This is a genomic window from Microbacterium wangyouchuni (assembly GCF_054072595.1).
Window position 1 is genome coordinate 55407 of the sequence record NZ_JBSVRM010000001.1, and the last position, 113239, is coordinate 168645.

Consider the following 113239-nt stretch of genomic DNA (forward strand, 5'->3'; position numbering starts at 1 on the left):
ATTCCCCGTAATCTCGTGCTCGGGTTCCTCAGCGCCTACCGTGCCGTCATTTCGCCGATCTATGGTGATGTATGTGCGTATTACCCGTCCTGCTCGGCTTACGCTGTAGGTGCGGTGCAGCAGCACGGCGCAGCAAAGGGCGCAGTGCTCTCGGCATGGCGCATTCTGCGGTGCAACCCCTGGACAAAAGGCGGCGTCGATGACGTTCGCCCCCATGACCATTTCCGACACGACCTGACCGCCCGAGGTTTCGTCGTACCTTCTCGAAAGGACTGAACAGTGGGTCTTGACCTTCTGCTCGCCGCTGCGGAGAAAGCACCCGAATCCGGTGGCTTCGATCTTCTCGGCACGATTCTGTGGCCGTTGAAGTGGGCCGTTGAGCTCATCCTCGTCGCCTGGCACTGGCTGTTCACCGCTGTCGGTCTTCCCGATGCAGCGGGTATCACCTGGATCCTTTCTATCGTCGGTCTCGTCATCGTCGTGCGCGCTTCGGTCTTCCCGCTCTTCGTGCGGCAGATCAAAAGCCAGCGCAAGATGATGGAAATCGCGCCGGAGATGAAGAAGGTTCAGGCGAAGTACAAGGGCAAGAAGGACCAGCTCTCTCGTGAGGCCATGAGTCGCGAGACCATGGCGCTCTACAAGCGACATGGCACGTCTCCGATGTCGAGCTGTCTGCCGCTGCTGGTGCAGATGCCGGTCTTCTTCGCCCTGTTCAGCGTGCTGAACGACGTCACCAAGCACGCGGATGCGGGCGTCGGTGGCGTCGGTCTTCTGAGTTCGGCGCTCACCAAGCAGTTCTACGACGCGACGATCTTCGGCGATGTGTCGCTGCACGGTACCCTCGGCCACGCGGTCGAGACTCAGAACACGATTGCCATCGTGATCCTCGTGATCCTCGTCGTGCTGATGATCGGTTCGCAGTTCTTCACGCAGCTGCAGATCATCTCGAAGAACCTCTCTCCCGAGGCCAAGACCGGCCAGGCGTACCAGATGCAGAAGATCATGCTCTACGTGCTGCCACTGGGCTTCATCTTCTCGGGTGTCTTCTTCCCCCTCGGTGTGGTCGTGTACTGGTTCGTATCGAACCTGTGGACGATGGCGCAGCAGTTCCTTGTCATTCGTGAGATGCCCACCCCTGGTTCTGAGGCGGCGAAGGCTCGCGAAGAGCGTCTGGCCCGCAAGGGCAAAGCGATCGATTCCTCTGGAAAGGTCGTCCCGATGGCGGCTTATGAGGCCGAGCAGCAGCGCATGCTCGACGAAGTTGAGAAGGCGAAGCAGAACGCACCGAAGCGACAGCAGCCCGTCGGTAAGAAGCGTGCGAAGAAGAAGGGCCCGAACGCATGACCAGCGACAACACAATGGAGCGGGCAGAGCCCACTACCGAACAGCTCGAGCATGAGGGTGATGTCGCAGCCGACTTCCTCGAAGAGCTGCTGGACATCGCTGACATCGATGGCGACTTGAACCTCGACGTCCGACAGGGCCGCGCCTACGTGTCGGTCGAGTCCGAGGACGAGAGCATTTCCGTGCTGTCGAATCCGGATACTGTTCAGGCGCTGCAGGAGATCGCACGCCTGGCCGTGCAGAACAAGACCGGTTCGTTCTCGCGATTGATTCTCGACGTGGGCGGGTCACGGGATGCCCGCCGCCAGCAGCTGGAGAAGCTGGTGGATGCTGCCATGATCAAGCTCGATGAGGGTGCGTCGAAGGCGTCACTCCCGTCAATGTCCAGTTACGAACGCAAGCTCGTGCACGACATTGTTGCGGATCGCGACCTCATCTCAGAGTCGTATGGCGAAGGGCCCGACCGGCACACCGTCATCCGTCGTCGCTGATGTTTCACGTGAAACATCGGGAAGGATGAGCATGTCTGCCCTTGAGGATGAGCCGGAAGTTGCGGCATCCCTTTTCGGTGATCGCATCGATATCGCACGTGCTTTTACGACTTCGCTTGCTGCACAGGGCGAAGAGCGCGGTCTCATCGGGCCGCTGGAGCTTCCTCGGCTGTGGACCCGTCATGTTCTGAACAGTGCGATTGCTGCACCGCTCGTGCACGGCTCTACCGCGGATATCGGTTCTGGAGCTGGGCTGCCCGGACTGGTGATCGCTATTGCCCGACCCGATGTGAAGCTCACGCTCATTGAACCAATGGAACGGCGAGTCACCTGGCTCAATGAACAGGTGACGGAGCTGGGACTGGACAACGTGACTGTTCTGCGTGCTCGAGCAGAAGACGTGCGAACCTCGGAGAAATTCGACGTTGTGACCGCGCGCGCGGTGAGCGCGCTGCGTACACTCATCCCATTCACTGCACCGCTGCTGCGGGATGGGGGAGAGCTCGCCCTTCTCAAGGGAAAGAACGCTGAGGCCGAGATAGACGCCGCCGCAAAGCAGATCAAGAAGTTCAAGCTCAGCGATGTACGGGTCGAGGTTCTCGGCGAAGGCATACTGGCGGAGACTACTCGCGTTGTTCGTGCGGTCGTTCGAGGCTGATCCCACCGAGGCGAACTCTGCGGTTTGGGTGACTCGGGGCGGGCTCCGGGATGCCGGTTCACTCGCAGAACGGGTACCCTCCCCGCAAGCGGGGACCCCTCCCGATGCTCGCTCATCCGGCATCCCTGCGCCCTTTACGGACGGACGGGCGTAGCTGCTTCATCTGTCATCCTTTCGGGTCGTATAGGTGAGATGTTTCACGTGAAACACGGACCGCCTGTCCTGAGTAGGGATCGCGCAGGTCGCATGGTCGGGTACGTTCCGTTTCACGTGAAACATCCATCAATGTGACCGGTCGACGGCTGGGAGTAGCGGCCAATCCATTCCTCGCCGCGGAGACAACGTCACGTTTCTCAAAGATCCTCGTTTCACGTGAAACATTCCAAATATTCACCCGGGGGGACCGTGCGTCCCTACTGTGCCCGGTATCTAACGCAGTCGTAGAGCGAAGCGAGACGCGGCCACCCCCGATCCAATAGTTGCCGCGTCGAGTGTTCATGCGAATAATGCGAGGGCGCAGGGGTGCCGTGCGAACGAGCATCGGGAGGGGTCCTCGCTTGCGGGGAGGGTGCCCGTTCTGCGAGAGAGTCGGCACCCCGGAGCCCGGAAGTACGCGCGAATAGCCCGGAAGCACGCCCCATCACCCCACCCCACCAGCCCCGAACTCGCCCCCGATTCAACCAACGTCCCACGTAGCGATTAGAGTAGAACGCGGTCCTCGAAAGGAGTGGATGTTTCACGTGAAACAGTCTGAAAAGGCAACGCCAAGCAGTACTTTTGGGGTCGATACACCACTGGCACGAGAACTTGCCGATCTGAGCGCCCGACGTCAGGCGTTGGAGACGACAGCGGTGGAGTTCTCTGGTGGCACCCGTGTTCTTACGGTGTCGAACCAGAAGGGTGGCGTCGGTAAGACTACGACTGCCGTGAACATCGGTTCTGCGCTGGCGAACCTCGGTGCGAAGGTCCTTGTCATTGACCTCGACCCGCAGGGCAATGCATCCACTGCACTGGGCGTACCGCACAATGCCGAGACCGCGAGTATCTACGACGTTCTGATCAACGACGTGCCGCTGGCTGATGTCGTGCAGCAGAGTCCCGAGTCCGAGAACCTGTTCTGTGCTCCGAGTACCATTCACCTCGCCGGTGCTGAGATCGAGCTCGTCTCGCAGGTTGCTCGAGAACACCGACTTCGCCGCTCGTTGGACCAGTACTTCACGTCGAACACCGTGGATTTTGTCATTATCGACTGCCCGCCATCGCTCGGACTGCTCACAATCAACGCTTTTACTGCGGCATCCGAGGTGTTCATCCCTATTCAGTGCGAGTATTACGCGCTCGAAGGCCTGAGTCAGCTGCTCGGCAGTATTCAGATGATCCAGAAGCACCTCAATCCTGAGCTGCATCTTTCGACGATCCTGCTGACGATGTACGACGGACGTACTCGCCTTGCCCAGCAGGTCGCGGACGAGGTGCGCACCCATTTCCCGACCCAGGTGCTGCGCACCGTGATTCCGCGCTCCGTGCGCGTGTCGGAGGCCCCAAGTTTCGGCCAGACGGTGATCGCATACGACGGTAGCTCCGCCGGCGCGATCGCATACCGCGAGGCTGCTGTCGAAATCGCGTCCCAGAAGACGCAGAGCAAGGAGAACTGATGGCCAAGCGCACTGGATTGGGCCGTGGAATCGGCGCACTCATCCCCACCGCAGATCAGACCGCACGCCCGGTCGATGTGTTCTTCCCGGGTGGTTCACTTCCGCCGGCAGCTGCAGGGGCAGTCGCCACGGTCAACACAACAGTCGTGGAAAACGCTGATCTCGCCGAAGTTCCTGGCATCCATCTGATCCAGGTCGACCCGAACAAGATTGTTCCGAACCCGCGCCAGCCGCGTACCCATTTCGACTCGAGTGATCTGGCCGAGCTGGTGCACAGCGTTCGTGAGTTCGGCGTGTTGCAGCCGGTGGTTGTGCGCAAGAACAGCGATGGCGATTTCGAGCTCATCATGGGGGAGCGGCGTACGCGCGCAGCGCGCGAGGCCGGCCTCGATGTCATTCCCGCGATCGTCCGTGAGACCGCCGATGAGGATCTCTTGCGCGATGCGCTTTTGGAGAACCTGCACCGTTCTGAACTGAATCCTCTGGAAGAGGCATCCGCGTATCAGCAGTTGCTCGAAGACTTCGGTATCACGCAGGAGCAGCTCGCTACCCGCATCGGGCGCTCCCGTCCACAGATCAGCAACACGATTCGTCTGCTGAAGCTCCCCGTTCCGGTGCAGCAGCGAGTGGCCGCAGGTGTCCTCACTGCGGGCCACGCGCGCGCTCTGCTCTCCCTCGATGACGCCGCTGCAATGCAGAAGCTTGCAGACAAGGTCGTGAACGAGGATCTCTCCGTACGCGCCACTGAAGAAGCCGCCAAGTCGGTCCCGTCTGCCGGCACAAAGACCCCGAAGCCCCAGCCCGGCGCGCGGCGCGCATATCTCGACGAGGTTTCCGGAAAGCTCGGTGATCGCCTGAACACGCGGGTGAAGATCACACTTGGTGCACGAAAAGGCCAGGTCGCGATCGAATTCGCATCGATCCAGGATTTGAATCGCATCCTTTCCGAGCTGGGCGAGGACGGCTACGGATCCTGATCGACTGAATTCTTCCTCGCGTTCAAGCGTGCCTGACTCCTAGAGTGAGCACAGACGGGGGAGAGCACATGTCAGAGAAGAAGAGCACGGCCGGACGCCTCAGCGGACGGGTTGTCGGCATCAGCATCGCCGCAGCACTCGGTGGATTCCTGTTCGGGTTCGACACCGCGGTCATCAATGGAGCGGTGGATGCTCTCGCCGGAGCATTCAAGCTGGGCCCGGGTCTGCAGGGCTTTGCCGTTTCGTCGGCTCTGATCGGTTGCGCGATCGGTGCCTGGTTCGCCGGTAGCCTCGCTAACCGGCTGGGCCGGATTCCAGTCATGGTGATCGCCGCCATTTTGTTCCTGGCATCCGCTCTTGGTTCGGGCTTCGCCTTCGGTGTCATTGACCTGATCATCTGGCGGGTCATCGGCGGTCTCGGCGTCGGCGCGGCCTCTGTCATCGCACCGGCCTACATTGCCGAGGTATCGCCGGCGAAGGTCCGGGGGCGCCTGGGGTCGCTTCAACAGCTCGCCATCGTCACCGGTATCTTCACGGCGCTCCTCTCCAACGCGCTGCTGGCAAACATCGCAGGCTCCGCCGCTAACGTGCTGTGGCTGGGCATCGATGCGTGGCGATGGATGTTCATGATTGAGGCCATCCCGGCCATTGTTTACGGTGTGATGGCTCTGCGGCTGCCGGAATCTCCGCGTTTCCTGGTGGCACGCGGCGATATCGACAAGGCCTCGCAGGTGCTTTACGACTTCTCCGGCGAAACCGATGTGAATCTCAAGATCGAGGAGATTCGCAAGACGCTCAATGTCGAGCAGCGCGAGTCGCTCAAGGATCTGCGCGGTGACAAATTCGGGCTGAAACCCATCGTCTGGGTGGGCATTCTGCTGAGTGTGTTCCAGCAGTTCGTGGGCATCAACGTCATCTTCTACTATTCGACGACGCTCTGGCTGTCGGTCGGGTTCGATGAATCCAGTGCTCTGATGACATCGGTGATCACGTCGATCACCAATATCGTCGTCACAATCATCGCGATCCTGCTGGTCGATAAGGTGGGCAGGCGCCCGATGCTTCTGACCGGGTCGATCGGCATGGCGGTCACCCTCGGGATGATGGCGGTGGCGTTCTCGTTTGGCACCCTGCAAGACGGAAATGTCGTGCTTCCAGACCCGTGGTCGGTGATCGCCCTGATCTGCGCGAACGGTTTCGTGGTCTTCTTCGGTGCAACATGGGGTCCACTGGTCTGGGTTCTGTTGGGGGAGATGTTCCCGAACAACATCCGTGCCGGTGCACTTGCCGTTGCCGCCGCTGCGCAGTGGGTGGCGAACTTCTTCATCTCGACGACGTTCCCGGCGTTCGCCGAGATCGGACTCACCTTCGCGTACGGGTTCTACGCATTCTTCGCAATCGTGTCGTTCTTCTTCGTCTACTTCCAGGTGCCAGAAACCAAGGGACGCGAGTTGGAGACGATGACGGATGTCGTGAACCTGCCGCGCCGCGGAGGTCGTAAGCGCGCGTAGGCTGGATGCATGTCAGAAGCTGTTCCGCGCCGTGCCAGTCTCGAAGTTCTTCGAGCGGAGGCCGCTGACGAGCTCGCCGTGCTGATTCAGGAGCGCCTCCTCAACGGTGAAGACCCCTGGGATTTCATGGAGGAGCTGCCGAGCGTGGACGAGCTGGTGGTCTACCTGCTGCGCGCCGACAACATCATGGCCAACGACGGTGTGCGCCCGAATGCGGCCCGCAATTACCGAGTGATGCGCCAGATCGCTTTGGAGTATCCCGAGCTCACAGAGGCCGTCTGGGGACTGCTTGACGAAGGCTCACGACACCGCAAGTGGGATACGACCGTCGCTGACGCTTCCTGAGCCGCACCCCTCACCGAACCCAAAAAGCATCGGGCCCACGTCGACAAGACGCGGGCCCGATGCCGTTATAAAAGGGGAGAAACTCAGCCGATGAACGCGGCGAGATCCTTCTCGAGCGCGGGCTTCGGCTTCGCGCCGATGATGGTCGTCTTGACCTCGCCGCCCTGGAAGACCTTCATCGCCGGAATCGACGTGATCTGGTACTTCATAGCCAGCTCGGGGTTTTCGTCGACGTTGAGCTTGACGATCGTGATCTTGTCAGCGTTCTCGGCCTGGATCTGGTCGAGAACGGGCGCGACCATGCGACACGGTCCACACCATTCGGCCCAGAAGTCTACGAGCACAGGCCCCTCAGCCTGCATGACGTCCTGGTCCCAGGTGGCCTGGCTTGTTGCCTTGGCAGTCATCAGATTCTCCTTGTTCGAGGTTCACCGACTGCAACAGCAGCGGTGTCGGTTGTGTTCCCGTCAGGCGATGATCGCCGCGGCCTGAGCCGCGGGAACCTCGACCGAAGCATCCTCGAGATCTGCGAGGAAGTGCTCCGCGTCGAGTGCTGCCACGGTTCCGGACCCGGCAGCAGTGATCGCCTGACGGTATGTCGGGTCGATCACGTCACCGGCGGCGAAGACGCCGGTGACAGACGTCTTCGAGGAGCGGCCGTCGACCCAGATCGTGCCCTCGGGGGTGAGGTCGAGCTTGTCGTGGACGAGGTGCGTGCGCGGGTCGTTGCCGATCGCGACGAACAGGCCGTCGAGCGCGAGGTCCGAAACTGAGCCATCGACCGTCGAGCGCAGCTTCACACCGGAGACGGCAGTCTCGCCGACGACATCGGTGACCTCGCTGTTCCAGATGAACTCGATCTTGTCATTCGCGAACGCGCGCTCCTGCATGATCTTGGAGGCGCGCAGCGTGTCCTTGCGGTGGATGACGTACACCTTCGAGGCAAAGCGGGTGAGGAACGTGGCCTCTTCCATCGCCGAGTCGCCGCCACCGACGACGGCGATGGTCTTCTCACGGAAGAAGAAGCCGTCGCAGGTCGCGCACCAGGAGACCCCGTAGCCGGACAGGCGCTCTTCGCCCTCAACCCCGAGTTTGCGATAGGCCGAACCCGTCGCGTAGATCAGCGACTGCGTCTCATGTACCGTCCCGCTGCCGAGCGTGACGGTCTTCACCGGGCCGTCGAGATCGAGCGAGGTGACATCGTCGTAGACGACCTCGGTGCCGAACTTCTCGGCCTGCTCCTGGAACTTCGTCATGAGCTCCGGGCCCAGAATGCCCTCGGGGAAGCCGGGATAGTTCTCCACGTCGGTGGTGTTCATCAGTTCGCCACCGACCTCGACAGAACTGGCGATGAGCAGTGGCTCGAGGTTCGCGCGGGCCGCATAGATGGCGGCGGTGAATCCGGCTGGGCCTGACCCGATGATGATGACCTTGCGCATGTGCTCTCTCTCTTCGCCTGGCAGGAGGTTCGACTGCTTCAACCAATGGTAACCGCGCGGCATTCCCGCAGGCGGAGCAGCAGAGGCAGCAGCCGGAGCAGGCGGGCAGCAGAAGGAGCAGCAGAAGCCCAGAAAACCTCAGCGGCCGGGGAGGAAACGCTTGAGCATCGTGCCGGCGACCGCGAGCTCGGGAGCGCGCATCACGGCGAGCAGTGCGATGTAGACGATCACGACGACCGCGCCGATGATGCAGGTGCCGATGGCGCCGAGCAACTGGCTCGACAGCGTCCAGCCGCCGATGCCCCCAAGCAGCAGGAACACTCCCCATCCGGCGAAGCCGGCGGGCACAGCGGCGAGGGCGAACCGGCCGAAGGCCAGGAGCCATGATCTGACCTGCAGACCACCGATCTTGCGGTGCAAGAGCCAGGTCGCGATGATTGTCTGGATCGTGCTGGCGATGGACTGGGTGAGCGCGATTGTGGCGGCGAGTCCAGTGATCTCGATCACGCCGGTGTTCAACAGCCAGAGTGCGACGAACGCGCCTCCCACGATGAGCACACACTGAAACAGCGTGAACCAAAACGGGGTGCGTGTGTCGTCGTAGGCATAGAAGGTGCGCTGCACGATGAACAGCACCATCAACGGAAGCAGTCCGACGAGGTAACAGAGCAGCACGATCGCGGCATCAATCGAGTTCGGCGCCGTATTGGTGAAGACACGGGATGCCGGAAGCGCTGCAGCCGCGACGGCGGCGACGGCCGCAAACATGAAGAAGCTAAGGGTGCGAATGCTGCGCCCGATGTCCGAGCGAACTTCATCGTGCCGGCCCGCAGCGGCGTGCTCGCTGATCTGCGTGAAGTAGGGGGTTCCGATCGATATCACGATGATCGAGTAGGGGAGCATGAAGACTAGCCACGCGTACTGCATTGTCGCAACAGAAGCGCCGTCCGCGGACGCAAGATAGGCGATTCTGTTCTGCACCGTTCCCGCGGTCAGGCTGGCTATGGCCATCAGGAAGGTCCAACCGGCGAGCTTGCCGACGTTGCCGAGGCCGACGCCACGCCAGCGGAAGTCTGGCCGCAGCGAAAGGCCGGTGCGTCGCCAGAACAGGAGAAGCACGACCGCCTGAATAACGATTCCCAGCGTGGCGGTGCCTCCGAGGCCCGCGATCATTGCCGGAGTCCAACCCTCGACGCTCGTCATCGTTTCACCGAACACAGCTCCGAGAACCAGGAAGCCGATGATCGACACGATGTTATTGACTACCGGAGCCCAGGTGAATGGTCCGAACACACGGCGAGCGTTGAGCGCCTCGCCCAGCAGGGCATAGAGACCGTAGAACAGGATCTGGGGGAGGCACCAGTATGCGAATGCCGTCGCCAATGCGTACTGGGCCGGCGTTGCATCTGCCGAGACCCAGATCAGCCAGGGGGCAGCTATGGTGGCCAGGCCCGTCACGACAACGAGCACCACAGTGCCGAGCGTGAAGAGCTTCGAGATAAAGGCGTTGCCACCGTCGGCCTGCGCGCTTGCTTTCACGATCTGCGGCACGATTACGGCGGTCAGAATGCCAACAGATATCAGCGAAAAAACACTGTTCGGCAGCTGATTAGCGATTCCAAACGCATCAGCGGCGCCTGAGCCGACCGAGCCGATCACTGTCACCAGCACAATGCTGCGCAGCAGCCCCGTGACACGCGAGACCATGGTGCCGGCGGCGATGACCGCACTCGCGCGCCCGAGACTACTCACCGGTCACCTGTTCCTCCGCAGCATCCGAACGTGAAGAAGCATCCGATGAATCGGCATCCCGCCGCCGGCGAATCACGGTCCGCACGATTCCGAGGATCAGCAGCACCCCGATGATTCCGCCGAGGATGCCGAGGCCGATGCCTTCCCATTCGGCGCGCACGGTGACTTTCGCGGTCTGGTCGGTGCCGATCGGCACGCCGGTGGGGGAGCTCAGACTGAAGCTCACTTCGAGCTCGCCGCTTCCGACGCGCGCTTCGACGGGAACCTTCACCCGCTCGTTGCTCGCCGGCTGCGCCACCACTTCGGTGAGCGGCTGCACGTCGAGACGGGCATCCGAGGGGAGCGAGGTGAGTCGCACGTTCACTCGCCAGGGAAGATCGTTGCGCACCCAGACGGGCAGCGGCGCCGCCGCCGTGAACAGCTGGACGGGGCTCGGCTGCTGAACGCTGACCGCATTCAGTGTGGTGCGGGTCTGTTCCTGGTGGGCGGTTGCGGCTTCGGCATACTCTTCGGATGCTCCGACACCGATCAGACGCAGAATCTGCAGGCGTTCGGGCGCGAGCATGACCTGAGGGTCGTCGAGTATTGAGGAGAACGCGGTGAGGTGGGTTTCCTCTGCGAGCATCTGGCCCAGGGCCGCGGCACGATCTGTCGAGGCGCCTCCGGCGAGGGTCACGGATGCCGGCGCTACAGCGCGCAGTTCGGAAAAGCTCAGGGGGGCGGCGATCGCGCTCAGTGACAGGATCGTCTCGCGCAGGGCGTCCGCAGGTCGACTCTCGTCGCGGTCGAGTCCGATCAGCAGGGGACTTCGCACATCGGTGAAGCTGAGCTCGGCGATTCCCTCCGCGACCTTGCGCTCGCGCGCTTCGGCATCCTCGGTGGTCGCGGCTTCGGAGAGGGCTTCAGAAGCGCGGGCATCCAGCACCAGCAGCCGGTGACCGTCGATCTCCACGGCAGCACTGGTGGGCGCGGAGACGGCGGTAGACGGGATGATCGTTGTCGCAGCGGTCGTCGCATCCGATTCGAGATAGCTTGCGAAAACCTCGATATCTGCGGTTCTGAGATCTCCCAGCGGCCAGAGGATGCCAGATTCAGCACCGTCGATCGCGATCAGCTCATCGTCGGTCGGAATCTCGGGCGCGGCCGGTGTCGACGATGGTGTCGGTGTGGGCGTGGCCGTGCCCGGAGCGGCCGTGCCCGGAGTGGCAGTGCTCGGAGTGGGCGAGGGTAGTTCGACGAAGTTTTTCTCGTCGATGTATGGCGAGAACGACAGCGGCGTCAGCAGCCCGGGTAGTCCCGCTTGGGCTTGCACCGTGGCATCCGCATCGCCACTCTGTAGGGCGAAGCGCTCGTTGGGGAGCGTCTCTAGTCGCTCGAGCCAAGCGGTCGCCGTCTGCGGGGCTGCCGACCCGAGAACTCGGATAGCGGCGGGAATCAACGGATCGATCGCCAGGGCGGCCGGGGTGCCGGCAACGCCGTCCAGCTGGGCGGTGAGCGCGCCATCGGCGGCGGTGAGCGTGGTGAGTTCTTCTGCGGTCAGCAGGCCGCCGTCTGCGGGAGTGGCCGTGAGGGGGACGACGACCGACACCTGGGCGGTGCTGTCAGCGTTGACGATGAGGACGCTCGTGGCGGTGAGGTCGGCAGCATCCGTCTCTCCGGCGTTCTCGCTGTCAGCACTGTGCAGAGTGACCCGCAGCGGGTAGACGCCCTCGTCGAGCTCTCCCAGTGCCGCGGCTGGTGTGACGACCGACATCGTCGCTGACGCGGATGCTGCAACGACCGTGGAGCTTTCGTTGCTGACCGGCGCGAACGTGCCGGTGGAAACGCCGGCATCAAGCCACGATGCCAGGGCTGCACTGTCGGTGATTGGTGTGCGGTTCAGTTCGACGGTGACGAGGCCGGCAGGGAAGTCCGTGTCGGTGTCATTGGTGATGGTGATGCTCGCCAGCAGCGGAGATCCGGGCTCGATCACGCCGTGCAATCCGGTGGAGAGTGAGATCTGCACCGCGTCGGAAATGACTTCGTCGATCGCGGCAGAGGCGGGGGAGACGGCGAGGAACTGCGGGGTGACGAGGAGTCCGGCCGCGAGTGAGAACGCGACGAAACCGCGTGCACAGCGCTGCGCGCGCACACGACTGCCGATTCGGGGGCTGATCAACGTCTCTGGTCTTCCTCGGGCGCCGTGGCGGCCAGCCCGTGAGTTGTGACCCTGCAATTCTAGGCGGGCGTCATCGGGGAAGCCTGAAGGCGCGTAAAGTGACGCCGTGTCTGTACCTCTCCCGCCCACACCCGACCAGCCGCTGGTCGCCGCCCTCGCCGCCGACCTCACCGCGGCGGACTTCTTCTCTGAACCGCTGCGCCGGCTCTGGGGCGAAGAGGCCGACGACGCGCTCGGACGTGGCGTTCGCGAACCGGTGCTGCGCGCGATCGCGCGCGATGTGGGACCGTTGGCGACGCTTGGTCGATTCTTCGTGCTCGGGATGCCGCAGCCGAGCGATCTTGTCGCCGCCGCGCTGCCGCGGCTGGGCCTTTCGGGCCTGGAACACCTGGGTTTCGTGACGATCGGTGATGATGCGGATGCCGTGCCCTCGGTGCTCGTGCGTCCGCAGTCGTTCGTCGACGCGGATGGCATTGGGGAGTGGTGGATCGCCAGCGACTTGGATGAGCTCGCGCTCGGCACGGAGTTGCCGGCTGATCACGTGCTGGGCGTGGGTGGAGCATCCCGCACGCTTGCCGAACTCATCATGCCGATTCCGGTGGCTCGTGCGCTGGATCTGGGCACCGGATGCGGCATCCAGGCGCTGCTGGTCGCCCGGCACGCCGATGAGGTTGTTGCCACGGACATCTCGGCGCGGGCGCTCGCTTTCGCTGAGCTCAATGCCCTGTTGAACGGGGTTACGAACATCACGTTCCGATCGGGCAGCATGTTTGAGCCCGTTGCTGGCGAGCAGTTCGACCTGATCGTCTCGAACCCGCCGTTCGTCATCACGCCGCGCGTGGATGGTGTGACCGCTTACGAGTACCGCGATGGCGGGCTGATCGGCGACGCACTGGTGGAGCAGTTCCTGCGGGCGGTGCCGGAGCACCTCGCCGTCGGCGGTGTCGCGCAGCTGCTGGGGAACTGGGAGTCGCGTGCCACGATCGATCCGGGCCTCACCCGGCTTGAGGCTTGGATCGACCCGACGCTCGATGCCTGGGTCATCGAGCGGGAGGAGCTCACACCGCTCGGATACGCCGAACTGTGGATCCGTGACGGCGGCACCACGCCGCGCGATGGCGCTTTCGACCGGATGCTGACTGCCTGGCTGGACGATTTCACCGAGCGGCAGGTCACCGCGGTCGGGTTCGGATACATTCTGCTGCGCCGCCCGGCTTCGGCGGATGCCCCGCGCCTGCGCCGTTTCGAGAAGGTTTCACAACCGCTGTCGGGGACCGGTCGCGCGCTGCACAGCGGCCTTATCGCCCACGACTCCTTAGCCGACGGCATCCCGATGACACTGATCACGGCGCCCGATGTGACGGAGGCGCGGCACTTCATGCCCGGCAATGACGATCCGAGCGTGATCGAGCTCCGTCAGGGCGGTGGCTTCGGTCGCACGATCTCGGTCGACTCCGGGCTCGCCGGCTTTGTGGGCGCCTGCGACGGCGAGCTGCAGGTCACGCAGATTGTGGCGGCGTTGGCCGACCTGTTCGAGGTTCCGTTGGCAGATCTGTGGACGGATCTCGAGCCGCGCATCCGCCAGCTCGTGCTGGACGGATTCCTCGTCGCGGGGTGACTGGGGCGGCGCCGGGACTCCCTGGCCATCGGGACCTCCGGGCCCGCTCGGGACCCGCGGACCCCCGACCCGCCGCGTTGGGAGGAGTTCGCACGCATGGGCGGAGCTTTCCGCGCAGTTCTTCAGCCCAAGCGTGCGAAGGCCTCCCATGACGGCGCTCCCTGTCGCCATGATGCGCAGAGCCCACTGCAAAAAATAGCCCTTTTACGTCAGAATAGAGCTAATTGTGAGGTGATCGAGGTGTCCGTACCCGTCGTTCCCATCAGTGAGTTCAAGGCAAATCCAGCTAAGTTCATGACCAGTGGCGCGGTCGTGACGAATCATGGAAAGCCGCAGGCGCGACTTGTGCCGATCGTCTCCGCGGATTCCCGCAGGATCAGCGGTGTTGTTGATGCTGCAAAGGTTGCGCTGACGGTGCTGTATGGTATTCAGCCCGCTGAGGACGTTGCGGCAGAACTTAACGAACTTTCTGCCTCTCGCGACGCACGTATCGTCGGCGAGCCGCAGTGACAACGCGCGGTCTCATTGACAGCAGCGCTCTGATCGGAGGGTTGCCGGAGTCTGTGCTCGAACACATTGATGAGTACTGTTCGTCCACGATCGTTCGCGCAGAACTCTCGTGCGGTCTGCGTGTTTTCCGCACATCCTTACGGATAGCGCAGGCGAGTCGGCGCGAGACTTTGCTTCGGGTGCTCGATTCTCTCCCTGGATTCTGGAAGGACTTCGACGCTGCGGCATCCGATGGGTACGGCGAACTGGCCGCCAGCACGACACAGGCGATGCGTGTCAAAGATGCTCTCATCGCCGGCCATGCGCAGAGCCTCGGAGTTCCCGTTTTCACCCGGGATGTCGGGTTCACGAGGTTCACGTCCGTTGAGGTCAAGCTCATCGAGGGCGATGACGGTGCGGTCTGAGAAGAAGGAATGCCACCGGCATCCATTCGGTTGCATACGAGCATGAAGGCTTTCGGATTCCTCTCGTTCGGGCACTATGCCGACGTCCCCGGCTCGGGCACTCGCACGGCGGGCGACATGCTGCATCAGAGCATCGACCTCGCTGTCGGCGCCGATGAGCTCGGCGTCAACGGTGCCTATATGCGCGTGCACCACTTCGCCCGACAGGCCGCGTCGCCGATGCCTCTGCTGGCCGCGATGGCTGCGAAGACGGAGCGCATCGAGGTTGGTACCGGTGTCATCGACATGCGCTACGAGAATCCTCTGCAGTTCGCAGAGGAAGCGGCCGCGCTCGACCTGATCGCCCGGGGCCGCATTGCGCTTGGCGTGAGCCGCGGCTCACCCGAGACGGCGCTGCGTGGGTATGAAGCCTTCGGCTATGTCGGCAGCGAAGATCCCCGCGGTGCTGATCTCGCCCGGGACAAGTTCGATTTCTTCCTCGAGGCGATCGATGGTGCAGCTGTCGTACAGGGCGATCCGCAGCAGGTCGGTGAGGGGCGTTACCTGGCGATCGAACCGCAATCCCCGGCGCTGCGCGATCGCATCTGGTGGGGCTCGGGTTCGCGAGCGACCGCGGAAGAGACTGGGCGCCGGGGCCTGAACCTCATGAGTTCGACGCTGCTGACTGAGGCGACGGGAGCAGAGTTCCACGTGCTGCAGCGCGAGCAGATCGACCAGTACCGCGCTGCGTACCAGGCCGCCGGCCACACTCGTACGCCGCGGGTATCAGTCAGCCGCAGCGTGTTCCCGCTGGTGTCCGACAAGGACCGCGCGTACTTCGGAATGCGCAATGCCGACAACGGCGACCAGATCGGCATCATCGACGGGTTCCGCTCGACGTTCGGCAAGACGTACGCGGCAGAACCGGATGCTCTGATCGCGCAGCTGCGCGCAGACGAAGCCGTCATGGCTGCTGACACGCTGATGCTCACCGTCCCGACGCAATTGGGGGTCGACTACACCCTGCATGTGCTGGAGTCGTTCGCGAAGTACGTCGCCCCCGAGCTGGGCTGGAAGCCCAACACCGAGGGGCCTGTTACGGGGTACGAGGTTTAGCGACCTCCCCGCACGGATGGGCGGAAAACGCAGCGATGGGCGGAGCCTCAGCAACTGAAGCTCCGCCCATCCGTGCGATCTCCGCCCAACACTGCGGCGGGAACAGCAGCTATTACCGCGGCTTGAGCACCCAGGTGATCCCATTGAGGGTGAGCTGAGCATCATCCGGGCCGGTGTACTGGCTGTCGACGACGGTGATCAGGCGCTGCGAGCCCTGCACGTTACCGGCGAACTGCTCGAGCTGACCACGGTCGCCATATGCCGACAGGGTGACGTTGACCGCGATCAGCGTGCCGCTGGCCGTTGTACCGATCGGCACACCCTCCGGTGCCGCGTAAGCGTGAGGAGTGTCGAACGACAGGTTACTCATGGTCACGCCGGTCGATTCGGCCGCGGCGTTGATCTGGTCGATCAGGGCCTGCTGCGAACGGTTTGCGGGCACCTTCGTCTGCAGATGAGCCAGCTGTCCCCGGTACTCATCGATGCGCGCATGGTCTTCGGCGAGGGCGGCGTTCTTGCGCTCCTGCACGAGGTTGATCTGCTTGATCGATGCGGTCTGCGCATTAGCGGTGGAGATGCGGTCGAGCTGCGGCTGCACACCGACGAACCATCCCGCCATGAGGATGATCACGGCGAGCAGACCGATGGCGACCAGTGTCAAACGATATTTGGACATGTTGTTATTCCCCCGCACCTGTCGCGTCTTCGGTCAGCTCGTCCGAGCCTGCCGCCTCGCCATCAGCGGGTGCGGCCGGAGCCACCTCGGGCAGTGCGACACTGGCCTCCAGTGCACTGTGCAGCGCGGCGAGCTGCTCCGCGTCGAGCTCTCCGACGCGTCCGGTCCCACCGAGAGCCGCAGCGTTCAGCTGCACGGAGCCCGTGATGACGTAGCCCTCGTCGTTCTGGCCGGAGACGGCCGAGACGGTGGCTGTGGAGTACCCCGTGAACGCCTGAAGTGCATTCAGCAGCGGCGTCGGCGAGTCGAAGACTTCGGCGGCAGCGGTGAAGCTGATCTCGATGACTCCGGCGTGGTCGAGGCCGGTCACATCGAGCGCAGATGCACTGCTCGACGTCGTGGACACACCCTTGACGGTGATCACTTCTGAGGTGATCTCGACGCCCTCAGGCATCGCCATGTCGAGTTCGCGCATGAGCCGTGCCCAGTCTGTCTCGGAGTACAGCGCCGAGTATTCCGCTGTCTCGTAGTCGACGAGCAGCGCCTTGATTCCGGACACTTCGGAGTACTGCTTCTGTTCGATGAGCAGCTGCGCCTTGCGCGCATTCTCGTCAGCCAGCGCACCCTCGGCGGCGTTGGCCAGGAACGAAACAGCCAGGGCACTAACCGCGGCGATCAGAGCGAGACCCACCAGACCCAGAGCGAGCAGTCTGGACGTCGCGTTCTCCTTGCGACGCACTCCGACGATCGGAGGCAGAAGGTCGACACGGGCGATGGTCGCGACGCTGGACTGCGCCGTGCGCCGCGGCTGTGCCGGAGCGGACTTTCCTAGTTTCTTCATCACTTCCCTCCCACGGTGACACCCAGCGGTGCCGCCAGTTCCAGTGCCCAGCGCTCAAGCCCCGACGCACGCAGCTTGCGGCTGACCGAGAACGACTCGAGCGGGTCGCCGTACGAGGTGGGTACGCCCAGCGCGCGGGTCAGCACGGGGGCGAGCCCGGTCAGGCGGCTACCGCCACCGGTGAGCACGACGTTCGAGATCGGCTTGGTCGGGTGCGCGTTGCTGTAGAACTTCAGGGTGTTCCGGATGCTGTCGATCAAAGCGGCCACGGTCTCTCGCAGCACGGTCTCCGCTTCGATATCGCGCGCGGTGGCGGCGCCACCCTGCAGACCACGGCTGATTTTGTCCTGCTCAGCTTCGGCGAAACTGATGCCGAGCGCCCGCTCGATGCTGCGAGTGACGTCGTCACCGCCGCTGGGCACCATACGCACGAATTCGGGCATCGCACCGTTGGAGATCACAACGGTCGTGCTGGCCGCGCCGACGTTGATGATCGCCTGGGTGCCGCTTCGGGCATCCGCCAGAGTGCGCAGCAGCGCGAAACCAGAGAAGTCGATCGCGTCGACGTAACGGCCGGCCTTCTCGATGGAGTTTACGGTCGCTTCCAGGCTGCTGCGCGCTGTCGCGACGAGCAGGCCCTCCTGCTTCTGGTCGTGGTTGTCGGTGACCGAGCGCAGCGGCAGGAAGTCGAGGATGGCGTCGTCGAGGTCGATGGGCACCTGGCCTTCGACAGCGAATCGCAGGGCGGCCTTGCGACGGGCGCCGGCGATGTCCGGGAGGACGACCTCACGAACGACGACCTTGCGGTTGCTGATGCCGAACACGACCTTGTTGGTCGTGAAGCCGCCAGCTTTCCACAGGTCCTTGATCGCGGCGACACCGCGACGCTCATCGATGATCTCGCCATCGAAGATGGTGCCCTCCGGCACGGTGACGGCTGCAAACTTGCTCAGCTTGGGGCGCTCCGAATAAGGAGCGTCGACCTGCACGCCCCGCAGTCCGCGTCTGCTGAGGTCGAGCGCGACTACTCCTGCCATGTGTGTCCTCCGTAGTGTGTTGACGATGAATCCTGGCGGGTCATGACAGACCGACCAGAGAGAGGTAGAGCCCGGCTATCGCGGGGCCGGCGAAGATGCCGATCCACGATCCGCCGAGCATGAACGGGCCGAAGGGAAGACCGGATTTCCGGTCAGCTTTTCGGGCAAGCATGAGGGTGACGCCGACGACGCCGCCGATGAGAAAGGCGCTGAAGCCGCCGATGATGAGCTGCGGCCAACCCAGCCAGCCCAGCAGCATCCCGAGGACGCCAGCGAGTTTCACATCGCCGCCGCCCATTCCGCCGCGGTATCCGACGGCGAGCAGCAGGTACAGGCCACCAAGAGCCGCGAAACCGATCACGGCCGTGATCAGGCGGGGATAGTCGCCGGTGAGAACGGATGCCAGCACGAGAAGCGCTGCAGTGACGACATACGACGGATAGGTGATGACGTTGGGGAGCAGATGATGGTCAAGATCGATCAACGCCAGAGCGATGCCGGTGGCGGCCCAGAACAGCAGCACCGGCAGCACCGCGAAGGGATAACATCCGGCGTACGCGCCCCACATGACGGCGGCGAAGGCTGCCGCCGTGGCAACTTCAACAGCGGGATAGCGTGCCGAGATTCCTGCCGAACAGTAGCGGCAACGTCCGCGGAGGATGAGGTAAGAGAGCACCGGGATGTTGTCGAACCAGGCGAGTGGATGCTCGCACCCGGGGCACGCGCTGCCGGGGCGCACGATACTGACCCCGCGCGGTACACGCCACACGACGACGTTGAGGAAGGAGCCGATCAGCCCGCCGAACAGTGCGGCGAAGGTGACGGCAAACCACGCCGGAATCAAAGCCTCGGTCATCCGATCTCCTTGTAACCGCCGAGGGTCGAGCCCGAGGTGATGGCCGGAGCGTTCCACTTCTGGGCGGAGGAGCCGTTGCAGGTGAGTAGGCGGATGTGTGACCACGCGTAGCCGGGTTCGGGAACCGCGGCCAGGCAGAGCGCAGGGTTGTCGGCGAGTTGGAACGTGTAGCTGGTGAGCGTGGAGCCGGTGTCAGCATTGCGGATGAACTTCTGCGCGTGCGACAGCGATGCGACGTTATCGGGCTGATTGCACGTGGTGAAGTGGACGTCGGTGTTTCCGGAGCCGGTCGGACGCGCCGTCAGGCAGTACGTGACGTTGCCCGGTGCGATGACCGACAGTGACTGTGGCGCTGACGTTGCGGCGCCGACCGGCTCGTCGTAGAACCACTTGTGGTTCCACAGCATGTTGTCGCCGGTTCCGGTCGGGTCCTGCTTGCAGGGGTACACGATCATGAAGTTTTTCGAGATCACCGCATCCGTGACGTCCATGCAGCGGCCGAACTCGCTGAAGTTCACGATCTGGTGGGTGCCGTGGCTCGCACCGCCGGCACCGACGCTGGGCGTGGGATTGAAGACGCCGGTTTTGGTTGTGTTCTCCACGAGAGTCGTGCCGTTGAGTCCGAGCCAGCGTTGGCTGCGGTCGTCGTTGTCGCGGTTCTGCCCGACCCAGGAGCCGGGGAAGTCCCAGCTCCACAGCTGGTTGCCATAGGCGTCATCGTTCGTTGCCGCACACGAGCGCAGAGTGGCATCCACGGCGCTGTTGTTGGTTCCGGTGGGGGTGGGCACCCACTCCTGGCCGGTGACGCACAGCACGGTGGGCGCTCCGATCGTGCTGGCAAGCTTCAGGCGATAGTCGGTGTCGTACACCCACATGTTGACCTGGTCGTCATTGCATTCCGCGACAGGAACCATGGCAACGCTGCTGCCCTCGGTTGCCGCCCCGGCCTTCAGGCAACTGGCGGTGTCGGTGCTGTGGATGAGCCCGCCCGGGATGTTCACGTTGGTGGTGGTGAATCCGTAGAGGGCGGTGATGGTGCGGTCACCGACAGATTCTGCCAGTCCGCCGACCGCAGAGTCGGCGCCCGCAGAGACCATGCGCACGAACTTCGGCTGTGCGCCAGGGTCGTCTGTGAGCGGGAAGGGCATCGCATTGGTGGCGAGCCAGGCATCGCTCTGCCCGGTGGGGTCTTGCTCGAAGTACTGCAGTTCCACGGTGTAGCTGAGCGTGCCGTCGCCGTCGCCATCAACTGTGCCGGTAAGGCTCTGGGGAAGCTTGGTCGGGTCGCCGTAGGTGATTGCCGACGCACCGACACCGACGGTCTTCGTGTTCGAGCGCAGTACCGAGAGTGCCGATTGGATGCCGGACTGTGCAGCGTAGCCGGTGCGGGTGTTCTTCTGCGCGACCTGAGCGGACTGCGCCTGCGAGAGCAGCACGCTTAGCAGAACCAGCATCACACCGCCGGCGAAGACGGTGAACAGCACACTCATGAGCAGGGCGGAACCTGACTCGCGGGTGGCGCGATTGCGCACCGGGCCCATGATCATCTGTGCCAGTCGGATCATGAGCGGTAGTCCGTTCCTGCGCAGACGGGGGTCATACTCTGACCTGCCGCGCCGATCGCGTTGGAGGTCGAGTCGACGGTGCTGTTCTTCGCGTAGATGGTCGCCGAGGTCTCGGTTCCGGCGGCTTCGGAAAGACCGGCGAGCGTGTGCACGGTGAGTCCCTGATAGTGGGTGGTGGTACCGCCATCTGCGGCGATGGTGCGGAATGGGTAGACGTTGGTGGATTCGCCGCGGATGTCGCTGACCAGAACGTTCCAGGTGCCTGTCGACGGGGAGCTGGCGGCATCCCAGGTGCGCATCGCGAGTTTGCCGTCTCCTGCGGTGTAGCGCAGCTGCGTGCAGGTGTCGACGCCGGACGATGCCGATGTGGCATCCGTGCGCCATTCCACGTAGGAGGCGCCGGCGTTGCTGCCGGGGTAATTGATGGAGTCGGCGTAGCGCACCGAGCGCTCGATGCGCTGCATCGCGATGCCGACAGAGCTCGAGGTCTGTGCGTCGACGCGGGCCTGGGTGGATGCGCGAGACACCGAGACGATTGCGGAGATGAACAGCACCAGGAACACCGAGAAGACGCCCATTGCGACGAGCAACTCGACGAGCGTATAGCCCTGCTCGTCTCGCCGGTCGAGTCGGCGCGGTGCGGTCAGTCGGTTCGCCATGTGAGGTCGCCCTTCGTGTCGAACAGCCCGGTGGTCGTGTAGCGGCAGGTGTCGCCGCCGTCGCACTTGCCGGCATAGGTCACGACGACGACGGCGCGAATGAGCTGACTCATGTCTGCGGCAAGAGGAGAAGTGGGGCCCGGGTCTTGGTCGGCGCCGGGCAGGGGAGTGCAGAGGCCGCCGGTGGGCAGCTGGTAGCAGGTGCCGATCAATACGACCGAGTCGTAGTCCGACCCGCTGCGGGTGATCGTCTGTTCGATCTCGATCGTGGTGGCGGCAGCCGGTGTGGCAGACCACGCGGGATAGGTTTCGGCGATGCCGGGAACGCCGGATGCGGCGTTCCATGCGGCGGCGACGGATGCTTCGGAGCGCCCGGCGACGAGGCTGCTGAGCTGCGCGCTGGATGTCGTCATACGCACAACCTGGTCCATGCGTTCGGTGGCGACGGAGACGGCGGCCTGGGTGCGCTGCTGCTGTGTGGAGAGGTGCAGGCCGCGGATGGTGAAGGCGCCGACCGCGACAGCGACGGTCATCAGCAGGCTGATGGCGATGATCACCTCAATGAGGGTGAATCCTTCTTCACGCTGTGATGTGCGGGGGCGCATCAGCATGCTCCTTCGGTGTTTCGGGGGCCTGACGGTTTTGTGCCTGCACGGAGAACCGTGCAGGCACAAAACGCGGTGAATCAGCCGATGCGACTTACGGGGTGCCGCCGGTAGGCGTGTCCCAAGAACCGAGGCCGGCAGAGCTCTCGTATACGTAGTCTTCGTCGTTGACGTTGTCGTTCGAGCCGGTGATTGTGTAGGTCTGGTCGCCGTTGAACGTGATCACGATCTCGTTGTCCGGGGACACGGTGCCCGTGAATGTGTCGACCGTGTACGGGCTACCACCGGTGAAAGACAGGCCATCAACGCTTCCGTTGTTGGCTGTGCTTGCCTGCTCGACGACGAGGACGGCGTTGGTGACGTCGCTCTCGACGGAGGACTTCCAAGCGCCCTCCCGCATGTTCAGGAAGATCGGGATGGCCACAGCGGCCAGGATGCCGATGATGATGACGACGACGAGGAGCTCGATCAGGGTGAAGCCCTTTTCGCCGTTCTGGCGCTTGGCCATGACGTCTGCAACACGCTTGTTCATGTGTGTTCCTTTTCAAGAAATAGTTCGGGGGATTGTCGACGTGTGTTTAGTCGGCAGCCTTGAAGCTAGCAATTCTTTACGCATTCAGGCAACAAACGCCATTCCGGGCGTGTCGTAAAAATCCCAGGTCAGACTCGATTTTTCTGGGTCGATCAATCAAAGTGTGGCGCATATTATGAAATAGCCACACTTGTACGGAAACAAATTGAATTCGAGAGATCTATAGCGACTGAATATCCTGGAAGATCATGAACATCGGCATGTAGAGTGCGACGATCATGAAGCCGAGCAGCCCACCCATGAGCACGATCATGAGCGGCTCGATCATGGCCGTGAGCTGCGAGCTCATCGTCTCGACCTCGTCGTCATAGAAGTCGCCCGTCTTCGCGAGCATCGTGTCGATCTCGCCGGACTCCTCACCGATGCCGACCATCTGCACGAGCATGTCGGGGAAGACCTCGGCCTCGGCCATCGCCTCGGCGATCGGACGACCCTGGCGAACGGCATCCTGCACGCTGATCAGCGCCGCATTGATGACGTAGTTGTCAGACGTTGCGCCCACGATCGACAGCGACTGAAGGATGGGCACGCCCGAGGTGAGCATCGTGGAGAAGTTGCGCGCGAAGCGGGTCAGCGCGATCAGCTTGTTGAGCTTGCCGAAGACCGGAAGCTTCAACTTGATCGGATCGACCACACGGCGCACGGCCTCGGTGTTCTTGCTGCGGCCCCACCAGATGCTGAACGCGATGATCGACACGATGAGGATCGGCGCGACGATGGGCATCGCCTCCGATAGGTCGACGAGCACCTGGGTCGGGCCGGGGAGGGCACTGCCGAGGTCGGCGAACATGCTCTCGAACACCGGCACGATAAAGATCAGCATCGCAGCGACCGCCACCAGTGCGACGATGAGCACCACGACCGGGTAGGTCATGGCCGACTTCACCTTGCTGCGCAGTTTGGTCTCGGCCTCGAAGTTGTCAGCCACCATCAGCAGTGAGCGATCGAGGAATCCGCCCGCTTCACCGGCGCGGATCAGGTGCACCATGATCGGCGGGATGATCAGCGGGAACTTCTCGAGCGACACGGACAGGGCAGAGCCGCCCTCGACGTCAGTGGTGACCTCGACGAGGGTGCGCTTGAGCTTGGGGTTCTCCACCTGATCGGTAACGATCGACAATGCACGAAGAATCGAGACACCGGCGTTGACCATCGTGGCCATCTGCCGGGTGAGGACGGCGAGGTCCTTGAGCGAGGGGTTGCGCTCCAGGCCCGGGATGTTGATCTCACGCTGCAGGCCCGTGCCGCCGCCCTTGGCCGCGAGCTTGTCGGGAATGATGCTCTGCGCCTTGAGCTGCTGGATCGCCTGACCCTCGGAGGGGGCATCCAGAACACCCTTGACGGTTTTACCGCCGGCGTCGATGCCCTTGTAGGTCCACTGCTGGGTTTTGGTAGCAGCCATTTTCAGTTCGCTCCGCTCCGGCCGCCCACCGACTGGCGGGTGCCCTCAGGTGTCATATCGACGGTCGCTGCCCGGCTGATGCCACGGTTGCGCACGAGCTGTTCGAACTCGGCGACATCCTGCGCGATCTCAACAGCGACGCCGTACTCGATGTCGCCGGCGAGCACGAGACGCGCGAGGTCCTGATCGAGGGTGTGCATGCCGATATCGGTTCCGGCCTGCAGTGCGGTGCGCAGCTGGTGCGTCTTCCCCGCGCGGATCAGCGCCTGGATCGCAGGGTTCACGAACATCACTTCGGTGGCGACGGCGCGGCCCTTGCCACTGGCTCGGGGGATCAGTGTCTGCACGATGACAGCGCGCAGGGTCGCTGCGAGCTGGGTGCGCACCTGCGCCTGCTGGTGCGCCGGATAGACGTCGATGATGCGGTCGATGGTCTGTCCGGCATCCTGCGTGTGCAGTGTGGCGAACACGAGGTGACCGGTCTCGGCTGCGGTGAGGGCCGTCGAGATGGTCTCGAGGTCGCGCATCTCACCGACCAGGATGATGTCAGGGTCCTGACGCAGCGCGTGCTTGAGAGCGTCCGAGAAGCTGTGGGTATCAGCGCCGACCTCGCGCTGATTGATGATCCCGCGCTTGTGGTTGTGCATGAACTCGATCGGGTCCTCGACCGTGATGATGTGCGAGGCGCGGCTGGAGTTCGCCTTGTCGATGATCGCGGCGAGCGTCGTGGACTTTCCAGAACCGGTCGGTCCGCACACGAGGACCAGGCCACGGGGCAGGTTGGCCAGTTCGACGAGTTCGCGCGGAAGACCGAGCTTCGTCACGGACTTGATCTCGGTCGGGATGATTCGAAGCGCCGCGCCCAAACCCCGCTGGTCCTGGAAGATGTTGACGCGAAAACGCGCGATGTCACCGACGGAGTAGGCGAGGTCGAGTTCGAGTTCCTTCTCGAAGACGCGCATCTGCTCGGCGGGAACGAAGCCGTCGATCACACGCGCGATGCGGTCGCGGTCCCAGATCGACGTCTCGGCAACCGACTTCAGCTGCCCGTCGATGCGCACGACCGGGGTGGACTCGGCGACGAGGTGAAGGTCAGAAGCACCCAGGTCGAGAACAGCGGCGACGGATGCCACGAACTCCGGATCGACCTCCGGGTTCTGCCCGATCAGCACCGCTTCGATCTCGTCGAAACGGCTGGCAATCGGCGGCTTCGACATCGTCTGCTCGGTGAAATCCGGAAGCGACGCGTCGTGTGCGGTCGGGAAGTGCGCCGGGGCGGCGAAAGCGGAAGGGGTGCTGAAATCAGACATCGACGTGTCGAGAATCTGGGTGACGGCCGCCGGCTCGGGCGCGCGTTGCGGCTGCTGCATCGGCGGCATCGTCGGCAGCGCAACGGTGAGGTCCTGAGGAATGAATGCTGCGGGCGCTGCAGGCGCTGCTGCCGGGGCAGGCGCAGGCTGAGAGCGACGCCGGATCGGAGCATCGTCGGCGTACATCGGTGCCGGGTCGAACGCGCGCTGCTGAACCGGCTGGGGCTGAACCGGCTGCGAGTAAACCGGCTGCTGCTGAACGGGCTGCTGCTGAACTGGCTGGGGCTGAGTGCGCTGCAAGGGCTGCACGGGCGCGGGCTGCACCTGCATGGGCTGCACCGGCGGCGTCATAGCGGGCAGCGTCACACCGGGGACGCCGTTGAGGAACGAGCGCAGCTCGGAGTCGACCTCGGACCCGCCCAGCAGTGCGTCGAATCGGGAGCCGCCCAAATCAGACGCGAACTCATTTTCGTTCGCCACTAGTGCTGCCTTTCATATGTGGAACTGTGTGCTTATTTACGCCGGGGAGGCGGTCACACGGTGACTCGGAGAATTTCCTCGATGGCGGTGTGGCCGAGTAGCACCTTTGCCCAGCCATCCATCCGGAGCCGGACCATGCCGTTCGCCTCGGCGTACTCGGCGATTTCTGCGGTGGGAGCGTTGGCGACCGCCATCCGCTCGATCTCCTCATCGACGGCCATGACCTCGTGCAGGGCGATACGACCGCGATATCCGGTGTTCGAGCACTGCGAGCATCCATTGGGCCGATAGACCGTCGGCGCACCCTGCATCGGGTCGATGGGCACGTTGAGAACGCGAAGCTCCATCTCGGTCGCTTCGGATTCGATCTTGCAGCGCTCGCAGAGACGGCGAGCGAGTCGCTGCGCGACCACCGAGTCGAGGGCGGAACCGACGAGGAACGGCTCGACGCCCATCTCGATGAGACGGGTCACCGAGCTCGGAGCGTCGTTGGTGTGCAGGGTCGAGAGCACGAGGTGACCGGTCAGGGACGACTCGATCGCGATCTTCGCCGTCTCCTCGTCACGGATCTCACCGAGGAGGATCACGTCGGGGTCGGATCGCAGGATCGAGCGCAGCGCCGAGGCGAACGTGAGGCCGGCACGGTTGTTGACCTGCACCTGGTTGATCCCGGGCATCCGATACTCGACCGGATCCTCGACGGTGATCACGTTCACCGTGGGCTTGGCGATGGTCGCGAGTGTTGTGTAGAGCGTGGTCGATTTTCCGGAACCCGTCGGACCGGTGACGAGCATCATGCCGTAGGGCTTGGAGAAGCTCTTGCGGTAGATGTCCATGTTGCGATCGAGCATGCCGAGGTCGGAGAGCTTAAGGCTGGCGACCGGTGAGTCGAGCACACGTGCGACGACTTTCTCGCCCCACACCGTCGGCAGCGTCGCGACGCGGAGGTCGACAGTTCGACCACCGTGCGTGATAGAGATGCGACCGTCCTGCGGCTTGCGGCGCTCGCCGATGTCGAGGTCGGACATGACCTTGATGCGGCTGATGACGCCGGGGATCATCGAGCGCGGCACACGCTGCACTTCGGTGAGCACGCCGTCGATGCGGTAGCGCACGCGCAGTTCTTCGCGACCGGGTTCGATGTGGATATCCGAGGCGCGGTCCATGATCGCCTGGCTGATGATGAGGTTGACGAAGCGGATGATGGGGGCTTCGTCGTCGGCCGCGGCATCGGCGACGTCCTGTGTCCACTTCTCCGTTTCACCGGCGGCTTCGCCTTCGAACGCGGAGGTGAGCTCTTCCAGCTCGGAGTCGACGCGGTGGTAGCGGTCGATGGCCGCGAGAATCGCGTCGCGCTCGGCGACGACGGGAACCACCGGCATTCGAACAACGGCTGCGACGTCATCCAGCACGACGACGTTCTCGGGATCGGCCACGGCGACGACGAGTCGTTCACCGACCCGCGAGATGGGCAGCACGATCTGGCGGCGGCACATCTGATCGGGGATCAGGTCGACGACGGTCGGCTCGACAGTGAACTCGGTCAGGTCGACATATGCGAGGCCGAGGCGTTCGGCCAGCGCGATGGCGAGCTCGCGCGGAGTCTCGGGCTCAGCCTCGGGTGCGACAGTCGGCGGTTCGGAAACTGCGGGGGCCCCGGGGGTGGTGGGGGCCGGGTGAACAATCGGTGCAACAACGGCGGGTGCAACGAAGGCCGGTGCAACGACGGCTGGGGCAACGGGCTCGGATACGGCTCGGGCATCGAGCGACGCCACCGACTCGGCGCGACGACGAGCGCGTCGAGATGTCGGCTCCGGTGCGGGGGTGCCGGTCTGATGCGCGGAGAGGTGCTGGTTCGCCGACCTCGGTTCCACGGCGGGGGAGCGCGGAACCGAGGCCGAGGTGTGTGCCGGAGAAGTGTGCGCTGTCTGCGCATTCTGCGCGTCGCCGGTGAGCAGCGACTTCCAGATCAGGTCACGTGTCGTGGGCGCGCCGTCGGGGTTGACGGCAGCGGCGTCGGGGTACGACGGCGGAGCATCCAGTCCCGAGGATCGCGCATAGTGCGCTCCCTCAGCGGGTGCCTCCGATCGTTCCCGACGGAACATCGCCACGAATCTCTCCGGTTCTGTTGTGTTGTGATGTGAACCTGCTTCGCCGTGCGGGGGGACACGGCGAAGCAGGGCACTGCTAACCGCAGGCACGCCAAATAGCGCGTCAATCACGCGGTTTGTTTCCAGCGATTCGGGTCGCTCGAAACAGCACAGGAGGGCAGATCCGGCCGGAACGGCACGGATCAGAAGCCTCGCAACAACCAACTATGCATTAAGTTTGGGTTCTATACAATACGAACCGTACCGAAACTTATAAATACTTATAAAAATCTGCCCCAGCGTGCACACGCGCCGGGCTGACGACGGGGGCAAGAGCTCCCCCGGTACGCTGGAACCCATGCTCAATATGGCCGAGGGGCTCGCGCGCCTGCGCGACCTTGCAGAAGGACCCGTCGTTTCGGCGCTCGCCACAGCGTTCCAGGCCGCGGGCTTCGAGCTCGCTGTGGTCGGGGGGCCGGTGCGTGACGCGCTGTTGGGCCGAGTGACCCACGACCTCGACTTCACGACGAACGCCTCGCCGGATGAGATTCTCGAGCTCGTCAAGCCAATCGCAACCGCGCACTGGGACATTGGTCGCGCATTCGGAACCATCGGCGCCCGTGTGCAGGGCGAGCAGGTGGAGATCACCACGTACCGCGCCGACAGCTACGACGGGGTGACGAGAAAGCCCACCGTCGAGTTCGGCACGGCGATCGACGGCGACCTGGTGCGCCGCGACTTCACCGTGAACGCGATGGCCCTGCAGGTGCCGGCGGTGAAGCTCGTCGACCCGACCGGCGGCGTTGAGGATCTCGTCACCGGAATCCTCCGCACCCCCACCGACCCGAATGTGAGTTTCGGTGACGATCCGCTTCGGATGCTGCGTGCCGCCCGCTTCAGCGCGCAGCTCGGTTTCGACATCGAAGAGGCGACGCGCGACGCGATCGTGCGACTGCGCCAGACGCTGAAGATCGTCAGCCCCGAGCGCATCCAGAGCGAGCTCGTACGGCTCATGCAGACCGACGACCCGGTCCGGGGCATCCGTGTTCTGGTGGAGACGTCGCTGATCGACGAGTTCCTGCCCGAGGTCACCGCGCTGCAGCTTGAGGTCGATGAGCACCATCACCACAAGGACGTCTATGAGCACTCGCTCACGGTGCTGCAGCAGGCGATCGAGTTGGAGCATGTGCGGCATCCCGACGCCGACCCGGATGTGCCGCTGCGGATCGCCGCCCTGCTGCACGACATCGGCAAGCCGCGCACGCGCAAGCTCGAGCCCGGGGGAGCCGTCAGCTTCCATCACCACGATGTGGTGGGCTCGCGGATGGCGCGCAAGCGCCTGCAGGCGTTGCGCTTCGACGGTGAGACGACGGATGCCGTCACCGCTCTGATCGAGTTGCATCTGCGATTCTTCGGCTACGCCGAGGGCGCGTGGACCGATGCCGCTGTGCGCCGCTATGTGCGCGATGCCGGCTCGGTGCTGGAGCGTCTGCACATTCTCACTCGTGCCGACGTCACCACTCGCAATCGTCGCAAGGCTGCCCGGCTGGCCGGTGCGTACGATGACATCGAAAAGCGCATCGCGGACCTGCGCGAGCAGGAGGAGATCGACTCCATCAGGCCAGAGCTCGATGGCAATCAGATCCAACAGATCCTGGGCATCACGCCGGGCCGTGAGGTCGGCGAGGCGTACAAGTTCCTGCTCGAGGTGCGCCTCGATGAGGGCGTGATCGGTGCGGATGCCGCCGAGCAGCGCCTGCGCGAATGGTGGGCCGCGCGCGGCTGAGTGCCGGCTTTCCAGGCGGGGGTGATTGTCGACCATCGGTCGAGTCGGACGGATGGGCAGACAGGGATGCGCCGTACTCGTACACTGGGAGCACACTCGGTCATCGTCGATCGGAGACATAGTGTCATCGCCGTGGTCAGCATCACGTGATAACTCCCCGGAGGCATCACGGTTGATCATCGAGCGTGCGCACGAAGAACTTGTCGCCGGCAATCTCGACGACCGTCACCTGGAACACATCCGCCCGCTGGTGCGCGACTCCTGGGAGAGATCCTGGAAGCGGCGCATCGGAGCCGAGGATCTGCCGCCGCTGGAGCTGTCGGCAGAAGAGCTGCAGCTGTTTCGTCAGCAGCATCCGCTCGCGAGCGTCATGGACATGATCCGCGGACTGCTCCTTCCGGGAGATCCGGAAGAATCCGGCGTGATGGTCGCTGTCGGCGATCATGCCGGACGTCTGCTGTGGGTGGAGGGCGACCTGCAGAAGCGGTTGCTCACCGGGGAGGCGGGACTGGTCGCGGGGGCGAACTGGGCCGAAGATACTGTGGGAACGTCCGCTCCTGGAACAGCGATCGCCCTGGGCGAATCGGTGCAGATCCACGAGGCGGAGCACTACAACCGTCTGGTGCATCCCTGGTCGTGCACGGCGGCGCCGGTGTTCGACCCGGAGACGAAGCGGATCCTCGGGGTCATCGACGTCACGGGCGGACCCGAGGTGGTCACGCCGCAGGCACGCTTGCTGGTGGATGCCACCGCCCGGGCCGTGGAATCCGAGCTTCTCGTGGCACGACTGCGGTCGCGAAGCAGCGCCCCGGCCACCCCTCGCCGCAAACAGAGACGTGCATCGGCGCCGACCCGCATCGTGCTGCAGGTGCTCGGGCGTGACCGCGCGCGGCTGGAGGTCGCCAGCGATGACGCCGAGACGATGATCGACCTGAGCGCACGCCATGCCGAGATTCTGCTCACGCTTGCGAACTACCGGCAGGGACTTTCTGCCGACCGCCTCGCCGAACTCATCTACGGCCCCGGGGCATCCGTCGACACGCTTCGGCCCGAGCTCGTCCGTCTGCGAAAAGTGCTGCAGCGCATCGCCCCGGAACTCGTACCCGAATCCCGGCCCTATCGACTGACCGTTCCGCTCGAGACCGATGCTCGTAACGTTCTCTCACTGCTCGATCGCGGCGCACACCGGGTAGCGCTGACGGCATACCGCGGGCCGGTGCTTCCGGATTCCACGGCGCCCGCGGTGGAGGAGTTCCGCGAATCCGTGCGCGCGGCGCTGCGTGAAGTCATGCTCACCGAGGCCAGCATCGACGTGCTGCTCGCCTACATCGAGATCCCCGAGGGCGCCGAAGACGAAGAGGTGCTGCGCCTGTGTCTGGAGATGCTGCCGGCGCGCTCGCCGCGGCGCGCGGGCCTGGTCAGCCGAATCGAGAAGCTGGAGCGCGGCTGAGCGCAAGCGGATGCAACGTGCCGCATCCTGGCGCAACGTTGCGGGGTTTACCTTCGACCCAACGCCGCGCAGTCCAGATGCTGCGGCCCGTCGAAGGAGACGCAGATGACGATCGTCGAAGAGACCGTGTCCACCGCTTACGCTGCACCAGGTTCTGCCGGTGCCATCGCGAACTATCGCCCGCGCTACGGTCACTACATCGGCGGCGAGTTCGTCGAACCCGTCAAGGGGCAGTACTTCGAGAACGTGAGCCCCGTCAACGGCAAGCCGTTCACCGAGGTCGCCCGCGGCACCGTCGAAGACATCGACCGCGCCGTCGACACGGCATGGAAGGCGTTCTCCTCCTGGGGTAAGACCAGCCCGGCCGAGCGCAGCCTTGTCCTCAACCGAATCGCCGACCGTATGGAACAGCACCTCGAAGAGATCGCGGTCGCCGAGACCTGGGACAACGGCAAGCCGGTGCGCGAGACTCTCGCAGCCGATATCCCGCTCGCCATCGACCACTTCCGCTACTTCGCCGGCGTACTGCGTGCACAGGAGGGCTCGCTCAGCCAGCTCGACGAGAACACCGTCGCGTACCACTTCCAAGAACCGCTGGGAGTGGTCGGCCAGATCATCCCGTGGAACTTCCCGATCCTGATGGCGGTGTGGAAGCTCGCCCCCGCGCTCGCCGCAGGTAACTGCATCGTGTTGAAGCCGGCCGAGCAGACTCCGGCATCCATCCTGTATTTGTTCGAGATCATCGGCGATCTGCTGCCGACCGGCGTCATCAACATCGTCAACGGCTTCGGCATCGAGGCGGGTGCTCCGCTCGCGCAGCACAAGAAGATCCGCAAGATCGCCTTCACCGGTGAGACGACGACCGGCAGGCTGATCATGCAGTACGCCTCGCAGAACCTCATTCCGGTCACGCTCGAGCTCGGCGGAAAATCCCCCAACCTCTTCTTCGAAGATGTCGCGCGCTCGACCAACGACTCGTTCTATGACAAGGCACTCGAGGGCTTCGCGATGTTCGCGCTGAACCAGGGCGAGGTCTGCACCTGCCCGTCACGAGCCCTCATCCAGCGCTCGATCTATGACGGATTCCTGGGCGACGGCCTGGCCAGGGTGGGAAAGATCATCCAGGGCAACCCGCTCGACAAGAACACGATGATCGGCGCACAGGCATCCAACGACCAGCTGGAGAAGATCCTCAGCTACATCGACATCGGTAAGCAGGAGGGAGCGAAGCTGCTCACCGGTGGAGAGCGCGTTGACCTCGGGGGCGACCTCACCGACGGTTACTACGTCGCGCCGACCGTGTTCGAGGGCACGAACAGCATGCGTATCTTCCAGGAGGAGATCTTCGGTCCGGTACTCGCCGTGACGAGTTTCGACGACTACGACAACGGGATCGACATCGCCAACGACACTCTGTACGGACTCGGTTCCGGCGTGTGGACGCGCAGTGGAGACACCGCCTACCGCGCGGGCCGTGCCATTCAGGCCGGGCGCGTATGGACGAACACGTATCACCAGTACCCGGCGCACGCCGCGTTCGGCGGATACAAGCAGTCCGGCATCGGTCGGGAGAACCACCTGAAGATGCTCGACCACTACCAGCAGACGAAGAACCTCCTCGTGTCGTACGCCGAGGGCCCGATGGGCTTCTTCTGACCCTTCGACAGGCTCAGGGACCACGACCCTCGGGTGGGCGTCGCCGCTGGCGCCCACCCGAGAACCACCGAAGGAGATCGACATGGTGAGCATCGGGACCTACCATCGGGTGGCGGTGACGGATGCCGCGGCATCGCTGCTGCGCGAACTCACCGCGCAGCATGGTCCGCTCATGTTCCATCAGTCCGGCGGATGCTGTGACGGCTCAAGCCCGATGTGTTACCCGGTGGGCATGTTCATCACCGGGCCGAGTGATGTGCTGCTGGGCGACATCGACGCCGGACTGGATGCGCCCATCGAGGTGTACATGTCCGAGTCGCAGTTCGAGTACTGGAAGTACACCCACCTGACCATCGATGTCGTACCCGGCCGCGGTGCGGGATTCAGCGTCGAGGGACCGACCGGGATGCGGTTTTTGATCCGGTCGCGGATGCTGAATGACGCGGAGCTGGCGTACTTCGGTCTGGGCGACTGAACGCACCGGTCAGACGCGCGCGGCGGATGACCGCGCTGCTAGGGGTTTGACGGCCTGCAACCTCCCTGCAACCTCCTGCAACCTCGTTTGGGATACCGTCTGACTCATACGCCGCGATCGTTCAGTCCCCAGCTGACAAGTGGCGTCGGACGGCTCAGCCGTCCACAAGGAGGGAGTTCGTCTTCTTCTGTATCCCAAGGGGGGATGGGGTGGGCGCAGTTCCCCAGACAGCGCCCACCCTGATACCTGCTCGTGCCGGTGCTCAGCGCGCGAACTGCATCCAGAACCAGACGATCCCGAAGCACACCACGGCGACGATCGGAATCCAGCGGCCGCTGCGCTTGAGGCGCCGACCGCTGTGCGCGACGCCGGGCGGCGGGGTCAGCATCCCGGCCGGTGCCGCAAAGGGAAGCGCATGCGTTCCCGCGATCGGCGCCTGCGCGGGAGCAGTGCTCTGCGCGGGGGCATCGCTGTGCGCGGCAGCCAGTCGCTCGTCGCGCCACCGGGCCCACTGGTCGAATTTGGTGATGAGCGCGCCGACGGCGCCGAACAACCATGCCCAGGTTGCCGGATCCAGTGTGGACGCCGCACGTTTCGTGTACAGGAACAGCCAGTCATCGACGATCTCGACATCGAGCTGTGCGGCGTTGTCGACGAAACGCGCCATGATGTCGGGGGTGAAGAGGTAGAGGGCATCCGCCTCATAACCCTCGGGGCAGTAGAGCGTGAAGTACCGGTCGAAGTCGCCCTCGAGCGAGAGGCGCTGCTCCTTCTGGAACGATGCCGGAAGGTTGGTGCCGAACCCGTTGTTGCCGAGGGCATCCAACACGATATTGGGCAGCGGCACATCCAGCTTCACCGCGACGTAGCCCCACGAGTGCGTGGTGGAGTGCTTCCCCGACCCGGTCGTGTACTGATAATTGCCGAACTCGACGAAGCGCGGCGAATGCCCGCGCACCAGGCGGTCCGAACGACGGGAGCGACCGATGTTGAAGATCATTCCCGGCAGCTGCGGATCATTGATCCGATCCTCGTAGGTCATGTTGTTCGCGGCGGCGAACTGACTAAGGCGGTATCGGACGACTTTGCCCTTGTGCATGGCGGACCAGGCGATGATCCCACCGATGGTGATGATCGCTGCGACCACGATCACCGGCAGCAGGTTCAGCGGACTGCCTCCGCTTGTGAAACTGCGCAGCATCAGGGTGAACAGCGGGATCAGCGTTCCGATAAAGAGCACTCCGAAAACCGAAACGACGACGATGGCGATGATCGTGCCGATCGGCATCGACGAGCCGCCACGCGCGCGCATGGCGGCGGTGAACGCCTTGACTGCACCCGGATCGACAGGTTCGGTCAGTGCGCGGGCGTCGAAGGCGATCGGCTGGGAGCTGGAGGCGGGCATGGTCACCCGTCCACGGTAACCGCAGGAGCCTGATGGTCAGCGACTGCGCGTGGTGTTGCCATAATCAAGGGGTGAGCACGCAGACACTTCTCCCGTCACTGGACGGACGTACCTTCAAGATGACCTCCTCGACGACGTCGGTCGTGAACCACGACGCGCCGAGCACATTCCGCTACTTCGAGAAGGATGGCGTCGTCTGGGGTGACTACATCGGTGACACTGTCACCTTCGGCCAGTTCGTCGGCACGCGCACCGGGAACGTCATCAGCATCAACTTCGTTCACGTGCTGGTCGCGGACGGCTCCGTTGTCACCGGATCGGGTGACAGCAACATCGAGCAGGACGAAAACGGGCTGCGCCTGGTCGAGCACTACGAGATGTTCGGTAAGCCGCAGCTCAGCATCTGCGTCGAGGTTCCCGCGGCCTGACGCCTACCGCGGCGGCAGCGGTTCCCGGGCTCCGGGAGCCGGTGTCCATCGCGTCATCCCCATCGTCCCTGCTGGTTCGCGCTGGGGGATGTCGGTGGGCAGGATGAATGTCCGCCGCACCACCTCGTCCAGGATCACCACGCTGACGACGGTGCGCACCTCGGGCAGCTGCGCGATCACGGCGGTGGAGAAGTCATGCACCCCACCGACGTCGGTCGCACGGATCATCAGCATCGCGTCGTGTTCGCCTGTGGTGACGGCACAATACTCGACCTCAGGCATTTCGAGCACCCGCTCGCGGAATGCCGGCCAGGATTGCGGATGCACGGTGACGAAGACGTGTGCGCCGATGGAGAGGCCGACTTTCGCCGGGTCGACGGATGCTGAAAAGCCGGTGATGACTCCGCTGTCCATGAGTGCTTCCACTCGCGAATAGGCGTTGGCGCGCGAGACTCCGACGCGTTCGGCCAGCGCCGCCATCGAGATTCGACCGTTCTCGCGGAGAGCCGCGAGGATGCGGTAGCCGACGTCGTCGAGCGCAGGCGACGCACTTCGTCCAGTGGATGCCGAATCGGTGGGCCGAATATTGGACGTAGTGTCTGCCATCCTCGGATCCTAGAACAATTTGTTTCACAAGGTCTGGTCTCATTGGACATTTCGTCACGCATCATGACAATCTGAACTCGGTCGTCCACAGCCGTCCGACCTTTCCCAAACACTCCCTTCCCTAGGAGGGTCTATGTCCTCGTTGTCTCGCAAGTCCCTGATCGCCATCGGTGCAGTCGCGCTTTTGGCCGTCACCGGATGCTCTGGCGGAAACTCCGCGAATGGTGGGGGCAACAGCTCTGCCGCCTCGCTCGTGATCGACACCGCGTTCTCGGTCGAGACCGCCGACCCCGGCCACAGCTACGATCCGACCGGCAACATGTTGGCGAAGGCTCTCTACGAGACGCTGGTCGACTTCGAGGGATCTGACGTGTCGACACCGATTCCGGGCCTTGCCTCCTGGGAGCAGAACGACGACGCGACAGAGTTCACCTTCACGCTTGAGGGCGAGCGCAGCTTCTCCGACGGAACGCCGGTTGAAGCGAAGGACGTCGTGTTCACCCTGCAGCGGATCCAGGGCATGGTCGAAGCCAAGCCGAACTTCCTCCTCAACGGCGTCACGATCGAAGAGGTCGACGACAAGACGATCCGCTTCACCACCGAGACCCCGCTGCTGCAGCTGCCGGCGATCCTCGCGAACCCTGCTCTCGGCATCGTCAACGCCGACGTCGTGATCGAGAACGGCGGCACCACAGACGGCACCGACACCGCCCAGGCATTCCTGGATGGCACCTCGGCCGGATCCGGACCGTTCGTGCTCGACACGCTCGACCTCGCGTCGCAGATCGTGCTGACCAGTAACGACGAGTACGACGGCAAGGAAGACAGCGCCTACGACCGCGTTGTGATCCGCAACGTCAGCGAGAGCGCCACCCAGCTCGCCAACCTCAAGGGCGGCGACACGATGGTCGCCATGGACCTCAACGGCGACCAGGTCGCCACGCTCGGCGATGACCTGAACGTCGACGCAGTCCCCTCGGGCCAGTCGATCTTCCTGCTGCTGAACCAGTCGGCCGACAACGCGGGCGAGCTCGCGAACGTCAAGATCGCCGAGGCGATCCGTTACGCCCTCGATTACGACGCGCTGCTGGAGCTCGCCGGGGCCGGTTCCGTGCAGGCCACCGGCGTCATCCCGCCCGGGTTTGAGGGTGCACTGGATGCCGGTGTCGAGCAGGATCTCGACCGCACCCAGGCGGCGCTCGCCGAGGCCGGATACACCGGGCAGACCCTGAAGCTGCAGTTCCCGAACGACTACCCCGTCGGTGGTGTCGAATTCACGCCTCTCGCCGAGCGCGTGCAGGCCCAGTTGAAGGACGCTGGCATCAACGTCGAACTCGCTCCCGCACCGTTCGCGACCGAGCTCGACGCCTATGTCAACGGAACCGAGGGCTTCGGCCTGTGGTTCTGGGGCCCGGACTACGCCGACTCGGCAAACTTCCTGCCCTTCGGTCCGGGACTGAAGGTGGGCCTGCGCTCCGGCTGGGCCGCCGAGGCGAACCCCGAGATCGCCGCCCTTGCCGCTGAGGCGGCCAGTGCGACCGACGCCGACGAGCGCACCGCCGCCTTCACGGAGTTCGCCGAGGCCATGCAGGCCGAAGGCCCGTTCGTGCCGCTGATCGTGCCCGGTCGCAACATCGCGACCGCCGGTGACGTCACCGGCGCCGTGTACAACTCGGTGTGGGAGATTGACATCGCCGAGATCGCACCCGCCGGCTGAATGACTCGATGAGTACTGCCACCATCGCGCGCAGGCGCCCGACCCGCTCTCCGCTGGTCGGGTACCTGCTGCGCAGACTCGGCACTTCGGTGCTGCTGCTGATCGGCGTCACGATCGTGACGTTCCTGCTGACCAACCTCGTACCCGGCGACCCGGTGTCGGCCGCGCTCGGTGAGGGTGCAGCGCAGAACCCCGAGACGCGGGCGGCGTTCATCAAGGCGCACGGTCTCGATCAGCCGCTCATCGTGCAGTACTTCATCTATATGGCGAACCTGCTGCAGGGCGACCTCGGCACATCCCTCGTGACCGGGCGCGCGGTGACGGCAGATCTCGCAACAGCCGTTCCGGCGACGATCGAAATTGCCGTCTGCGCGATCGTCGTCAGCCTCGCGGTCAGCATCGTGCTCGGCACCCTCGCCGCGTACCGGCGCGGGCTCGTTACGGACCAGGTCGTGCGCGTGGTCACCCTGGTGGGACTGAGCGTTCCGACGTTCTGGCTCGCGCTGGTCAGCTACTACTTCTTCTTCCTCGAGTTGGGGATCGCACCGGGATCCGGACGCGTCTCGCCGTCGATCACGCCGCCGCCGCGCATCACCGGCTTCTACACGATCGACTATCTGCTCAACGGCGACAGCGTCGGCTTCTTCGACGCAGCCGCTCACCTCGCCCTTCCGGTGATGGTGCTCTCGCTCGTCACCATCGGACTGCTGACCCGGTTCGTGCGCACCTCAGTGCTCGAGGTCCTCGACAGCGACTACGTGCGCGCCGCCCGGGCGAAGGGTCTCTCCGGCACTCGCGTCGTGCTCGACTACGTGCTGCGCGGAGCCGCACTGCCGATCATGACCGTCGTGGGTGTCGCCTTCGGTGCGCTGCTGAGTGGCACCGTGCTCGTCGAATCGGTGTTCGCCTGGCCGGGCCTGGGTACCTACGCCTACAACGCGGCCGCCAACCTCGACCTCACCGGCATCATGGGTGTCGGCCTGGTGGTCGGTGTCATCTACCTCGTTATCAACCTGATCGTCGACCTGCTGTACGGCGTGCTGGATCCGAGAGTGAGGATCGCATGAGCGCATTCGACGACCGCCGCGTGGCATCGCGGTGGAAGATCCGCTTCCGCTGGCCGCGGGCCTGGCGCACGCCCCTGGGCATCATCGGCTCGGTCATCGCCCTCGCCTGGGTGATCATCGCCTTTACCGCGCAGTGGTGGGTGCCATTCGGCCCGAACGCCCAGGTGCTGCCGCGCCTGCAGGCGCCCGGGATCGACACCCTGATGGGCACCGACGGCAACGGCCGCGACATCTTCTCCCGGCTCATGACCGGTGCGACCGTGACGATTCCACTCGCGCTCACCCTCGTGGTCGCCGCCCTCCTCATCGGCACGGTCATCGGAGCGCTCGCCGGATACTTCGGTGGGTGGCTTGATGAGACCCTGATGCGCATCACCGATCTGTTCATGGCCTTCCCCACGGTCATCCTCGCGATGGTGGTCGCCGCATCCCTCGGACCCTCGCTGTTCAATGCGGTGATCGCTGCGGTCATCGTCTCGTGGCCGCAGTACGCCCGTGTCACGCGCAGCCTGGTGCTGAGCCTGCGACGGCAGAACTACGTGATCGCGGGGCGCCTGCTCGGACATTCGCCGGCACGGAGCCTGTTCGTCGACATCCTGCCGAACATCGCCGGCCCCGTGCTGGTGCTGGCCACGCTCGATATCGGAACCGCCATCCTGCTGCTGTCCGGCCTGTCGTTCCTCGGTCTGGGGGCCCAGCCGCCGACGGCCGAGTGGGGATCGATGATCTCCGCCGCCATGCAGAACTTCGATGCCTGGTGGCTGGGCGTGTTCCCCGGTCTCGCGATCCTGACTGTCGTGGTCGCTTTCAACTTCCTGGGCGACGCCATGCGTGACGTGCTGGATCCCACCGCTGAGATCACTCATGAGAACCAGGCCGAGCTCGTGTCATCTGCGGCGCCAGCATCCGCGAAGGGAGCGAGCGCATGACCTCGACCGCCCTCAGCATCCGTGATCTGCACATCTCAATCGGCCGACCCCTCGTCCATGGCATCTCGCTCGACCTGGAACGCGGACGCGTGCAGGGTCTGGCCGGCGAGTCCGGTTCGGGCAAGACCCTCACCTCACTCGCCGTGCTCGGCCTGCTGCCGCCCAAAGCGACGACGACGGGTTCGATCCGCCTCGGTGATGAAGAACTGCTCGGGATGCCCCGCCGCGCGCTGAACCGCGTTCGCGGCAACCGCATCGCGATGGTGTTTCAGGATCCCTCGGCGTCACTGCATCCGCAGCTCACCGTCGGCAAGCAGCTCACCGACCACATGCGCGTGCACCTGGGGCTCAAGGGCAAGGCGGCAGACGCTCGCGCTGTCGAGATGCTCGAGCGGGTGCAGGTGCCGCGCGCGGCCGAGTCGCTGGGCCGCTACCCGCATCAGTTCTCCGGAGGTCAGCGACAGCGCATCGCGATCGCATGTGCTCTGGCCTGCGATCCGGATGTGCTGCTCGCGGATGAGCCGACCACGGCGCTTGATGTCACGGTTCAGGCCGGCATCCTGCAGCTGCTGCGCGATCTCGCTGTCGAACGCGATCTTGCCGTCCTGCTGGTCACGCATGACCTCGGCGTTATGAGCGCGATCGCGGACGATGTCGCGGTGATGAAGGACGGTCGGATCGTGGAGCGCGCGGATCGGGCGACCCTGTTTGCCGACCCGCAGCACGAGTACACGCGGACGCTCCTGGCGGCGCTTCCCGGCTCGCGGATCGCCTCCGAAGATGGGATCGAAGGAGCAGGCGATGAGTGACGCACTGGTGCTGGATGCGCAGGACATCGTCGTCCGTTACCCCGGAAACCCGCCGGTCGTCGCGGTTGATGCCGTTTCGGTTCAGGTCGCGGTGGGGGAGACGGTCGCTCTCGTTGGCGAATCGGGAAGCGGCAAGTCCTCGCTGGCCCGCGCGGCAGCAGGAATCGAGAAGACTGCTGGCGGTTCGGTGCTGTTCAACGGGATGCCCGTGACCACGATGGGGCTGCGGCGTCGCTCGCTCGCGCTCACCGGCATCCAGATGGTGTTCCAGGATCCGTCGACGTCGTTGAACCCGCGGCGGCGCATCGGCGAACAGATCCAGGACGGCATCCAGACCGCTGTCGCACGCGGCGATGAGGGTTCGCGCGTGGAGGAATGGCTGGAGCGCGTCGGGCTGAACCCCGCGTGGACGAGCCGTTTCCCGCACCAGTTCTCGGGCGGGCAGAAGCAGCGCATCGCCATCGCCCGCGCATTGGCCGCTCGGCCCAAGCTGCTCATCGCGGACGAGCCGATCTCGGCTCTGGATGCATCGACACAGACGAGCGTCGCCGCCCTCATGCGCGATCTCGTCGCCGAGGTCGGCGCCGGGATGCTGTTCATCTCGCACGACCTTGCGGTGGTCCGTCGCATCGCCGATCGGACGCTCGTGATGTACGCAGGGCAGGTGCTGGAGTCGGGTAACACCGCGGAGCTGTGGGCCGACCCGCAGCATCCGTACACCCGGTCACTGCTCGCCGCGATCCCGGAGCCCGACGGCCGGGGCCGCATCCCCGAAGCGCCTACGGCCGCAGATCGTGCGGCCTGGAACTCCACTCCGCCCATCACACGCTGAGGCCGGCCGCGGGCCGCGCCCGGGGTTGAGCTCGCGAGAAACAGTTTCCCGCATGAGAAACGTCGTAGGAACACCTGTCTCATGCAGGAAACTGTTTCTCGTGGTCAGCGGTTGATCGTGTCGGCGTCCCAGTGCAGGCTCGCGCCCTCGGGGACCGGTAGCGCCTCAAGCGCAGCATCCGCGCAGAGCGCTTGAATCAGCGCCGCCGAGCCGGCGACGATCGTGGAGTCGTAGTCGATCTCGCTCACCATCACCCAGGCGCGGTCAGCCGGCCACAGGATGCTGGGATGCTGCGCCTCCGGCGCGAAGCCGTGCTCCTCAGCCGGACGGTCGCGCCACGGCACACCGAGCACCCAGTCCGGGTCGGCGAACACGGCCGGGGCGGCGGAGAAGAGCACGTGATCGCGGCTGGGGAGGGAAAGCCGCTGGCCCTGTGAGATCTCGTCCGAGACGATGCCAGGCTGCCACTTCGCCTTGCGGAACGGGTTGTTGAAGCGGTCGTGGAAGCTCTGCTGCAGAACCTGCGCATGTGCCGGGTCGTCCGTGAACTCGAGGAAGGCGCGACTTGAGGTCTCACCGAAGTGTCCGACGAACCCGCCCCATCCTTCCCAGATCGCAGCGAAACCGGCATCCGGGGTCGACGTGTGCACGATGAGGTGCCGCGCGATGGCGGCGAGCAGAGTCGGTGGAATCTCTCCCTCGAAGGGCGACGTGAACTCGCGGCCATCCGGAGCGATGCGCGTGCGCCAATCGCCGTCCGGCGGGGTCTTCACCAGACGCTGCCACTGGGCGAGCGCGTGCATGGTGGTGCCGAAGGCGTCGGCGGTCTCGGCCCAACTGGCTGGCGTATCGACGAACAGTTCGCTGAGGCGGGCGTGCTCGGCATCCGGCATCCGGTTCCACTCGTCCATCGTCGGAACGGCACGATCCGGCAGTGAGCGCACCTGCGCGGGGTGGAAGACGCGCGCATAGGCCTCAAACCCGCTCGGAACAACACTGTGCATCGTGTTGTTCTCGGCCAGATCCTTATTGAGCCGCTCGCGCAGCCAGTCGCCGACAGAGACGTCCGAGATCCACTCCATACCGTCCACGCTATCGACCGTGTTCGCGACACGCCCGCGATTCCGTTAGACTGTTCAGGTTGTCTGTCTATCGGCCCGCATTCGGCGGTCTGCGGCGGACACGTGCACACACCCTCCTGCTCTCGGGAAATTCCCGGAAGCCGTTCTAGTCCGAAGGAGGTGGGTAAGTGACGCACCAGTACGAACTCATGGTCATTCTGACCCCCGAGATCGACGAGCGCCAGGTAGCCCCTACGCTCGACAAGTTCCTCAAGGTCATCACCAACGATGGTGGCACTGTGGACAAGGTCGACATCTGGGGCAAGCGCCGTCTTGCATACGAGATCCAGAAGAAGACCGAGGGCATCTACGCCGTCGTCAACTTCACAGCAACGAGCGAGACCACACAGGAGCTCGACCGTCAGCTGGGCCTGAACGAGCAGATCATGCGCACTAAGGTTCTTCGTTCAGAAGAAGCTCAGGCGATGGTTGCTTTCGAAGCTAAGCGCTCCGAAGAGAAGGCTGCTCGCAAGGCCGCCAAGGCAGCGAAGGCCTAAGACTCATGGCCGGCGAAACCGTCATTACCGTTGTGGGAAACCTCACGGCCGACCCCGAGCTGCGTTACACGCAGAACGGGCTGCCGGTGGCGAACTTCACCATCGCATCTACCCCGCGCAGCTTCGACCGTGCCGCGAACGAGTGGAAGGACGGCGACGCGCTGTTCCTCCGTGCGTCCGTCTGGCGCGAGTTCGCTGAGCATGTGGCGGGTTCTCTGACCAAGGGCATGCGTGTTGTCGCGCAGGGGCGCCTGCGTCAGCGCTCCTACCAGGACCGCGAAGGCAACCAGCGCACGTCGATCGAGCTGGAGGTCGACGAGATCGGCCCCTCGCTTCGGTACGCGACAGCGCAGGTTACCCGTGCGGCTTCTGGCGGTTCTGGCGCGGCTTCCGGCGGTGCCGGTGGCGGCGGTGGACAGGTGCGTCCCGCGCAGCAACAGCAGGCGTCGTCAGAGCCGTGGTCTACCCCCGGCTCGTCGACAAGTGCGGATGCGTGGAGCACTCCGGGCAGCTTCGGCGACGACACCCCGTTCTAAACAACTTCTGGATCCGGACGCTTCGCTCGTTGAAGTGACCGGCATCCGCTCATCAAAGGAAAAACCATGGCTGGAAAGTCGAGCGGCGACCGCCGCAAGCCGCGGAAGGGTGGCAAGCCCACCGCTCCCGCGAAGTCGATCCGGGTTGGCGTCATTGACTACAAGGACGTCGCAACCCTTCGCAAGTTCGTCTCGGAGCGCGGCAAGATCCGCGCCCGTCGTATCACCGGTGTTTCGGTGCAGGAGCAGCGTCTGATCGCCACCGCGATCAAGAACGCACGCGAAATGGCGCTCCTGCCCTACGCTGGCGCAGGCCGGTAAGGGGTAACGACATGGCAAAGCTGATTCTCACGAACGAGGTTGCCGGGCTCGGAAGTGCCGGTGACGTTATCGAGGTCAAGAACGGGTACGCCCGCAACTACCTCATCCCGCAGGGCTACGCCACGGCGTGGACCCGCGGTGGTGCCAAGCAGGTCGAGTCGATTCAGGCTGCCCGCAAGGCTCGTGCGATCCACGACCGCGACGAGGCTGTGGCTCTCAAGGACGCGATCGAGGGCGCGAAGGTTCGCCTGGCTGTCAAGGCCGGCGCTACCGGACGCCTGTTCGGTTCGGTCAAGACCGACCACGTTGCCACTGCTGTTGAGGCTGCTGGCATCGGTTCGATCGACAAGCGCAAGGTGACCATCACCGCGCCGATCAAGTCGACGGGCATCCACGAGGCGACCGTGCGTCTGCACGACGACGTCGTGGCCGTCATCACCCTTCAGGTTGTCGCGGCCAAGTAGTCCGCAACACCTTCGCAGAACGCCTTCTACCCTCGGGTAGGGGGCGTTTTGCTGTGTGTTGGAGGTGTCCGTGCGGGGTGACAGGGGTGGATGCCCCCGGAAAATAGGGAACGCGCCCGAGAAAATCAAGACTTGACTTCTCCCCAGGTTGTACACATCCCACACACTCATCGCTCAACCTTCAATCAGGTGTTTAAACAGAATCTCATCCACAGGCTGGGGAAACTCTAAACCGCTGATCAGAGCGAATAAATCGGCAAAAATCCACCTGTCACCACAGGGTTATCCACACCTGTTTTACACAGACACTCCCACGTTCTCCGCAAACTGTCCACAGGGTTATCCACAGGCCATGTTGCGTGTGGATGAGGTCGCTCGTAGCGTGGACGAGCGACCAGATGTCGGTGGTGTGTGGTTCGCTCATTTCGACCGCAGAGGACACCGCGGTCGCAAGGGTTGCGGGCCCGATCCCGGGCCGCATCAGCCACCAGCGCACCGAAGGGAGCACCGTGTCGATTGCCGACATCTCGGAGGACCGTCTCGGAGGACAGCGCAAACCGGAGCGCGTGCCGCCGCACGACCTCCTCGCCGAGCAGAGCACCCTGGGCGGAATGCTTCTGTCGAAGGATGCCGTCGCCGATGTGATCGAGACGCTCAAGGGCGCCGACTTCTACATCCCCAAGCACGAGCTCATCTTCGAAGCGATCCTCACCCTGTACTCGCACGGTGAGCCCACCGACGTTGTCGCAGTCACTGACGAGTTGATCAAGACCGGTGAGCTGGGACGCGCCGGTGGCGCCGACTACCTGCACACGCTCACCTCGATCGTGCCGACCGCGGCGAACGCCGGGTACTACGCCGGCATCGTCGCCGAGCGCTCGATCCTGCGCCGCCTCGTCGATGCGGGCACGCGCATCGTGCAGCTTGGCTATGACGGCCAGGGCGATGCGACCGATCTTGTCAATAACGCGCAGGCCGAGATCTACGCGGTCTCCGGTACGCAGACCGCGGAAGATTACGTTCCGCTGACTGTTGCGGTGGATGCTGCGATGGAAGAGATCGAGGCGGCCAGTGGCCGTGACGGCTCGATGACGGGCGTGCCCACCGGGTTCAAAGAACTCGATGAGCTGACGAACGGTCTGCACGGCGGTCAGATGATCGTCGTGGCAGCGAGGCCCGCTGTCGGCAAGTCGACGCTCGCGCTCGATTTTGCTCGTGCTGCGGCGATCGGGCACAACCAGCCCGCAGTCTTCTTCTCCCTCGAAATGGGCAAGAGCGAGATCGCGATGCGTCTGCTCAGCGCAGAGGGCGCGATTCCGCTGCAGCACATGCGCAAGGGATCGCTCGATCCGCGCGACTGGACGACGGTCGCTGCGACCCGCGGACGCATCAACGACGCGCCCCTCTTCATCGATGACAGCCCGAACATGACGCTGGTCGAGATCCGTGCGAAGTGCCGCCGCCTCAAGCAGCGCGAGGGCCTGCGCCTGGTCGTCATCGACTACCTGCAGCTGATGACGAGCGGCAAGCGCGTCGAGTCGCGCCAACAAGAAGTCTCGGAGTTCTCGCGTGCGCTGAAGTTGCTCGCGAAGGAGTTGCAGGTGCCGGTCATCGCACTGTCGCAGCTGAACCGTGGTTCTGAGCAGCGCACGGACAAGAAGCCGCAGATCAGCGACCTTCGTGAGTCCGGGTCGATCGAGCAGGATGCCGACATGGTGATCCTGTTGCATCGTGACTCGGTCTACGACAAGGACATTCGCCCGGGTGAGGCCGACCTGATCGTAGCCAAGCACCGTAACGGCCCGACCGCGACGATCAACCTGGCATTTCAGGGTCACTACTCAAGGTTCATGGATATGGCCCCGGGTGGGGACTTCAACTGAGCGTAGGTTCCGCGTGAAGATGGCAAATGGTCGTCGAACGGCGTCGAGCGGGACTGGACATTGAGCTGTAGGCCACATCGCGACGCTCCAGCCCGTGTGTGCGATACTTTTGCCATGGAAGACCTTGTGGAGCCGATGGCGGAGTTGTCCAACTTCTACGCCCGGTATGCCACGTCAGTGGAACTTGGCAACGCTTCGCGCCGTGCCGACGTCGAGTATTGGGCCCCGGCACCGCCGCCCTTGACGCTCGCCGCGCACGGATGAGCCTCGGTGTCGACGTGGAATGAGCTCCTCGACGAGCTCAACCGTCTGGGCGGGGTCGCCCGCGACGAGTGGTTCAACTCTCGGTTGGATGCCGCGATCTCTCACGTCTCGCAAGAACGCGGCGGGCGAAACGTACTCGTGTACTTTTCAGCCTTCCTGCAAAAGGGAGACGTACCCCCTGGCCACATCATCATGATGCCGGAGGACGTCAATGGGTTCATGTCATCGTTCCACGGGATGGACTCGTCGAAGGGCCTGACCGTGATCATGCACACGCCGGGTGGCGCGACGATGGCGGTTCAGAGTCTTGTCGAGTACACGCGATCGAAGTTCGATGACGTCGAAGTCATTGTTCCCGCGTTCGCGATGTCTGCGGGAACGATGTACGCGCTCGCAGCGGATCGCATCGTGCTCGGCCGGCAGAGCCAGCTGGGTCCCATCGATCCGCAGCTATCGTTTGGTGGGCGTCAGCACTCTGCTCGGTCGATCGTTGAGCAGTTCGATCAGGCACGTCGTGAGATCGTTGGCGACCCTCAGAAACAGGTTCCGGCCAACCCCGCTGCAGCCAACCTTTGGGCGCCCGTCCTGGGTTCTTTCGCCCCATCACTTTTGCAGTTCGCCAACGATCAACTCGACTTCTCTGAGTCGATGGTGGCTGGCTGGCTGGCGCGCTACATGTTCCCCGGCGATCCTGAGAAGGCGGGAGAGGTCGCCAACTTCTTCAACGACGCGTCGCGGCATAAGAGCCACGACAAGCGCATCGGTATTCAAGAGGCGCGCGAGCAGTCACTCACGATTGAGCAGCTCGAAGACAACCAGAGCCTTCAAGAAGCCGTCCTCACCCTTTACCACTTCCTCACGATCCTCGTCGAGCAGACTCCCACCACGAAGATTATCTCTTCGGGCAGTGGAAGAAACTGGGTGAAAAGTTGGTCCGGGGTTCAGCGAAACTGAGCCCGTCCGGCCATACGCAACGGCGGCAGAACTGGGGCTCTCGCGCCTTAGCTTTTCTCGGTAGGAGGCAACTGCGTGCTCGCGACACGCAGGACCTCTTACCGTGCGAGCACGTGAAACCGAAAGTGGTGATCGAGTACGGAAAGCTGCGGTGCCACCGCTAGCGCTACATTGCGGCGGGCAACGTCGGTGGCACGCACTAGTGTGAGATCCACTGGAGGGCGGGAACGCTTAGTACACACATCGCGGCTTCGTGCCGAGATGCGGCCGCGCTTTCTGCAGAAGTGTGGGTAGGTCGCGAGACCGGGCGGTACCGTTGGTGCCGCTCAGCAGGCTGTGAGCAGGAATCAAATGCATCAAAGGTAAGCACCCGCCCTCCAGGCTGAAGGGGTATCAATGCTTGCTGGACTTGGGATCGCAGACCTCGCGGAATCTGCGAAGGTCGATCTTGACTATCTGGGCGCGATCGTCGATCGCCGCAGCGATCCGTATGAAAGCGTGCGTCTCGCAAAGCGCTCGGGCGGTTACCGTTACATTGACGTTCCGGAGGGGAGGTTGGCTCATTTCCAACGACACGTGCTCCGTGAACATCTCGATGACCTGCCACTGCATTCTGCTGCGTATGGCTTCGTGCGAGGGAAGTCCGCTGTCAAGTGCGCGTCACGTCACCTAGGAGCACGTTGGCTTCTGCGCATCGATCTGCGAGAGTTCTTTCCGTCAATCGACGAACGAGATGTATATCACGTGCTTCGAAGGAACCTCCATGCCGACAGGCTGACCGGCTTTCAACTCGCGCGTCTCCTTACCCGCTCAGGCGGCGTCCGGCCGGTGAACCGTGAGGTGCGGGGTCGATCGGAGTATTCGGAGCCACATCTCGCCTACGGGCGTCTGTATGGGAAGGAGTTCCCGCCGGCAACCCTAGGCTATCTACCACAGGGCGCACCCTCGAGCGGCGCGATCGCCAACCTTGCTGCTGGGTACCTGGACGTGCGACTCACTGGATTGGCGCGGGACTCTCGCCTGCTCTATACGCGTTACGCTGACGATCTTCATTTCTCCTCGCACACAGAAGTCTCACGTACCGAGACACGAAAGATTGTTGGCGCGGGGTATGGGCTGATTCGCCAAGCAGGCTTTCAGCCCAACTTGAAGAAGACTCGGGTGTTCGGCAGGTCAATCACGCCGACGATGCTGGGACTGCACATCGACGGATCCCACCTGAGGCTTCGCCGGAGCATACGTGAGGAGATTGACGAGACGATTCGCGCGCTGGAGCGGTTTGGTGTTGTCGCCCATGCCGCACATCGCAAGCAAGATGAGATGGCGCTCCTCGCGCGCGTGGAAGGGCTAGTGAGTTTTTCCCGCGGCGTTGACCCGGCCTGGTCCCGCCCGCGTCGAGACTCACTCCGACGAATCGTGGACGCACATCTCATCAACAATGATTGACCGTGTCGATGGCGGAAGACAACGGGACGTCTAGGAATCCGCCACTTCGCGTGAACTCCCCAGTCTCAAACTGCTGTCACTTGCCGGGGAATCCCGGCCGTCCACTGCCATCTCGACCGGGGACCTACACTGAGCGTAGTTTCCTGACTGTAGGTCCCGCAGCCCGGGCACCGTACCCTGACAGGTACGGTGCGCGTGCTTGTCACTGGATTGTCCGGGGCCGGAAAGTCGACCGTTCTGGGGCGGCTCGCTCAACGTGGGCACCGCACTATTGACACGGACTATCACGGGTGGGAGCTTGCCGACGGAACCTGGGACGAGCCTCGAATGGCCGCGCTACTAGCCGACGGGATTCCAGTGGTCGTATCGGGGACAGCGGAGAACCAGGCACGCTTTTACAACCGGTTTGAGCACGTCTGGCTGCTCAGCGCCCCGGTCGACGTGTTGCTCGATCGCGTTCGCGCTCGCACGAACAATCCATACGGAAGATCGGCACAAGATCAAGAGGAGATCCGCCGCTACGTTATCGAGGTCGAACCGTTGCTCCGCTCCGGCGCTGATTTAGAGCTCGATGGTCGTCGATCCGTGGATGACTTGGCAGACGAGGTCGAGTCGCTTCTCAAGCCCGGCACGGCAGCATCGTCTATCTAGGAATTCGCCATCTCGTGGGGATCGTGGGCAGCGAAAACACTGCCAACTACCGCGGAATCGTGGCGTTCTCTGCCATCTCGACCGGGAGCCTACAACTGAGTTGTCGTTGTCCTAGGCCGTCGCCGCTATCTTCGGGGCGTGGCCGCAGGCCACCTGCGAAGGAACTGCTGTTACGTTGATGCCGCGTAGCGCCTCGTTCCGGAAAGGGTGTGCGTGCGCCCGGAAGAGCTGCTGTTTCCCCGACCGGTGGTCGACACACCAGCGTCCGTTCAAGTGATCCGTAACGTCACAGTAGCTGCACGCGGCCTTCCTTCGCCGACGTGCGCGCGGCATCCATGATCCGGAGCGTCCTGATGCCCGAGTGGCCGTCGGGCATCGGAACATACGCAGGAGGCTGGCCAGGCACGGCGGGTCCGCAACGGCGAACCGCGGCGAGGAACGTCGACAGGAGACGGTTGTCGGGATCAGTTCCGACTACCACGTACACTTCGCCGTCGTCGTCGTAGCCGCCGAGATGATCGTCGAACGGGGCGATCTCGACGGTCGCTTCAGTGCCGGTCACCTGCAGCGTGATACCGCCCCAGACGGGGGCCGACGCGGGCTGGCTCCACGAGCAGTCGATGCTCGCGATCATCCCCGAGGGGTAGCGCAGGGTTACGAGCCCGGAGGTCTCCACGCGGGTGCCGTGCTCTGCGTGCAGGATGCCGTTGGATACGGCGTAGACCGATTCCGGCAGCTCGCCGTCGGTGAGGTCGTCGATGAGATCCGCGCAATGCACGATGTGGTCAACGAGCGCACCGCCTCCTGCGGCATGGGGATCGGTGAACCATTGACGGTCGTGAATGGGGATCTGCCCGTTGTTGGTGCCGCTGATCGCGACCATCTCGCCGAGTTTGCCGTCCCTGATCAGCGAGCGCGCGTCTTGGTACGACGGCGCGAATCGCACCGGGTAGGCGACCATCAGGATCGAGCCGGAGCGCTCACAAGCCGCGACCATTTCGATGCCGTCGGCTACTTCTGTGGCGAGGGGCTTCTCGCACAGGATGTGAGCTCCCGCGGCGGCTGCACGCTCGACCAGCTCTCGGTGTCGCACGTTCTCGCTCGTGACGATCACGGCATCGGGACCCCATGCGAACAGTTCGTCGTAGCTGTCCACGTACGCAGCGCCGAGTCGCCCCGCGAAGTCGCGGCCGCGAGGTCCGGCATCGGGCGCTTCGGCACCGTGCGGGTCGGCGGTGAGCAGGTCGACATCGGACATGCGTAGCAGGGCACGCACATAGGTTTCGGCGTGCACGTGGGCGAACGAGGCGATCGCAACCTTCAGGGTCTTCACGGTGTTAGGCATCCTTCGCATACGTCATGGGCGAGAGCAAGACGGGCTCGCCGCTGGCGATCGAGGCGACGGCGGCTTCGGCCAGCCGTACGGCTTCGATGCCGTCGTCGATACCGACCTTCGCCGGTGTCCCGGTGCGAAGATCCAGAAAATGCGAGAGCTCGGCCAGGTAGGGATTGGGCTGACCGCGGGTGCCTGGCTGGTAATCCACGCGGGCGGGGTCGACGACGATATTGCGCCGTGCCGCAGAGTCGTACCGCAGGGTTCCGCGTTCGCCAGCGATCGCGAACGACGCCCGGAACCGCGATCCTGGGGCCGCCCACGTGGCCGTGACCTGGGAGATGGCACCGCTGGCATGGGTGAGTGTGGCGTGCGCGCCGGTGATGGCACCGCCGACGCGATCGAGGCTCTGAGCCGCGAAAACGCTCGTTACGTCGCCGCAGAACCATCGCGCCTGGTCGAGATCGTGCAAGAGAAGATCGAACACTATGCCCCCCGACTGATGCGGCCGAGCAAACCAGGTGTCGGCGGCCGGTGCGGCAGCAGCACGATGGAAGCGGGAGACTGCCACCGTGCCGATGCGTCCCTTCGCCACGGCTGACCGTGCGGCGGCATTCGGGCGGGTGAATCGGGCGACATGAGCGGGGAACACCCGCGTGCGGGCCACGGCGGCGGCGGCGGCGATGGCGTGCGCATCGGCCGTCGAGAGCGCGAGCGGCTTCTCGCAGACGACGTCGCGACCGGCGGCGATCGCGCGTAGCGCGTACGCGGCATGCGTGTCGCTCGGCGAGACGATGTCGATCACGTCGGAGCGTTCGAGCAGCTCGTCGATCGTTTCGACGACAATCATGTTCTGGGCCCCGGCGAGGTGCTCTGCGCCGTCGGTGGAGAACACGGCCATGCCGATCCCCAGCTTCGACCAGGCCGAGGCATGGATCGCCGCCATTCTTCCTGCGCCGATCAGTCCGACGGTCTGCGGAGGGGACTCTGGGGAGAGGGGCTGCATGTGGTGGGCCTTCTGATCAGCGATCGCCCGACAGCGCGGGTGAGATGAGGTCGATTCGGGGGACGGGGACGCCGGGGATGCCGAAGAGTTCCTGTGAGCCGTCCTGATAGCCCAGGGCGAGTGCGCCGATGGCAGTGGCGTCGGCCTCGACAGGCGACGCGATCACGTTCGGCTTGGCATCGAGCAGGATGATGCGGCGCACTTCTTCGCGGAGGCGCTCCGTGATCGAAGGGTTGCCTTGGGGGAACTCTCCGCCGACCACGATGAGGTCGGGGTCGAAGACGAGAGAGACGGTGGCGATGCGCTGGGCGATCTCGGCGAGGAACTGTGCGATCTCCGCTTTCGCGTTGGGGTCACCCGCGGCCGCCGCGGCGAGTGCTTCCTGAGTGCTGGTGCCGCTCTTCCAGGTGAGGTCGCCTTTGACTGCATTGCTCGTCCACTTGAACCCGCGGAGGCTGGCGAGCTCACCCGAGCTGCGATGAGCTCCCTGGTGAATGCGACCGTCGATCGTCAATGCGAACGAGACGTGGGGGCCGACCCGGAAGTGCAGCGTGTTGGGGGCCAGCTGGGCCGCACCGAGGTGATGCTCGGCGAACGCCATCAGTTTCGTGTCGTTCTCAAGCATGACGGGGCAGCCGAGTGCATGGGAGAGGTAGCGTGCGAGGTCGGTGTTTCCCCATTGCGGCACGTAGTAGCTTTGAGCGATCTTGCCGTCGACACCGATGATGCCCGAGACGCCGACGCAGGTCGTCTTCAGGCGCGACGGATTGACGTCGGCGTTGTCGAGCGCGGCGCGGATAGTGTCGACGACCGCCGTCATGCGTTCATTGGCGTCGCTTGTACTGGCAATCGTGCTGTCGGCTCGTCCGACGATGCGTCCGCCGAGGTCCCCGATGAGCACAGTCGTGTGGGTGGGGCCTGCGTCGACACCGGCGACGACTGCGCTTAGGTGCTCGAGACGGAACCGCCTCGCCGGACGTCCGGCAGCACCGCTCGCGTGGGCAGACGCGGCCGAAAGGATGCCTGCCGCGACGAGGTCAGTGACGACCGCTTCGGCTGTCGGCCGGGACATTCCGCCGCGACGGGCGATGTCGGCGATCGTCAGGTAATCGGAGGTCGAGCGCAACACCTGGATACAGGCGAGTTCGTTCGCATGCCGGATATCGGCCGGGCTTGGTGTGGGTCCCATGAGCACGCTCCCTCCTTCGTTTCGTTGCACACCATACCAATAGAAACGTGCCTGCACAATTGAAGGTAGTTGTGACGTAATGCAATGCGCCTTGCGTCTCAGGAGCGCGCGGGGTCCGCAGGAAAGCGCATAAACACGCGGGAGTTGCGGTCTTCACTCACGAGCTATTCAATTCAAATTGACGTTTCGTAATGACCCTGCAATACTCGGGTCTGCTAGCGCGATCAGAGGAGATCAGTTGAGGTCGAAGAAGGTAGCCGTCATCGGTGGTGGCGGTATTGGAAGCATTCACGCTGCGGCGTACCAGGCCGTCGGTGCGGAGTTGGTGGGAGTGATCGAGCCGTCTGAGGCGATCGCCGCGCAGTTCTCTGCTCGGTTTGGTGTTCCATCATTCCCGACGCTCGATGCACTACTGGCAGCGTCTCTCGGAACCGAGGTCGTTAGCATCTGCACACCGCCGGTGGCTCACCGCGAGCTCACCGAGCAGGCGATCGCCGCAGGTCTCCACGTGCTCTGCGAGAAGCCGCTCGCGCACACTCTAGAAGACGCCACCGCCATCCACGAGGCCGCCACTCGCGCGGGTGTCGTGGTCGGCACCGCGTACTGTCACCGGTTCCAGCCCGAGCTGCAGTTCATGAAGACGATGATCGAAGAGGGCCGCATCGGCAACGTGCGTACCTTCTCGAATGAGTTCTCTGGACACCAGGACGACATCGAGAAGCGCTGGTTCGGCCGGAAGGCACTCTCGGGCGGTGGAGCGGTACTCGACGCCGCGATTCATTCGATCGACGTTTTCCGCTTTCTGTGTGGCGAGATCGACCAGGCCTCGGGATCGGTCGTTTGCGACCTCGACGGCACCGTGCTCGAGGTCGAGCATTCCGCGGCACTCGCCGTGCGCTCGATCGACGCGGTGGTCGGCACGATTCTCGTGTCATGGAAGGCCCCCAGCGGAAAGACCCAGATCACGTTGGCCGGCTCAACGGGCGGCTTGACCTATGACTATGCGCGTCCGGGCGAGGTCGAGCACGTTACCGCCGACGGCGTCGTCCACGTTCTCGAAGTTCCCGTGGGCAACCGGTTCGAGCGCGAGATCGACGATTTCCTCGAGGCTGCTCACAACGGATCCGCCCCGCGCACCAGCACCTTCGATGGACTGGTCGGTGTCGGGATCGTTGACGCCGTGTACCGCGGCGTGCCGATCCCGGACTTCTCATCGTTGCGGAGTGCGCGGTGAGCGCGCGCGAGACGAGCGTGGCACCGGGGATGCCGGGCATGCGAGTCGGTATCGTCGGAGCGGGCACGATGGCCGCAGTACATGCGCAGGCCTGGCGAAGCCTCGGCGCTGAGCTCACGTTCTTTGCGCCGCGCGGCGCCGACGAGATCGCTGCCCGCTTCGGCGGGTCGTCGGCGCCATCTGTCGAGGCACTCCTGGCCGACGTCGAGGTCGCTGACATCTGCACCCCGACACCCGCACATGCCGACCTCATCGTGCAGGCACTGAAGAGCGACGTGCACGTGATCTGCGAAAAGCCACTCACCCGCACCGCCGACGAAGCCGATACAGTGCTCGCAGCCGCCGAGCAGTCGGACCGTCTGCTGATGCCAGCGCATGTGCTGCGGTACTTCCCGCAGTACGAGCTCGCGCACCAGTCGATCCAGACCGGCAAGATCGGCGACGTCGCCGTGCTCCGCTTCCACCGCTCCGGCCCCGCACCTCGCCGCGCGTGGTTCACCGACGCCGAGGTATCGGGCGGGATCATCCTCGACCAGATGGTTCACGACCTCGATCAGGCGCTGTGGCTCGCGGGCCCTGTGGCATCAGCGTTCGCGCGCGAGGTGAGTGGCGGGGCTGACGCGCCGCACATCCGGTCGGCGCACGTCATCCTCACCCACGTCAACGGCGCGATCAGCTATTGCCGCGGTGGGTGGGGTGACCCCGAGATGCCGTTCGTCTACGGCTACGACATCGCAGGCAGCGCCGGAACGCTGTCGTACGACTCGCGACGCAACTCGGGGATGGAGATGTTCGAGTCGCGGCCCGACTCCGAGCGTGAGGAGGAGTTCGTGCCGGATGTCGGCTTCATCGCCGATCCCTTCGTAAAGCAGTTGCGCGATCTCATCGGCTGCATTCAGCGGGGGGCTACGCCGCGCACGACCCCTGTGGAGGGTGTAGCCGCCGTCGATGTGGCACTCGCCGCCATCCAGTCCGTCGCAGACGGAAGACCCGTCGCCGTCCGATCGAGAGGAGCAGGCCGATGATCCGTCCGCTGAAGATCGCCGTGATGTCGTTCGCGCATCCGCACGCCCGCGCGTACATCACCGCGCTTCAGGCCCGCCAAGATGTCGAGTTACTCGCCTCCGACCCGGGGAGCATCACGGCCCCGGATGATCCGGAACGCGGGGCGGCGCTTGCCGCCGAGCTGGGCATCGCCTACGCCGACTCGTACGACAAGCTGATGGCCTGGGCGCCCGACGGTGTGGTCATCTGCTCGGAGAATGCACTCCACCGTGAAGACATCGAGCGCGCCGCCCGCGCGGGCGCACACGTGCTGAGTGAGAAGCCGCTCGCCACGACGGTCGCCGACGCGGTGGCATGCGTTGAGACGTGCCGCCAGGCGGGGGTGTCGCTGATGACGGCGTTCCCCATGCGCTTCACACCGATGTTCCGTGCCACGCTCTCGGCGGTGCGCGACGGACGCATCGGTACCGTGATCAGTGCCGCGGGAGTCAACCACGGCAAGCTGCCACCCTCATGGTTCGTCGACCCCGCACTGTCGGGTGGCGGAGCGGTCATGGACCTCACTGTGCATCTGGTCGACCTCCTGAACACGGTGCTCGCGTCGAGCCCCGACGCGGTGTACGCCGCCGCCAACCGCGTTCTCCACGCTGATGACCCGAGCGTGCGAACTGAGACCGGCGGCCTCGTCAACGTTACCTACGGCAACGGCGCCGTCGCGACGATCGACTGCTCGTGGAGCCAGCCGACCGCGGCGCCCAACTGGGGCGGCCTCACACTGCACCTCATCGGAACCAAGGGTGCGATCGAGATCGCGCCGGTCGACCTGCATGTCGAGGGCATCGCGTCCGACGGGCGCCCGCAGTGGCTGTCATACGGCACCGACTACAGCGTGCCGATGATCGAGGAGTTCGTCGGATCGATCCTCGAGGGCCGTGAGCCCTCCCCGAGCGGAGTCGATGGCTTGCGGGCAGTCGAGGTGGTGGCGGCCGCACAGGCATCTGCCGCTTCCGGCCAGGTCGAGTACGTGCACACGGTTCCGCTGAGCAACGGCGCGCCCCTAGATAGTGGAGAGACACGATGAGCGCGACAGTGCTGCACACCGAGATCGCAGTGATCGGCGGGGGCGTCGGGGGAGTGGCCGCAGCGCTGGCGGCCCTCCGACGTGGCCGGCGGGTGATCATGACCGAGCAGTATGCGTGGTTGGGCGGCCAGCTGACCTCGCAGGCTGTTCCGCCCGACGAGCACCCCTGGGTCGAGAACTTCGGGGTGACCGCGTCGTACCGGCTACTGCGAGACCGCATCCGTGACTACTACCGGCGTAACTATCCGGTCACCCGTGAGGCGTTCGCGAACCCGACCTTCAACCCGGGTAACGGCACCGTCAGCCAGCTGTGCCACGAGCCTCGGGTGGCGATGTCCGTCATCGAAGGTATGTTGGCGCCCTACCGCGCGTCGGGCCTGCTCACTGTGCTTCAGCCGTTCGTGCCGGTCGACGTCGCGATGGACGGCGACCGAGTGCGCTCGGTGCTCGTGCGCGATATCGTCACGGGCGAGGAGATCCGCATCGAGGCGCCGTATGTGCTCGATGCGACCGAGACGGGCGAGCTCCTTCCGTTGAGCGGAACCGAGTACGTCACCGGTGCCGAGGCGCGCGACGAGTTCGGCGAGCCGAGCGCTCCTGAGGCAGCCGACCCGCAGAACATGCAGGCGATCACCTGGTGCTTCGCGTTCGACCACGTCGACGGCGACCACACGATCGCCCGGCCGAAGACATACGACTTCTGGCGCGAGTATCAGCCGTCCTACCAAGACGTGCCGCTCCTGTCATGGACTTACCCGCAACCGATCACGCTGGTTCCGACCATCGGCGCCATCGGCGTCAACCCCGAGCCCGGCGGGGTGCCGCTGGCCCCCGGGGTGACCGACCTGTGGACGTACCGTCGCGTGATCGAGCGGTCGAACTTCGTGCCCGGAACGTTCCAGAGCGATATCGTCATCGCGAACTGGCCGATGAACGACTACGTGATCGGCTCGGTCATCGACGTCCCCGATGCGCAGCAACACCTCGACGCGGCGCGGGAACTGTCGCTGTCTCTCCTCTACTGGATGCAGACGGAAGCCCCCCGCCCTGACGGCGGTGCCGGCTATCCCGGCCTCCGTGCACGAGGGGACGTGGTGGGCACTCGCGACGGACTCGCGCAGGCTCCATACATCCGCGAATCACGCCGCATCCGTGCGCTCACGACCGTCACCGAATCAGACATCTCGGTGACAGCACGCGGTCACGGGCGCCCTGCGACGTTCGCCGACTCGGTGGGTGTCGGGTCGTACCGGATCGATCTACACCCCTCTACCGGAGGCGACACGTACATCGATGTTGCCGCCGCGCCGTTCGAGATTCCGCTCGGGTCCCTTGTGCCGCACCGCACGTCCAACCTGATCGCGGCGGCCAAGAACATCGGCACGACGCACATCACCAACGGGGCGTACCGCCTGCATCCCGTCGAGTGGAACGTGGGCGAGGCCGCCGGCCTGCTCGCCGACTACTGCCTGGCCCACGGCTCGACGCCGCAGGGCGTTGCGACAGACGAGCGCGAGCTCGCCGACTTCCAGCACCACCTCACGACCCAGGGCATCGAACTGCACTGGCCCGACGTCGTGGGTTCCTGACGACCCGCAGGGGCGTTTTCCAACAGAAGAGGAATCACTGCAATGCGAACAAGAAAGAAGATCTTCGGCGCCGCTGCCGCGATCATCACCGTGAGCGCTCTGACGGCCTGTGGGGGTGCTGCTGCACCGGCGCCCTCCGCCGGCGAGGCCGCCGACGGGAGCGTCGATCTTCGGATGACCGTGTGGACGGCCAACGAAGACCACCTGGCGCTGCTCAACGGCATCGCCGACGACTACAAGTCGGCCAACCCCGAGATCGGCAAGATCTCGTTCGATTCCATCCCGTTCGCCGATTATGAGACGACGCTGACGACACAGATCGCAGGCGGCAACGCGCCCGACCTGGCATGGATGGGCGGCATCTCCACCGACATCATGGCGGCCGGGGGTCTCGCGCCCCTGGGCTCGGCGTTCTCGGAGGTCGAGGGCTACAACTACGACGACTTCCTCACGAGCCTCACCGATCCTTACACGAAGGACGGCGAGCTCTACGCGATGCCGTTCTCGAACGGTCCTTACGCGTTGTTCATCAACACGTCGCTGCTCGAAGAGGCGGGACTCGGCGACCTCGACCTTACGACGCTGACGTGGGAGAAGCTCGACGAGGTCGGCACCACCGTCAACAAGGCGACCGGCAAGGCCGGCTTCATCCTTGGTGACTTCGACTACTCGAACTGGGGCAGCCTGCAGCCCCTGTGGTCGAGCTGGGGTGCGAAAACGTGGGAAGGCACACAGTGCACGTTCACGTCGGACGAGATGGTCGACGCGCTCACGTTCTTCCACAACGCGGTCTTCACCAACGGGTCTCACCCGGGCCCGGGCACCACGCTCGACTTCTTCGCCGGTGACGCGGCGTTCGTAATCAACCAGATCTCGCGCGGTGCGCTGCTCGACGGCTCATTCGACTACGAGCTCATGCCGCTGCCTGCCGGCCCCGCCGGTGAAGTGCCAGTAGTCGCACAGGCGACGATGGGCGTGCTTGCCGGAAGTAAGAACGTCGATCAGGCGGTGGATTTCCTCGCGTTCCTAACGAACCCCGACAACTCGGGCAAGCTGTCGCAGTTCTTCCCCCCGGCACGCGGCTCGCTGCTGACGGGTGAGAAGCTTGCGGCGACGAACCCGACGTTCACCGAGGAGCAGCTGCAGCGCGCTGTCGTGGAGCCGATTCCGAACGCCATTGTCCCGCCGGTCGCTCCCGGAATGGCCGAGATCACGGCGACCGTCAAGTCGTCGCTCGACGCGCTGTGGGTTGCTGACGCCGACATCGAGGCAGGGCTTGCGGCGACCTGTGAGGCAATCTCGCCACTGCTGACGAAATGACTTCATCCACATCACTCGTCTCGAGGCGGGGTGCGTCACGCACCTCGCCTCCGGGCGGGCGCTCCCGGCGCTTCTGGACCGGGACACGTAAAGACATGGTCGTCGGCTACGCCTTCGTCGCCCCGGAGGTGCTCGGCGTCGCGATCTTCGTGCTCGCACCGGTGGGCCTGGCGATCTGGTACAGCCTCAATGAATGGAACATCTTCGCGGGGGAGATGACCTTCGTCGGCGGCGCTAACTACGTCGCAATGCTGAACGACCCCAACATCCCCGCTGTACTCGGCGCGACCGGCATCTTCTCGGTCGGACTCGTCGTGCTGAACATGAGCGTCGGTCTCGGTCTCGCAGTACTTCTCAACCAGAAGCTGCGCGGCATCACCGTGTTCCGCACCATCTTCTTTTCGCCCGTCGTGGTCTCCGTCGTCGCGTGGGCACTCATCTCGAGCCTCATGCTGCAAGATAATGGCGTGATCAACGGGGCGCTTTCCACCGTAGGAATCGACGGGCCGAACTGGTTGCAGAGCGGTCCCACCGCGATGATCGGCATCATCGTCTCGCAGGTGCTGCGCAGCGTCGGTATCAACATGGTGCTGTTCCTCGCCGCGCTGCAAGGCGTGCCGCAGGAGCTGTATGAAGCGGCTCGCCTCGACGGTGCCGGTCGCGCGCGAATCTTCTGGCGAATCACGGTGCCGCTGATTTCGCCCACGCTCCTGCTCACCAGCATTCTCACCATCATTGGCGCGCTGCAATCGTTCGCGATGATCGCGGTGCTCACCGAGGGTGGCCCGGGAACGTCGACTACGGTGCTCGTCTATTACGTGTTCCAGCAGGCCTTCTCATTCTCCAAGATCGGATACGGCGCGACGCTCGCGCTGATGCTGCTCATGTTCGTACTCGTTCTGACGCTCGTGCAGTGGCAGATGCGACGGAGGTTCGTCTTCTATGAGAACTGATCGTGACAAGCGCGCGGGTGAGCTCGTACGCAAAATCGCCCTTTACGTCTTGCTGGGTGTCATGGCGATCCCCTTCGCCGTGCCGACCCTATGGATGATCGCGTCGTCGTTCAAGCCGACGAGCGAGATGTTCAGCTCGCCTCCGTCGTTGCTGCCGAAGACGTGGACCCTCGACGGATATGTCGAAGCTTTCGAGTTCCTGCCGTTCGGGCGGGCATACGCCAACAGCGTGTACATCGCGGTGCTCGTCACTCTGATCACCCTGGTGATCTCGAGCCTCGCCGGCTACGCCTTTGCGCGCATCCGCTTTCCCGGATCGAACTTCCTGTTCATGATCACGTTTGTGGCACTGCTCGTGCCGTCGGAGGTGACGATCGTCCCGCTGTTCCAGGCTTTCCGGCAGTTCGGTCTGATCAACACGCATGCGCCGCTGATCCTCATTCCGGCTCTCGGGGCTAGCGCTGTGCTGGGCACGTTCATCATGCGCCAGTTCTTCATCTCGCTTCCGGGAGAGCTCGAAGACGCCGCGCGGGTCGACGGGCTGGGTCGGGTACGCATCTGGTGGTACATCGCTCTGCCGCTGGCGAAGCCGGCCCTGTCGGCGGTCACGATCCTGACGTTCCTGAACTCGTGGAACATGTACCTCGAGCCGATCGTCTTCATCACGTCGCCCGACCTGTTCGTCTTGCCTCAGGCACTCGCCAACTACGTCGACACGTATGGCGGTTCCATGTGGAACACGAAGCTCGCGGCCGCGACCATGACCGTCGTGCCGGTGCTGGTGGTGTTCCTGTTCGCCCAGCGCCAGTTCGTTGAAGGGATCGCACACTCCGGGTTGAAGGGATGACAGCCAGGCAGCGGGTGGTTGACCCTCTCCTGGGTGAGGGTGAGCCCGTCGTCGCGTTCGACGTAGGAGGCACCGACATCAAGGCGGCCCTCTTCGACGAGTGCGGAGCGATGCTCGGCCTCTCCCGCACACCGACCCCGGTGGTGGGCGCGGGTGTGGCCACGGGGAGCGCCGACGCCGTGCTTGATCGGCTGCAGCATCTCGCCGACGAGTTCGCCGTGCGCTTTCCTTCGACAGTTGCTGTCGCGGCGGGACTCGCGGTGCCGGGGAACGTCGACGAGAAGGCGGGCGTCGTCGTGCATGCGCTCAACCTCGGGTGGGACGATGTGCCGGTGCGGGCGTTGGCCCACGGGCGCCTGGGGGTGCCGGTGGCACTCTCGCACGACGTGCGTGCCGCCGGTGATGCCGAGAGGCGGCTGGGGGCAGCAGACGGCGCCGACGTCGTCGTCATGATGATCGGCACGGGAATCGCCGCGACGGTCTACGCAGGTGGTCATCCGCTTCCTGCCAACAGTCGTGCGGGGGAGGTTGGCCATTCGATCGTTGACCCACGCGGACCGTTGTGCGCCTGCGGGTCGCGCGGATGCGTGGAAGCTGTCGCCTCCGCCGGTGCGATCGCACGCCGCTATCAGGAGCGTAGCGGCACCCGCATCGATGGCGCGCGCGAGGTACTGCGGCGGGCTGCGACCGGCGATGAGCTGGCAGCGGCGGTATGGGCCGAAGCGGTCGATGCGCTCGCGCTCAGCATCGTGCAGCTTGTGGCAGTGCTCGCCCCCGAGAAGATCGTGATCGGCGGAGGGTTGGCGCAAGCGGGTGAGGCGCTGTTTCTGCCGTTGCGACGACGGGTCGACGAGCTCCTGAGCTTCCAGCAGCGTCCGCAGCTCGTTCCCGCGCGAATGGGCGGCGACGCGGGACTGCTCGGCGCGGCGCTGCGCGCCCGCGACCTGTGCGCGCGACAGCTCGCGGATACGGACTGAGCGACGTGCGCACTCTCATCCACTCTGCACGTCTGGTGACCGGCGGGACCATCGTGGGCGACTCCTGGGTGCTGTTCACGGGCGAAGTCGTGTCACACGTCGGCACTGGGGATAGCTGGCGGGCCGTGCACGGAACCGGAGACCCCGCGGCCATGACCGTGCGAGATGCCGGGGCGAGTTGGCTCGTGCCGGGGTTCATCGATATTCACTGCCACGGCGCCGGAGGGTTCGCTTTCGCCGAGGGTGCCGACGCGCTCCGTGAGGGGCTTGCCGTGCACCGGCGCCACGGGACGACGCGGTCGTTGTTGTCGCTGGCGACCGCGCCGCTCGCAGACCTCGAGGCGGGTCTCGACCTCATCGCCGCCGCAGCCGAGCGTGATCCGCTCGTGCTGGGCGCGCATCTCGAAGGACCCTTCCTCGACCCCACGTTCCGCGGCGCGCATGACCCGGCCCTCCTGCGCAAGCCGGACCCGCAGACGCTGCGTCGTCTGCTCGACGCGGGGGGCGGCCGCATCCGGCAGGTGACGATCGCCCCAGAACTGCCTGGAGCCGAGCGAGCGATCACCGAGTTGGCCGGTGCGGGCATTGCTGTGGCGGTCGGACACACGTCGGCCGACTACGAGACCGCGCTGCGCGCATTTGACGCGGGCGCAACGATCCTTACTCACGCATTCAACGGGATGCCGGGCATCCACCATCGCGCCCCAGGCCCGGTTGCTGCCGCCACGCGGCATCCGGGCGTGACGTTAGAGGTGATCAACGACGGCATCCACGTGGAGCCCGAGGTGGTACGGCTGGCCTTCTCAGGAGCACCCCGGCGCATCGCGCTCGTCACCGACGCGATGGCAGCGACCGGGGCGGCCGACGGGATCTACGACCTGGGCGCGCAATCGGTAACAGTCGAAGCTGGCATCGCCCGCGTGGTCGGCTCCGGTGCGCTGGCGGGATCAACGCTCACTCTCGACGCCGCGTTGCGACGGGCTGTCGCCGACGTCGGGATCCCCCTTGCAGAGGCCGTCATGGCCGTGACGGAGACGCCCGCGAGGGCGATCGGCCGCGGACACGACCTCGGGAGCCTGTCAGTCGGCTATGCCGCAGACGCAGTGCTGCTCAGTGACGATCTTCGCGTGAATGACGTGTACGCCGGCGGGCGGTTGGTCGGCACGAGGTGAACGGGTGGCGCGAGAACCCGCTTCGTCCCGAGTTGGATTGACGGGGACGGGGTCTGTTCGCCGCTGCGCTCTACTCGCCGGCAGCAGACGGATCCGCGATAGTGGACAGGTCCGGCCGCTGGTGGGAGCGACCGAAATGCAGGGGGTGGCTGGAAGGGCACACCCCGCGCAAGCGTCCTTGATAGCTTCGAGAGCATGGTCTTGTTCGGCGGAGTCGCGGCAATAGTCGGAGTCGTGCTGTTCCACGTGGCGCTCGGGATGACCCTGCGAGCGAACCCGGTCACCAAAATCCTGTTCCACCGGAACGCCGCGGCCATCCCGAGCGGTTCAGTCGCGCTGCGCGCCCTGGGCGCGGGTCTCATCGTTCTCGGAGCTGTTCTGCTCGGCACGATCGCCTGGTACTGGTCTTTCATTGTTGTCCTGACCGGCCCGGTCGCGGCGTTGATAGTCATCACCCTCCACAACCGGAAAGTCACGAACCGGTCGGCCGGACACAACGCGAGCGCTCAGTAAGACCCTCGCCGGGCGACGCGGAAGCCGCTGCCGAAGCCTGTGTCAGGGAGTTGTTCACGAACGCAGTCGTCCGGCGTAGAATCCGCCGCATGCCCAACATCATGGTCAGTGACGAGACACGCGAGCGCGTGCGCGCCGCGATGATCGCTATCCCGCGCGCGGACTTTCTGCCGGATGCCGTTCGGCACCTTGCCGACTCCGATCGTCCGGTTCATATCGGGTGGGATGCCACGAACTCGCAGCCATCGACGGTCGCGCGGATGCTGGATCTGTTGGCCGCGCAACCAGGCGATCGCGTGCTCGATGTCGGCAGCGGCTCCGGCTGGACGACCGCGATCCTCGCCCGCATCGTCGGCCCAAGCGGCACCGTCATCGGAGTCGAACGGATTCCCGAGCTGGTGCAGTTCGGACGGGAACGACTCGAGGCGACCGGTGTTGATGCCAGCATCGAAGCTGCGACCGTCGGAGTCCTCGGTCTTCCGGCATCCGCTCCGTTCGATCGCATCCTCGTCTCCGCCGATTTCGAGCGGATGCCCGATGACCTCGTCTCGCAACTGGCAGAGCAGGGGCGCATGGTCGCCCCGATCGGCGGCCTGATGACCGTGGTCGACAGGCTCGACGGTCGCGTACGCAGCCGCACGGATGCCGGACTCTACAGCTTCGTCCCGTTGCGCGACGACTGAGATTTCAGCCGCGGGTCCCGGGCGAGTAGTGTTCCCGCATGGAACTGGAAGACATCTGGCCGCTGTTCGGACTGGAGATCACGACCCCGCGGTTGATGTTGCGGCCGGTCAGGGACGCCGATCTGCCCGGACTCGCGCAGGCCGCGCTCGACGGTGTTCATGAACCCGAGCGCACGCCGTTCAGTGTCCCGTGGACCGACGCCGGTCCCCGCGATCTTCCGCGAAACCTTGCCGCGTTTCAGTGGAGCCTGCGCAACCGCGTCGCTCCGCACCACTGGACCGTCGCATTCGCCGTCCATTTCGAGGGCCGCGTGGTGGGGTCGCAGGACCTCTCCGCGTATGACTTCGCCAGTCGACGCACGGTGGGCACGGGATCCTGGCTCACCCAGTCGGTGCACGGCCGCGGGCTGGGAACTGAGATGCGCGCAGCGCTGCTGATGTTCGCGTTCGATGTGCTCGAGGCCGAGTGGGCTGAATCGGGCGCCGCGAGCTGGAACGAAGCATCCCTCACCGTCTCGAAGAAGCTCGGCTACGAGCTGAACGGAGTCACCCGGGTCTCGCCGCGCACCGGAGAACCCGTCGACGAGCAACGGGTGCGTCTCGAGAAGTCATCATTCGTCAGGCCCGAATGGTCCATCACGGTGCGCGGAGCCGAGCCCGCCCTCGCCCAGTTGGGGGTGCATGGGTAGCGGGGTGCCGGGCACGGGACGAGCTGCCGGTTCAGAGCGCGGTGCGAGTGGGAGAGCGCTCGGCGGCGGCGAGGTCGATGAGTTCGCGAAGATCATCGATCGGGAGGTTGGCGCCGAACGTGGGGTTTCCCGGCTGTAGGAGGACACCTGTGGCAAGCGGCCCGGTGATGATCGGGTCGAACCCCAACACGTCGATGAACTCTCCGACGCGCATGAGGTCGATGTCCCGGTCCCCGGCTATCGCAATGGCCTTTCGGTCTGCGGAGTCGGCAGGCCGGGCCTCTTCCTCAAGGTCGTGATACCCGATGTGGTTCAGCGCCTTCACGACGCGTGAGCCGGAAAGAAACTCTTGGACAATCTCGCTCGTCGACGTGCGCGGGTCATTGAGGTCGTCTCTGATGCCATCCGTCTCCCACCAGTAGTTCATGGCGTCGATCAGGAGTTTGCCTTCGAGCTCAGCCACCGGAAGGCGTCGGTACTTGCCGAGAGGGAGCGCGAGCACGACGATGTCGGACTCTCGAGCAGCCTCTTCTGGGCGGACGGCAGTCGCCCCGGGCGTGAGTACTTCGATCGTGAGCGCGATCCGCTCTGGGTCTCCAGAGCCGGCGATGAGCACGCGGTAACCTGCGCTGACGGCAAGGCGGGCAAGTGTCGTGCCGACCTTGCCAGCTCCGAGGATGCCGATGGTCGTGCCGCCGCGGGAGTTGGTGTCCATATCGCTCGTCTCATTCATCGCCGAAAGGCCTCTCCGGTCGTGGACGATCGTGCGGGCGTCTCAGCAAGCAGCTCACGCACCATCGGGATCACCTTGCTGCCGTACAGCTCGACGGTACGAAGACGTGCGCTCGCGGACATCGCGCCGCCGGCTGAATAGATGAGGTCGAACCGACCGGCATCCAGGGTGCGGATGGCGCTCGCCATCTTTCGAGCGACAGTCTCCGGCGAGCCGATGTACAGCGACCCGTGCTCAACGTCGGCCTCGAAGTCGGAGCGAGTCAGGGGCGGCCAGCCGCGCAACGCACCGATCCGGTCTCGGACCACCTTGTACCCGGGGTAGAAGATCTCCTTCGCCTCTTCGTCTGTCTCGGCGATGAAGCCGGGGGAGTGCATACCCACCGGGTAGGCAGTGGTGCCCAGCTGCTCGGTCGCCCGCCGATACAGGTCGACATACGGGGAGAAGCGGGCGGGTGCGCCGCCGATGATGGCGAGCATGAGCCGGAACCCGTAGTGCGCTGTGCGGAGCACGGACTGCGGTGAGCCACCGACGCCCACCCACGTGCGCAGCCGGCCCGAATCCGTCTTCGGGAAGACATCCGCCTCGTGCAGCGCGGCGCGTGTCGTCCCTTCCCAGGTGACGGGCTTCTCGTCGCGTAGGGCGTGGAAGAGGTCGATCTTCTCTTCGAAGAGCAGCTCGTAGTCGGAGAGGTCATAACCGAAAAGCGGGAAGGACTCCGTGAAGGATCCTCGCCCAAGGATGATCTCCGCGCGCCCGTTCGACAGAGCGTCAACGGTCGCGAAGCGCTGGAAAACTCGCACCGGGTCGTCGGAAGACAGTACAGTGACGCCGGATCCGAGCCGGATGCGCTCGGTCGCCGTGGCGATCCCCGCCAGCACAGTCTCCGGAGAGGAGATCGCAAATTCGGGGCGATGGTGCTCTCCGATCGCAACCGCGTCGATGCCCACGTCATCGGCGAGTATCGCTTCCGCCACGGTGGCGCGAATCGCTGCACCATATGAGACGACATTGCCCTGGTCATCGCGGGGCAGGTCTCCGAACGTATCGATGCCGAACTCGAGCTGGGTGAAGTCGCTCATGATCTCTTTCTTCTCGTGATCTCAGGTCTCGTGATTTCAGGCATGGACGGCTTTGTCGCCCTTGACGATCTCTTCAGGCGCCCGCCCGGTGAGGTGCCATTCGCTGGGATTCTCGTCGAGCAACTCGCGCACTCGAGGCGCGACGCGCTCGCCGAAGAGGCGGATGCTGTGCTCACGAGCACCCTTCGGCAGATGCAGCAGGTCGTACTTCAGATCGAAGCGGGACAGATGATTGGAGCGGACGTTGCTTGCGATCTTCTGCGCCACCGTCTCTGGTGATCCGACGAACAGCGCCCCGGTGTCGACCTCAATCTCGTACCGCTCGGCGGTGGGCGGGTAGAACCCGCGCTCCTTGCTCAGTGCGGTGACAACGGGCTGCCAGTGCTTCCAGTGCATGTTCTTCGCTTCCTCATCGGTGTCGGCGATGAAGCCGAGGGAGTGCTGACCGATCGGCAGTTCCGCTCGTCCGAACTGCGAGAGAGCGCGCAGATACAGCTCGGCGTGCCCGGCGAAGCGGTCGGGGCGTCCGCCGATGATGGCCATCATCAGTGGCAGGCCGTGCCGTGCCGCGCGGACGACGGAATCGGGGCTCCCGCCGATTCCCATCCACGCGGGGATCCCTCCCTGCGGCATCCGTGGATGCAGGCGCACGTTCTCAAGTGGCGCGCGGTAATGCCCGGTCCAGGTGACACGATCCTCCTGCATCAGACGCAGGAACAGGTCGAGCTTCTCCTCGAAGATCTGCTCGTACTCGGCGATGTCGTATCCGAACAGGGGAAACGACTCGATAGCCGATGCGCGTCCGAGCACCAGTTGTGCCCGCCCGCTGGAAAGCCCATCGACGGTCGCGAACTGCTGATAAAGCCGTACCGGGTCCTGTGTCGAAAGGACGGTTACCGATGTTCCCAGCTGGATGGTCGATGTGGCCTGTGCGGCGGCGGCGAGGATCACGGGAGTGGCCGCGTCGACCATGCCCTCGCGGTAGTGTTCGCCGACGCTAAACACATCGAGCCCGACGGACTCCGCCAGCTGCGCCTCATCTACGAGTAGCCGGAGCGTTTCAGCATCCGACATCACATGCCCGTCGTCGGTGGCGATGTCGCCGAAGGAGTTCAGTCCGAACTCGATGTCACGGATCTGAATTGCCATGATCAGCGCCCTTCTCGTCACCGGACCATCCGAGTTGACATGTCAATGCTGCAACATGGGTATTGACGTATCTATTCCAGGGAGACGAGATGGCCGAGAATCACCGGACGATGCCCACGCGAGAGCAACTGCGCATCTGGCGGGACTACATCGAGACGGCCAACATGCTGCGCGCGCGCCTGGACAGTCGTTTGCAGAGCGAGTCGTCGCTGTCGGCGGGGGACTATCAGGTGCTGCTCGCTCTGACAGAGGCGCCGCGGCGCACTCTGCGGTCTTCGGAGCTGGCGGCGCTGATCGGATGGGAGCGCAGTCGACTTTCGCATCACTTGGGACGGATGGAGAAGCGCCGGCTGATTGGGCGAGTGCCCTGTGTTGACGATGTGCACGGAGTGGATGTCACCGCGACGGAATCTGGTCGAGCGGCCTTTCGGACCGGATCCGTTCCGCACCTGCGAGCGGTGCGCGAGCTCTTCGTCGAGGCTCTCACCCCGCAGCAGCTCGCTCATCTCGATGACATCTCCGCCGCGCTTCGGCGGCATCTGGGCGTGGATGGCCCTGTCTCGAAGGAGTGATGGTGGCGGCGTTACGGCACCAGGTGAGCACTCAGCCGCCACGCATCTGTTAGGTCTGATTCTCTCCACCGTCGACGTAGAGGTTCGCGCCTACGACGTAGCTGCTCTGTTCCGAGGCCAGGAAGGCCACGACGGCGGCCGCTTCCTCAGGCCGGCCCATGCGGCCCTTGGCCACGGTCGCGGCGACATTCTCCATAACGGCTCGGGCGGTCTCTTCGTCCCCGAAAGCGGCGGTCCCGCCGGGAGTCTCGATCCAGGCTGGCGAGATCACATTGACACGGATGCCGCGGTCCTTCAGCTCGGTGGACCACGTTCGCGCGAACGACCGAACGGCTGCTTTTGACGCGGCGTATGCGCCGAATGCGTCCATGCCTCGGTCAGCCGCGGTTGAACCGGTCAGGATCACTGATGCCCCATCGTTGAGCAATGGCAGTGCCTTCTGCACGGTGAAAAGCGTGCCGCGGGTGTTGATCGCGAAGGTCTGATCGAAATGTTCCTCTGTGGTCTGTTGCAGGGTCGCGAACGCTCCGATCGCCGCGTTCGCAACGAGCACGTCCAGGCCTTTCCCCCGTGTCCGGACCGTCTCGTATAGGCGATCCAAATCTGCCATCACGGCGATGTCGCCGACGACCGCAGTGGCTCGATCTCGTCCTATGGTCTCGACGGCCGCTTCCAGCTCGGCCTTGCGCCGACCGGTGATGAATACGTGCGCGCCTTCGTCCGCCAGCCGAACACCGGTGGCCAGGCCGATCCCTGTGCTGCCGCCTGTGACGATTGCAGTCTTGCCCTCAAGTTGTCCCATGTGCGTCTCCAACACTGTGTGTCTCCGTCACTCTCGGTCGATGTGATCAGCACCCATACTGCAGGGGAAATAGGTACTATTGATCAATAGAAGTCCACCATTCTTTACAGATCGTCCATAGGGGGTGCTCGATGCTCGGATTTCAGGACCCTATGGCCGACGCGATCGGCCTGCTCCGGCCCCGCACGGTGGTGGGACCCAATCTTCGCGCCGCGGGGGATTGGGCGTTACGGTTCGACACGTTCCTGCACGTGCGCATTGGCGGTCTTGTGCGAGGAACGTGCTGGTTAATCCTTGATGGGCACGAACCCGTGCTCCTGAAGGAGGGGGATACTTTTCTGCTGGGCAACCCGCCGTCCTACGTGCTGGCCAGCACGCTCGACGCGACCCCGCGTCCCGCGGAGCCGGTGTGGGCTGATGCCGAAGACGGGTTTGTGCGGATTGGCCAGGAGGTCGAAGAAGACCTCTACCTCTGCGTCGGACACATCGGATTCGACGACAGCAACGCTGCGCTCCTCACCGATCTCTTGCCACCGCTCGTGATCGTGCGTGCCGCTGACCCTCAGGGTAAACGGCTCGCACAGCTGATCGATCTTCTTGCCACTGAAGTCACGATCGCCGCAGTCGGCGGCGCACTCGTGCAGAATCACCTTGCTCAGATCCTGCTTGTGCACATGCTGCGCGTTCATGCCGGTCAGACAGACCGCCCCACAGGGTGGCTGGGTGCTCTGAACGAGGACGGCATCGGTAGCGCGCTGCGCGCGATGCACTCGGACGTGGCGCACTCCTGGAATCTCACAGAGCTCGCCGGAATCAGCCATATGTCGCGCTCCGCATTTGCCCAAGCCTTCAGAAGCAGCGTGGGGGTGCCGCCGTTGGAATACCTCATCCAATGGCGTATGAGTCTCGCCCGTGATGCTCTCGCTCGCGACACCCTGTCGATCGCTGAGCTCTCACGTGAGACCGGGTACCGGTCTGAGAGCGCGTTCAGCACCGCATTTCACCGCGTGATCGGCGTCTCTCCCGCGCAGTATCGGACCCAGGCGCGCCAGTTGACGAGACCTACCGCGGCCGGAAATTGACAGTAGCGCCCTGTGTGCGCCGACGCTCGAGGTGTTCCTCTTTCGCATGACGGGTTGTCCTGTCAGAAGCAGCGAATGAGCGTCCGATCTCGTGAGCCTGTACGAGTGCCGCTTCTCGATTCGGCGCGTTGTGGTCGCCTTCTACATCGTAAATTAGATGGCTTTCGACATCGTTGATTCCGCAGTAGGCGAAGATGCCGACGTCCAACTGTGTGCGCATCGCGTCGTCGTAACCGTACTTTTCGTACGTGGTCTGTTTCGAGCCGCCGACACCGATGAGCACTGTGGGTGTCGATGGAAGGAGCCCGTGAAGCGGCGCTCTGCCTCGGTCCTCGACTCCCCTACCGTATTGGTATGCCCAACCCGCCGTGAACACCCGCTCTATCCACCCCTTCATGAGGGCGGGCATCGACCACCAGTACACGGGGAAGACGAACGCGAGTCGGTCAGCCTCCTCGACCCGTCGATGCATTTCTTCGATCCCGGGCGGGACTGGACCACCCCAAAAATGGGCGTGATCCTCCGCGGTGAACCTCGGATCGAACTGCTCTCGGTGCAGGTCCAGCACGTCGATCGTATGGCCCGCCCGCATGAACGGATCATGGAAGGAATCCATCACAGCCGCGGGGTACCTGTCGCGGAAGGGGTGGGAAAAGATAGTCAGCAGATGCATGACGAGGTCCATTCAGAGCGATAAGCGGTCATCCGCGAGGTAACACGGCTGCGGCGACGACGACACTGTTCACGATCGTCGCTGTGACGGTACGCGTCACAGCGTTCGTCACAGCATCCGCGCCCCAGTTTCCTGCCGTGAGCTCCGCGGCGCGCGTGATCATCGGAGATGTCCACGGGATATCGCGGTCGAACTGGGGCAGGGTTCCGCTCCCGTAGAGCAGCGCCGCGAGCGCCGCGACGCGGGGTGTCGCCGGTGCTCCGTCGACGAGCACGGCTCGGACATCGGCGAGCAATTTGTCACGGCGGTGTCCGTTGCCATCCTTGAGCGCGGAGCTGTTGAATAGGCCCAATGTCTTGCGGGCCACTCGCTGAATGTCTCCGCGTTCGACGAGTCGGTCCAGCAGCGGCTCCCGCAGAGTGGGGCCTACCGCAGCGAGCACGGTTTGCACACCTCGCGGCTTCTCTGCGACATACTCCCAACTGGCACGAAGTAGGTGGTCAGCCGGCGGGCTCTCGGCGATGGCCTCCACAATCGTCCCCCCGGTTCGTCCGCTGCCGGTCCGAACGTGCTCACCGAGGGCGAGGTCGGTGAGCACGGCGCCCGCGAGCACGTAGTACAGCGTGCCCTCACCGGCGATTGCCCCGATCCCGGGTTGAAACAGGAGAAGCAACAGGTCTTCTGCCAGCGTCGGATTCCCAGACAGCGCTGATTCATCTGTACTTTTCGAGGAGGCCGGTTGTGGGCCTCTAGGCACGTCAATCATCGAGTCGGTTCCCTTCAGGTCGATGGATCTGGTCGGTGGTAGGGCTATGTCGCCCGGTCGAAGTTGGTACATCGTGTAGTTCCATTCCATGCGCACCCCGGCTCACACCAGGAAGACGACCGTGAGAGCGAGCCAGGCCGAGACGCTGGAGATCGTCGTCCAGAGAACGATGGCCGCAGCCTGCCAAAGCAGGACCCACGCTCGGGGTGATCCGCTCGCAACAAGGATCGCGGACGTGACCTGGGTGGGGAGCGCCAGCGGGCCGAGGAGGCTCGCACCGGGAACTCCGAAGCGAACGAACCAGTTGTTGAGGCGTTCGCGGCCCTTTGCGCGGCCCTTTGACTCGGGTTTGGTAGATGTCGCTGCCGCCAGTTGCTGCGCTGTTGCGGGCTGGCTGCTGCCGAATGCCGTGGATTCCATGGCCCCCGCGGCCGCGTTGACCCGTTCCCTGCGGTTGACGATGGCGCTGCGTGCCCGCGACGTGAGAAGCACCGTGAGGAGGACTGTGGCGAAGTTTCCCGCGGCGCCGGCGAGTCCCGCGACGACCGGGTTGAGTCCGCCGACAATGCCAATCACGGCAGCGATATCCCCTTCGATGGCGGGGATCGCGCCGGCAAGCATGATCACTAGTGGCTGAATAATCTCGGGCACCTGGGCCACGAGATTTTGGAGGTTACTGATGAGATCCTGGAAGAAGTTCATGATCTGGATTTCCTTTCTTGTCGTGTCGATAAACCCGAGCGGTTCTCGAGTTGACCCTTATTAGAAACCGTGTTCTCAGAACAAGGTCAAGTCGCTCCGGGGTGCATGTGCTGGCCGGCGTCGCGGGCGAGGATGCCTGCGCGAGCGAGGACATCAATCTGGGCAGGGTTGTAGAGCTCCGCAATCGCCTCGATGAATGTCTGCTGCGTCACGCGCTCGCTTTTCGACAGATGCCCCGCCGGGTCTGAAAGCCATGGATAATCGATCAGGTTCCGTGCGAGCGCAGGTGCAAGCCGTTCGGCGAGCCGCTGCCGGATCGCTTCATCCGCATCCGCGGGAAGTCGTTTGATCTCGTCCCCGAGAGCATCGGTATCAGCATCCACCTCCACCATGCGCCGCAGATCTGCGAGCGCGTCCTCGTCGTAGAGCTGGGTGTAGATGTGGACGATCGAGCTGTCCGAATCAGACAGGTGCGCTGCCACCGACGCGAACCCCGAGGGCGCATCGGCCGGTGCGTCATCGCGCAAGATCTCAGCGATATCAGCCCGCACCTGTTGCAGACGCGCGATGCGTGCCGCCAGTTCCGCGTCCACCGCGCGCAACGCATCCGGCATGCCCTCATCGCTCGCGCCGACGGGCCCCACCTTCGCAAGCGGTACTCCCAGCTCGACCAGTCGTCGGATTCGGAGTACGCGCACGAGGTGGTGCACCCCGTATTGCTTGTATCCGTTGTGCCTGCGTTCAGGCTCGTCGAGCAGGCCGAGCCGATGGTAATGCCGAATAGTGTTCATCGTCGTGCCCGCCATGTCAGCAAGCTCGCGAGTGCTCCAGGCCATGACGTCTCCTAGACCCTTCCGGGTACTCTCAGCAGAGTCTTGTCGGAGACGTCTCTGTGCGCTTCACGGGTCGAGTCGAGGAATGCGAGCAAAGCCACGTTGACCTCTTCAGCGTGTGTCCACAGCAACCCATGCGGGGCACCGTCAACTTCGACATACTGTGCGTCGGGCAGCGCCTGGCGGAAGCGGTGGGCAGTGGCGTCGATAGGGAGGATCCTGTCGGCGGTGCCGTGCAGAATCAGGCTCGGCTTGCCACTGGCGCGGACTGCGGCAACATCGGTGCGGAAGTCCTCGATCCACGAGGGGACGACGGCGTAGGCTGCGACGGGAGAGCTGGAGATGGCGACATTCCAGCTCGCGGTAACCGCCTCCATGCTGATGCGACTGCCCAGATTCTCGTCGAGGTTGTAGAAGTCGGCGAAGAACTGCGAGTACCAGGCGAAGCGATCGCTTCTCGCGGCTGCTTCGATTTCGTTGAAAACCATCCGCGGCACGCCCCCGGGGTTATCGTCGCGCGCGACCAGGAAGGGCTCCAGCGAAGCGAGGAACGCAAGCTTCGCGACCCGTTCGTGTCCGTGTCTGGAGACGTAGCGGGCGAGTTCGCCCGTGCCCATCGAGAATCCGACGAGCACGGCCTCGTGGAGGTCGAGGCTTTCCAGCACGTTGTGCAGATCGTCCGCGAACGTGTTGTAGTCGTAGCCGAATCCGACCTTTGAGGACCGGCCGAAACCTCGACGATCATAGGTGATGACGCGGTACCCCGCGGCGAGCAGTACGCGCGTCTGACGCTCCCAGCTGTGTCCGTCTAACGGATACCCATGGATCAGGACTACGGGCTGACCTACCCCCTGATCCTCGTAATAGAGCTCGATCGGCGTGCTGTTCTCAGTGCCAACGGTGATGATTCCCATGTTCTCGTCCGTTCTGTGGTTCATTTCGGATGGATGACGTGCGGCAATTCAGTCGCGCCAGTTCGTCGTAATGTCAGGCTCGCACCGCAGGTGCGGCGTTCGCGTCGGTAGAACCTCCGCTTCCTCAGTCGGCGCGCGGCCGGCTACAGCTGGCTTGCACTGTTCGCATCGGTGATAGTTGCGTAATATGAGCGCCAACGTGCTCTGAGAGGAGCTGCCTTGGTCGACCTGTTGGGCCGACGCGCCGAGCGCGAAGCAGTCGAAGGGCTCCTCTCCGACGCGCGAGCGGGGCGAAGCGGCGTGCTTGTGGTGCGCGGGGAGGCCGGGATCGGGAAGACTGCGTTGCTCGAATTTGGCCGTGATACGGCGGCTTCATTGGGGTTTCGCGTGGAGTCTCCGATCGGCGTGGAAGTTGAGTCGCAGTTCGCGTTCGCCGGCCTCCACCAACTGTGTGGGCCGTTACTGGATCGCGTCGATGCGCTACCCGAACCTCAACGGGCTGCCCTCGGTGTGGCATTTGGGCAACGGGACGGCACCGCACCAGACCGATTCCTGGTCGGGTTGGCCACACTCAACCTCCTCGCTGAGGTTGCAGAGGAAGGTCCGCTGGTTTGTCTCGTTGACGATGCGCAGTGGCTCGATCAAGCGTCCGCGCAGGTACTAGCGTTTGTGGCGCGGCGGTTGGCGGCTGAGCGTCTGGCGTTGGTGTTCGCGTTGCGTGACCAGTCGGGCGGTGAGTCACTCGCTTTCGCTGGTCTGCCCGAACTGCAGCTGCGCGGACTCGGCGAGACTGATGCGCGAACGCTGTTTGCCGGCGTCATCCACACACCCGTGGATGGTCGGGTGCGCGACCGGATCGTGGCCGAGGCGCATGGCAACCCTCTGGCGCTGCTGGAGTTTCCTCTGAGCGCACCGTTAGCACAACGCGCCGGCGGCTTTGAACTGCCTGACGTGGCGAGCGTTCCCCGTCGCATCGAGGACAGCTTCCAGCGCCGCTCAGGTGGCCTGCCGCCTGAGACACAGATGCTGCTGCTGGTTGCCGCGGCCGACCCAACCGGCAGCACGGCACTTCTGCGGCGTGCTGCTGCGCACTTGGGGATCGACCCGCAGTCAGCGGCAGCTGCCGAAACCGCCGGATTGCTGGAGATTGACACGCGTGTGCGGTTCCGGCATCCGCTCGTGCGCTCCGCGGTCTACCAAGCCGCGACGCCCCCGGACCGCCGACAGGCGCACTCCGCGCTCGCTGCCGTCACCGAGCCGGGGACAGACCCAGACAGGCGTGCCTGGCATCGCGCACAGGCGGTACTGGGAACCGACGAGGATGTCGCCACGGAGTTGGAGCGTTCTGCCGACCGTGCGCGTGCACGTGGAGGTCTGGCCGCCGCCGCTGCGTTTCTTCAGCAAGCAGCCGAGCTGTCTCCGGAGCCGATCCACCGTGCCAGACGTGCACTGGAAGCAGCGCACGCCAAGCATCAGGCCGGTGCCTCTGAGGCCGCGCTGACATTGCTCGCGCTAGCGATGACCGGCCCACTGGATGCCCTGCAGCGCGCACGTCTTGAGCGGCTGCGTGCCCAGGTCGCGTTTCACCTCACGCGTGGGCGGGACGTGCCGCAGATGCTGCTGGACGCTGCTCAGAAACTCGCGCCGCTGGACGCTGCTCTGTCTCGCGAGACGTATCTTCACGCGCTCGACGCGGCGATTATTAACGGCGGCCGTGTTGCGGCAAGCATTGCCGAGGCGGCTCTCGTAGCTCCCGAACCAGGGATCCCCATGCGACCCGTGGATCTGCTTCTGGACGGGATCGCAGTGGCAGTGAGGCGGGGGTTCGCCGAAGGCGTCCCCAAGCTTCGGCCCGCGCTGGAGGCGTTCCGCGACGCCACGGCCGAAGATAGTGTGCCGGACGATCACAGCCGCTCATGGCTCTGGCTGGCGGGTCGAGTCGCCGTCGGAATCCTCGAGGATGATCTCGCCCATTTATTGGCTGCCCGCAACGTCGACTTGGCGCGTTCTGCCGGTGACCTGACCGCGCTCCCCGCCGCCTTGAGCTTCCAGGCCAACGTCCTGGTCATCAGCGGTCAACTCTCTCACGCCAGCGGACTGGCCGCAGAAGCGACCGCGATCAGTGAATCGACCGGTGGTGTGCCGCTACGTCACGCACACGTTATCTTGGCCGCCTGGCGTGGCGATCGCGCTGCGGCGACCGAGTTGAACGAGCTGACGTCCCATGATGTCAGCTACCCCAAAGACGGGGTCGAGGTCGCCTTGGCAAAGTACGCGATGGCGGTGCTCCACAACGGGCTCGGTGAGTATTCGCTCGCGCAGGAGGCTGCCGCATGGGCGTGCGATTCAGGCGAGCTGTCGCTAAGTACCACGGCCCTTCCTGAGCTGATCGAGGCATCCGTTCGCTCAGGTGACCCCGATCGCGCGGCGCTTGCTCTCGAGCAGTTGAGTTTGCGCGCGCGTGCTTGCGGGACGTCGTGGGCCCTCGGTCTCGAGGCACGTTCACGGGCGTTGACTATCAGCGGGCCCGCCGCTGAGGAACACTATCTCGAGGCGATTGCGCGCCTCGAGGAGTCACGGCTGGCCGCGGAAGCCGCGCGTGCCCACCTCGTCTACGGAGAATGGCTACGCCGTGCAGGGCGACGTCAGGACGCCCGGAAGCAGTTGCGCACCGCTCATGACCTGCTGTCGAGCATGGGCGCAGAGGCATTTGCCGCGCGTGCGGAGCGCGAGCTGAACGCCACCGGGGAGTTTCCGCGCAAGCGGACCGCCCAACCTGCCGACGAGCTCACATCTCACGAGCTGCACGTGGCGAGGCTGGTCGCCACGGGCGCGACATCTCGGGAAGTTGGGACGCAGCTGTTCCTGAGCCCGCGCACGATCGAAGCCCACCTGCGCAACATCTTCCGAAAGCTCGGTATTACGTCCCGCCGGCAACTCCGAGAACTGTCACTTCTCTGACTCGACCGTAGGTATCCTCGCAGCCGTGCCCATCGGAATCGTCGCATCCTCTGGTGACGTTGGACGGTCCTCGGTAGCGTTGGCCGCATGTCCATCAGGTTCGAGAACGTCGGGATCGCTGTGCGCGACCTTGAAGCGACGATCGCGTTCTTCACAGACCTCGGACTCACCGTGGTCGGACGCGACACCGTCAGTGGCGAATGGGCCGATACGGCCGTCGGGCTCGACGGCAATCACGCGAAGATCGCGATGCTCGAGACGCCAGACGGCCACGGCCGCATTGAGCTCTTTGAGTACATCCACCCCGAAGCGATCGAGACCGAACCCACTCTTCCCAACGAGATCGGCATGCATCGCGTCGCCTTCTCCGTCGACGACATTGACGAAGCGCTCCAGGTCGCGGCCCGACACGGATGCTTCCCGCTTCGAGGTGTCGCGAACTATCAGGACGTCTACAAGCTCACTTATCTCCGCGGTCCGAGCGGGATTCTCGTGATGCTCGCCGAGGATCTGACGAAGGGCTGATCAGGGCCTCACGCGAACCGTGCGCCCCTCGAACGACACCAGATCGCCGTCGTGCAGCTGGCGTCCGCGCCGCCGCTCCTCTTCGCCATTGACGCTGACGTACCCGTCGATGATGACCTCTTTGGCGTCGCCGCCGGAGTCGAGAAGTCCCGAGAACTTCAGGAACTGGCCGAGGCGGATCATTTCGCCGCCGATGGAGATATCGGCGATCGGGTCGGTGCTGGTCACTCCTGAATGTTATATGGCGATACGTGCCATCCGTTTTGCAACGTGGCATTTTCGGGCATACTGTGAGTCTCGCACTCGCTGTGCCCGACGGTGAGATGCGTGAGGCGCTGCGGCGATGAAGCCGCGGAGGAGGAAGACCCATGAGCACTGTGCTGCCCGCACCACCGCGTACGACCGACCGTCGATTGATGACGTGGCTGTTCGTCATGAACGCCGCACTCCTGGCTTGCTACGCGAGTTTCATGGTCATCTTCATCCCCGATCAGGTGCAGCAGATCGACCCGGCGAACAAGGTCGCCAACCTGGCGATCGTGATGACTGCCGCCTCGATCGGTGCGATCATCATCCACCCGCTCATCGGCGCGTTCTCCGACCGCACCCGCAGCCGCTTCGGCCGGCGTGCACCGTGGATGGTCATCAGCGCCGCCACCGCTGCGCTGTGCATGGTGCTGCTCTCCGGCGCCGGCCAGCTGTGGACCCTCGGCGTCTACTGGGTGCTCGTCATGCTCGCGTTGAACGCGGTCGCCACCGCGCAGGCCGCGATCGTCCCGGACCGCATCCCGCGCGAGCGCTTCGGGGTGGCATCGGGAGTCCTGGCGATGGGGACGTTCGTCGGAATGGGCCTGGGCGTCGCCGGCGCCGGATTCTTCGCGAACAGCATCGGCATCGGCTACGCCACCTTCGGTGCGGTGATCCTCGTGGTCACGCTGCTGTTCACCATCTTCAACCGCGACTTCTCCTCGCGCGATCTTGAGGTTCCGCGCTTCAGCTGGAAAGAGTTCTTCGCGAGCTTCTACGTCAGCCCGAAGCTCTACCCCGACTTCTGGTGGGCGTTCGCCGGCCGCTTCCTGCTGATCCTCGCGTACCAGAGCGTGCAGTCGTACCTGCTGTACATCCTGCGCGACTACATCGGCGTCTCCGATGCAGAATCCACCGCTCTGAGCACGCCGCTGACCGCCGTGATGCTCGTTGGTGCCCTCGCGACAGCATTCATCACCGGCAAGATCAGTGACCGGATACAGCGCCGCAAGATCTTCGTGATCGTGGCATCGCTGATCATGGCCGCCTCGCTCGCTATTCCTCTGTTCGCACCGAGCATCGGCGGCATGTTCGCGCTCGCGTCGATCTTCGGACTCGGTTACGGCGTCTACATGAGCGTCGACTCAGCCCTGATGAACGAGGTGCTGCCCAAGGCGGAGGCAGCCGCGAAGGACCTCGGCATCCTGAACATCGCCACGACTCTTCCCCAGGCGATGACCCCGGTGATCGTCTGGGCTCTGATCGCTATCACCGGCAGCTACACCGCGGTGTTCATCGCCGGCATCGTGTTCGCGATCGTGGGCGCACTGTCGGTCATTCCGATCAAGAGCGTGCGATGAGCGATCACGAGATCACCGAGCCGGTTCGGCTCGCCGATGATCGAGGGCGGTTGAATCCGGCATCCATCGGGTGGGCGAGACAGCAACTGCACGACACCGACGGGGTCGGACGCGGATGCTACGGCTGGGGCCGCACGAAACGTTGGGAGTATTGGGGGATCGTCACCCCGACGCACATCTTCGCACTCACGATTGGCGGGCTCGACTACGCGAACGTCCGCCAGGTGTGGGTGCTGGAGCGCGCGACGCTCACCGCGATCGACGCCTTCGAGATCTCGCCGCTCGGCCGCGGGCTTTCGATGACCGGAACCCACGGAGCCGGAGTGAACACCTCGCGCGGACGCACGATAGATCTTCGTTTTGAAGATTCGGATGCCGGCACCAGACTGCTCGCGCGCACTCCGCGCGTGCAGGTCGAAGTGCTCGCGGAAACCCGCCCGGGGCACGAGGCGATGGGGCTGGCGTCACCGCACAGTAGGTTCCTCGTCGACTACACGGTCAAGGACGTCGACCGCCCCACCACCGGAACGATCACGATCGACGGCGTCCGGCACGATGCATCCGGATTCGCCGTGCTCGACCATGCCCGCTCGCGCGGCCCGTACCGCACGGACTGGAACTGGGGCGCCGCCGTCGGCGAGGTGGATGGCAAACGGATCGGCATCAACTTGGGCGGGGGAGGACCAGACGGCCTCCGCAATGGCATCTCGCACACCGGCGTGACGATCGACGGCCGCGTCCATAAGATCCCCACAGTGCTGGAGTGGGAGTTCGATCCGTCGAACTGGATGGCGCCGTGGCGCATGACCACCGACCGCATGGAACTGACTTTCACGCCCTTCTATGACCGCTATGCGCGCACGAACCTGCTGCTGATCCGCTCGACGACGCACCAGTGCTTTGGAGTCTTCACCGGTCGGGTGCAGACCGATGAGGGCGAATGGCTCACGATCGACGGCCTGGAGGGCTGGGCGGAGGACGTGCACAACCGCTGGTGAGGCGGGGCGCGTTGGTACGCGCTGTCGAAGTTGCGAGCGCTTCCCGGATGATGCAGTATCTAGATACGAAATGTATCTAGATACTAGGGATGAGCATGGCGTCAATCGATGACTGGCCGGAGCGCGACAAGAAGTGGGCCTCGCGATACATGGTTGCCGTTGCGCACCCCCGTGTTCCCTCGGAGGCTCGCGAAGAACGGGCGCGTGAGCTGATTTCGTCGCTGCACGCGGCAGACGTGTCTGCCGATGTTCTCTTCGGCGACCCGGTGGAAATCGCCCGGGAAGATGTTCGTGCGCTCGGGACTGAGGATGAAGCCGTTGCCGCTTCAGAGGGTGGCGGGCTGCGGCAGGCGCTCGCCTACACGGGCACGGCCCTCACGTTCTTGGGCACTTCGAGTGCGCTGGTGATGTTGACTCGCGGTGTGTGGCGAACCGACATCGGCGTCGGGCAACTGTGGGTCGTGCTCGGCATTGCCGCCGCAGCGATCGCCGCGAATCTCGCCTGGACGCTCTTCATCGCCGGCAGAGCAAGATGGGCGATCGGCTTCGGCGTCGGAGGTGTTGCGGTCATGCTCGCCTGCGTCGGCGTGGCTGCGAATGCGGACCCCGACCATACGCTGTTCGCCGACGTGCCGATCTGGATGCTGATGATTGCCATGGTGCTGCCCGGTGTCGCTGTACTCCTGGTGGCGCGCGCGGTTCCTCGGCGGCCCCTCCGTTCCGCCTGGTCGGATGACGAGTGGCTCGCCCGCTTTCGTGGCGCAATGCGCAGCCGCGGAATCTCCGAGAAGGCCGCTCGGGAGCATGAGCGCAGTGTTCGAGCTGCCGCGCACGGGGACTGTTACGGAGAGTTCGGCCATCCGGTCGCGTTCGCGCGGTCTCTGGCCGCTGAGGACAACAGCGCAGCAGTACGCCGCTGGCGCTGGAGCACTTCCTTTGGCGTCGGGGTCCCGCTGATGCTGTGTATCCTGATTTCGTTCACCGGGTCCTTCGGTGCATGGAAGGAGCCCGCCATGCTCTTTCTCTTCATCAGCAGCGTTGTCACCGGTTACATGAACTGGCGGCATCGACCGAGAGGACAGGCGCAGTGAGCCTCGCATCCTGGCAGCGAGCGTCATTGCCGATGTTGATCCTCAGCGTGCTGGCGGCGCAGCCCCGACATGGGTACGGCATCTCGCAGGCGCTCGTCGAGGTGGGCCTCCAGCCGATCAAGGGTGCCCAGCTGTATCCGACTCTCGTGAAGATGGAAGCCGAGGGTGCGATCTCCGCCGTGTGGGAGCCAGCCGCTTCGGGCCCTGCTCGCAAGGTCTACTCGGTCACTGATCTCGGACAGGAGAACCTCGCGGCCTTGCGCGCCGAGTGGGAGGTGTTCCTCGCAGCGTCTCGAGCGCTCGGCGTCTGAGCGGTGCACGTCCGGCCGTGTGCGCGTCAGGCCGTGTGCGGGGTCAGGCCATTCGCTTGTCGGCGGTTTGCCGCAGCAACTGCATTCGGCTCACCATGCGAAAGGCGTCGGGCCGAGCGGTCGCTGCGGCGAGGAACTCAGGCAGCGTGCGCTCGGACACGAAGGTCGTCGCAACGCCGAGGTCAGCGATCACGTCGACGGCGTTGATGAAGCGCTGCTGCGCTTCGCGGTCGACGACATCGAAGGCGGGCACGTCGGTCACCACCCAACGCGGATGGATGCGCGCCCACTCCAGATACTCGATTGTCGAGGTCGGCGTCTCGCAGAGCTGGTGGAACGAGATCCACAGCTCGTCCTCGCGGATCGCGAGCACCGGAAACTCGCGGCCCCGCACAGGCGAGAAGGTCGCCTCATCTTCGGTTGGCGCAGGTTCTGGGACGGTGTGCGTCCACGTGCCGGCGGCGAAACCGCTCGAATGATCCTGAGGGGTGGCGCGGTAGTCGGTCAGACCAGCGAGCTCGAACGTCTGCATATTCTCGGTGATGAGCGCGATTCCCGGTTCGAACATGTGGTGCCAGACAGGGTTCGGCAGCAGGTCTTCGGGTGCATAGTTCGACGTGGCGAACACGATCAGATCCTGCCGGAAGACGTGCTCCAGCAGCCGGGTGAGCAGCCGGGCGTCCCCGGAGTCGTGCACATGAAATTCGTCGAAGAACAGCACGCGGGAATCGCCCACGACATCGTCGATCGCGCGCTCGACGGCATCCTGCTCGTCGCGCCGGCGATGGATGCTGCGGTGCAGAGCATCCAAAAATCCGTGGAAGTGCACGCGGGTCTTGCGCGGCGTCGGCAACGCGTCGAAGTAGGCGTTCGCGATCCACGACTTCCCGCGTCCGGCTGGCCCGTGGATGAACAGGCCGCCATCCGCGCGGGTGACGCGTGCGAGCTCAGCGATCAGTTCGCGCTGCGTATCATCGAGCGCGAACCCGGCGGATGCTGCCTTCGCCTCGATCGTGGCGAGAACCCGGGAGGATGTGACCCTCACACGAACCGCACGGTCTGCTGCAGTCGGGTGCGCACATCGAACAGTTCGTTGCCGCCGATGTCGCGCGCACCCGGCACGCCGCGGCGGAGTACGGTCGCCAGCGCGCTGCGCCGCACGACGACCACTGGGATGCCACGCACCTTGCCGAGCTCGTTGATCGCCTGATCGAGATCGTCATCCGGCAGCACCACGATCGCCCCGCCGAAGCGCACGCGCGCGGCCTTGGCGATCACGCGCATGCGGGCGAGCAGGGTCGCCACTGGCGCCCGACCGTCCACGCCGCGTCCGATGATCTCGCCACGACGGAACCGCACGACCTCGCTGAAATCCTCCGACAGGATGCCGTAGAGCCCGGACGGGCTGAGCACCACGTGGTCGAGCTTGGCATCGGCATCCGCCCCCGCTTGAACGTCGTGCCACACGGTGAATCCCATGCCGAGATCCGAGACGGTGCGCGCTGTCGCTTCCTCGGCGAGGGCGTCGGCGAGCAGCCGCCGCACCTCGCGCGGCGCGGATCGCACCAGTGCCGGGTCATAGGGGTCGGGCACGTCGACGCCGTGGCCCGCCCACTCGCGGATCAGCCGCAGGTAGCGCTCGCGCCGCCAGCCTCCCGGATGCCCGTACGAGCGAGCGCGCGGACGCGTGTCGGTCTGCGGGCGGGGCGGCTGCCAGCCGTCCCAGCTCGGTTCATCGGATGCTGCCGAGAAACCGTGCCCGCGGTCATATGCGGCGCGGCCCTCGGGGGTGCCGATGAGATCCCAGGCGCGCTGCACCTGGATGAAGTCGGCGGCATCACCGCCGGTGTCTGGGTGCGTCTGACGCAGCCTCAGTCGGTACGCGCGACGCAGCTCATCGTCTGTAGCCGTCGGGTCGACGCCGAGAACCTCGTAGGCAGACGCGGAAAGGGGGCTGTCGAACATCAGTCCCTATTGTCCTCCACTTCGACCACGCGGGGATCCGGCATGATCGTGTCGATCTTCGGTTTGGCGTTCGTGTGCGCCCGCCACCAGACGACGAAGCCGACCGCGGTGAAGACGCCGTAGAAGACGTACATGAACCCAGTGGCGTAGTAACCGGCGCTGAACAGCAGGGGTACGCCGACGATGTCGACCGCGACCCAGATGAGCCAGAACTCCGTCCATCCCTTGGCCATGCCGTACGTCGCCAGGAGTGAACCGACAAAGGTCCAGGCATCCGCCCACACCGGTTCGTATGATCCGAGCACGCGGAACAGCGGCGTGAGGGCGAGGGTACCGAGCACCATGACGAGCACGAGACCGATGCGCGCACCGCTCGGCGCCCAGCGCGGGGTCACCTGACCGTTGTCGGCTCTCGCCTGGCGCCAGCGGATCCAGCCGTAGATCGCGACCGCGATGAACATGACCTGGCGTCCGGCCTGACCGAGCAGATTCGGCAGGGAGTGTTCGGGGCTGAGGATCGACCCGAGGAACACTGTCAGAAGCAGCAGATTTCCGACGATGCCGACGGGCCAAGCCCAGATTCTGCGGCGCATGCCGCCGAGCGCGCTTGCGAGACCGAAGATGTTGCCGACGACCTCGCGGATCAGCAGTGTTTGCCCGCCGGGCAGCATCCACTGGGAGTTGAAGGCGTCAACGAGCCAGCGCAGAAGTTCCACGGTCATCCTCTCGGCGTCGGTGCTGCCGAGGGTGATGAGGGTCGATCTTTCGCGTCACCGCGAAATGTCGACCATCGTGCTTCTCCCATCCAGACTGTGACTGTCGGTACCGGAATTTCACCGGTTCAACCTCGGCCCCGGAGGGCTTCGGGTCGCGGACTATGACCGCCGGTTCGGAATTACACCGACCCCGGAGCACGTGTGTGTTCACTCGGAACAATACCCTGATGGGGCGTGTGAGCACTCACCAGGTGGCCCACGCGGCGACGCGCTCGGTGTCGAGGGCTTCGTCGACGGCTCGATAGTCCAGGTGGGGCGATCGCCATTTTCCGTAGGGATCCCACCAGGTGGGACCGCGGACTTCGGGCACCCCATTGCGCATGCGAACCTGCCAGATTTGCTCATCCAGGGTGCGGTGGTGATGCCAGCACAGGGGGACCCCGTTGCTTGTGTGGGTCGGCCCGCCGCGGGCGTGTTCGATCACATGATGGATCTCGCACCATTCCGCACGGATGTCACACCCGGGAATGAGGCATTTTCGGTCGCGGAGCACGATTGCCTGGCGTTGACGGCCAGTGAAAATGCGCGCACTGGTGCTGATCGCGACGATCGCGCCATGCTCGTCGAAGAGCACTCGTTCGACCCCGCCCGCACATGCCGCATGGTCGGCGACGCCGAGGGGGACGTCGTATCCGGCGCCCTCCATGGTGGCTCGCCCGGTGCGATTGGCGAAGTCTTCGTCGCGTACGGACACGACGAGGGTGGGCGCAGCGCCGCCGAGTGTGGGCATGCCTCCGGATGCTGCGGCGACCATCACGATGCTCGCGAACGCGTCGTGACGCTTCTGCGCATGCGTGCGCAGATCGGCCGCCTCTGGTGGAGGCGATGCGGCTTTGTGAGCCGGGAGACCATCGGCGCGGTCGAAGAGGCCCGCGTCATCATCGGCGGTCGCGGCAGCAGGCGTGGTGCTGTACTCGGCGTCGGGGTCGGCGTCAGCGTCATTACTGCCCTCGTCATCACTCACGTCGTCGTCGGAGGGGCGGAATCGCACGCGGCCTCCAGCGCGAGTCTCGTCATCCGCTTTCGGGTTCATCAGGCTGTCGACCAGCTTCTCCAGCTGTGCGGCGACCTCCGGGAGCAGCTCGCCGCGCACGGGCACGGATCCGTCCCGCAGGCGTCCGATCGTGAAGTAGCGGCGTCGCTTGCCCGCACGGTCTTTCGGCTCGGCGCCGTCCGGGTCGAGGCGGGCGATGATGTGCGCGGTGAGTCCGGCCAACTCATCGGTCGTCGGCGGCGGTGCGCTCTCGCCACCGTCACCGCGCGCGGCACTGTCCGCGGCACTGTCCGCGCCACCGTCCGCGTCATCACCACCATCGCCGTCCAGCGGGAGTCCGGTCGCGAACCGCGCAAGCACCGCATCTGCGGCCAAGCGATCAGCGAGCCCGATCCGCGCGGCTTTTTGCAGTGGCACCGTGCAGGCCAAGAACCCGCTCACTGACATCGCCCCATCAGCCAGCGCTGCGGCCAGCTGGGGAAACCGCCCCGGCAGCAGCCCGCCCGATGTGATGTCGAACTCCCGGTGCGCGGCAGTGGCCGCGGTGACGTACCGGCGGGCTGCATACCCGTCGACAAGAAGCGTTCGCCGCAACACCTCGGCAGCATCCCGGCATCCGAGCTGTGTGCTCAGTCGTGCCGCACGTTCACACTGATCCCGCTCAACCACACGATCTGTGGCCTCGACGATCGCACCATCCAACCGGCGTTGGATACGCCCCATAGCCTGCACGACGTCGAGAAGCTCACCATCGTCGACGAGCCGTACCCCGCCACGCGCTGCAGAATCCGTCATCGCGTCGGCCAGCTGCCGATCGATGCGCTCCAACTGCTCTGCGAGGGATGTCATACTCCTATTGAACAGGGAGCCACCGACATTGAAATGCCAGGTCAGGGGCTATTCAGGAACTGTGGATAACTCCTCATCCGGCGTGGGCTGTGGAGAACAGGTCACGCCGCTGCGGCCACCTTCATCGGCGAGTCGCCGCCCTCGGTGAACGACGGTCGTTTGCCCAGCATCCGCCCGATCAGCAGGACGATACCCACGACGATCAGGCCGACCGCGAGCCCGGCGATCGCCGAAACCAGCGTCTCGCCGATCCATGCCACCACGCCGCCCAGCGGCAGCAGCAGCTCGTGAATCCCGTGCAGCATGTCGCTGAAGAAGACCAGTCCCACCTCGCCGAGATTCGCCAGCAGCAGGTGCCCACCGACCCACAGCATCGCGACGGTTCCCACGACGCTGATGACCCGGAACACCGCCGGCATCGACCGGACGATCCGAGCGCCGGCATGGCGCACGCGCCGGGAGGGGTTCTTCGCCATCTTCAGCCCGATGTCATCGATCTTCACCAGCAGTGCGACAGCGCCGTAGACGATTCCTGTCATCATCGCCGCTATGACGGCGAGGATGGCCAGGGTCATCCCGAAACTCAGGCCGGCTTCGAGGTTCGACAGCGAGATGAGCATGATCTCGGTGGACAGGATCAGGTCGGTGCGAATCGCGCCCCACACCAGTTTGTTCTCGTTACGGGCACCCTCTTCGACATGGCCGTGATGGAAGCCGAACCACTCCAGCACCTTCTCGGAACCCTCGAAGCAGAGATACGCACCGCCGATGATCAGCAGATACGGCAGCACCCACGGCGCGAACGCCGTCAGCAGCAGGGCGATCGGGATGATGATGACGAACTTGTTCACCAGTGAGCCGAGCATGATTTTCGCGACCACGGGCAGCTCGCGTGCCGGGGTGATCCCCTGCACGTACTGCGGGGTCACTGCGGCATCGTCGATCACGACACCGGCGGATTTCGCCGACGCTTTGAGCGCTGCGGCGAGAATGTCATCGACGACGGCGAGCAGACCAACCGACATGTGCGTCCCCCAGGGGTTCAGAAAAGCGAGAGCACCAGACTACCTACCGGCGTGCCCGGTGAACTGGTCCATCGATGAGTACACCTTGAATACCCGATCGGCCACGAGATCCCATGCCCGCGTCGGCAGAATTCCGCGCAGTGCCATCGCGAGTTTCACGGTCCACGGGCGCAGCACCATGGGCGTGCCCTTCAGCATCCCGTTCCATGCCGCTGACGTGGCACGTCGCGGAGTCATGATCGGCGTCAGCAGCGGACCGCGCGCACCCTCGAACATGCCGGTCGATACGAAACTCGGGCAGAACGTGGTCACCTTGATGTGCCGGTGCCCGGCGGCTTGCAGCTCGAGGCGCACGGATTCACCCCACCCGATCAGTGCCCATTTGGATGCCGCGTACACGCTCATATTCGGATTCGCCAGCGTTCCCGCGGCGGAGGCGATGTTCAGGATGCGCTTCGGGCGTGAAGTGTCTGCGATCATCGCCGGCAGTACTTCGCGGGTCAGCCACATCGCCGCCAGCGTGTTGATGCGCATCGTCGCTTCGATGTCGCGCTCCGGATCGTCCTCCCAGAACGGGCCACCGCGCACGATCCCGGCATTGTTGATGATCACATCGGGCGTGCCGAAGTCGACGCGCACCTGCTCGATGCCGCGGGCAATCTCCTCCTGGCGCGATACATCCACCCGGTAGGCGCGCACCCCGATGCCGGACTGTGCAAGCTCCGTGGCGAGGGCGGTGGCGGCTTCTTCATCGATATCCCACAGCGCGACGGCGCGCGCGTGTGCGGCGATCGCGCGCCGGGCATAGATCTCACCCATTCCGCGCGCGGCGCCGGTGATGAGGACAAGAGCATCAGTGATCGGATTGTCAGCCATACGATCACCGTAGGACACCGGATGCTCCGGCGCGATCAATCCAGTTGAGCGAGGCTCCGCTGCAGCGGAGCGTAATGCTCCACGACGGCCTGCCGATATGCTTCGACGTCTCCGGCGCGCGCCGCGCGCAGCATGTCGCCGTGCGCCTTCGCGGTGTGGTGGATATCGGCGGGAGGCGCAATGCTGAGCTGGGGGAGCGCGGCGGTGTGCACGTCCCAGAAGGCGCCCACGAGCTGGCCGGCCAGGTGATTGCCGGTTGCATCGAACAGTGCGGTGTGGAAGATCCGGTCCTCTTCGAGGAAGAGCTTGCCCTGCTCGGCTTTCTCGATCATCGCGGTAACGAGTTGATCCAGCTCGGGGTCTTCTTCCCCCTGAGCCGCATCGACCACGCGTTCGGCCATCGACAGATCCAGCGCCAGGCGCACCTCGACTACTTCGCGCAGCGCATCCAGTGAACCCTCGGGATTCAGCACGCCCCGGAAGACGAGCGTCTCGACCATGGGTGCCAACGACATCCCTCCGACATAGGTGCCGTGGCCGTGGCGCACGTCGACGATGTCGAGCGTCGAAAGGGTGCGGATCGCCTCGCGAACCGACGATCGCGAAACGTCGAGGGTCTCGCACAGCTCGGCCTCAGTCGGGAGCGGGTCACCGGGGGAGAGCTCCCGCGAGAGGATGAGCTGTTTGATCTGGTCCGCCGTGGTGGAGCGCCGCATGCGGGACGCTCGACTCTGGGTGGAGTTCATCTTCTGGACCTCTCGTACTGCGTAATGTGCATTCGCGACGACGACTCGATCATCCCACTCTTGTGCTTCGGACGATCATGTGTTTAGAGTACATCAGACATCAGATGTCCTCAAGATGTCCGACACCCCCCCACCCTGGAGCACACATGAACCGAAACATCACCCGCAGTCGCGGTGGTCGATTCGCCATCGCGGTTGCCGGCACAGTCGCCACAGCCGTCGTGTTGGCCGGCTGCAGCGCCGGAGCAACCAACGCACCCGAACCCGGAGCAGCATCGGGCGAAATCGACCCGAACGGCATCATCGAAGCCGGAATTTCCTACGCCCTCAGTGGCAGCTTCGATCCGATGGTGGCATCCGGTGCCGTCACCGTCGCAGCGAACTGGCACATTTTCGAGGGTCTCGTCGATCTCGATCCCGCGACGCGTGAGGCCTATCCGGCGCTCGCCGCCGATATGCCCACAAAGGTCGACGACACCACCTATGAGATCGACATCCGTGAGGGTGCGACCTTCCACAACGGTGATCCGGTCACCGTCGACGACGTCATCTACAGCTATGAGCGCGTCCTCGACCCGGCCAACAACTCGCTGTTCACCAGCTACATCGACTTCATCGACACGGTCACCGCCGTCGACGACGACACCATCCGGATCACCACCGACTTCCCGTTCTCGCTCATCGAAGATCGCCTCGGAATCGTCAAGATCGTCCCGCAGGCACTCGTCGAGGAAGACCCGGAGGCGTTCGGCGCCAACCCGGTCGGCACCGGCCCGTACTCGCTCGTCTCAGCCACGCCCGAGGACAAGGTCGTGTTCGAGCGTTTCGAGGACTACAACGGCACGCGCCCCGCGCTCGCTGCCGGCATGAACTGGAACCTGCTTGCGGATGCATCCGCTCGTGTCACTGCGATGTCGACCGGCACGATCCAGGCGATGGAAGACGTCCCCTACATCGATGCCGAGGGTCTCGCGGCCACGGTCGATGTTGAGACGGTGCAGTCATTCGGTCTGCTCTTTGCGATGTTCAACACCAAGGCCGCACCGTTCGACGACGTGCGCGTGCGCCAGGCACTGTTCTACGCACTCGACATGGACAAGATCATTGAGACCGGCATGCTCGGCAACGCCGAGGCTGCCACCTCGTTCCTGCCCAAGGATCACCCGGACTACCAGGAGGCGTCGACCGTTTACACCTACGACGCCGACAAGGCCACGGCTCTTCTCGAAGAGGCGGGCGTATCCGATCTGTCGATCGACCTGCTGATGACCGACACCGGTTGGGTGAAGGAAGTCGCGCCGCTCATCAAGGAGTCCCTGGATGCCGTCGGCATCAAGGTGAACCTCGAGATCCTGCAGTCGGCAGCCGTCTACGAGCGCGTCGACTCGGGTGACTACACCGTCGCAATCGCACCGGGAGACCCCTCCGTCTTCGGAAACGACCCCGACCTGCTGATGAACTGGTGGTTCGCGCCCGGCGTCTGGACTGAGACCCGCACCCAGTGGGCTGACACGGCGGAGTTCGCCGAGCTCCGCGGCCTGATCGAGGGCGCAGCGCAGCAGGAAGGCGCCGAGCAGGGCGAGACCTGGGGCCAGGCCTTCGATCTCATGTCGGAGCAGGTCAGCCTGTACCCGCTGTTCCACCGCCAGCTGCCCACCGCATGGAACGGCGCAGAGCTGAGCGGCTTCCAGCCGGTCCCGACCACCGGACTGTCGTTCCTCGACGTGGGCGTGATCGCCAAGTAACCGGCTCGCACCCCACCGCGGGGGTGCGCTTCCCCCGGGCGCACCCCCGCAACCCCCGCGAACCCAGAACCCCGAACCAACCGGAAGGAACGGCACGTGTCCAACACGCTCCGTCTCATCGGCAGGCGTCTGCTCCAACTGCCGCTGATGATCCTCGGCATCACATTCCTCGTTTTCTTCGTGATGTCGTTCTCGCCCGTCGATCCCGCGCGCAACGCGCTGGGCGAAACCGCATCGACGGAGGCGCTGGAGGCCTACCGCGAATCGCACGGGCTGAACCTTCCCCTGCTCGTGCGCTACGTAAACTTCCTGTTCGGCATGGTGCAGGGCGATCTCGGCACCTACTCCGCCCGCAGCCTGCCGGTGATCGATGAGGTCATTCGCGCCTTTCCCGTCACCCTGGCGCTGACTTTTCTCGGCCTCATCATCGCGGTGATCGTGGCATTCCTGATCGGTGTGCTCGCAGCCGTCTACCGCGACCGCTGGCCCGACCAGCTGATCCGCGTCTTCGGTGTGGCAGCGCTGTCCACTCCTTCCTTCTGGCTGGCGATCCTGCTCATCCAGCTGTTCACCCTCGGACTCGGGGTGCTGCCGGCATCCGGTCCGCTTCCGGATTTCTGGACAGACCCGGCTGGCTGGCTCGCACGCATGACGCTTCCCGCTCTCGCGCTTGCCGTCCCCGTGATCGGGCAGCTCTCCCGCGTGGTGCGCACCTCGATGGTCGAGGAGCTCGACCGTGACTACGTGCGCACAGCCCTCGGTGCGGGCATCCCGCGCGTGGTGGTCGTCGGCCGCAACGTGCTGCGAAACGCCTTGATCACCCCGGTCACCGTGCTCGGCCTGCGTATCGGCTACCTGCTCGGCGGCGCCGTCGTGATCGAGATCATCTTCGCCATTCCCGGGATGGGAACCCTCATCCTCAACGGCGTGACCAACAACGAACCCAACCTCGTACAGGGTGTGACACTGGCCGTCTCGCTCGCCTTCGTCGTGATCAACATCATCGTCGACCTCCTGTACGTCCTCATCAATCCCCGAATCCGGGCGGTGTGACCATGCGACGCAAACTCACTGAACGACTCTCCGCTCCAGGACTGCGCCTCGGCGGCCTGTCTCTGGGCGCCATCATCTGCATCGTGTTGCTCGCGATCATCGCACTGGCCGCGGTGTTCGCGCCGCTGGTCACAGCGTACGATCCGCTCGCTTCCGGCGCACCGGTGCAACCTCCGAGTGCCGACCACTGGTTCGGCACCGACCGGCAGGGCCGCGACATCTTCTCCCGGCTCGTGTACGGCGGCCGCTACTCGCTGGTGATCGGGCTCGGCGCGACTGCGATCGCGCTCGCCGCGGCCTGCGTCCTGGGCACCATCGCCGCCACCGCGCCGAAGTGGATCTCCGAAGTGCTGATGCGCATCATGGACGTTGTGATGTCGTTCCCCGGCATCGCGCTCGCCGCGGTCTTCGTCGCCGTGTTCGGAAAGTCGCTGCCGGTGCTGGTCCTCACGATCGCGTTCCTCTACGTGCCGCAGCTCACCCGTATCGTCCGCGCCAACATCCTCGACCAGTACGGCGAGGACTATGTCTCATCCGTGCGCGTCATGGGTGCGCGCACCGCACGCATCATCGTCAAACACGTCGCCCGCAACGCGATGGCTCCGGTGCTCGTGTTCGCCACGGTTCTCGTCGCCGATGCGATCATCTTCGAGGCGTCGCTGTCGTTCCTGCAGGCCGGCGTCCCCGACCCCGAGCCCAGCTGGGGCAATGTGATCGCGGCCGGCCGCAGCCTGCTGATGGCGGGGGCCTGGTGGGCGACATTCTTCCCGGGCATCGTGATCATGATCACGGTGCTGTGCCTGAACATCCTGTCCGAGGCGATGACCGATTCGATGGTTTCGCCACGTGCGCGCAAGATCACGGCGGATGCTGCCAACACCGAAGAATCCACGAGCGACCTCGAAGAGCTCGCCGCCGGTCCAGACGACACCAATGTGATCGTCACGATCGATACCGCCGTCAACCTCTCCGTGCCCAGCGGCGTGCCCGATGTGCTGGTTCCCGGCACCCCGGTCGTGCCACTGGAGGAGCGCCTGGCGCAACTGCGCGAGCGAGAGCTGGCCCGTACCGATCGCTTCATCTACACCGGTGACGACGCACCGCTTCTGGACGTGCAGGACCTGTGCATCTCGTTCCCCCGCCACGGCGATGTCGATGTGGTCGATCACGTCAACTTCACCGTGCGCCCCGGCGAGACGGTGGCGCTGGTCGGTGAATCCGGGTGTGGAAAGTCGATCACGTCGCTGGCGATCATGGGCCTGTTGGATGCCAAGGCGAACGTGCGCGGAAAGATCATGTTCGATGGCCAGGACCTGCTCCAGATGGACCAGAAAAAGCGCAACGCGCTCCGCGGGCACGACATCGCCATGATCTACCAGGACGCCCTGAGCTCCCTCAACCCGGCCATGCTGATCCGCGCGCAGATGAAGCAGCTCACCTCACGCGGCGGCACGCGCAGCGCCGAGGATCTGCTGGAGCTTGTCGGCCTCGACCCGAAGCGCACGCTCGCCTCGTACCCGCACGAGCTCTCCGGTGGTCAGCGTCAGCGCGTGCTCATCGCCATGGCACTCACCCGCGACCCGCGGCTGGTGATCGCCGATGAGCCCACCACCGCGCTGGATGTCACGGTGCAGGCGCAGGTCGTCGAACTGCTCATGCGCCTGCAGCGCGAGCTCGGCTTCGCGATGGTGTTCGTCTCGCACGACCTCGCGCTGGTGGCTGAACTCGCTCACCGCATCACCGTCATGTACGCCGGTCAGGTGGTGGAACAGGGCACCACACGCGAGGTGCTCACCCAGCCGGTGCACGAGTACACCCAGGGCCTGCTGGGAGCCGTGCTCTCGATCGAGGCGGGATCGGACCGCCTGCATCAGGTGTCCGGTGTTGTGCCGTCACCGCGCGACTTCCCGGCCGGCGACCGGTTCGCACCGCGCTCGTCCGACCCGGCGCGCTACGCGGGGGTCACCCCGGTCCGCCGCCAGATTCCCGGCACTGAGCACACCTACTCCGCGCATCCTGACGATGCGCCTGTCGAAGCGATCGGAGCGGGACGATGAGCGAAACCGTCATCGAACTGAAGGACGTGCACGTGCGCTACAAGTCGCGCAGCTCCACGCTCTTCCACCGGGAATACGTGGATGCTCTCGCCGGTGTCTCAATGACCGTGAAACGCGGGGAGACCCTCGGAATCGTTGGCGAGTCCGGCTCCGGCAAGTCGACGTCGGCGAAGGTGCTCATCGGCCTGGAGAAGCCGACGAGTGGACAGGTCGTGTTCGCCGGCGAACCGGTGCGATCCTTCACTCCGGCCGTTCGCAAGCGCCTCGGCCGCATCCTCTCGGTCGTCTTCCAAGACCCCGCGACGGCGCTGAATGCCCGGATGACAGTGCGCGACGCGCTGCTAGACCCGCTGCAGGTGCACCGCCTCGGCTCCGTCGCATCGCGCGGGCGCAAGATCCGCGATCTCATCGGGCTGGTGGGGTTGCCGGCATCCGCTCTGGATGCCCTACCCAGTCAGCTCTCCGGTGGACAGCGCCAGCGCGTGGCGATCGCCCGCGCGCTCGTTCTCGACCCGCAGGTGATCATCGCCGATGAGCCGACCAGCGCGCTCGACGTTTCGGTGCGCGCGCAGATCCTGAACCTGCTCACCGACCTCAAACAGCAGTTGGGGCTGGGGATGGTCTTCATCTCTCACGACATCCAGACCGTGCGGTACCTCTCTGACGAGATCGCCGTCATGAACAAGGGGCGCATCGTCGAGTTCGGCGACGCCGCCGCTGTGTTCGACAACCCCACCGATGACTACACCAGAACGCTGCTGGGCGCCGCGCCCTCGCTGCTCGAACCGACCTCGTCGCACTGACGAACCCACGAGATAAGACCGGAACCACATGTCTGCTTCAACGCCCACCTTCACCGGCGTCATCCCACCCGTCGCCACCCCGATGCTGCCCGATCACACTATTGATCACGCCTCGCTCGAGCGGCTGGTCGATCACCTGATCAGCGCGGGCGTCTCCGGGCTGTTCGCGCTCGGCTCGACCGGCGAGACCGCCTACCTCACCGATGACCAGCGCGTCGCCGTGCTGCGCACGATCGTCGCCACCTCAGAGGGCCGCGTGCCGGTGATCGCCGGGGCGATCGAGCTCACCGCCGCCCGCACAGCCGAACTCGCCCAGAAGCTCGTCGCAGCCGGCGCCGACGCGATCGTCACGACGGCACCCCTGTACACGCTGAATTCGCAGGCCGAGATCGCCGAACACTTCCGCACGGTCGCCGCGGCGATCGACGTGCCGCTGTGGGCGTACGACGTGCCGGTGCGGGTGCATTCGAAGCTCAGCCTCGAACTGCTGCTCCAGCTCGGCAGCGAGGGAGTCATTCACGGTGTGAAGGACTCGTCTGGAGACGATGTCGGCTTCCGTCGTCTACTCGCAGCGAATGAGGCCGCTGGCCGTCCACTCACTCTGCTCACCGGCCACGAGATGGTCGTCGACGCAATGCTGCTCGCCGGCGCCGACGGCGTCGTTCCCGGACTCGCAAACGTCGAGGCTGAAGGATACGTGCGGCTTTTCGCCGCCGCCGGTCGTGGTGATTGGGATGCTGCGCGCACCGAGCAGGAGCGCATCAACCGCATCTTCGACATCGTGTTCCAGCCCACCGGGCTTTCCGGCGATGCCACGGGGGTCGGTGCCTTCAAGGCCGCCATGCACGCCCGCGGCCTGATCGATCACGCCACCATGGCGAACACCGTCGAATCGTTGGATGATGCAGCGGTGCAGAGGGTGCGCGGCATCCTCGCCGAGCTGGAACTGCTGCCCGCCGCAGTCGTGTGATGACCGAAGTCGTGCTCGCCGTCGACATCGGCGGAACGAAGACCGCGGCTGCCCTCGCTGGCCGTGACGACGAGCCCCTGACCACGCGGGTGGCACCGACGCCCGCAGCTCACGGACCCGCGGCCGTCATCGCGACGGTCCTCGAGCTCGCGCAGCTCTTGCTGGCGGATGCCGCGCCGGGCGCCCGCCTGGTCGGGGTCGGTATCGGCACCGCGGGCGTCGTCGATACGACGACGGGGACGATCGTCTCGGCCACCGACACCTTCGCCGACTGGCCGGGCACCCGCGTCGCCGACCTCGTGCGCCATGGCCTCGGCGAGCTGCTGAATGCCGAGGCCCCCGTCGCCGTCCAGAATGACGTCGACGCACACGCACTCGGCGAATTCCGGCACGGCGCCGCAGCCGGAGCGTCCAGTGCACTGATCGTCGCCGTCGGCACCGGCGTGGGTGCAGGCATCATCACCGATGACCGGCCGCTGCGCGGCGCGCACCACGTCGGTGGTGAGATCGCGCACATGCCCGTTCCCGGTGCCGAACATCTGCGATGCCCCTGCGGGCGGCTCGGACACCTTGAAGCGCTGGGATCGGGCATCGGCATGCATCGCCACTTCCTGTCCCTCGGCGGAGACCCAGAGACCCCGGATGCTCGGGGCGTGGCGGCGGCCGCGGCATCCGGTGATCCGATCGCGACCCGCGCGCTCGTTGAGTCGGCGGCCTCCGTCGGCCGTGCCCTCGCAGGCGTCGCAACACTGCTCGACCCGGAGCGCATCGTCGTCACCGGCGGTGTGCCGAGCATCGGTGCGGCCTGGTGGCAGCCCATGCTCGCCGCATTTCGGGCCGACGCGATCGACGCCCTGCAGAACACCCCGATCCTGCCGGGTACGCTCGGCGACGATGCTCCGCTGCGCGGAGCCGCAGCATCCGCCTGGAGGAACCGATGAGATTCGACGACACCCTCGCCCTCCTGCACGGCGGCCTGATCGTTTCGTGCCAGGCGTACCCCGGCGAGGCCATGCGCGATCCGAACACAATGGCGCAGATCGCCGCCGCGGCGATCGTCGGCGGAGCATCCGCGATCCGCGTGCAGGGCATCGCCGACATCCGTGCGGTCGCAGGCCTCCCCGTGCCGGTCATCGGGCTGTGGAAGGATGGCGAGTCGGACGTGTTCATCACTCCGACCCTCGGCCACGCGATCGCAGTGGCGGATGCCGGTGCTGACATCGTCGCGATCGACGGCACCCGGCGCCCGCGGCCCGACGCTCTGACACTGGCGGAGACGATCGCCGGCCTGCGCGCGCACTTCGCCGAGACCGGGCGTGACGCGCTCATCATGGCCGACTGCGGATCGCTCGACGACGCGATCGCCGCAGAAGAAGCCGGCGCCGACATCCTCGGTACGACCCTGTCGGGCTATTCGGGGGAGCGGCCGAAGACGGAGGGCCCGGACCTTGAGCTGATCCGCCTCATCGCCTCGCGGTGCTCCCTGCCCATCTGCGCCGAGGGGCGCATTCACACTCCGGCGCACGCCGCCGCCGCCATTGCCGCCGGAGCATTCACGGTGTGCGTCGGCACGGCCATCACCCATCCGTCGACGATCACATCCTGGTTCGTCGGTGCCGTTCGCGGTGCTGCCGATGGTGCTGCTGCTGATGGTTCTGTTCGCGGAGCGGATGCCGAGTGACCGCCCCGATCCTCGTCAGCGCCTATCCGGTCTCGCCGGCGTTCGTGGAGTGGGACCCGGAGCTGGAGGGTGAGCTCCTGCCCGCCATCTGCGCCCTCGACGGCGTCGCGGGGCTGGAGATCCCCTGGATCGGCGGCATCCACAAGTTCGACAACGACTGGTTCCTCGCGAATGTGCCGGCCGTTGCGTTAGCCGTGACGCCCATCCCGTTCGTGATGGGGCAGCTGGCCGCAGACCGGGGGTACGGCATCGCATCGGCGTCTGTGGGTGGGCGGGCTGCCGCGCTTGCCGACCTCAGGCGTGTGGCTGCTGATGTCGCCCGGATCGTCGATGAGAGCGCGGCATCCGTCGCCGTCGTGACACTGCACTCGGCACCCCGCGCTGACTCCGGATCGGTCGATGCCCTCGCCCGATCGCTGGGGGATATCGCATCGTGGGACTGGCGCGGCGCGCAGCTCGTGATCGAGCACTGCGACGCGCTCGTCGCCGGGCAGACGCCCGAGAAGGGATTCCTGACGGTCGAGCAGGAGGTCGCCGCGATCACGCAGGCGAGCGTCGACATGGGTCTGTGGATCAACTGGGGCCGCTCGGCCATCGAGCTGCGCGATGCCGATGCCGTCACCGCGCAGATCGCGCAGGTCGCCGCATCCGGCCACCTGGCGGGCCTGGCCCTGTCGGGTGCCGCGGCTGGGGAGAGCCCCTACGGGTACCCGTGGATCGATGCGCATCTGCCGATCCGGTCGACGTATCCAGCGTCGGAATCGCTGTTGGATGACGCACAGGTCGCCGCTGCGCTCGCCGCCGCTGGCGACGTGCCCTGGTTGGGCCTGAAGATCGCCCGACGCGCGTCGGATGCCACCGCAGCGGATGCCCTCCGGACGGTGCAGCGCAATCTCGACGTGCTGCGGGCGCCGGTTCCCCTCAGCGTCCGATGCTGAGGCCGGGCTTGCGCTGGTGCACGGAGAAGTAGCGCAAGCCGTCTGGCCCGGCGACGAAGCGGCGCTCGGAGCGGGGCGGCAGCCACACCATCGCGCCGGGCTGCAGCTCGATCGCGTCGCCTGCGGTCTCAAGCATCCCTGATCCATCGAGCACCACGATGAGCACGTCCAGCGCGGGTCCGACGTGCCGCTGGATCTCATCTCCTGTGGGCAGAACGATGACGTTCGAGTCGAGGCCGCGTGCGGCGGGCTCCAGTTTCCACACTGCTCCGGCGGCCCCGGCATCCGCTGCGGCGAACGCGTCGCCGACGACGCGGGGAAGGTGCGGCTCGACATCCATGGCTCCAGCATCCCACTGAAAATCGACCCTTGTCGGGCCGGACCGTTCTCGCTACAGTATGAGCATCTGACATCAGATGTCTTACCTCGCACGTACAGAAAGGTCTGTCCATGCACTATCGCCCCCGCTCCTCCCGCAGGCGTTCGCTTGCCCGAGTCTGCACAGCAGGTGCTGTCGCTCTCGCGCTCGTGTTCCCCGTATCCGCGGCCCACGCCGCAGCCGCCCCCGGCTACCTCACCGATCCGACCTCTGCCCCTGGCAGCTACTCCGAGCAGAACATCGGCTCGGACCGCACTGAGGACAACTTCTTCTACCGAATCCCCGCGCTCGCCCACCTGGGCGACGGAGTGATCCTGGCATCCTGGGACGCGCGACCCGGCAGTGCTGCCGACTCGCCGAATCCGAACTCGATCATCCAGCGCCGCTCCACCGACAACGGCCAGACCTGGAGCGATCTGCAGATCATCGCGGCCGGGCAGACGACCGCACCCCGGCATGGCTACTCCGATCCGAGCTACGTCGTCGATCACGAGACGGGCCGCGTCTTCGCGTTCTTCGTCTACTCGAAGGATCAGGGCTTCTGGGGGAGCGTCTACGGCAACGACGACGCGAACCGCCAGGTCATGAGCGCCGCTGTGATCCAATCCGATGACCAGGGGCTCACCTGGAGTGAACCGCGACTGATCTCCGACGTCGTCAAGACCTCGAACGGCACGACCAGCAACGGCGTGTACAGCCCGGTCGCCGGCGACGTCCGTGGCGCCTTCGCCAGCTCCGGTGAGGGCATCCAACTGAAATACGGCGAGCACGCGGGCCGCCTCATTCAGCAGTACGCCGGCGAGATCCGCCAGGCGAACGGCTCCACCCTCATCCAGGCGTATTCGGTCTACTCCGATGACCACGGCGCGACCTGGCAGCGTGGCGAGTACACCGGCAGCGCGATGGACGAGAACAAGGTCGTCGAACTCTCCGACGGCAGCGTCATGCTCAACTCGCGCGACAATGCCCGCGGCACGCAGCGCAAGGTCGCGATCTCCACGGACGGCGGCGTGACCTACGGCGCAGTCACCCGTGATGCCGAGCTGCCCGATCCCACGAACAACGCCTCGATCACGCGCCTGCACCCGGACGCCGCCCAGGGGAGCGCCGACGCGAAGAAGCTGCTCTTCACGAACTCGAACAGCACGACCGCTCGGGCCAACGGCGGTGTGCGCCTCTCCTGCGACGATGGCGAGACGTGGCCGGGGCTTCGGACGATCGAGACCGGCACCTTCGGATACTCCACCGCCACCGCGATCGGCGACGGCCGCATCGGCGTGCTGTGGGAGGCCGGGTACACCAACACCATGCAGTTCTCGTCATTCGACGAGGCCTGGCTGAACGCGGTGTGCGCACCCCTGTCTGTGCCGCAGGCGACGCTCGAACCCGGTGTCGCTACCGCCGTGCCCGTCACCGTGACCAACCAGGAGGCCGAGCCTCTCAGCGGTACGGCATCGTTCTTCGTCGGAACCGGATGGACGGCATCCGACGCGCTGATCGACAACCTCGCGCCCGGCGCCAGCGTCACCGTCGATGTCGATCTCACCGCCCCCGCCGGGGCATCCAACACGCAGAAGCTGCAGGCGGCCTTCACCGCATCCGATGGCCGGGTCAGCCAGACCACGGCGACGATGGTGCTGCCGCGCGAATCGATACTCGGCGCGACGCTGAGCCTGACGAATACGTCGGCGGCTCGCGACATCATCGCCGACCCCTACCGTGCGGGCGACGTGCTGTCGTTCCGCACGCGCGTGGTGAGCACTTCGAACGAGGCGACGATCGTGACGCCGGCGGAGAGCGCGTTCACCAGCGGTTTCGCACCGACGGCGTGCCGCTGGAAGAATCTGCCGGCCTACGACGCGTACAACTGCAACACACCCACGCGCACGTTGACGCAGGAAGACATCGACCGCGGCTGGTTCACGCCGTCGTTCTCGTTCACGGTCGCTCCGGTGGACGGATCCGTCGCGGCTGTGACCGTGTCGCACGAGGGTGCTCCTGTGCTGTTGCGCGACGGTGTTCTGGATGCCACGATCACCGGCGATCGCACAGACACCGACCGTGACCTCGCCACCGATCCCTACGCGGTCGGCGAGCAGGTGCCGTACTCGTTCCGGGTCGACAGCACGTCGCCGGTGACCGCGGCGGTCGTGCCGACAGCCGGTGCCTTCTCGCCGTTCCTGCCGGCCGGTGCGGGCAACTGCCGGTACCGCGCTCTGCCGGCCGGGGACGGATACACCTGCTCGACTCCGCGCCACACCGTCACCCAGCAGGACATCGATCGGGGCTACTTCGCCGGCGACACGACCTGGAGCGTGCAGGCGGCCGGGCAATCGAACCAGGAGATCACCGTCGCCGCCGGCGAAGTCGATGTGATCGCGCGCAACCCGCACCTCACGGTCACGGTGAAAGGCGTGTGGGATGACGCGGACGGCAACGGGTTCGCTGCAGAGGGCGACACCGTCACCTGGACTCGCACCCTCACCAACGACGGCAACGTCGCGTTGGATGCCGTGACCGCAGACGGTGTCGCCCTCGGCGCCATCGCCGCAGGTGCGAGTATCGCGGTCGACCCGGTGACGGTCACGCTCACCGCTGCGGACGTGCAGGCGCAAACCGCTGCTCCTGCTGTGCTCGAGGTGGCTGCCGCCAACGGCGCCAAGGCCGCGGTGATCGACACGAAGGTGGCACCGGTGGCACTGCCGACCGCGTCGGCATGAGCCCGTGGAATCTGCTGAGCTGAGCGGTATCTGATCATTCGGGAGGGGCAGACGCGTCTGCCCCTCCCGAATTGCGTCAGACTGGTTAAACGACAAGGAGCGTTCACCATGACTGACACTGGCACCATCACCCGCACCCCCGGCGCTGAAACAGCGGTTCTCGCTGGAGGCTGCTTCTGGGGCATGGAAGACCTCGTCCGTCGCCAGCCGGGTGTGCTCTCCACCCGCGTCGGCTACACCGGCGGCGACAACGACCACGCGACCTACCGCAATCACCCCGGTCACGCCGAGGCGCTCGAGGTCGTCTTCGATCCGGCGGCGACGACGTTCCGTGACATCCTGGCGTTCTTCTTCCAGATCCACGACCCGTCCACCCTTGACCGTCAGGGCAACGACATCGGTTCGAGCTACCGCTCGGCAATCTTCCCGCTCAGCCCTGAGCAGGAGCAGATCGCGCGCGAGACCATCGCCGACGTCGATGCATCCGGTCTCTGGCCAGGCAAAGCCGTCACCACGATCGAGCCCGAAGGCCCCTTCTGGGAGGCGGAGCCGGAGCACCAGGACTACCTGATCACCTACCCGAACGGTTACACCTGCCACTTCCCGCGCGCCGGATGGGTGCTTCCGCGCCGGGTTGAAGAGAGCGCCTAAGAGGCCTCTCCCCGCAGCTTCACAGCGATCTGACGGGGCTGATTCAGGATGATGAGAGAGTTCTCATCCCGTTCTCCTGTGCGACTTACGCCGTTTCCCTAACGTTCATATAAGAACGAAGCGCCCTCGCGCTTCAGGGAAGGGAAACTCATGTTGTCACTCTGGTTGGGGTTGGCCTCAAACATCGTCGGAATGACGGTCCTCGTCTATGTCGTCTACTTCCGCCGACACTTCCGCCGCGATCTTGTGCTGGCCTACATCGCCCTCAGCATGGGAATCTTCGCCGTCACCCTGCTCCTGTCCGGCAGCGGGGCCGGGATGGGGCTCGGGCTGGGACTCTTCGGCATTCTGTCGATCATCCGGCTGCGCTCTGACACCCTCACCCAGGAAGAGGTCGCCTACTACTTCATCTCGCTGGCGATCGGACTGGTGAACGGATTGCATCCCGATCCCGCGTGGCTCGCGCCGACCGCGACCGCTGCGCTGGTGCTGGTGATGTTCCTCGCGGACCACCCGCGCTTCGCCATCCGCACCGAGCGGCAGACGGTGACCCTGGAGCGCGCGTACCCCCTGAAGAAAGACCTGATCCAGGCGCTGGAGACTCTCCTGGACGCGCAGGTGCTGCGCACCATCGTGATGGAGCTCGACATGGTGCGTGATCTCACCGTCGTGGATGTGCGCTTCCGCTCCCATGTCGCCTGCCGGCATGAGGAAGAGAAGGGTTTCGTCGATGCCGCTGAGCTGACCGGACCGGAACTCACTGTGCGCAGCCACGCGGAACAGGCAGTGCTGTCCCGATGAAAGCTCTCCTATCGCGTTCCCGCGCCGTGCTGGAGGACGCCGTGAAGGCTCGAGAGCCCATCGGACTGGGTGAGGTCGTCTCAGAGGCCGCCCTGCAGACGCGCGTCGACCGGAAGTTCCTGCTGAGGCCCGAGGAGTTCACGGCATTCGCGGCGCGGTTGGGCGATGCGTTCCGGATCATGGAGATCGATGGGCTGCGCACCTTCCGCTACGAATCGGTGTACTTCGACACGCACGACCTGGCGCAGTATCGCGCGCATCGGCAGGGGCGCAGGCGCCGTTACAAGGTGCGCTCGCGCACCTACGCCGATACCGGATTGACGATGTTCGAGATCAAGACGAAAGGGGCGCGTGGTGCGACGGTGAAGCATCGTCGAGAACAGGACATGCAGGATGCGGGTCGGCTGACCCCGGCGAACACCGAGTTTTTGGGAAATGTGCTGGCCGAAGAATATGGCGAGCGGATGCCGGAACTCGGACCGGTGCTGGAGAGCACTTACACACGCGGCACGTTCGTCAGTCCGATCGACGGCGAGCGCGTCACGTGCGATGTGGAGCTCAGCTACGCGGACACGGATCAACGCATCGATGGACCCGATCTCATCGTCGTCGAAACGAAGTCAGCCGACGGTCGCGGCGTATCCGATCGTGCGCTCGCCGAATTGGGCATCCGTGAGGTGAGCATGTCGAAGTACTGCATCGGCATCGCGCTGCTGCACCCGGCACTGCCCGCGAACCGGTGGAGTCGCCTGCTTGCGCAGCGGTTCGGTGCCGTGGGTGTCAGCTGATCGTTGAGACGTCGATGACGAAGCGGTATCGAACGTCAGCGGCGAGCACGCGCGCCCAGGCCTCGTTGACCTGATCGGCCGAGGTGATCTCTACCTCAGGGGCGATGCCGTGCTCAGCGCAGAAGTCGAGCATCTCCTGCGTCTGGGCGATGCCGCCGATGTTGGAGCCGGCGAACGAGCGGCGTCCGCCGATCAGCGTCCCCGCGCGCACCGACATCGGCTCGGCGGGGGCGCCGACGTTCACGAGCGTGCCGTTCAGCGCCAGCAGTTTCAGGTACGCATCAATGTCGATTGAAGCGGAAACAGAGTTGACGATGAGGTCGAACGAGTTCCGCAGCGTGCGGAAAGTCTCGCGATCCTCGGTCGCGAAGTAGTGGTCGGCGCCGAGCTTCAGCGCGTCATCCTTCTTGGCTTCCGAGCGTGAGAGCACCGTGACCTCGGCGCCCATCGCATGTGCGATCTTGACGGCCATATGGCCGAGCCCGCCGAGTCCGATCACGGCGACCTTCTTGCCCGGGCCTGCGTTCCAGTGCCGCAGCGGTGAGTACGTGGTGATGCCGGCGCACAGCAGCGGAGCAGCCTTCTCGTACGGGATCGACTCCGGCACCCGCAGCACGAAGTCTTCGGTGACCACGACCGACGTGGCGTAGCCACCCTGGGTGATCGTGCCATCGACGTCGGTGGCGCCGTAGGTGCCGATCGCACCCTTCAGACAGTGCTGCTCTTCGCCCGCCGCGCAGTTCGCGCATTCGCCGCAGGAGCCCACCAGACAGCCGACTCCGACGCGGTCGCCGATGGCGAACTTCGTCACCTCGGATCCGATCTCAGCGACGGTGCCGACGATCTCGTGACCGACGGTCAGCGGGTACTGCTGGGGCCCCCAGTCGCCCTGCACGGTGTGGATGTCGGAGTGGCAGATACCGGCCCAGCGGATGTCGATGCGCACATCATCCGGGCCCACGTCGCGGCGTTCGATCGTGCCGGGAACGAGCGGATCAGTGGCGGAGGTGGCGATGATGGCGGGGATGACAGTGGACATGTCTTGAGCGTAGACCCGGACGCTGCGTCCGGTGGGCATCGTCAACCCGCTGCGAGGAACTCCAGTGCGGCGTTGCGGAAATCACGCGACCCTGGCGCGTTGAAGTGGTGACGCCCGGGGATCTCGAAGAATCGGGCATCCGGTGCCTGGGCGGCGATCTGCCGGGAGCCTTCGAGGACAGCATCCTGCGATCCGGTGGCGAACAGCAGGGGCTGAGTGGGGGCCGTCGTGGGGTCCGGGTCGACGGTGCTGGATCGGCGCATGCCCTCGGCCAGCGCCAGGAGTGAATGCAGATCGTTGGATGTCACCCGCTCGGTCAGCTTCACGTAGTTGCGGGTGGCGATGTCCTGAACAGGTTCGCCGTGGTCGAGGTATGCGCGCACCTGGGGGATGTCGAGCCGTTCGAGCGGGATGCCGTCCGGGACTCCGCCGAGGACTGCCCGGCTGATGCGCTGCGGCAGATCGCGCACGACTTCCCAGCCCACCCGTGCGCCGAGCGAGTAGCCGACGTAGCGCGCATCCTCCACGAGGTAGGTGTCCATCACCGTTTCGATGTCGGTGGCGAGGGTGCGAACCGCGAAGGCGTCAGGATCGTGCGGTTTGTCGCTGCTGCCGTGACCGCGCTGATCGATGCCGATGACGCGGTAGCCCGCAGTGCTGAGGTCGCGAATCCACCCGGTCAGCACCCAGTTGTCGCGGGTGTTCGATGCGAAACCATGCACGATCACGACCGTGGGGGCGTCGAAGTCTCCCCAGGAATAGGTGGCGAGGCGGGTGCCGTCTGCGGCATAGACGAGTTGGGCATCCGGCATGCTGGTCAGTTCAGAAAGAGGTGCGGCCACCTCTCCATCATGCTCCTTCTCACACGCGTTCGGCGGTCGTGCACCGTTTGAATAACATCATCCTTGCGGTGGATGCTGATGTCTGCGGCCCTGCGTAGTGTTGAGTTCACGGAGGATGACCGGGGGGTCAAAATGTCGTCTATAGGTGTGTTTCGTGATTTGGCAGAGTTCTTCCTGCCGATCGGTTACGTCGGTGTCGCCATCGCGGTGCTGTGTGCGATCGTCGCGGCGATCGCATTGGCGCGCGGCGCGGCCGGTGCCAGCGGTGGGGCCGTCGCGGTCTGGCTGGTCGGGGCCATGCTGAGTCTCGCCTCCGGCTTTGCCGGGATGTGGATTCCTGCGTTGATCTCGGTCGGGGCGCTCATCGTGGCGCTTGTGGCCGGAGGGCTGCTGCGGGGAGTTGTGAATGCGTTCGCTGCGCGTCCGGAGCCGGTGCGGCAGGCGCGACCTGCCCCCGTCCCGACGGCGGCACCATCTGCGACGACGCCAGTGGTTGCGAGTGCTTTAACGGCTGCGACAACGGTTACGGAAACGAGTATTCCAACGGCAACGACTGCGACAGTTGCTGCCTCGAACGCAGCCCCCGGAGCACAGCCGGCTCTCGCCGCATAGCCCCAGCGGGAACGGATTTCGGGAACCGGCTTCCGGAACCGAATCGATTCGATAAGCTGATGCTCCGCCGGTTCTCGGCGCTCTGACCTGTCCTCTCGCGTTCCGGAAGTCCTCTACTCCGCATGGCCACCACTCTCACCACGGGCCGCCCGTGGCGCGTCATCCTCGCCTTCTCCGTACCGTTGCTCATCGGCAACGTCGTCCAGCAGCTCTATCAGGTGGTCGACACGATCGTTGTCGGCCGCGAGCTCGGTGTGAACTCGCTTGCCGCGGTCGGGGCGACTGGGTCGCTGCTGTTTCTGCTGCTCGGATTCGCCTGGGGCATGACGAGTGGTTTCGCGATCCCGACCGCCCAGGCCTTCGGCGCGAAAGACCACGACGCTGTCCGCCGTTCGGTGGCCACCGGCACCGTGCTCGCCGCAATCGCCAGTGTGATCATCACCGTTGCGGGGCCCCTCCTGGCGGAGCCGGTACTGGTGCTCATGCAGACCCCGCCGGAACTTCTGGCGGAGGCTGCGCTGTTCACGCAGATCAGCTTCCTCGGCGGTGGCGCGACGATGTTCTTCAACTACCTGTCCGCCATCATCCGAGCGATCGGTGACTCGCGCACGCCGTTGATCTTCTTGACCATCGCCTGCGTGGTCAACGTTGCGCTCGTGCTCATCCTGGTCGGGCCGGTGGGCTGGGGCGTCGCCGGTGCGGCACTGGCGACTGTCGTCTCGCAGGCGATCTCGGTCGTGTTATGCCTCGAGTTCGTGAGGCGCCGGATGCCGGCGCTGCACGTGCGCCGTGCCGACTGGAGGATCACCAAGGCCGATCTGATCGAGCACCTGCGTCTGGGGCTGCCAATGGGATTCCAGGCCTCGATCATCGCCATCGGTACCCTCGTCGTCCAGGTCGCCCTGAACATGCTCGGCGCTGAGGCTGTCGCCGCCTACACAACGGCATCCCGTGTCGACAGTCTCGCAACTGCGCTGCTGGCATCCCTCGGTCTCGCCGTGTCGATGTATGTGGCGCAGAACTTCGGCGGACGCCGTCCCGACCGTATCCGAGCCGGCGTCGTGCAGGCGACGTGGATGGCGATTGGTGCGTCAGTGATCTTGGGGGCCGTGCTGATCGCGTTCGGCACCCACCTGGTGCGCCTGTTCGTCGGCGAGGGATCGGACGAGGTCGTCGAACTCGCACACCTCATGCTCGTGATCAACGGCGCGACCTATTCACTGCTGGGCGTGCTCTTCGTGATCCGCGGTGCACTGCAGGGGCTCGGGCAGGCGCTGATCCCGACCATCACCGGTATCGTCGAGCTCTTCGCCCGCGTCGGAGCGGCAGTGCTGCTCGGCGCCATGCTGGGATTCGGCGGCGTGGCGATGAGCAACCCTCTGGCCTGGATCGGTGCTGTGGTGATCCTGATCCCCGCCTATGTGCGCGCACATCGCGCGCTGGCAAAGATGCCGGTCGACCCGGACGAGCTCACCCTCACCACCCCGATCGCCATCCTCGGCCCCGACAACAGCTCGCTGAACGTGGACGCCCTCGTCACGCAGGCGGTCCCCGTCGTCGTGCAGCGGCGCTGGCGGAAGCTGCTGCGCCGCTAGCGGTTCGGCAGCACGCCGCGGCCGTCACGCAGCTCGAACACCAGCTGCGTCTCGGTGCCGCGGACGACGGAGTGCACGGTGATGTGCTCCAGCACGATGTCGCGGAGCGCGGCTGCATCGCTCACCGCGACATGCACGAGGAAATCATCGACGCCGGCGACATGGAACACCTGAAGCACGCGCGGAATCTCAACGAGCGCGTCGAACAGAGCGTTCACCTTCGCGCCGGTGTGATTGGCGAGCCGCACTTTGATGATCGCCTGCAGACCGAACCCGAGAGCGGCCTCATCCACCCGGATGCGCACATCGCGGATCACGCCGCGATCGCGCAGAGCCCGCACGCGGTGGGCACAGGTTGATTCGGCCAGGCCCAACTGCTTCGCCAGCGCCTTGTTCGTGGTGTCGGCGCGGGCGCTGAGAACTGTGAGGATCTCGAGATCGATCTCATCGAGGGATGCCGCCGACTGTTGTGTTTTCGACAATGGGTGTCTCCATCTCCCGCCGTATTTCGTTCAGAATTCTGGAATGTACGCGAAACTCGGCGAATACTGTCAAAGTCTCGCACTCTCATTGGGTTTCCGGCAATGATGGAGGGATGACTGCACCCCTGCATCCCGACACTGTCGCCGTGCACAGTGGCCGCGCCGATCTCACCGAACTCGGCGTACACGCCCTGCCCATCGACCTCTCCACGACGAATCCGCTGCCCGACATCGAGCGCGGCGGCGACTCCTACGAGGCGATGGCGACCGGAGGGCGTCCGCCTGCTGACGGCAGCATGGTCTACGCGCGTCTGTGGAACCCGACCGTCGCACGCTTCGAAGATGCCCTTGCCGAGATGGAGCACGCCGATGCTGCGGTTGCATTCTCCTCGGGGATGGCGGCGATGACTGCGGCGATCCTCGCGATGACCTCGGCGACCGGAAAGCGTCATGTCGTGGCCGTCCGCCCGCTGTACGGCGGCACCGACCATCTGCTCGGCACCGGACTGCTCGGAACCGAGACGACATACTGTCATCCCTCTGAGGTCGGTGTCAGCATCCGCCCCGACACCGGGCTGGTGGTCATGGAGACGCCGGCGAACCCGACCCTCGAACTCGTCGACATCGCCGCGGTGGTTGCCGCGGCCGCAGGCGTGCCTGTCGTCGTTGACAACACGTTCGCGACGCCGATTCTGCAGAACCCCCTCGATCACGGGGCCGCGATGTCGCTGCACAGCGCGACGAAGTACCTCGGTGGCCACGGCGATGTGATCGCCGGTGTCATCGCCTGCAGCGAGGAGCACGCTGAGGCGCTGCGCCGTGTTCGTGCGGTGACCGGTGGCCTGCTGCATCCGCTCGGCGCCTACCTGCTGCACCGCGGTCTCACCACCCTGCCGGTGCGGATGCGCCAGCAGCAAGCGAATGCGCAGCAGATCGTGCAGTGGCTGATCGATCAACCGCAGGTGGACGAGGTGTTCTTCCCCGGCCTCAATGGGGATGAGGAGGGGATTCTCGATCGGCAGATGCGCGGCACAGGTGCGATGATCGCGATCCGTCTGAGCGGAGGTTATGCGGCGGCGAGTGCTGTTGCGGCCGCCACGCAGCTGTTTACCCATGCGGTGTCGCTGGGCGGGGTGGATTCGCTCATCCAGCATCCGGCTGCTCTCACGCATCGACCGGTCCCGGAGGATGCCCGCCCCGACGCCGACGTGCTGCGCCTGTCGATCGGACTCGAGAACGCCGGCGACCTCATCGCCGACCTTGCGCAGGCGTTCGCGGCGATTGCTGCTGCGCCCGCCGCGCCCGCCGCCGCCGCCAACTCTGCGCCCGGCGCCGCGCACAACTCCTGAGAACTGGTCGCGATCTGGCCGGAATCGACGCTTGGCCCGCCGGAACCGCCAGTTTCTCAGGAGTTATGAACGGGTCGGCGCTCAGGCCTCGCCACCGACCTCATGCAGCCGTTCGCGGCAACTGCCGCCGCTGCTGCGCACAACTCCTGAGAACTGGTCGCGATCTGGCCGGAATCGACGCTTGGCCCGCCAAAACCGCGAGTTTTTCAGGAGTTATGAACGGGTCGGCGCTCAGGCCTCCCCGGCGAGCCACTTCCCGAACGCGTCGAAGGAGTACGGGCGTCCGAGCAATGACGCAACGAGGTCGGCGGCGTCGGCCGCACCACCGCGGGCGAGAATCTCGTCTCGGTAGCGGCCGGCGATACCGGGCTCGAACAGATCGTCGCGGTCGAACGCACTGAACATGTCCTTCGCGATCACCAGGCTCCACATGTACGTGTAATACGCGGAGCTGTAGCCGGTGAGGTGTCCGAACCCTGACTGCATGTGGGTGTCGGGGAGTCGCGCGATCACCGAGTAGCGGTCCGAGAGCTCTGCGACAGCGGCGTCATGATCTGCCGGGCGATCCTGGTGCAGTCGGTACGAGACGGCGGCGTAGAACATCTGCGTGCGCACCCAGCGACCGCGGTCGGAGTCGGCAGCTTCGCGCATGCGGGAGACGAGATCAGCCGGGATCGCCTCGTCCGCGGGGTTCACAGCGAAGCTGCGGAGGATCGAAGCATCCCACGCCCATTCCTCGAGCATCTGCGACGGCGCTTCGACGAAGTCCCACTCGGTCGCAACGCCGGAGAACCGTGCCCACGTCTGGTCACCGCCGAGCACGTGGTGAAGCAGGTGGCCGAACTCGTGGAACAGCGTCTTGACCTGCTCATGCTCCATGAGCCCGCGCGGGAAGTTGCACACCAGAACGCCCTCGGGCAGTTGCACGCCCCGGACACCACTGACGAGGTCGAACTGAGCAGCGTGCTTGTACTTGCCCTCGCGCGGGTGCAGGTCCAGGTGAATACGACCGATGCGCTCCCCGCGCTGCAGCACGTCGTAGCTCGTGACATCCGCTGCCCAGGCCGGAGCATCCACCGCCCGGTATTCCAGGCCGAACAGCCGACCGGTGACAGAGAGCAGACCCGCCCGCACCCGGGCGAAGTCGAAGTACTCGCGCACATCCTGCGCGTCGACGTCGTACTGCTCGCGGCGCACGAGCTCGCCGTAATAGTCGGAATCTGCGCTGGTGATGGTGGTCGCTTCAGGGTCATCTTGCCGGGCTCGAGCCAGGAGCGCTTCGGCATCCGCGTTCGCCCGATCAGCCGACAGGTCGCTGATGTGGTCGATGAACTCGGCGATCGCATCGCCGGTGCCGATCATCTTCGTCTCGGCATCGAAATCCGGCCAGGACGGATAACCGAGCATCGTGGCCTGTTCATGACGCAGATCCAGCAACTCGTGCAGCAGCGCATCGTTCGCCGGCCAGCCGCGAGCGGCGTAGGCGCGGGAGAGCTCCTCGCGCGCGGCGCGATCGTGCGCGTAGGTGCGAAACGGTCGGAAGTCCGGATAGTCGGTCGTGATCTCGACGAGCCCATCATCGCCCGTCGGATGCGCGACACGGAAGTCCTCGGGGAGACCATCGAGACGCTCGGGGGAGATCCGGATGCTGCGCACATCGTCGCGGACGTTCCGGGAGAACTCCTGCTCGATCACGGTGATGCGCGCCGCGATCTCAGATAGGCGGGCGCGGGTGGCATCGTCACGGTCCACGCCGCCGCGGCGGAAGTCCCGCAGGGTGAGTACGAGCAACCGCGCCGCTTCGGCATCGAGTCCTGTGGGGTCCAGGGTCGCGAACACCTCATACAGCGCGCGATCCTGATCGCGCGCGGTGACGAGGGCGGCGGCATCCTGCATCCGGTCCTCGGCGAGGGCGCGCACGCCGGCATCCGGGTGAACCTCGGAGAGCAGCTCGGTCACGCTCGCCGCATTCCTGATCGCCGTCTCGCCGACGTTCCACAGCTCGAGCGTCTCCAGCGGCGTGCGTTCGGCGCCGTCTTTGAGGCGGTCGACGACCTCACGCGCTTGGGTGAGGGAGGAATCGGCGCGCTCGGCGACGAAGGTCGCCCAGTCATCAGCGGGCAGGGCGAGAGGTTCCACAGGCATTGCTCCAGCCTATGGTGGGCGGCTACCGCCCGGCCCGCACCCGCCGCCGCAGTCGCTTACCGATCACGCCCTGGTGCGGAGCGAAGAGGTACGCCAGCGCGAACGCGCAGCCCTGCACGACGACGACGAGCCCACCGGATGCCGCATCGATCCAGTAGCTCAGGTAGATGCCGATAACGCTGCACAGTGCCGACATGACGGGTGCGATCACCAGCATCCGTCCGAAGCGATCGGTGAGCAGATGCGCGGTGGCGCCGGGGATGATGAGCATCGCAACGACGAGCACCACGCCGACCACCTGCAGGGCGACGACGGCCGTCAGCGCGAGCACGCCGAGCAGCAGTGCGCCCAGCATCCGCGGTGACAGCCCGATCGCGAAGGCGTGTGTGGGATCGAAGGCATACAGGGTCAGATCCCGGCGCTTGACGATCAGCACGACGAAGGCGATCGCGGCGAGCACGATGATCTGCAGCAGATCGATTTCGGAGACACCGAGGATGTTGCCGAAGATGATGTGGTTGAGATCGGTCTGGCTCGGGGTGACCGAGATCAGCACGAGCCCGAAGGCGAACAGTGTTGTGAAGACGATGCCGATCGCGGCATCCTCCTTCACCCGGCTCGTGCCACGGATGAGCCCGATGAGCGCCACAGCGAGAAAACCGAACACCAGCGCGCCGAGCGCGAACGGTGCCCCGACCACGTAGGCGAGCACGACTCCGGGCAGTACCGCGTGCGAGACGGCATCGCCCATCAGCGACCAGCCCACCAGCACCAGCCAGCAGGAGAGCAGCGCGCACACGACGGCCGCGATCACGGTGGTCACGAGCGCACGCACCATGAAGTCGTACTGCAGGGGCTCGAGAATCCAGTCGAGGATCACGGCGCCTCCAACCCGAAGGCCCGCGACAGGTTGGCGGGCTCCAGTGCCTCGGTGACCGTGCCGTGGAACAGCACCCGCCGAAGCAGCAATACCGCTTCATCTGCCAGCGATGGCAGCGCGTGCAGGTCGTGGGTGGAGACCAGCACGGTGTCGCCGGCCGCCGCGAGCTCGCGCAGCAGCCGAACGATTGTCGCCTCGCTGCGCTTGTCGACACCGGCGAACGGCTCATCGAGCAACAGGATGTCGGCACCCTGGGCGATCCCGCGAGCGACGAACGCACGCTTGCGTTGGCCGCCGGAAAGCTGTCCGATCTGCCGGTCGGCGAGGTCGGTGAGCTCCACTCGTTCGAGGGCCTCGTCAACGGCCGTGCGGTCAGCCGCGCGCGCTCGCCGCAGCATCCCCTGCGCACCGTAGCGACCCATCATCACCACGTCACGCACCGAGACCGGAAACGACCAGTCGACGTCCTCGCTTTGCGGGACGTATCCGATGAGCCCGCGCCGGCGAGCGGATGCTGGATCAGCGCCGTGCAGGCGCACCTGCCCGGTGTCCGGACGCACGAGCGAGATGATCGTCTTGAACAGTGTCGACTTCCCGGAGCCGTTCATTCCGATGAGCCCGGTGACGCGGCCGGCCTCGACGCTCAGCGACACGTCATCGAGCGCCAGCAGGTCGCCGTAGCGGACCGTGACCCCGGTCACCTCGATCGCGCTCATGCT

At 65.0% G+C, this 113239-nt stretch carries 112 protein-coding genes and 1 riboswitch (2 of these 113 only partly in view); of the genes, 66 read left to right on the plus strand and 46 right to left on the minus strand.

The window, feature by feature from the left end; genetic code table 11:
* From yidD to ACW5CM_RS00330, 8 genes are all read left to right on the plus strand, one after another.
* Positions 1–276: the 3' portion of a membrane protein insertion efficiency factor YidD gene (gene yidD, locus ACW5CM_RS00295; RefSeq protein ID WP_439255409.1), read on the plus strand. 75 nt of this gene lie to the left of the window's left edge; 276 of the gene's 351 nt are visible here — the last part of the coding sequence; its start codon lies beyond the left edge, outside the window; it ends in the stop codon at positions 274–276.
* A 3-nt stretch (positions 277–279) separates the two neighbouring features.
* Positions 280–1344 (plus strand): membrane protein insertase YidC, encoded by a 1065-nt coding sequence (gene yidC / locus ACW5CM_RS00300; protein WP_439255408.1) that lies wholly within the window; start codon positions 280–282, stop codon positions 1342–1344.
* Entirely contained in the window at positions 1341–1835 is a 495-nt protein-coding gene (locus ACW5CM_RS00305; protein ID WP_457123758.1) for a Jag family protein, read from the plus strand. Before yidC ends, ACW5CM_RS00305 begins: the two co-directional genes overlap by 4 nt.
* Before the next feature lie 31 nt (positions 1836–1866).
* Positions 1867–2493, plus strand: coding sequence for a 16S rRNA (guanine(527)-N(7))-methyltransferase RsmG (gene rsmG, locus ACW5CM_RS00310; RefSeq protein WP_457123759.1), 627 nt, complete (start codon positions 1867–1869; stop codon positions 2491–2493).
* Between the two features lie 731 nt (positions 2494–3224).
* Positions 3225–4148, plus strand: a complete 924-nt coding sequence (locus tag ACW5CM_RS00315; protein ID WP_439255405.1) for a ParA family protein — start codon at positions 3225–3227, stop codon at positions 4146–4148.
* Positions 4148–5125, plus strand: coding sequence for a ParB/RepB/Spo0J family partition protein (locus tag ACW5CM_RS00320; protein ID WP_439255404.1), 978 nt, complete (start codon positions 4148–4150; stop codon positions 5123–5125). The genes ACW5CM_RS00315 and ACW5CM_RS00320 overlap by 1 nt, the downstream gene beginning before the upstream one ends.
* A gap of 68 nt (positions 5126–5193) precedes the next feature.
* Positions 5194–6636 carry a sugar porter family MFS transporter gene (locus ACW5CM_RS00325; RefSeq protein ID WP_457123760.1) on the plus strand — a complete coding sequence of 481 codons (1443 nt, stop codon included), beginning with the start codon at positions 5194–5196 and terminating at the stop codon, positions 6634–6636.
* A gap of 9 nt (positions 6637–6645) precedes the next feature.
* A complete protein-coding gene (locus ACW5CM_RS00330) occupies positions 6646–6981 on the plus strand; it encodes a tryptophan synthase subunit alpha (RefSeq protein ID WP_438252391.1) in 336 nt (111 codons plus the stop codon).
* Positions 6982–7064: 83 nt separating this feature from the next.
* Here ACW5CM_RS00330 and trxA read toward each other — a convergent pair whose 3' ends face one another.
* From trxA to ACW5CM_RS00350, 4 genes are all read right to left on the minus strand, one after another.
* Complete coding sequence (trxA, locus tag ACW5CM_RS00335) at positions 7065–7388, minus strand: thioredoxin (protein ID WP_438252390.1); 324 nt, start codon at positions 7386–7388, stop codon at positions 7065–7067.
* 60 nt (positions 7389–7448) lie between these two features.
* Complete coding sequence (gene trxB / locus ACW5CM_RS00340) at positions 7449–8420, minus strand: thioredoxin-disulfide reductase (RefSeq protein ID WP_457123761.1); 972 nt, start codon at positions 8418–8420, stop codon at positions 7449–7451.
* A 138-nt stretch (positions 8421–8558) separates the two neighbouring features.
* Entirely contained in the window at positions 8559–10172 is a 1614-nt protein-coding gene (murJ, locus tag ACW5CM_RS00345) for a murein biosynthesis integral membrane protein MurJ (protein ID WP_457123762.1), read from the minus strand.
* Positions 10165–12330, minus strand: a complete 2166-nt coding sequence (locus tag ACW5CM_RS00350; RefSeq protein WP_457123763.1) for a DUF6049 family protein — start codon at positions 12328–12330, stop codon at positions 10165–10167. The genes murJ and ACW5CM_RS00350 overlap by 8 nt, the downstream gene beginning before the upstream one ends.
* Before the next feature lie 106 nt (positions 12331–12436).
* Between ACW5CM_RS00350 and ACW5CM_RS00355 the strand changes: the two genes are divergently transcribed.
* The 4 genes from ACW5CM_RS00355 to ACW5CM_RS00370 all read left to right on the plus strand — a co-directional run bounded on the left by ACW5CM_RS00355 (position 12437) and on the right by ACW5CM_RS00370 (position 15957).
* Positions 12437–13948 carry a DUF7059 domain-containing protein gene (locus ACW5CM_RS00355; protein WP_457123764.1) on the plus strand — a complete coding sequence of 504 codons (1512 nt, stop codon included), beginning with the start codon at positions 12437–12439 and terminating at the stop codon, positions 13946–13948.
* Positions 13949–14044: 96 nt separating this feature from the next.
* Positions 14045–14458: a type II toxin-antitoxin system Phd/YefM family antitoxin gene (locus tag ACW5CM_RS00360; protein WP_457123765.1), complete on the plus strand. Its 414-nt coding sequence runs from the start codon at positions 14045–14047 to the stop codon at positions 14456–14458.
* A complete protein-coding gene (locus ACW5CM_RS00365) occupies positions 14455–14862 on the plus strand; it encodes a type II toxin-antitoxin system VapC family toxin (RefSeq protein ID WP_457123766.1) in 408 nt (135 codons plus the stop codon). Before ACW5CM_RS00360 ends, ACW5CM_RS00365 begins: the two co-directional genes overlap by 4 nt.
* Positions 14863–14904: 42 nt before the next feature.
* On the plus strand, positions 14905–15957 hold the full coding sequence (locus ACW5CM_RS00370) for an LLM class flavin-dependent oxidoreductase (RefSeq protein ID WP_457123767.1): 1053 nt from the start codon (positions 14905–14907) through the stop codon (positions 15955–15957).
* 112 nt (positions 15958–16069) lie between these two features.
* Here ACW5CM_RS00370 and pilO read toward each other — a convergent pair whose 3' ends face one another.
* The 11 genes from pilO to ACW5CM_RS00425 form a co-directional block, all read right to left on the minus strand.
* A complete protein-coding gene (gene pilO, locus ACW5CM_RS00375) occupies positions 16070–16633 on the minus strand; it encodes a type 4a pilus biogenesis protein PilO (RefSeq protein WP_438252382.1) in 564 nt (187 codons plus the stop codon).
* A gap of 4 nt (positions 16634–16637) precedes the next feature.
* Positions 16638–17474 carry a PilN family protein gene (locus tag ACW5CM_RS00380; protein ID WP_457123768.1) on the minus strand — a complete coding sequence of 279 codons (837 nt, stop codon included), beginning with the start codon at positions 17472–17474 and terminating at the stop codon, positions 16638–16640.
* Positions 17474–18511: a type IV pilus assembly protein PilM gene (gene pilM, locus ACW5CM_RS00385; protein ID WP_457123769.1), complete on the minus strand. Its 1038-nt coding sequence runs from the start codon at positions 18509–18511 to the stop codon at positions 17474–17476. The genes ACW5CM_RS00380 and pilM overlap by 1 nt, the downstream gene beginning before the upstream one ends.
* Positions 18512–18551: 40 nt before the next feature.
* Positions 18552–19367 (minus strand): prepilin peptidase, encoded by an 816-nt coding sequence (locus ACW5CM_RS00390; RefSeq protein ID WP_438252378.1) that lies wholly within the window; start codon positions 19365–19367, stop codon positions 18552–18554.
* Positions 19364–20932, minus strand: coding sequence for a DNA-directed RNA polymerase subunit beta family protein (locus ACW5CM_RS00395; protein WP_457123770.1), 1569 nt, complete (start codon positions 20930–20932; stop codon positions 19364–19366). Before ACW5CM_RS00395 ends, ACW5CM_RS00390 begins: the two co-directional genes overlap by 4 nt.
* Entirely contained in the window at positions 20929–21591 is a 663-nt protein-coding gene (locus tag ACW5CM_RS00400; RefSeq protein ID WP_457123771.1) for a prepilin-type N-terminal cleavage/methylation domain-containing protein, read from the minus strand. Before ACW5CM_RS00400 ends, ACW5CM_RS00395 begins: the two co-directional genes overlap by 4 nt.
* Positions 21576–22196, minus strand: coding sequence for a type IV pilus modification PilV family protein (locus ACW5CM_RS00405; RefSeq protein ID WP_457123772.1), 621 nt, complete (start codon positions 22194–22196; stop codon positions 21576–21578). The genes ACW5CM_RS00400 and ACW5CM_RS00405 overlap by 16 nt, the downstream gene beginning before the upstream one ends.
* Before the next feature lie 94 nt (positions 22197–22290).
* Complete coding sequence (locus ACW5CM_RS00410; protein WP_457123773.1) at positions 22291–22728, minus strand: type IV pilin protein; 438 nt, start codon at positions 22726–22728, stop codon at positions 22291–22293.
* Between the two features lie 220 nt (positions 22729–22948).
* Positions 22949–24190: a type II secretion system F family protein gene (locus ACW5CM_RS00415; protein WP_457123774.1), complete on the minus strand. Its 1242-nt coding sequence runs from the start codon at positions 24188–24190 to the stop codon at positions 22949–22951.
* A 2-nt stretch (positions 24191–24192) separates the two neighbouring features.
* Positions 24193–25980: a type IV pilus twitching motility protein PilT gene (locus tag ACW5CM_RS00420; RefSeq protein WP_457123775.1), complete on the minus strand. Its 1788-nt coding sequence runs from the start codon at positions 25978–25980 to the stop codon at positions 24193–24195.
* A 53-nt stretch (positions 25981–26033) separates the two neighbouring features.
* Entirely contained in the window at positions 26034–28085 is a 2052-nt protein-coding gene (locus tag ACW5CM_RS00425; RefSeq protein ID WP_457124103.1) for a GspE/PulE family protein, read from the minus strand.
* 343 nt (positions 28086–28428) lie between these two features.
* Here ACW5CM_RS00425 and ACW5CM_RS00430 point away from each other — a divergent pair, with 343 nt between their 5' ends.
* The 4 genes from ACW5CM_RS00430 (at position 28429) to ACW5CM_RS00445 (ending at position 33437) form a co-directional block, all read left to right on the plus strand.
* Positions 28429–29856 carry a CCA tRNA nucleotidyltransferase gene (locus tag ACW5CM_RS00430; RefSeq protein WP_457123776.1) on the plus strand — a complete coding sequence of 476 codons (1428 nt, stop codon included), beginning with the start codon at positions 28429–28431 and terminating at the stop codon, positions 29854–29856.
* 172 nt (positions 29857–30028) lie between these two features.
* The gene (locus tag ACW5CM_RS00435) at positions 30029–31306 is read left to right on the plus strand and encodes a GAF domain-containing protein (RefSeq protein WP_457123777.1); all 1278 of its coding nucleotides are present in this window, start codon (positions 30029–30031) and stop codon (positions 31304–31306) included.
* 105 nt (positions 31307–31411) lie between these two features.
* Positions 31412–32962 (plus strand): acetaldehyde dehydrogenase ExaC, encoded by a 1551-nt coding sequence (exaC, locus tag ACW5CM_RS00440; protein ID WP_457123778.1) that lies wholly within the window; start codon positions 31412–31414, stop codon positions 32960–32962.
* A gap of 82 nt (positions 32963–33044) precedes the next feature.
* Entirely contained in the window at positions 33045–33437 is a 393-nt protein-coding gene (locus ACW5CM_RS00445; RefSeq protein WP_457123779.1) for a DUF779 domain-containing protein, read from the plus strand.
* A 262-nt stretch (positions 33438–33699) separates the two neighbouring features.
* Here the strand turns inward: ACW5CM_RS00445 and ACW5CM_RS00450 are convergent, their stop codons facing one another.
* On the minus strand, positions 33700–34842 hold the full coding sequence (locus ACW5CM_RS00450) for a hypothetical protein (protein ID WP_457124104.1): 1143 nt from the start codon (positions 34840–34842) through the stop codon (positions 33700–33702).
* A 71-nt stretch (positions 34843–34913) separates the two neighbouring features.
* Here ACW5CM_RS00450 and ACW5CM_RS00455 point away from each other — a divergent pair, with 71 nt between their 5' ends.
* Positions 34914–35270 carry an avidin-fold protein gene (locus ACW5CM_RS00455; RefSeq protein ID WP_457123780.1) on the plus strand — a complete coding sequence of 119 codons (357 nt, stop codon included), beginning with the start codon at positions 34914–34916 and terminating at the stop codon, positions 35268–35270.
* A gap of 3 nt (positions 35271–35273) precedes the next feature.
* Here the strand turns inward: ACW5CM_RS00455 and ACW5CM_RS00460 are convergent, their stop codons facing one another.
* Complete coding sequence (locus ACW5CM_RS00460) at positions 35274–35876, minus strand: Lrp/AsnC family transcriptional regulator (RefSeq protein ID WP_457123781.1); 603 nt, start codon at positions 35874–35876, stop codon at positions 35274–35276.
* Between the two features lie 133 nt (positions 35877–36009).
* On the opposite strand from ACW5CM_RS00460, the gene ACW5CM_RS00465 reads away from it, so the two are divergent.
* From ACW5CM_RS00465 to ACW5CM_RS00485, 5 genes are read left to right on the plus strand one after another with little or no spacing between them, the layout of a single operon-like run.
* Positions 36010–37593 carry an ABC transporter substrate-binding protein gene (locus ACW5CM_RS00465; RefSeq protein WP_438252364.1) on the plus strand — a complete coding sequence of 528 codons (1584 nt, stop codon included), beginning with the start codon at positions 36010–36012 and terminating at the stop codon, positions 37591–37593.
* An 8-nt stretch (positions 37594–37601) separates the two neighbouring features.
* The gene (locus tag ACW5CM_RS00470; RefSeq protein WP_439255384.1) at positions 37602–38660 is read left to right on the plus strand and encodes an ABC transporter permease; all 1059 of its coding nucleotides are present in this window, start codon (positions 37602–37604) and stop codon (positions 38658–38660) included.
* Positions 38657–39589, plus strand: a complete 933-nt coding sequence (locus ACW5CM_RS00475; RefSeq protein WP_457123782.1) for an ABC transporter permease — start codon at positions 38657–38659, stop codon at positions 39587–39589. Before ACW5CM_RS00470 ends, ACW5CM_RS00475 begins: the two co-directional genes overlap by 4 nt.
* Complete coding sequence (locus ACW5CM_RS00480) at positions 39586–40398, plus strand: ABC transporter ATP-binding protein (RefSeq protein ID WP_457123783.1); 813 nt, start codon at positions 39586–39588, stop codon at positions 40396–40398. The genes ACW5CM_RS00475 and ACW5CM_RS00480 overlap by 4 nt, the downstream gene beginning before the upstream one ends.
* On the plus strand, positions 40391–41230 hold the full coding sequence (locus ACW5CM_RS00485) for an ABC transporter ATP-binding protein (RefSeq protein ID WP_457123784.1): 840 nt from the start codon (positions 40391–40393) through the stop codon (positions 41228–41230). The genes ACW5CM_RS00480 and ACW5CM_RS00485 overlap by 8 nt, the downstream gene beginning before the upstream one ends.
* A gap of 104 nt (positions 41231–41334) precedes the next feature.
* Here ACW5CM_RS00485 and ACW5CM_RS00490 read toward each other — a convergent pair whose 3' ends face one another.
* A complete protein-coding gene (locus tag ACW5CM_RS00490) occupies positions 41335–42312 on the minus strand; it encodes a hypothetical protein (protein ID WP_457123785.1) in 978 nt (325 codons plus the stop codon).
* A gap of 167 nt (positions 42313–42479) precedes the next feature.
* Between ACW5CM_RS00490 and rpsF the strand changes: the two genes are divergently transcribed.
* The 9 genes from rpsF to ACW5CM_RS00535 all read left to right on the plus strand — a co-directional run bounded on the left by rpsF (position 42480) and on the right by ACW5CM_RS00535 (position 49367).
* Positions 42480–42848, plus strand: coding sequence for a 30S ribosomal protein S6 (gene rpsF, locus ACW5CM_RS00495; protein WP_438253718.1), 369 nt, complete (start codon positions 42480–42482; stop codon positions 42846–42848).
* A 5-nt stretch (positions 42849–42853) separates the two neighbouring features.
* Entirely contained in the window at positions 42854–43384 is a 531-nt protein-coding gene (locus ACW5CM_RS00500; protein ID WP_438253719.1) for a single-stranded DNA-binding protein, read from the plus strand.
* A gap of 66 nt (positions 43385–43450) precedes the next feature.
* Complete coding sequence (gene rpsR / locus ACW5CM_RS00505) at positions 43451–43705, plus strand: 30S ribosomal protein S18 (RefSeq protein WP_017829850.1); 255 nt, start codon at positions 43451–43453, stop codon at positions 43703–43705.
* Positions 43706–43716: 11 nt separating this feature from the next.
* Complete coding sequence (gene rplI, locus ACW5CM_RS00510; RefSeq protein ID WP_438253720.1) at positions 43717–44169, plus strand: 50S ribosomal protein L9; 453 nt, start codon at positions 43717–43719, stop codon at positions 44167–44169.
* Between the two features lie 509 nt (positions 44170–44678).
* The gene (gene dnaB, locus ACW5CM_RS00515; protein WP_438253721.1) at positions 44679–46052 is read left to right on the plus strand and encodes a replicative DNA helicase; all 1374 of its coding nucleotides are present in this window, start codon (positions 44679–44681) and stop codon (positions 46050–46052) included.
* Between the two features lie 114 nt (positions 46053–46166).
* On the plus strand, positions 46167–46316 hold the full coding sequence (locus ACW5CM_RS00520) for a hypothetical protein (protein WP_457123786.1): 150 nt from the start codon (positions 46167–46169) through the stop codon (positions 46314–46316).
* Between the two features lie 6 nt (positions 46317–46322).
* Positions 46323–47270 carry an SDH family Clp fold serine proteinase gene (locus ACW5CM_RS00525; RefSeq protein WP_457123787.1) on the plus strand — a complete coding sequence of 316 codons (948 nt, stop codon included), beginning with the start codon at positions 46323–46325 and terminating at the stop codon, positions 47268–47270.
* A gap of 396 nt (positions 47271–47666) precedes the next feature.
* Positions 47667–48716: a reverse transcriptase family protein gene (locus ACW5CM_RS00530; protein WP_457123788.1), complete on the plus strand. Its 1050-nt coding sequence runs from the start codon at positions 47667–47669 to the stop codon at positions 48714–48716.
* Positions 48717–48911: 195 nt separating this feature from the next.
* On the plus strand, positions 48912–49367 hold the full coding sequence (locus tag ACW5CM_RS00535) for an AAA family ATPase (RefSeq protein WP_457123789.1): 456 nt from the start codon (positions 48912–48914) through the stop codon (positions 49365–49367).
* A gap of 286 nt (positions 49368–49653) precedes the next feature.
* On the opposite strand, the gene ACW5CM_RS00540 is transcribed toward ACW5CM_RS00535, so the two are convergent.
* The 3 genes from ACW5CM_RS00540 to ACW5CM_RS00550 are packed head-to-tail and all read right to left on the minus strand — an operon-like array spanning position 49654 to position 52895.
* Positions 49654–50700 (minus strand): Gfo/Idh/MocA family protein, encoded by a 1047-nt coding sequence (locus tag ACW5CM_RS00540; RefSeq protein WP_457123790.1) that lies wholly within the window; start codon positions 50698–50700, stop codon positions 49654–49656.
* 4 nt (positions 50701–50704) lie between these two features.
* Positions 50705–51706, minus strand: coding sequence for a Gfo/Idh/MocA family protein (locus ACW5CM_RS00545; RefSeq protein ID WP_457123791.1), 1002 nt, complete (start codon positions 51704–51706; stop codon positions 50705–50707).
* A gap of 16 nt (positions 51707–51722) precedes the next feature.
* Complete coding sequence (locus ACW5CM_RS00550) at positions 51723–52895, minus strand: ROK family protein (protein WP_457123792.1); 1173 nt, start codon at positions 52893–52895, stop codon at positions 51723–51725.
* 238 nt (positions 52896–53133) lie between these two features.
* On the opposite strand from ACW5CM_RS00550, the gene ACW5CM_RS00555 reads away from it, so the two are divergent.
* The 12 genes from ACW5CM_RS00555 (at position 53134) to ACW5CM_RS00610 (ending at position 64958) form a co-directional block, all read left to right on the plus strand.
* Positions 53134–54129 carry a Gfo/Idh/MocA family protein gene (locus tag ACW5CM_RS00555; RefSeq protein ID WP_457123793.1) on the plus strand — a complete coding sequence of 332 codons (996 nt, stop codon included), beginning with the start codon at positions 53134–53136 and terminating at the stop codon, positions 54127–54129.
* Positions 54126–55154 carry a Gfo/Idh/MocA family protein gene (locus tag ACW5CM_RS00560; protein ID WP_457123794.1) on the plus strand — a complete coding sequence of 343 codons (1029 nt, stop codon included), beginning with the start codon at positions 54126–54128 and terminating at the stop codon, positions 55152–55154. The genes ACW5CM_RS00555 and ACW5CM_RS00560 overlap by 4 nt, the downstream gene beginning before the upstream one ends.
* Positions 55151–56215, plus strand: a complete 1065-nt coding sequence (locus ACW5CM_RS00565; protein ID WP_457123795.1) for a Gfo/Idh/MocA family protein — start codon at positions 55151–55153, stop codon at positions 56213–56215. Before ACW5CM_RS00560 ends, ACW5CM_RS00565 begins: the two co-directional genes overlap by 4 nt.
* A complete protein-coding gene (locus ACW5CM_RS00570; RefSeq protein WP_457123796.1) occupies positions 56212–57804 on the plus strand; it encodes an FAD-dependent oxidoreductase in 1593 nt (530 codons plus the stop codon). The genes ACW5CM_RS00565 and ACW5CM_RS00570 overlap by 4 nt, the downstream gene beginning before the upstream one ends.
* A gap of 42 nt (positions 57805–57846) precedes the next feature.
* Positions 57847–59124 carry an ABC transporter substrate-binding protein gene (locus tag ACW5CM_RS00575; RefSeq protein ID WP_457123797.1) on the plus strand — a complete coding sequence of 426 codons (1278 nt, stop codon included), beginning with the start codon at positions 57847–57849 and terminating at the stop codon, positions 59122–59124.
* The gene (locus tag ACW5CM_RS00580) at positions 59121–60077 is read left to right on the plus strand and encodes a carbohydrate ABC transporter permease (RefSeq protein WP_457123798.1); all 957 of its coding nucleotides are present in this window, start codon (positions 59121–59123) and stop codon (positions 60075–60077) included. The genes ACW5CM_RS00575 and ACW5CM_RS00580 overlap by 4 nt, the downstream gene beginning before the upstream one ends.
* The gene (locus ACW5CM_RS00585) at positions 60067–60924 is read left to right on the plus strand and encodes a carbohydrate ABC transporter permease (RefSeq protein WP_457123799.1); all 858 of its coding nucleotides are present in this window, start codon (positions 60067–60069) and stop codon (positions 60922–60924) included. Before ACW5CM_RS00580 ends, ACW5CM_RS00585 begins: the two co-directional genes overlap by 11 nt.
* Positions 60921–61901 (plus strand): ROK family protein, encoded by a 981-nt coding sequence (locus ACW5CM_RS00590; protein WP_457123800.1) that lies wholly within the window; start codon positions 60921–60923, stop codon positions 61899–61901. Before ACW5CM_RS00585 ends, ACW5CM_RS00590 begins: the two co-directional genes overlap by 4 nt.
* Before the next feature lie 5 nt (positions 61902–61906).
* Positions 61907–63073 (plus strand): N-acetylglucosamine-6-phosphate deacetylase, encoded by a 1167-nt coding sequence (gene nagA, locus ACW5CM_RS00595; protein WP_457123801.1) that lies wholly within the window; start codon positions 61907–61909, stop codon positions 63071–63073.
* A 195-nt stretch (positions 63074–63268) separates the two neighbouring features.
* Entirely contained in the window at positions 63269–63586 is a 318-nt protein-coding gene (locus ACW5CM_RS00600) for a hypothetical protein (RefSeq protein ID WP_457123802.1), read from the plus strand.
* Between the two features lie 89 nt (positions 63587–63675).
* Positions 63676–64269, plus strand: coding sequence for a protein-L-isoaspartate O-methyltransferase family protein (locus ACW5CM_RS00605; protein WP_457123803.1), 594 nt, complete (start codon positions 63676–63678; stop codon positions 64267–64269).
* A 38-nt stretch (positions 64270–64307) separates the two neighbouring features.
* Positions 64308–64958 carry a GNAT family N-acetyltransferase gene (locus ACW5CM_RS00610; protein ID WP_457123804.1) on the plus strand — a complete coding sequence of 217 codons (651 nt, stop codon included), beginning with the start codon at positions 64308–64310 and terminating at the stop codon, positions 64956–64958.
* Positions 64959–64989: 31 nt separating this feature from the next.
* On the opposite strand, the gene ACW5CM_RS00615 is transcribed toward ACW5CM_RS00610, so the two are convergent.
* The 3 genes from ACW5CM_RS00615 to ACW5CM_RS00625 are packed head-to-tail and all read right to left on the minus strand — an operon-like array spanning position 64990 to position 67922.
* The gene (locus ACW5CM_RS00615) at positions 64990–65673 is read right to left on the minus strand and encodes an NADPH-dependent F420 reductase (protein ID WP_457123805.1); all 684 of its coding nucleotides are present in this window, start codon (positions 65671–65673) and stop codon (positions 64990–64992) included.
* Positions 65674–65687: 14 nt separating this feature from the next.
* A complete protein-coding gene (locus tag ACW5CM_RS00620) occupies positions 65688–66773 on the minus strand; it encodes an LLM class flavin-dependent oxidoreductase (protein ID WP_457123806.1) in 1086 nt (361 codons plus the stop codon).
* Between the two features lie 36 nt (positions 66774–66809).
* Positions 66810–67922: an LLM class flavin-dependent oxidoreductase gene (locus tag ACW5CM_RS00625; RefSeq protein WP_457123807.1), complete on the minus strand. Its 1113-nt coding sequence runs from the start codon at positions 67920–67922 to the stop codon at positions 66810–66812.
* An 89-nt stretch (positions 67923–68011) separates the two neighbouring features.
* Here ACW5CM_RS00625 and ACW5CM_RS00630 point away from each other — a divergent pair, with 89 nt between their 5' ends.
* The gene (locus ACW5CM_RS00630) at positions 68012–68494 is read left to right on the plus strand and encodes a MarR family winged helix-turn-helix transcriptional regulator (RefSeq protein WP_457123808.1); all 483 of its coding nucleotides are present in this window, start codon (positions 68012–68014) and stop codon (positions 68492–68494) included.
* Positions 68495–68543: 49 nt separating this feature from the next.
* Here ACW5CM_RS00630 and ACW5CM_RS00635 read toward each other — a convergent pair whose 3' ends face one another.
* A complete protein-coding gene (locus ACW5CM_RS00635) occupies positions 68544–69296 on the minus strand; it encodes an SDR family NAD(P)-dependent oxidoreductase (RefSeq protein ID WP_439255370.1) in 753 nt (250 codons plus the stop codon).
* Positions 69297–69427: 131 nt separating this feature from the next.
* Here ACW5CM_RS00635 and ACW5CM_RS00640 point away from each other — a divergent pair, with 131 nt between their 5' ends.
* Positions 69428–70378 (plus strand): AraC family transcriptional regulator, encoded by a 951-nt coding sequence (locus ACW5CM_RS00640; RefSeq protein WP_439255369.1) that lies wholly within the window; start codon positions 69428–69430, stop codon positions 70376–70378.
* On the opposite strand, the gene ACW5CM_RS00645 is transcribed toward ACW5CM_RS00640, so the two are convergent.
* The 5 genes from ACW5CM_RS00645 to ACW5CM_RS00665 form a co-directional block, all read right to left on the minus strand.
* Complete coding sequence (locus ACW5CM_RS00645) at positions 70359–71051, minus strand: NAD(P)H-dependent oxidoreductase (protein WP_457123809.1); 693 nt, start codon at positions 71049–71051, stop codon at positions 70359–70361. The genes ACW5CM_RS00640 and ACW5CM_RS00645 overlap by 20 nt on opposite strands.
* Positions 71052–71079: 28 nt before the next feature.
* A complete protein-coding gene (locus tag ACW5CM_RS00650) occupies positions 71080–71817 on the minus strand; it encodes a GOLPH3/VPS74 family protein (protein WP_439255367.1) in 738 nt (245 codons plus the stop codon).
* 102 nt (positions 71818–71919) lie between these two features.
* Positions 71920–72519 (minus strand): small multidrug efflux protein, encoded by a 600-nt coding sequence (locus ACW5CM_RS00655; RefSeq protein WP_439255366.1) that lies wholly within the window; start codon positions 72517–72519, stop codon positions 71920–71922.
* 86 nt (positions 72520–72605) lie between these two features.
* Positions 72606–73355, minus strand: coding sequence for a helix-turn-helix domain-containing protein (locus ACW5CM_RS00660; protein WP_439255365.1), 750 nt, complete (start codon positions 73353–73355; stop codon positions 72606–72608).
* Positions 73356–73363: 8 nt separating this feature from the next.
* On the minus strand, positions 73364–74266 hold the full coding sequence (locus tag ACW5CM_RS00665) for an alpha/beta fold hydrolase (RefSeq protein ID WP_457124105.1): 903 nt from the start codon (positions 74264–74266) through the stop codon (positions 73364–73366).
* A gap of 219 nt (positions 74267–74485) precedes the next feature.
* Between ACW5CM_RS00665 and ACW5CM_RS00670 the strand changes: the two genes are divergently transcribed.
* Both ACW5CM_RS00670 and ACW5CM_RS00675 read left to right on the plus strand, forming a co-directional pair.
* A complete protein-coding gene (locus ACW5CM_RS00670) occupies positions 74486–77227 on the plus strand; it encodes an ATP-binding protein (RefSeq protein WP_457123810.1) in 2742 nt (913 codons plus the stop codon).
* A gap of 87 nt (positions 77228–77314) precedes the next feature.
* Positions 77315–77752, plus strand: coding sequence for a VOC family protein (locus tag ACW5CM_RS00675; protein ID WP_438253734.1), 438 nt, complete (start codon positions 77315–77317; stop codon positions 77750–77752).
* Here ACW5CM_RS00675 and ACW5CM_RS00680 read toward each other — a convergent pair whose 3' ends face one another.
* On the minus strand, positions 77753–77980 hold the full coding sequence (locus tag ACW5CM_RS00680; protein ID WP_439255362.1) for an RNA-binding S4 domain-containing protein: 228 nt from the start codon (positions 77978–77980) through the stop codon (positions 77753–77755).
* A 140-nt stretch (positions 77981–78120) separates the two neighbouring features.
* Here ACW5CM_RS00680 and ACW5CM_RS00685 point away from each other — a divergent pair, with 140 nt between their 5' ends.
* The 4 genes from ACW5CM_RS00685 to ACW5CM_RS00700 all read left to right on the plus strand — a co-directional run bounded on the left by ACW5CM_RS00685 (position 78121) and on the right by ACW5CM_RS00700 (position 81759).
* On the plus strand, positions 78121–79359 hold the full coding sequence (locus tag ACW5CM_RS00685) for an MFS transporter (RefSeq protein ID WP_438253736.1): 1239 nt from the start codon (positions 78121–78123) through the stop codon (positions 79357–79359).
* Positions 79356–80357 (plus strand): DUF2804 domain-containing protein, encoded by a 1002-nt coding sequence (locus tag ACW5CM_RS00690; RefSeq protein ID WP_457123811.1) that lies wholly within the window; start codon positions 79356–79358, stop codon positions 80355–80357. Before ACW5CM_RS00685 ends, ACW5CM_RS00690 begins: the two co-directional genes overlap by 4 nt.
* Before the next feature lie 89 nt (positions 80358–80446).
* Entirely contained in the window at positions 80447–81448 is a 1002-nt protein-coding gene (locus ACW5CM_RS00695; protein WP_457123812.1) for a hypothetical protein, read from the plus strand.
* A complete protein-coding gene (locus ACW5CM_RS00700; protein ID WP_457123813.1) occupies positions 81445–81759 on the plus strand; it encodes a PadR family transcriptional regulator in 315 nt (104 codons plus the stop codon). The genes ACW5CM_RS00695 and ACW5CM_RS00700 overlap by 4 nt, the downstream gene beginning before the upstream one ends.
* Positions 81760–81802: 43 nt before the next feature.
* Here the strand turns inward: ACW5CM_RS00700 and zapE are convergent, their stop codons facing one another.
* From zapE to ACW5CM_RS00735, 7 genes are all read right to left on the minus strand, one after another.
* Complete coding sequence (gene zapE / locus ACW5CM_RS00705) at positions 81803–82804, minus strand: cell division protein ZapE (protein ID WP_457123814.1); 1002 nt, start codon at positions 82802–82804, stop codon at positions 81803–81805.
* Positions 82801–83724 (minus strand): J domain-containing protein, encoded by a 924-nt coding sequence (locus tag ACW5CM_RS00710; RefSeq protein ID WP_457123815.1) that lies wholly within the window; start codon positions 83722–83724, stop codon positions 82801–82803. The genes zapE and ACW5CM_RS00710 overlap by 4 nt, the downstream gene beginning before the upstream one ends.
* Entirely contained in the window at positions 83724–84440 is a 717-nt protein-coding gene (gene pnuC, locus ACW5CM_RS00715; RefSeq protein ID WP_438254270.1) for a nicotinamide riboside transporter PnuC, read from the minus strand. Before pnuC ends, ACW5CM_RS00710 begins: the two co-directional genes overlap by 1 nt.
* A 73-nt stretch (positions 84441–84513) precedes the next feature.
* Positions 84514–84642: riboswitch (FMN riboswitch) on the minus strand.
* Between the two features lie 42 nt (positions 84643–84684).
* Positions 84685–86343 (minus strand): HNH endonuclease signature motif containing protein, encoded by a 1659-nt coding sequence (locus ACW5CM_RS00720; RefSeq protein WP_457123816.1) that lies wholly within the window; start codon positions 86341–86343, stop codon positions 84685–84687.
* Positions 86344–86444: 101 nt separating this feature from the next.
* Entirely contained in the window at positions 86445–87368 is a 924-nt protein-coding gene (locus ACW5CM_RS00725; RefSeq protein ID WP_438253743.1) for a DUF808 domain-containing protein, read from the minus strand.
* A gap of 39 nt (positions 87369–87407) precedes the next feature.
* Complete coding sequence (locus tag ACW5CM_RS00730) at positions 87408–88244, minus strand: SDR family NAD(P)-dependent oxidoreductase (RefSeq protein WP_439255354.1); 837 nt, start codon at positions 88242–88244, stop codon at positions 87408–87410.
* Positions 88245–88279: 35 nt separating this feature from the next.
* Positions 88280–88990 (minus strand): FadR/GntR family transcriptional regulator, encoded by a 711-nt coding sequence (locus ACW5CM_RS00735; RefSeq protein ID WP_438253745.1) that lies wholly within the window; start codon positions 88988–88990, stop codon positions 88280–88282.
* A gap of 146 nt (positions 88991–89136) precedes the next feature.
* Here ACW5CM_RS00735 and ACW5CM_RS00740 point away from each other — a divergent pair, with 146 nt between their 5' ends.
* The 8 genes from ACW5CM_RS00740 (at position 89137) to ACW5CM_RS00775 (ending at position 98237) form a co-directional block, all read left to right on the plus strand.
* Positions 89137–90735: an ABC transporter substrate-binding protein gene (locus ACW5CM_RS00740; protein ID WP_439255352.1), complete on the plus strand. Its 1599-nt coding sequence runs from the start codon at positions 89137–89139 to the stop codon at positions 90733–90735.
* Positions 90736–90831: 96 nt separating this feature from the next.
* Positions 90832–91788, plus strand: coding sequence for an ABC transporter permease (locus ACW5CM_RS00745; RefSeq protein WP_457123817.1), 957 nt, complete (start codon positions 90832–90834; stop codon positions 91786–91788).
* 2 nt (positions 91789–91790) lie between these two features.
* Positions 91791–93845 carry a dipeptide/oligopeptide/nickel ABC transporter permease/ATP-binding protein gene (locus ACW5CM_RS00750; RefSeq protein ID WP_438253748.1) on the plus strand — a complete coding sequence of 685 codons (2055 nt, stop codon included), beginning with the start codon at positions 91791–91793 and terminating at the stop codon, positions 93843–93845.
* Positions 93842–94648 carry an ABC transporter ATP-binding protein gene (locus ACW5CM_RS00755; RefSeq protein ID WP_457123818.1) on the plus strand — a complete coding sequence of 269 codons (807 nt, stop codon included), beginning with the start codon at positions 93842–93844 and terminating at the stop codon, positions 94646–94648. Before ACW5CM_RS00750 ends, ACW5CM_RS00755 begins: the two co-directional genes overlap by 4 nt.
* Before the next feature lie 28 nt (positions 94649–94676).
* Positions 94677–95618: a dihydrodipicolinate synthase family protein gene (locus ACW5CM_RS00760; protein WP_457123819.1), complete on the plus strand. Its 942-nt coding sequence runs from the start codon at positions 94677–94679 to the stop codon at positions 95616–95618.
* Entirely contained in the window at positions 95618–96559 is a 942-nt protein-coding gene (locus ACW5CM_RS00765; protein WP_457123820.1) for an ROK family protein, read from the plus strand. Before ACW5CM_RS00760 ends, ACW5CM_RS00765 begins: the two co-directional genes overlap by 1 nt.
* Positions 96556–97299: an N-acetylmannosamine-6-phosphate 2-epimerase gene (locus tag ACW5CM_RS00770; protein ID WP_457123821.1), complete on the plus strand. Its 744-nt coding sequence runs from the start codon at positions 96556–96558 to the stop codon at positions 97297–97299. Before ACW5CM_RS00765 ends, ACW5CM_RS00770 begins: the two co-directional genes overlap by 4 nt.
* Positions 97296–98237: a DUF4862 family protein gene (locus tag ACW5CM_RS00775; protein ID WP_457123822.1), complete on the plus strand. Its 942-nt coding sequence runs from the start codon at positions 97296–97298 to the stop codon at positions 98235–98237. Before ACW5CM_RS00770 ends, ACW5CM_RS00775 begins: the two co-directional genes overlap by 4 nt.
* On the opposite strand, the gene ACW5CM_RS00780 is transcribed toward ACW5CM_RS00775, so the two are convergent.
* Positions 98221–98577, minus strand: coding sequence for a cupin domain-containing protein (locus ACW5CM_RS00780; protein WP_457123823.1), 357 nt, complete (start codon positions 98575–98577; stop codon positions 98221–98223). The genes ACW5CM_RS00775 and ACW5CM_RS00780 overlap by 17 nt on opposite strands.
* A gap of 110 nt (positions 98578–98687) precedes the next feature.
* On the opposite strand from ACW5CM_RS00780, the gene ACW5CM_RS00785 reads away from it, so the two are divergent.
* The 4 genes from ACW5CM_RS00785 to ACW5CM_RS00800 all read left to right on the plus strand — a co-directional run bounded on the left by ACW5CM_RS00785 (position 98688) and on the right by ACW5CM_RS00800 (position 103576).
* On the plus strand, positions 98688–101336 hold the full coding sequence (locus ACW5CM_RS00785) for a sialidase family protein (RefSeq protein ID WP_457123824.1): 2649 nt from the start codon (positions 98688–98690) through the stop codon (positions 101334–101336).
* 108 nt (positions 101337–101444) lie between these two features.
* Positions 101445–101987, plus strand: a complete 543-nt coding sequence (gene msrA / locus ACW5CM_RS00790; protein WP_457123825.1) for a peptide-methionine (S)-S-oxide reductase MsrA — start codon at positions 101445–101447, stop codon at positions 101985–101987.
* Positions 101988–102179: 192 nt separating this feature from the next.
* Complete coding sequence (locus ACW5CM_RS00795; protein ID WP_439255341.1) at positions 102180–102788, plus strand: DUF4956 domain-containing protein; 609 nt, start codon at positions 102180–102182, stop codon at positions 102786–102788.
* Positions 102785–103576 carry a polyphosphate polymerase domain-containing protein gene (locus ACW5CM_RS00800; RefSeq protein ID WP_439255339.1) on the plus strand — a complete coding sequence of 264 codons (792 nt, stop codon included), beginning with the start codon at positions 102785–102787 and terminating at the stop codon, positions 103574–103576. The genes ACW5CM_RS00795 and ACW5CM_RS00800 overlap by 4 nt, the downstream gene beginning before the upstream one ends.
* On the opposite strand, the gene ACW5CM_RS00805 is transcribed toward ACW5CM_RS00800, so the two are convergent.
* Together ACW5CM_RS00805 and ACW5CM_RS00810 are read right to left on the minus strand one after the other, a co-directional pair.
* Entirely contained in the window at positions 103569–104615 is a 1047-nt protein-coding gene (locus ACW5CM_RS00805) for an NAD(P)-dependent alcohol dehydrogenase (protein WP_438253759.1), read from the minus strand. The two genes, ACW5CM_RS00800 and ACW5CM_RS00805, sit on opposite strands and share 8 nt — an antisense overlap.
* A 41-nt stretch (positions 104616–104656) precedes the next feature.
* Complete coding sequence (locus ACW5CM_RS00810) at positions 104657–105457, minus strand: alpha/beta fold hydrolase (RefSeq protein ID WP_457123826.1); 801 nt, start codon at positions 105455–105457, stop codon at positions 104657–104659.
* Positions 105458–105604: 147 nt separating this feature from the next.
* On the opposite strand from ACW5CM_RS00810, the gene ACW5CM_RS00815 reads away from it, so the two are divergent.
* Positions 105605–106069, plus strand: a complete 465-nt coding sequence (locus tag ACW5CM_RS00815) for a hypothetical protein (protein ID WP_457123827.1) — start codon at positions 105605–105607, stop codon at positions 106067–106069.
* Between the two features lie 122 nt (positions 106070–106191).
* Positions 106192–107664, plus strand: coding sequence for an MATE family efflux transporter (locus ACW5CM_RS00820; RefSeq protein ID WP_457123828.1), 1473 nt, complete (start codon positions 106192–106194; stop codon positions 107662–107664).
* Here the strand turns inward: ACW5CM_RS00820 and ACW5CM_RS00825 are convergent.
* On the minus strand, positions 107661–108146 hold the full coding sequence (locus ACW5CM_RS00825) for an Lrp/AsnC family transcriptional regulator (protein ID WP_438253763.1): 486 nt from the start codon (positions 108144–108146) through the stop codon (positions 107661–107663). The two genes, ACW5CM_RS00820 and ACW5CM_RS00825, sit on opposite strands and share 4 nt — an antisense overlap.
* A 113-nt stretch (positions 108147–108259) precedes the next feature.
* Here ACW5CM_RS00825 and ACW5CM_RS00830 point away from each other — a divergent pair, with 113 nt between their 5' ends.
* A complete protein-coding gene (locus ACW5CM_RS00830; protein WP_457123829.1) occupies positions 108260–109495 on the plus strand; it encodes a trans-sulfuration enzyme family protein in 1236 nt (411 codons plus the stop codon).
* 231 nt (positions 109496–109726) lie between these two features.
* Here ACW5CM_RS00830 and ACW5CM_RS00835 read toward each other — a convergent pair whose 3' ends face one another.
* The 4 genes in view from ACW5CM_RS00835 to ACW5CM_RS00850 are tightly spaced (at most 38 nt apart) and all read right to left on the minus strand, a layout consistent with a single transcriptional unit that may run on beyond the window.
* Positions 109727–111640: a M3 family metallopeptidase gene (locus ACW5CM_RS00835; protein WP_457123830.1), complete on the minus strand. Its 1914-nt coding sequence runs from the start codon at positions 111638–111640 to the stop codon at positions 109727–109729.
* A gap of 22 nt (positions 111641–111662) precedes the next feature.
* On the minus strand, positions 111663–112478 hold the full coding sequence (locus ACW5CM_RS00840) for a metal ABC transporter permease (RefSeq protein ID WP_457124106.1): 816 nt from the start codon (positions 112476–112478) through the stop codon (positions 111663–111665).
* A 38-nt stretch (positions 112479–112516) separates the two neighbouring features.
* Complete coding sequence (locus ACW5CM_RS00845; protein WP_438253766.1) at positions 112517–113236, minus strand: metal ABC transporter ATP-binding protein; 720 nt, start codon at positions 113234–113236, stop codon at positions 112517–112519.
* A protein-coding gene (locus ACW5CM_RS00850) for a metal ABC transporter substrate-binding protein (RefSeq protein WP_457123831.1) crosses the window boundary here: on the minus strand, positions 113233–113239 show its end. 932 nt of this gene lie beyond the right edge of the window; only the last 7 of its 939 coding nucleotides appear in the window; its start codon lies off the right edge, out of view; the stop codon is at positions 113233–113235. The genes ACW5CM_RS00845 and ACW5CM_RS00850 overlap by 4 nt, the downstream gene beginning before the upstream one ends.

Excerpts from the sequence above, each read along its gene's own strand:
- ACW5CM_RS00625 (WP_457123807.1), bottom strand. The coding sequence starts at position 67,922 with ATGGCAATTCAGATCCGTGACATCGAGTTCGGACTGAACTCCTTCGGC.
- trxB (WP_457123761.1), bottom strand. The coding sequence starts at position 8,420 with ATGCGCAAGGTCATCATCATCGGGTCAGGCCCAGCCGGATTCACCGCC.
- ACW5CM_RS00795 (WP_439255341.1), top strand. The coding sequence starts at position 102,180 with ATGACGGTCCTCGTCTATGTCGTCTACTTCCGCCGACACTTCCGCCGC.
- ACW5CM_RS00580 (WP_457123798.1), top strand. The coding sequence starts at position 59,121 with ATGACTTCATCCACATCACTCGTCTCGAGGCGGGGTGCGTCACGCACC.
- ACW5CM_RS00695 (WP_457123812.1), top strand. The coding sequence starts at position 80,447 with ATGAGCATGGCGTCAATCGATGACTGGCCGGAGCGCGACAAGAAGTGG.
- ACW5CM_RS00820 (WP_457123828.1), top strand. The coding sequence starts at position 106,192 with ATGGCCACCACTCTCACCACGGGCCGCCCGTGGCGCGTCATCCTCGCC.
- trxA (WP_438252390.1), bottom strand. The coding sequence starts at position 7,388 with ATGACTGCCAAGGCAACAAGCCAGGCCACCTGGGACCAGGACGTCATG.
- ACW5CM_RS00800 (WP_439255339.1), top strand. The coding sequence starts at position 102,785 with ATGAAAGCTCTCCTATCGCGTTCCCGCGCCGTGCTGGAGGACGCCGTG.
- pilO (WP_438252382.1), bottom strand. The coding sequence starts at position 16,633 with ATGTCCAAATATCGTTTGACACTGGTCGCCATCGGTCTGCTCGCCGTG.
- ACW5CM_RS00575 (WP_457123797.1), top strand. The coding sequence starts at position 57,847 with ATGCGAACAAGAAAGAAGATCTTCGGCGCCGCTGCCGCGATCATCACC.
- ACW5CM_RS00635 (WP_439255370.1), bottom strand. The coding sequence starts at position 69,296 with ATGGGACAACTTGAGGGCAAGACTGCAATCGTCACAGGCGGCAGCACA.
- ACW5CM_RS00465 (WP_438252364.1), top strand. The coding sequence starts at position 36,010 with ATGTCCTCGTTGTCTCGCAAGTCCCTGATCGCCATCGGTGCAGTCGCG.
- ACW5CM_RS00450 (WP_457124104.1), bottom strand. The coding sequence starts at position 34,842 with ATGCCCGCCTCCAGCTCCCAGCCGATCGCCTTCGACGCCCGCGCACTG.
- ACW5CM_RS00685 (WP_438253736.1), top strand. The coding sequence starts at position 78,121 with ATGAGCACTGTGCTGCCCGCACCACCGCGTACGACCGACCGTCGATTG.
- ACW5CM_RS00380 (WP_457123768.1), bottom strand. The coding sequence starts at position 17,474 with ATGAAGAAACTAGGAAAGTCCGCTCCGGCACAGCCGCGGCGCACGGCG.
- ACW5CM_RS00570 (WP_457123796.1), top strand. The coding sequence starts at position 56,212 with ATGAGCGCGACAGTGCTGCACACCGAGATCGCAGTGATCGGCGGGGGC.
- ACW5CM_RS00475 (WP_457123782.1), top strand. The coding sequence starts at position 38,657 with ATGAGCGCATTCGACGACCGCCGCGTGGCATCGCGGTGGAAGATCCGC.
- ACW5CM_RS00620 (WP_457123806.1), bottom strand. The coding sequence starts at position 66,773 with ATGAGCGACTTCACCCAGCTCGAGTTCGGCATCGATACGTTCGGAGAC.
- ACW5CM_RS00305 (WP_457123758.1), top strand. The coding sequence starts at position 1,341 with ATGACCAGCGACAACACAATGGAGCGGGCAGAGCCCACTACCGAACAG.
- ACW5CM_RS00460 (WP_457123781.1), bottom strand. The coding sequence starts at position 35,876 with ATGGCAGACACTACGTCCAATATTCGGCCCACCGATTCGGCATCCACT.
- ACW5CM_RS00430 (WP_457123776.1), top strand. The coding sequence starts at position 28,429 with ATGCTCAATATGGCCGAGGGGCTCGCGCGCCTGCGCGACCTTGCAGAA.
- ACW5CM_RS00750 (WP_438253748.1), top strand. The coding sequence starts at position 91,791 with ATGCGACGCAAACTCACTGAACGACTCTCCGCTCCAGGACTGCGCCTC.
- ACW5CM_RS00645 (WP_457123809.1), bottom strand. The coding sequence starts at position 71,051 with ATGCATCTGCTGACTATCTTTTCCCACCCCTTCCGCGACAGGTACCCC.
- ACW5CM_RS00710 (WP_457123815.1), bottom strand. The coding sequence starts at position 83,724 with ATGTTCGACAGCCCCCTTTCCGCGTCTGCCTACGAGGTTCTCGGCGTC.
- ACW5CM_RS00830 (WP_457123829.1), top strand. The coding sequence starts at position 108,260 with ATGACTGCACCCCTGCATCCCGACACTGTCGCCGTGCACAGTGGCCGC.
- ACW5CM_RS00615 (WP_457123805.1), bottom strand. The coding sequence starts at position 65,673 with ATGGACACCAACTCCCGCGGCGGCACGACCATCGGCATCCTCGGAGCT.
- rplI (WP_438253720.1), top strand. The coding sequence starts at position 43,717 with ATGGCAAAGCTGATTCTCACGAACGAGGTTGCCGGGCTCGGAAGTGCC.
- ACW5CM_RS00725 (WP_438253743.1), bottom strand. The coding sequence starts at position 87,368 with ATGTCGGTTGGTCTGCTCGCCGTCGTCGATGACATTCTCGCCGCAGCG.
- ACW5CM_RS00490 (WP_457123785.1), bottom strand. The coding sequence starts at position 42,312 with ATGGAGTGGATCTCGGACGTCTCTGTCGGCGACTGGCTGCGCGAGCGG.
- ACW5CM_RS00480 (WP_457123783.1), top strand. The coding sequence starts at position 39,586 with ATGACCTCGACCGCCCTCAGCATCCGTGATCTGCACATCTCAATCGGC.
- exaC (WP_457123778.1), top strand. The coding sequence starts at position 31,412 with ATGACGATCGTCGAAGAGACCGTGTCCACCGCTTACGCTGCACCAGGT.
- ACW5CM_RS00835 (WP_457123830.1), bottom strand. The coding sequence starts at position 111,640 with ATGCCTGTGGAACCTCTCGCCCTGCCCGCTGATGACTGGGCGACCTTC.
- ACW5CM_RS00320 (WP_439255404.1), top strand. The coding sequence starts at position 4,148 with ATGGCCAAGCGCACTGGATTGGGCCGTGGAATCGGCGCACTCATCCCC.
- ACW5CM_RS00400 (WP_457123771.1), bottom strand. The coding sequence starts at position 21,591 with ATGGCGAACCGACTGACCGCACCGCGCCGACTCGACCGGCGAGACGAG.
- ACW5CM_RS00370 (WP_457123767.1), top strand. The coding sequence starts at position 14,905 with ATGAAGGCTTTCGGATTCCTCTCGTTCGGGCACTATGCCGACGTCCCC.
- ACW5CM_RS00415 (WP_457123774.1), bottom strand. The coding sequence starts at position 24,190 with ATGGCTGCTACCAAAACCCAGCAGTGGACCTACAAGGGCATCGACGCC.
- pilM (WP_457123769.1), bottom strand. The coding sequence starts at position 18,511 with ATGGCAGGAGTAGTCGCGCTCGACCTCAGCAGACGCGGACTGCGGGGC.
- ACW5CM_RS00735 (WP_438253745.1), bottom strand. The coding sequence starts at position 88,990 with ATGAACTCCACCCAGAGTCGAGCGTCCCGCATGCGGCGCTCCACCACG.
- ACW5CM_RS00630 (WP_457123808.1), top strand. The coding sequence starts at position 68,012 with ATGGCCGAGAATCACCGGACGATGCCCACGCGAGAGCAACTGCGCATC.
- ACW5CM_RS00770 (WP_457123821.1), top strand. The coding sequence starts at position 96,556 with ATGAGATTCGACGACACCCTCGCCCTCCTGCACGGCGGCCTGATCGTT.
- ACW5CM_RS00675 (WP_438253734.1), top strand. The coding sequence starts at position 77,315 with ATGTCCATCAGGTTCGAGAACGTCGGGATCGCTGTGCGCGACCTTGAA.
- ACW5CM_RS00470 (WP_439255384.1), top strand. The coding sequence starts at position 37,602 with ATGAGTACTGCCACCATCGCGCGCAGGCGCCCGACCCGCTCTCCGCTG.
- ACW5CM_RS00585 (WP_457123799.1), top strand. The coding sequence starts at position 60,067 with ATGAGAACTGATCGTGACAAGCGCGCGGGTGAGCTCGTACGCAAAATC.
- ACW5CM_RS00720 (WP_457123816.1), bottom strand. The coding sequence starts at position 86,343 with ATGACATCCCTCGCAGAGCAGTTGGAGCGCATCGATCGGCAGCTGGCC.
- ACW5CM_RS00315 (WP_439255405.1), top strand. The coding sequence starts at position 3,225 with ATGTTTCACGTGAAACAGTCTGAAAAGGCAACGCCAAGCAGTACTTTT.
- ACW5CM_RS00590 (WP_457123800.1), top strand. The coding sequence starts at position 60,921 with ATGACAGCCAGGCAGCGGGTGGTTGACCCTCTCCTGGGTGAGGGTGAG.
- ACW5CM_RS00360 (WP_457123765.1), top strand. The coding sequence starts at position 14,045 with ATGGGCGGAGCTTTCCGCGCAGTTCTTCAGCCCAAGCGTGCGAAGGCC.
- msrA (WP_457123825.1), top strand. The coding sequence starts at position 101,445 with ATGACTGACACTGGCACCATCACCCGCACCCCCGGCGCTGAAACAGCG.
- ACW5CM_RS00530 (WP_457123788.1), top strand. The coding sequence starts at position 47,667 with ATGCTTGCTGGACTTGGGATCGCAGACCTCGCGGAATCTGCGAAGGTC.
- ACW5CM_RS00785 (WP_457123824.1), top strand. The coding sequence starts at position 98,688 with ATGCACTATCGCCCCCGCTCCTCCCGCAGGCGTTCGCTTGCCCGAGTC.
- ACW5CM_RS00405 (WP_457123772.1), bottom strand. The coding sequence starts at position 22,196 with ATGCGCCCCCGCACATCACAGCGTGAAGAAGGATTCACCCTCATTGAG.
- ACW5CM_RS00600 (WP_457123802.1), top strand. The coding sequence starts at position 63,269 with ATGGTCTTGTTCGGCGGAGTCGCGGCAATAGTCGGAGTCGTGCTGTTC.
- ACW5CM_RS00655 (WP_439255366.1), bottom strand. The coding sequence starts at position 72,519 with ATGAACTTCTTCCAGGATCTCATCAGTAACCTCCAAAATCTCGTGGCC.
- ACW5CM_RS00390 (WP_438252378.1), bottom strand. The coding sequence starts at position 19,367 with ATGACCGAGGCTTTGATTCCGGCGTGGTTTGCCGTCACCTTCGCCGCA.
- ACW5CM_RS00780 (WP_457123823.1), bottom strand. The coding sequence starts at position 98,577 with ATGGATGTCGAGCCGCACCTTCCCCGCGTCGTCGGCGACGCGTTCGCC.
- ACW5CM_RS00765 (WP_457123820.1), top strand. The coding sequence starts at position 95,618 with ATGACCGAAGTCGTGCTCGCCGTCGACATCGGCGGAACGAAGACCGCG.
- ACW5CM_RS00330 (WP_438252391.1), top strand. The coding sequence starts at position 6,646 with ATGTCAGAAGCTGTTCCGCGCCGTGCCAGTCTCGAAGTTCTTCGAGCG.
- ACW5CM_RS00760 (WP_457123819.1), top strand. The coding sequence starts at position 94,677 with ATGTCTGCTTCAACGCCCACCTTCACCGGCGTCATCCCACCCGTCGCC.
- ACW5CM_RS00325 (WP_457123760.1), top strand. The coding sequence starts at position 5,194 with ATGTCAGAGAAGAAGAGCACGGCCGGACGCCTCAGCGGACGGGTTGTC.
- ACW5CM_RS00395 (WP_457123770.1), bottom strand. The coding sequence starts at position 20,932 with ATGATCCGACTGGCACAGATGATCATGGGCCCGGTGCGCAATCGCGCC.
- ACW5CM_RS00445 (WP_457123779.1), top strand. The coding sequence starts at position 33,045 with ATGGTGAGCATCGGGACCTACCATCGGGTGGCGGTGACGGATGCCGCG.
- ACW5CM_RS00425 (WP_457124103.1), bottom strand. The coding sequence starts at position 28,085 with ATGTTCCGTCGGGAACGATCGGAGGCACCCGCTGAGGGAGCGCACTAT.
- ACW5CM_RS00605 (WP_457123803.1), top strand. The coding sequence starts at position 63,676 with ATGCCCAACATCATGGTCAGTGACGAGACACGCGAGCGCGTGCGCGCC.
- rpsR (WP_017829850.1), top strand. The coding sequence starts at position 43,451 with ATGGCTGGAAAGTCGAGCGGCGACCGCCGCAAGCCGCGGAAGGGTGGC.
- ACW5CM_RS00755 (WP_457123818.1), top strand. The coding sequence starts at position 93,842 with ATGAGCGAAACCGTCATCGAACTGAAGGACGTGCACGTGCGCTACAAG.
- ACW5CM_RS00805 (WP_438253759.1), bottom strand. The coding sequence starts at position 104,615 with ATGTCCACTGTCATCCCCGCCATCATCGCCACCTCCGCCACTGATCCG.
- rsmG (WP_457123759.1), top strand. The coding sequence starts at position 1,867 with ATGTCTGCCCTTGAGGATGAGCCGGAAGTTGCGGCATCCCTTTTCGGT.
- ACW5CM_RS00500 (WP_438253719.1), top strand. The coding sequence starts at position 42,854 with ATGGCCGGCGAAACCGTCATTACCGTTGTGGGAAACCTCACGGCCGAC.
- ACW5CM_RS00640 (WP_439255369.1), top strand. The coding sequence starts at position 69,428 with ATGCTCGGATTTCAGGACCCTATGGCCGACGCGATCGGCCTGCTCCGG.
- ACW5CM_RS00845 (WP_438253766.1), bottom strand. The coding sequence starts at position 113,236 with ATGAGCGCGATCGAGGTGACCGGGGTCACGGTCCGCTACGGCGACCTG.
- ACW5CM_RS00520 (WP_457123786.1), top strand. The coding sequence starts at position 46,167 with ATGGAAGACCTTGTGGAGCCGATGGCGGAGTTGTCCAACTTCTACGCC.
- ACW5CM_RS00740 (WP_439255352.1), top strand. The coding sequence starts at position 89,137 with ATGAACCGAAACATCACCCGCAGTCGCGGTGGTCGATTCGCCATCGCG.
- ACW5CM_RS00690 (WP_457123811.1), top strand. The coding sequence starts at position 79,356 with ATGAGCGATCACGAGATCACCGAGCCGGTTCGGCTCGCCGATGATCGA.
- ACW5CM_RS00545 (WP_457123791.1), bottom strand. The coding sequence starts at position 51,706 with ATGCAGCCCCTCTCCCCAGAGTCCCCTCCGCAGACCGTCGGACTGATC.
- ACW5CM_RS00660 (WP_439255365.1), bottom strand. The coding sequence starts at position 73,355 with ATGGCCTGGAGCACTCGCGAGCTTGCTGACATGGCGGGCACGACGATG.
- ACW5CM_RS00485 (WP_457123784.1), top strand. The coding sequence starts at position 40,391 with ATGAGTGACGCACTGGTGCTGGATGCGCAGGACATCGTCGTCCGTTAC.
- ACW5CM_RS00565 (WP_457123795.1), top strand. The coding sequence starts at position 55,151 with ATGATCCGTCCGCTGAAGATCGCCGTGATGTCGTTCGCGCATCCGCAC.
- ACW5CM_RS00730 (WP_439255354.1), bottom strand. The coding sequence starts at position 88,244 with ATGGCTGACAATCCGATCACTGATGCTCTTGTCCTCATCACCGGCGCC.
- ACW5CM_RS00410 (WP_457123773.1), bottom strand. The coding sequence starts at position 22,728 with ATGAACAAGCGTGTTGCAGACGTCATGGCCAAGCGCCAGAACGGCGAA.
- ACW5CM_RS00840 (WP_457124106.1), bottom strand. The coding sequence starts at position 112,478 with ATGGTGCGTGCGCTCGTGACCACCGTGATCGCGGCCGTCGTGTGCGCG.
- ACW5CM_RS00550 (WP_457123792.1), bottom strand. The coding sequence starts at position 52,895 with ATGGGACCCACACCAAGCCCGGCCGATATCCGGCATGCGAACGAACTC.
- ACW5CM_RS00610 (WP_457123804.1), top strand. The coding sequence starts at position 64,308 with ATGGAACTGGAAGACATCTGGCCGCTGTTCGGACTGGAGATCACGACC.
- ACW5CM_RS00665 (WP_457124105.1), bottom strand. The coding sequence starts at position 74,266 with ATGGGAATCATCACCGTTGGCACTGAGAACAGCACGCCGATCGAGCTC.
- ACW5CM_RS00650 (WP_439255367.1), bottom strand. The coding sequence starts at position 71,817 with ATGATTGACGTGCCTAGAGGCCCACAACCGGCCTCCTCGAAAAGTACA.